The organism is Caballeronia concitans (assembly GCF_001544615.1).
In the GTDB taxonomy this organism is placed as follows: domain Bacteria; phylum Pseudomonadota; class Gammaproteobacteria; order Burkholderiales; family Burkholderiaceae; genus Caballeronia; species Caballeronia concitans.
In genome coordinates this window covers 1-111984 of record NZ_FCNV02000003.1, presented here as the reverse complement: position 1 = coordinate 111984, position 111984 = coordinate 1, and the positions used below count along the sequence as shown (strand labels likewise).

The following is a 111984-nucleotide window of genomic DNA, read 5'->3' as shown; positions in this document are numbered from 1 at the left end:
AGTCCATCAAGCTGAACCCTCCACTCGCCACGCAATACGAGATCGACATGAAACAGGCACTCCACCACTTAAGGCTCGCCACGCACGCGCGCGGGCTGCACGAAGTCACGCGCGAAATAGATCGCTGGATCGACATGCAGGACATCCGCACCGGTCTCCTGACGGTGTTCTGCCGGCATACGTCGGCGTCGCTGCTGATTCAGGAAAACGCCGATCCCGACGTGCGCGCCGACCTCGAACGCTATTTCGAGACGGTCGCGCCCGAAGCGCCGGGCCGCTATATCCACGACGCCGAAGGCCCCGACGACATGCCCGCGCATCTGCGCACCGCGCTCACGAACGTGCAGCTTTCGATTCCCGTCGAAGCCGGGCGCATGGTGCTCGGCACGTGGCAAGGCATTTATGTGTTCGAGCATCGGGCGTCGCCGCATGACCGAGAACTGGTGTTGCATCTGATCGGCGAGTAACCTACTATACGCTCCGCGTACATTTCGGAGCGTCGCCGTGACCCAGCAACAAACCGTGCTTCGCGACGCCATGCGGCGTCTCAACATGACTCGCGACGCGTTCGCCGCGCGCATCGGCGTGTCGCGGAGGGCGCTCGACACGTGGCTTCTGCCGGACGAGTCGCCCGAATCGCGCGCCATGCCGGAAATCGCGGCGCGCTACGTCGGCGAAATTCTGGCACGCATGCCCGAAGGCAGCGCGTCTACGCAGAGCGCATATCCCATCGAATTCGAAGGCCGGCCGCAACTGCTGTCCATCGACCAGTTTTCGCGCGAATCCGCCGAAGCCCTTTTCCGGACGGCGGACATGATGCAGCCCATCGCGCGCCGCCGGAAAATCACGCGCGTGCTGGAAGGCGCGGTGCTCGCCAATCTGTTCTTCGAGGCGAGCACGCGCACCCGCGTGAGCTTCGGCGCGGCGTTCTGCCGCTTGGGCGGTTCCGTGTGCGATACGACCGGCTTCACGTTCTCGTCGATGGCGAAGGGCGAGTCCATCTACGACACGAGCCGCGTCATCAGCGGCTACGCGGACGCCATCGTCGTGCGGCATCCGGAGCAAGGCTCGGTCGCGGAGTTCGCGCGCGCGACGAACATTCCCGTCATCAACGCGGGCGACGGCCCCGGCGAGCATCCGAGTCAGGCGCTGCTCGATCTATACACCATCCAGCGCGAGTTCTCGCGGCTCGGGAAGATCGTCGACGGCGCGCATATCGCGATGGTCGGCGACCTCAAGTACGGGCGCACCGTGCATTCGCTCGCGAAGCTGCTGTCGCTGCACAAGGGGCTGAAGTTCACGCTCGTTTCGCCGGCTTCGCTGGAAATGCCGGCGCATATCGTGGAGCGCATCGGGCGCGGCGGGCATGTGATCGAACAGACGAGCGACCTGCGCGCGGGCCTCGCGAACGCGGACGTGGTCTATGCGACGCGCATCCAGAAAGAGCGGTTCGCGGATGAATCGATCGAAGGCTATACGCCGGATTTCCAGATCAACCGCGCGCTCGTCGACGATGTCTGCGGACGCGACACGCTCATCATGCATCCGCTGCCGCGCGACAGCCGGCCGGGCGCGAACGATCTCGCCACCGATCTGAATCACGATTCGCGGCTCGCGATTTTCCGTCAGACCGACAACGGCATCGCGGTGCGCATGGCGATTTTCGCGGCGCTATTGGGCGTCGAGAATCAGGTGCGGCATTCCATGCGCGACGCGACGTGGAAGTCGCCGGCATCGGTCGGACCGGACGACGCGGTGTTCCACGGGTTCGATTGATGCGCAACCGTCACGGCTTTTCGATTTCCCGATCCACCCGTCCGCACGTGTGATCCTGCAGTTCTTCCGCCGACGCCCAGTTGCCGACGCCGACGTGATCATTGAGCAGATAAAACGCGGGCGCGCCGTCGCGGCGGACGGCGCCGGCGAGCAGCAGCGTCTGATCGCCCATCGCGCCGCCTTCGCGCGCGACGGCCGCCGCGAGCAGCTTGAACGGATCGGTGTGCGAGAGATCGGCGTCGTCGATACGCATGGCGCGGTAGCGATGCCCGCGCAGGCGCATCGGCAGCGGCGACCATTCGGTGCCGATCTTCGGCCCCGCTTCGCGCAGCGCATCGGCGACATCGGCGGCGAGGCAATCGATATGGATGTGCAACTGATTCTGCGTGCGCCCGCTCGCCGAATTGACCGCAAGCGAGATTTCGCCGCGCGGCAGGCGGCTGCGCAATGCATCGTCGACGAAATGGCGGGCTTGCCACGCGTCGCGCCAATAATTCGGGGCGTTGGCGTCGAGCAGTTCCGGACTTTCGATGCCGCTCACGCGCGCGGTCGGAATCAGCAGATATTGCGCGACGCCCACGATATCTTTCAGCACCGCATAGCCCGCCGCGAGATCTACTTCCGCACACGGCTGCCTGGTTGATGCGCCCTCGGCGGCGGGCACGCACTGTCCATCGACGATGTCCCACAGCGCATCGGGATTCGCGGCGCGGGCGCACGGCGGCGCGAAGCCGAGCGTCGCGACGACGCTGGCCAGAACGAAGTTCCTGATGAGTCGCATCGGCATGAATCCGGAGTCGCCAAGAGAAAAGACGCTTCGGATTATGCTGCACGCGTGTGACGCCAAGCCGCGCGCCGCGTTCGAACGGGCGCGCATGAAAAAGCGCCAGCCGCGAACATCGCGGCTGGCGCTGCTTACTGCTTACTGTCTGCTGCTACTTCCCTTCGCCTTAATGGCCGAAGTAGACGCTGTTGCGATCCGACATCGAGATGGCCGAACCGGATACCGAACGCGCGCCCGACTGTGCCGTGCCGGCGGTCGATGCGCCGTACGACGTCGCCGAAACACCTTGTTCAGCGTTCACGCGCGCTTGCGCGGCCTGCAGGCTTTCCGGATACGTCACGCGGTCTGCCGCCGGGTTGTAGCCGGCTTTTTCCAGTTGAACCAGTTCCGCGCGCACTTGCTCGCGAGTGACCGGACCGTTGTTCTGGGCGAAAGCGAAAGTCGGGGCGACGAGCGCCGAAGCAATGACGAGTGCGGGAACGAAAGACTTGATCATGATGAACCTCCAGTAATCTTGTTTTGAGATCGAAACCGGAATCGGGAGCTTTTTAAGCGCTGGCTGATTTCGTTTCGTTGAAAGCAAGTTTAGGAGGCCATCGACCTAGGGGAAACCCCTATCTCAGCGAAAGATATTTGTTGAAATGACAACAATCGGTTTATGCATCAATCGGCGGGAATGTAGGCGGCGAACGGGCTAAGCGACTGATTCGCTACGGTTTTATTGGTCCAGCGGCCGCCAATTTCGCGTATCGGCCTGGATCAGTCATTACACGGATGCCCGCCAGCCGCCATTGCCACGCCACGCTTATCCCGCCCGTACGTGTTCGACCGCCGCTTCGAGCAGCGTGCGCAACAACGGCTGCACGTCGCTGGCGCGGCTCTCGTCGTATGCGTAGGGCGACGATTCCTCCATGTACGTGACCTGCGTGAGTTCGAGCTGAACGGCGTGAACGCCATTGGCCGGCTCGCCATAACGCCGTGTGATGTAGCCGCCCTTGAAACGCCCGTTGGCGACAGTCGAGTACCGCCCGTCGCGCTCGACGATTCCCGCCAGCCGCTCCGCCAGCCCCGCTGCCGCCGATGCTCCGTCCGCCGTGCCGAAGTTGAAATCGGGCAGACGGCCATCGAAGAAGCGCGGCACGACCGAGCGGATCGAATGCGCCTCCCATAGAAGCACGCGGCCATGCGCCTCGCGCAGCGCGGCGAGCTCGGCGGCGAGTGCATCGTGATACGGCTGCCAGTAGAGCGCACGGCGCGCCTCGATCTGTTCGCGCGACGGCACATGACCCGGCAAATAGAGCGGCTCCTTTTCGAACGTATCGACGGGACAGAGGCCGGTCGTGTCGCGGCCCGGATAGAGATTCGCGTCGTCGGGCGGGCGGTTCAGGTCGATCACATAGCGCGCGAATTCCGGCAGCAGAATCGACGCGCCCATCTCGCGCGCGAACGCGTAGAGGCGTTCGAGATGCCAGTCGCAATCATCGACGCGCCGCGCAACCGGCGTCATCTCCTCCGCGAGCGCGTCCGGAATGCGCGTGCCGCGATGCGGTATCGAAATCAGGAGCGGCGCGCTGCCGCGCTCGAGCGTGTAGATCGAGCATTCGTCGGTGGTTTCCATGTCGGCAGCCTCGTTGATTGGGCCTCACGCGAGCAACGCGTGCAGCGCCGCGCCGTCTGGCAGGCCCGCGTGTGCGGCGAAGAACAGGTTCATGTCGTGTCTACCCGATGCCGTCAAAGCAGGTCGATGCCGATGTACAGCCACGCACTATCGGCCGCGGCTTCGACGCGCAACGCCGCGCGATCAATGCACAGCGTATCGCCGGGGCCGAGCGTCGTGCCATCCGCATCTACCGCGAGACTGCCGCTCACGCAATGAACGAACGTGAGGTCGTGCCCGGCGCCGATCTCGCGCGCCGCGCCGCGCCGAATGTCCACCGACGCCCGCGCCCGGCCGCGCCGCACCATCACGTTGAAATCGCGCGTCGGGCCGTCGAGCAGGCTCGCGTGAATCGGCGTTTCGCCGGCGAAGCGCGCCATTGCGAGCGGCTGATCGAGCACATGCACGCGCCCGCTCGCCTCGGCGAGCCGCATGCCGGCGCCATCGAGCAGCACGAGCACGCGGTCCACGCCGGCAAAGGCGGAAAACGCTCCGTCCGCCGATACATCCGCGACCGATAGCCGCCACGCGAACGCATCCAGCGACGCGCCCGGCGGACCCGACGCGATCTCGCGCGTGACGCCGCCGCCGTTCTTCCAAGGGACGTCGACGAGCGAAGCAGCGCGGAGGATCGTCGGCATCAGAAATGTCCGGTGAACTGGTAGCGGTCGCCCGGATGCCAGAGATTGGCGACCGACGCCACCGCGTCGCGCGACCACGTCCGCCGATGCAGCATGAGACACGGCTCGTGTTCGGCCATCGCGAGCGCATGGCGAATTTCCGCCGACGGCACCGACGCCTCGATCCGGTACTCCACGCGCTGCAGCGGCGCGGCGGTCATCAGATATTGATTCGGCGTGATCGTCGTGAAATCCTGCCGCGCGTATTCCGGCGCGAGCGCGGGACTCACGTAGCGCTCCTCGAGTTGCACCGGCTCGTCGTTCTCGAAGTGCAGCACGCGCGAATGGAACACGGGACTGCCGGGCGCAAGCTGCATTTCGGCGGCGAGCGTTTCATCGACGATGGATGCCCCCAGATGCAGCACCTCCGCGCGATAGGCATGCTCGCGCGCGACGATCTCATCGGAAATGCTGCGAATCTCCACGAGCGTCGACGCGTATTTCGGCTGCGCGACGAACGTGCCCGCGCCCTGCACGCGCGTAAGCACCTGCTCCGCCGTCAGCTCGCGCAGCGCGCGGTTCACCGTCATGCGTGCGACCTTGAATTCGCGCGCAAGCTCGTTTTCGGAAGGCACCTGATCGCCCTCTTTCCACTCGCCGACGTGAATGCGCCCGAGGATGTAATCCTTGATTTCCTGATAAGCGGGCGTGTTCATGCGCTCGCTTCCGCCGCTTCCACCGCTTCGGATGCAAACGAGAACGGGCTGTGCTTGGCGATCTCGCCGTCCTGAACGAGCGTCGCAATGGCGGCGATATCGGGCGCGAAGTAATGATCCAGATCGTAATGCGCGACGCGACCGCGCAGCGTGTTCATCACTTCGGCGAGCCGCGCGCTCGTCTTGTGCGGCGCGCGCAGATCGACGCCCTGCGCCGCCGCGAGCAACTCGATCGCGAGAATGTTGGCCGTGTTGCTCGCGATGTCGCCGAGCTTGCGCGCGGCGAACGTGGCCATCGAAACGTGATCTTCCTGATTCGCGGAAGTCGGCAAGGAATCGACGGAAGCGGGATGCGCGAGCGTCTTGTTCTCCGATGCCAGCGCCGCCGCCGTCACATGCGCGATCATGAAGCCGGAGTTCACGCCGCCATCGCGCACGAGGAACGGTGGCAGGCCGGACAGCGTCGCGTCGATCAGAAGCGCGATGCGGCGCTCGGCCAGCGCGCCGATTTCGGCTGCGGCGAGCGCGAGATTGTCGGCGGCGAACGCAACCGGCTCCGCGTGGAAATTGCCGCCGGACAGCACTTCGCCGGTATCGGGGAAGATCAGCGGATTGTCGGAGACGGCGTTCGCTTCGATCATGAGCACGTCTGCCGCGTGGCGCATCTGGTCGAGGCACGCGCCCATCACCTGCGGCTGGCAGCGCAGGCTGTACGGGTCCTGCACCTTCTCGCAGTCCGCATGCGACAGATTGATGCCCGAGCCTTCGAGCAACGTGCGATACGCCGCTGCCGCGTCCATCTGTCCGCGATGCCCGCGCAGTTCGTGAATGCGCGCATCGAACGGAACGACGGAACCCGCCGCCGCATCCACCGAGAGCGCGCCCGCCACGAGCCCGGTGCGAAACAGGTCTTCGATCGCGAAGAGGTTGTAGAGCGCGAGCGCCGCCGAAGCCTGGGTGCCGTTCAGAAGCGCCAGCCCTTCCTTCGCCTGCAGCGTGAGCGGCTTGAGGCCGGCGACCGCGAGGCCGTCGAGCGCGCTCGCCCGTTCGCCGCGCACCATGACTTCGCCGATGCCGAGCAGGACCGTCGACATATGCGCGAGCGGCGCGAGATCGCCCGATGCGCCGACCGATCCCTTCACCGGGATGACCGGCAGCACGTCGGCGTTGAACAGCGTGAAGAGCGCGTCGATGACTTCGCGGCGGATGCCGGAATGACCGCGCCCGAGGCTCGAGAGCTTTAGCGCCATCAAGAGTCGCACCACCGGCCGGGACATCGGTTCACCGACGCCCACCGCGTGCGACAGCACCAGGTTGCGCTGCAGCAGTTCGAGCTGATCAGCGGGAATATGCGTGTTGGCGAGCCGCCCGAAGCCCGTGTTGATGCCGTAAGCGGGATCGCCCTTGGCGGCGATGGCCGCGACGGCGCGCGCGCTCGCGTCGATGGCGTCGAAGCTCGCCGGATCGAGGCGCAGCGAGTCGGAGCCGCGCGCGATGCGGCGCAGTTGCGGCAGCGTGAGTTTTCCGGGCGTCAGCGTAATCATGTTTCGTCCTGTCTATACAAGTCAGACGCCAGTCTAAACGGGCATAAACGGCGAAACAAGAGGAAATCCGGGAATCCACCGAGAAGAAACCCGGAGTCGGGATCGCCTTGTCTATACAGATGACGTCAGCGTCACAGCATCTTCTCCATGACGAACTGCACGAAGCGCTGGCCGCGCACCGTGACCGCGCGTGCGAGCAGCATCTTGAAGCCGCAATATTCGAAGAACGGCTGCGCGGTCGCGCTGGCGTACGTGTGCAGGACCTGAATTCCGGCTTCGTCCGCTTCGGCTTCGATGCGCGCGAGCAGCGCCGTCGCCACGCCTTTGCGCTGATGCTCCGGGTGCACGAACATCATGTCGATGAGCCCGGTGTGCTCCAGATCGGCGAACCCCGCGAGCTGGCCGTCCGTGAACGCGACCCACGTCGGGCGGCTTGCACGGGCCAGCGCCCATTCGTCCGGGTCGGCTTGCGCCCACACGTCGATCTGTTTCTGGTTGTAATCGGCCGATGCCGTCTCGCGCACCGCGCGCAGAAACAGTTCGATGACGCCGTCGAGATCACTCGCCCGGTACGGTCTGATTTCGATAAGCGGGAACTCGGGCATGTATTTCACCATCTTCTTGCGGTCAAAAATAAAGCCGCTGCAGGCGCAGCGAAGTGTGGAGCGTCGAGGACGCGGGAGGCAATTGTAGGGAACATGCGCGGGGCAATCGCCAAAAGGTGTGGCGAAGTCAGCTCGCGGCGGCGACGGTCGCGATGCCGAGCGCCGTCATCACGAGCGACGCGCCCACGTGCGCCGCGATTTCGATAAGCGCCCAGCCGAGCCGCCCCTGTTCGAGATGCGCGACGACTTCCGAGGAAAACGTCGAGAACGTGGACAGCCCGCCCATCAATCCGGTGATGACGAAGAGCCGCCATTCGACCGGGATGTCCGGAAAGCGCGCGAAGAAGGCGACCGCCACGCCGATGATGTATCCCGCGACGACGTTCGCCGTGAACGTGCCGAGCGGCAGGTTCGGAAAGACTGCGTTGAGGCGCAGACCGAGCGCCCATCTGAGCAGCGAACCGAGGCCGCCGCCGATACCCACGGCGATGATCGACAGGTACATGAATTAAGCTTAGTTATCTGAATGAAAGCGGGCGAGCCGCTCGATGAGCGCAACGCGGCTTTGCTCGACAATCCATCCTTTCTCATGCCGCAGATGCGCCACCCACGTGCCGTCGCGCCGTGCTTCCCAACAGCCTGCCTCATGGCCGTCGATGAACAGCGAGCCGCGCATCACGAGTTCGGGATCGGCGGGATCGAGCGCGGTGTCGTCGTTGTGTTCCAGCTTCACGTAATGCATGTACGCCGCCTGCGAAAGCCAATATCGGCATTCTAACGATAGTTCGGTCTTTCACCGTAACATGAACGACATTGCCGAGAGGCAATTGAGCGTGCGGATCACGTCTTCCGCGCTCGCTGCGTCGAACGCGATCGTGACGGCGTCGATGCGTTCCAGCGTCGGCCACTGGCTGAAGAGATCGGCGAGCGCCGTGGTTTGCACGCGCACTTCGCAGCGCGTTTCGATGAGCGTGTCCGGTGCGCGCGGCTTCGTCGCCGGCGATGCAAGCGCCGATTCGACCACCTCCCGCGCCGCGCGGCGGATGGCTTCGCACGCGGCGGCGGGCGTTTCGGTCACGCCGCTCGAATAGCCGTGCGCGGTCTTCACGCACAGAAAGCGCGCGCCGGGAAACGCCGGCAAGGTTTCGGCGCCGAAGACGTCGTCGCCCGTGAGCAGCGCGACGCGCGCGCCGCGTTCCTGCGCGAGCCGGCCGTAGAGCGCCGCTTCGCCGGCCTCTTCGCCATCGATCGTCACGCTCGCGAACGCGAAGCTGTTGATGGTATGCGCGAGGATGCCGAGGCTCTGCGCCCGCGCGTGATAGCCGATCATGAAGACGAGTTCCGGCGATGCCTCCAGCCCCGCCATCATGCCGAGCATGCGCGGCTTGCCGAGCACGATCCGCACGCGTGGATCGAGCGCATCGGGCAACAGGTTGCGAAAGCTGCCGTGCGAATCGTTGATCAACACTTGCGATGCGCCCGCATCGAATGCGCCTTGCGCAGCGGCGTTGGCTTCGTTCGTCATCCAGCGGCGCGCCTGCTCGTACTCCGCGTTGCCGGGCCGCGTCTGCTCCGGATGAAAGACGCCCGCGATGCCTTCGATGTCCGTCGAGATGAGCACTTTCATGGTTGCGTCTTCAATGCATCCGTTAGCGATATCCGGCGATGTCCGTCGCGGCCCGTCACGCTTTCCGCGCTGAAAAGCGCATCGAGAATGGCCTGTTCGATGCTGTCGGCGGCGGCCTGGAACAGCGGATCGATGAAGGCGTCGGCGAGCAGCGGCGGCATCGCGATGAAAGCGGCGTTATGCGCGACGGTGTACGCGGTCGAGAACGCCAGCGCGATATCGCCGCTGCCGTGGCCATACACCGAGCCGGTGCGCGCGAGGCCGGCGGCGGCGCGCATCGCGAGGCGGCGAAGCTGGCGCGAATCGAGCGGCGCGTCGGTGGCGATCAGCATGATGATCGAGCCTTGCTCGGGCGCGATCTTCGTTTGCTTCGCTGCATGAAGGCGGCGTCCAACGTGATCGCCCGCGATAGTGAGTTGCGGCAGGCGACCGAAGTTGGCGAGCACGAGCGCACCCGTGACATACGTGCGCCCTTCGATATGCGCGATGCGCGATGCCGTGCCGATTCCGCCCTTCAGCTCGAAGCACGACATCCCGCGTCCCGCGCCGACTGCGCCGCGTGCGAAGTCCTGCGAACAGGCGGCGAGCGCATCGCGGTAATGCGCCTCTTGCACGGCGAACGCCTGCATGTCGTTGAGATAACCGTCGTTGCATTCGAAAACGAGCGGATTCACGCTGGGCCTATCACGCCCGATCATCGGATTTATTTCGCATGCCGAATGAGTTTGCGCATTCGCCACCGTACCGACACCGAACGTATTGGTCAGCGCGATAGGCGTTTCGAGCACGCCGAGTTCATCGACCTGAACGAGACCGGTGCTCTTGCCGAAGCCGTTGATCACGCACGACGCGGCGGGCACCTTGTTGCGATACACGTCGCCATCATGCGGACGCACGACGGTCACGCCGGTCTGCACGTCGCCGTCATTCAACGTGCAATGCCCGACGCTCACGCCCGCGACATCCGCGATACTGCCGCGCGCGCCCGCCTCCATCGAACCGATATGCGGCGCGCTTTTCACGGGCGGTCGAGCTTCGGATCGAGCGCGTCGCGCAAGCCGTCGCCCAGCAGATTGAACGCGAGCACCGTCAGGAAGATCGCGAGGCTCGGGAAGATGGCGACGTGCGGGGCCATCGTCATGTCGGCGCGCGCTTCGTTGAGCATCGCGCCCCATTCGGGCGTCGGCGGCTGCGCGCCAAGACCGAGGAACGACAGGCTCGCCGCCGTGATGATCGACGTGCCGATGCGCATCGTGAAGTACACGACCACCGACGATATCGTGCCCGGCAGAATGTGCCGCACGATGATGGTCCAGTCCGACGCGCCGATGCTGCGCGCCGCTTCGATGTACGTGAGATGTTTGAGCGCGAGCGTGTTGCCGCGCACGAGCCGCGCGAACGCGGGAATGCTGAAAATGGCAACCGCGAACACCACGTTCACCATGCCGTTGCCGAGAATGGCGACCACGCCGATAGCGAGCAGGATGCCGGGAAACGCGAACAGCACGTCGGATATGCGCATGACGATGCGATCCCACCGGCCTTCGTAATACCCGGCGAGCAGGCCGAAGAACGTGCCGATGATCGCGCCGATCACGACGCTCACCAGCCCCGCCGTCAACGAGATGCGGCTGCCGACGAGAATGCGGCTCAGGATATCGCGGCCCAGCGAATCGACGCCGAACCAGTGCGCAGCGGATGGCCCCGCGTTGAGCGCATCGTAGTCGAAGTAGTTCTCGGGATCGTAAGGCGCGATATACGGCGCGATGATCGCGATCACCACGAGCAGCAGCACGAACACCGCCGCGATCAGCGCGACGTGCTGCTGCCTGAACTTGCGCCAGAACTCGCTCCACGGCGTGCGGACTTCCTGCTGTGCGTTCTTCGCGATGGGGGCGGTCACGCTCATGCGGTCCTCACTTGAATCGGATGGTCGGGTTGATGACCGCATACAGCACGTCCACCACCAGATTGATGACGATGAACTCCAGCGAAAACAGCAGCACTTCCGCCTGAATCACCGGATAGTCGCGCATCTCGACGGCATCCACGAGCAGGCGTCCGAGCCCCGGCCAGTTGAATACCTTCTCCACGACGATAGAGCCGCCGAGCAGAAAGCCGAATTGCAGGCCCATCATCGTGACGACGGGAATCATCGCGTTGCGCAGACAGTGCTTGACGATGACCATCGGCTCATGAACGCCCTTCGCGCGCGCGGTGCGCACGAAGTCCTCGCCCAGCACTTCGACGAACGATGCCCGCGTGAAGCGCGCCATGACGGCGGCCACCGCCGCGCCGAGCGTGAGCGACGGAAGCACATAGCTTTGCCACGTGCCGTCGCCGACGATAGGCAGCCAGCCGAGCTTCACCGAAAAGATCTCGATGAGCAGCATGCCGAGCGCGAACGCCGGAAACGATATGCCCGACACCGCGAGCGTCATGCCGATGCGATCCGGCCACTTGTTGCGCCACACCGCCGACACGATGCCGATCGCCATGCCGAACACCACGGCCCACGCCATGCTGGCGAGCGTGAGCCATAGCGTCGGCATGAAGCGTTCCGCGATTTCCGTGCTGACGGGCCGCTTGCTGCGCGTCGACATGCCGAAGTCGAAATGCACGACCTTGCTGAAGAAGTTCACCAGTTGCTGCGGCAAGGGCTTGTCGAGACCGAGATCGGCACGCACGAGCGCCACCGTTGCCTCGTCCGCTTCGGCGCCCGCCGCAAGACGCGCGGGATCGCCGGGCAACAGGTGAACGAACAGAAAGACCAGCACCGCGACGATGAAGAGCGTCGGCAGCAGACCGAGCAGACGTTTCGCGAGAAAGTTGAGCATCGTGTCGGACGGCGTTAACGGTTACTTGAGAGCGATTTCGTCGAAATTGAACGAACCGTCGGGCATCACGTACGCGCCGGACAGCCGCTTGCTTCGCGCATAAACCACTTTCTCCGTGACGAGGAAGATCCACGGCGCATCGGCCCAGATGCGCTTTTGCGCGTCGGCATAGAGCGCGGCTTTCTCGGTGCGGTCGGTGGTGGCGAGCGCCTTCTGCAAGTCGGCATCGACGTTATCGTTCTTGTAGTAAGCCGTATTCGCGAGCTTCGGCGGCATCGACGAACTGCCGAGCAGCGGCGATATCGCCCAGTCCGCTTCGCCCGTCGACGACGACCAGCCGATGTAATACATGCGCACGGGCGCCGTGGCCGGATCGGGCGCGCTATCCACACGCTGCACGCGCTGCCCCGCTTCGAGCGCCTCGACCGACGCCTTCACGCCCACTTGCGCGAGCTGCTGCTGCACGAACTGGATGATCTTCTGCGCCGTCGTGTAGTTGTAGCCGGACCATAGCGTCGTTTCGAAACCGTTCGGATAGCCCGCTTCCTTCAGCAACTCGCGCGCTTTCGCCGGATCGTACTTCCACGGACCCAGCTTCGTCGCATAGTCCACGCCCGGCGGAACGACGCCTTCGGACGGCACCGCGTAGCCCGCGAACGCGACCTTCACGAGCGCTTCCTTGTTGATCGCGTAGTTGAGCGCTTCGCGCACCTTCGGGTTGTCGAAGGGCTTCTGGTTCATGTTCATGCTGATGTAGCGCTGAATGATGGAAGGCGCTGCGATCAGATCGACCTTCGGGCTCGTCTTGAGCGCGGCGGCCTGCTCGAACGGAACCTGGAACGCGAAGTCCGCTTCGCCCGTCTGCATGAGCGCAGCGCGCGTGTTGTTATCGACGACCGGCTTCCAGTCGATCATGTCGATCTTCGGGTAGCCCTTCTTCCAGTAGCCCGCGAACTTCTTGACCTTCAGATCGTCGGTCTGCTTCCATTCCACGAACTCGAACGGTCCCGTGCCGACCGGATGAAACGCGATGTCCTTGCCGTACTTCTGGATCGCGGCCGGCGACATCATCACCGCCGACGGATGCGCAAGCACGTTGATGAACGCGGAGAACGGAATCTTCAGCGTGATCCTGACCGTGTACGGATCGATCACTTCGGTCTTGTCGATCTTGTTGAACAGGTTATAGCGCTTCAGCTTGTTCGCAGGATCGATCACGCGATCCAGCGACGCCTTCACCGCTTGCGCATTGAAGTCGGTACCGTCGTGGAACTTCACGCCCTGGCGCAGATGGATCGTGTAGACCTTCGCGTCGGGACTCGCTTCGTAGCTCGTCGCGAGCACGTTCTGAATCTTCATGTCCTTGTCGAAGCCGAAGAGCCCTTGATAAAACGACTTCGCCACGGCTTGCGAGAGCGTGTCGTTGGCATCGTAGGGATCGAGCGTCGTGAAGGTCGAGGCGACCGCCATGACCGCGGTGCTTTGCGCATGCGCGGTCACCGGACCGAGCGCGACGATCGAAGCGACTGCGCTCGCGGCGACGAGCGTACGGAGGTTGAAGGGACGAGAGGACGGCATCGTGAACTCCTTTGCTTGATTTATGGTTCGCTACGATGTGCTTCTGGAAAACCTAATAAGCCCCGCCGACATGATGTTCGGCGACGTAATGATCCGGTCCGACCGCGACGAGCTTCGCGACGATCGGCTCGTCGCCGAGCTTGCGTATGGGGCTCGGAATCTCATCAGCGGCAAGCATGCGCTTCGCATGACGGCGCGCGGGATCGGCAATGGGCACCGCGCTCATCAGCTTTCTCGTGTACGGATGACGCGGCGCTTCGAACACGGCGGCGCGCGGCCCGATCTCGACGATCTGCCCGAGATACATCACCGCGACGCGATGGCTCACGCGCTCCACCACCGCCATGTCATGCGAGATGAACAGATACGCGACGCCCAGTTCGCGCTGCAGATCGAGCATGAGATTGACGATCTGCGCGCGCACGGAGACATCGAGCGCGGAGACGGATTCATCGGCGATGACGACCTTCGGATTCAACGCAAGCGCTCGCGCAATCGCGATGCGCTGCCTCTGTCCGCCGGAGAATTCATGCGGATAACGCTGCGCGGCTTCCGGCGGCAAACCGACTTTATCGAGCAGCCAGTCGACGCGCGCCTGCGCTTCCTTTCCGCTCGCGACGCCATGCACGAGCAGCGGCTCCATCACCGAGAATCCGACCGTGAGACGCGGATTCAGCGAGGCGAACGGGTCCTGAAAAATGAACTGGATATTGCGGCGCAAAGCCTGCAATTCGGGACCGTGCAATGCGCTGATGTCGCGTCCGTCGAATTCGATGGAACCGCTCTGGCTTTCGACGAGCCTCAATAGCGAACGTCCCGTCGTCGATTTTCCGCAGCCGGATTCGCCGACGAGCGCGAGCGTTTCGCCCTGGCGCAAGTCGAAGCTCACGCGTTCGACCGCATGGACCGCGGCGGTCGTGCGACCGAAAAGCCCGGTTTTCACGGGAAAGCGCGTGACGAGATCGCGCACGCGCAGAATGGGCGGACTGCTTTCGTCGACGGCCGGCTGCACCTGATGCTCCACCGCCGCCGATGGCCGCAGCGCGCTCGCATCGTCGGGCGCGGCATCCACCGGCTCGACTTCGACGATCGGGAACTTCGCGGGACGATCGGTGCCCTGCATCGCGCCGAGCGTCGGCACGGCGGCGAGCAGCGCGCGCGTGTACGGATGCTTCGGCGTCCGAAATACATCATCGGACGCCGCTTCCTCCACCTTCTCCCCGCGATACATCACGAGCACGCGATCCGCCACTTCGGCAACCACGCCCATGTCGTGCGTGATGAAGATCACGCCCATGTTCATTTCATCCTGCAGGCCGCGCACGAGTTGCAGGATCTGCGCCTGAATGGTCACGTCGAGCGCGGTCGTCGGCTCGTCGGCGATCAGAAGCGCGGGCTTGCATGAAAGCGCCATCGCGATCATCACGCGCTGACGCATGCCGCCGGAAAGCTGATGCGGATAGCGCGCGAACACGCGTCGCGCTTCGGGAATGCGCACGAGGTCGAGCAGACGCAAGACTTCCTGACGCGCTTCCGAATGGCTCTTGCCCTGATGCAGGGAGATGGCTTCCGCAATCTGATCGCCCACGGTGAAGACCGGATTGAGCGATGTCATCGGCTCCTGAAAGATCATCGCGATGTCCGCGCCGCGCACGGTTCGCATCGTCGCGGACGACGCGCGCGCAAGATCGAGCACGTTCCCGTTGCGTCGCCGGAACGCGATGCTGCCCGACGCGATCGCGCCGCCGCCGTGCTCGACGAGTCGCATCAGCGCAAGCGAGGTCACCGACTTGCCCGATCCCGATTCGCCGACGATCGCGAGCGTCTCGCCGCGGTCCACCGCGAACGAGATGCCGCGCACGGCTTCGACGGTCCGCGAGCGCGATCGGAACGTGACCGACAGATCGCGCACGTCGATCACGCGTGAATCAGGCATGTTAGGCGTCGTGGTCATGAGCGGTAGATCGCCGTGACGGGTTGTTCACCCACGCGCGCGTAGCCGCGATACATGCCCTCCGTATTGAACGGCAGCGTGACGTTGCCCTTCCCATCGACGGCGACGAGACCGCCGCGTCCCTCGATGCGCGGCAGCTTGTTCATCACGACATCGCGCGCGGCGTCTTCCAGCGTCAGCCCGCGATACTCCATCTGCGCGGACACGTCGTAAGCAGCGAGCATGCGGATGAACATCTCGCCCGTGCCGGTCGTCGAAACGGCGCAGGTCGCATCGTTCGCATAACAGCCCGCGCCGATCAGCGGTGCATCGCCTACGCGCCCGGCCTGCTTGTTCGTGACGCCGCCCGTCGATGTCGCGGCGGCCAGATGACCGTTCGCATCGAGCGCCACGGCGCCCACCGTGCCGAACTTCTTTGTCGGATCGATCACATCGTCTTCGCCCGCCGCCTGCGACGCCGCATCGTGATCCAGCAGCGTGCGCGACGTGCCGCGCGCCTTCAGCCATTGCTGATAGCGCGCATCGGTATGAAAGTACGACGGCTCCACGAAATCGAGTCCATGTTCCAGCGCGAACGCTTCCGCGCCTTCGCCGGTGAACATCACGTGCTCGCTCACGTCCAGCACGCGGCGCGCGGTCAGCACCGGGTTCTTCAGGCGCGTCACGCAGCTGATCGCGCCGGCGTCCAGCGTCGCGCCGTCCATGATCGATGCGTCGAGTTCATGCGTGCCCGCCGCCGTGAACACCGCGCCGTGGCCCGCGTTGAAAAGCGGACAGTCTTCGAGCAGGCGCACGGCTTCGGTGACGGCATCGAGCGCGCTGCCGCCATCGGCGAGAATGCGTTCGCCCGCGCGCAGCACGTCGGCCAGCGCCGCGTGATAGCGCGCTTCGGTCTCGGGGTTCATGGCCGAGCGCAGGATGGTTCCCGCGCCGCCGTGAATGGCGATGACTGGAATGGCGCTCATGTTTCGCGCGGCTCCGTTTGAAGTTGTCGTTTGGAAGATGCGCTCGCGCCATGCACGGCGGACGGCGCGGCGAGCCACGGCAGCACGAATTCCGCGAGCCCGGACGCCGCTTCCACCGACCGTTTCGCGCGATGCGCAACCGCATCGCACAGCGCTTCGATGACCGCGAGCACGGCCGTATCGCAATTCGCGGCGAGCCTGCGTTCGGCGCGGATCGTGAGCACGAGATCCGCAAAGCGCACGAGCGGCGACGCGGCGCTGTCGGTCAGCGCGACGACGCGCACGCCATGTTCGCGAGCCTGTCGCGCGAGCGTGATGGTGTCGTCGACATAACGCGGAAACGCAATCGCGACGAGCAGATCATCGCGCGTCGCGGTGAAGAGCCGCCGCGCCGCATGCGACGGCCCGCCGCCCAGTGCCAGCGACTGCACGTTCGCGCAATACGGCGTGAGGCCGTGCTCCATCAGGCCCGCGAGAAACGCGCTCGCGCCGTAGCCGAGCACGAACACGCGCTGCGCGTTGAGAATGGCGTCGACGAGCGCGTCGGCCTTCGCGGCATCGACCGATGTCTGCGCGAGCCGCACGTTCGACGCCGCCTGATCCAGCGACGCCTCGAACACCTGTGCGCCGTTCGCGGGCGTCTGAACCGACGAGCGCAGCCGTTCGACCGGCGCGATGGTCGCTTCGAAGCCGCGCACGAGCGCATCGCGGAACGCCGGATAGCCCGAGAAGCCGAGCGCCCGCGCGAAGCGGTTCGCCGTCGCGATCGACGCGCCGACCGCAGCGGCGAATTCGTCGATGCGCATCGTCGCCGAGCGAAACAGATTGGCCGTCACGAACGCGCCCATGCGCTGATGAATCGGCGTGAGCATCGGCATGGCGGCGGCGATGCGCGCCGAAATCGATTCATCGGCGCTGATCGGCGGTAGGACCGGGGAACGGCGGGACATGACGCGGCGGCACGCTCGTCGGAAGTCGCAATGAAAGCATGTTTACCCAAAACCGCCGCCGAAAAAAATTCATTTTCATCGAACTGGGGTTTTCGATAACGCCGCGCGCCGCGCCCATTGCTCGCCGCACCTTCATGCACAATACGGGACGCATCGTTTTCCGCGCTCACATCCACGCATGAACTTCGACTTTCTTCCCGGCGCCGTTTCGCAGCATCTTCCCACGCAGCCGTGGGCGCAATTCATCGTGGGACTGGCCGCGCTCGTCATCGTCGCGGAGTTCGTGCAGTGGATCATCGCGCGCGTGCTGCTGCGCATCGCGCACCGGCTGCTCGTGCTCGCCGGGCACTCGGCGTGGGATCAGGCGTTCATCCGGCATCGCGCGTATCACCGGCTCTGGTACGCGGCGCCTTTTGCCGTGGTCGCGCTCGGCATCGGAGAAGTGCCGCATATCGGGCGATGGGCGGTTCCAATCGAACGCATCGCGCACGGCGCCGCGTGGATCTGCGTGTTTCTCGCGACAGGCAGCGCGCTTTCGGCCTGGCAGGACGTCTATGCCGCGAGCAAGGAAGCGCAGACGCGCTCGATCAAGGGCTATATCCAGATCGGCAAGCTTGCGCTCGCGCTGGTGTGCGGTGTGCTGGTGCTGTCGATTCTCATCGACCGCTCGCCGCTCTGGATGCTCTCCGGCTTAGGCGCGCTGTCCGCCGTGCTGCTGCTCGTGTTCAAGGACACGCTGCTGTCGCTCGTCGCGAGCACGCAGCTCACGTCGAACGACATGCTGCGCATCGGCGACTGGATCGAGATGCCGCAAGCGCTCGCCGACGGCGCGGTGAAGGACATCGCACTGCATACGGTCAAGGTGCAGAACTGGGACAACACCGTCACGACGGTGCCCACGTACAAGCTCTTTTCGGAGAGCTATCGCAACTATCGGCACATGTTCGAATCGGGCGGAAGGCGCATCAAGCGGACGATGCGCATCGACGCGCAATGCGTGCGTTTTCTCACCGATGAAGAGACCGAGCGCATGCTGCGCTTTCGCCTGCTGCACGATTATCTCGAACAGAAACAGACGGAAGTGGAACAGGCCAACCGCAATCTGGGCGAACTGGCCGCCGAGCCGGCGAATCGTCGGCGGCTGACAAACATCGGCACGTTCCGCGCGTACGGGCTCGCGTACCTTCAGCATCATCCGGAGATAAGGCAGGACATGGCGATCATGGTCCGCATGCTGGAGCCTGATTCGCAAGGCATTCCGATCGAGGTCTACTGCTTCACCGCGACCACCGCGTGGACGCAATACGAGCGCATTCAGGGCGACGTGTTCGACCATCTGCTGTCCATTCTTCCCGAAATGGGCCTGCGGCTTTATCAGGCGCCTTCGGGCACGGACTTCTCGGGCGTCGCCGGACGGCTGCGCGGCGAAATGCCGACGCTCTGATTTCCACGCGGAAGAATCAGGCAAGAATCGTCGATTTTTGTGTATTCACGGATGCCGGTCCGGTCCTTACGATGATGTCATCGCCGGTGCGCCCTGCGCATCGCCAGTCATCGGGAACAAGGAAAACTCATCGTGATCGATCGCGTCCATGCCATGCGTGTCTTTACGCGTGTCGTCGATACGAACAGCTTCACGCGCGCCGCCGAATCGCTCGGCATGCCGCGCGCGAGTGTTTCGACGACCGTGCAACAACTCGAAGCGCTCGTCGGCGTGCAACTGCTCGCACGCACGACGCGGCGTCTCAATCTCACCGTCGACGGCGCCGCCTATTACGAGCGCTGCGCGCAGATTCTCGCCGACATCGACGAGCTCGACTCCGGCTTCGCCGCGGGCGAAGAGCGGCTGCGCGGACGGCTGCGCGTCGAGATGCCGGATGCGGTGGCGACGTCGATCGTCGTGCCCGCGCTGCCGGAGTTTCACGCGCGCTATCCGCAGATCGAGCTGTCGATCGGTATCGGCATGCGTAACGTCGATCTCGTCGGCGAAGGGGTGGATTGCAGCGTGCAGCTCGGCGAACTGCCGGATTCCGGGCTGATCGCGCGGCGGCTCGGGATGCTGGAACAGGTCACGTGCGCGAGCCCCGCGTATCTGGACAAGCACGGCACGCCCGCGAGTCTCGACGAGCTTGCGCGGCACGTCGCGGTGAACTGCCTGCCCGAGAAAAGCGGCCGCCCCGCCGACTTCGAATTCGACGTGAACGGCAAGCCCTACACGATGAGCATGCGCGGCTTCGTGCAGGTCGCCGACGAGCACGCGTATCTGGCGTGCGGTCTCGAAGGTCTCGGGCTGATTCAGCCGCTGCGGATCGCGGCGCAGCCGTACTTGCGCTCGGGGCAACTGCGGGAAGTGCTGCCGGAGTGGAAATCGCCGCCGCTGAAGGTGTCGGTTGCGTTTCTGAAGAGCCGGCAGGCGACGCCGCGCGTCTCGGCTTTCGTCGACTGGCTCGCTGCGCTGTTCGAGCGTTCGCAGCAAGTCGACGATACGCTCACGAGTCTCTACCGCGCAGCGCGGCGGCGCTCCGACGACCAGCGCTCGGAAGAAACCGCCGGCGCGTGACGCGTCTAGCGGACGGGCGTGGCGGCGTCCTCGCCCACCACCGTGTTCCATTTGCGCACTTCCCAGCGTTCGACGAGCTTGTTCGTCACATACGGATCGGCTTTCGCGAACGCCTCGGCGGCGGCGGGAGAATCGCCCTCGAAGAGCAGCATCGCGCGGTCGGCGGGGCTGTCCAGCGCGCCCGCAAGCACGATATCGCCGCGTTCGACGGCGCTCCACGCCAGCTTCAGGTGTTCGTCGCGGAATTGCGCCCGGCGCTCCAGATAGTCGGAAGCCAGTTCGTAGATCAATAAATAGTGCATTTGCATCTCCTTATTGTTTCGCCATCTGTTTCGCTCATCCATCGGCCGAATGGCTATCCGAGTGTTTCTTGCCGCTTTTCACGGCAGTTCTCGGAGTCCTTCGGAACCGTCTGATCGTCAATCGTTACAGAATCGCACATGATGCACAGGTACCCGAATCTGGACCTTTCCATGTATCGCGATCAACCTCCCTGCAATACCTGCGCGAAGCACGATTGCCGCTCGTGCGCCTGGACGTCGCCGCTCGACGCATCGTATCGCAGGTTCATTCCGCCACGCTCCGTGGTGTCACTCGCAGAACGCCCGGCCTGCAGCGCGGAAAACCGCATCGAGCCGTGCTGGCTCGCAGCAGCCGCCCGGCGCTTCGCCCGCCTGTTCTCGGATTCTTCGCGCCCGCACTGACACGGGCGCTGTCAAGCGCATGCCGCGCCATCCTCGATCGAGTGGCGCGCAGACGGCACTTGTGTAAAGAAATATGCACGCGTCTTTTCAGGATACCTGCACATATAGAATGCACGCGTCATTGCGCCCGCGTCTGGCGTCTCAGTAAAAGGATAGCAGTCGATGAGTATTAATCTGGTTCACGCGGTCAAGCTCGCGATCTCGAGCGAGATCGCGGAACAGCTGTCGCAGAAGTTCGGCATTCCCGCGCAGATCGTGCAGCAACTGGCCGCGCGGGCGGCTCCCGGGCTAGTGGCGTCGATCATGGATCGCTCGGCAATCGCTGACGGCGCGCGGTCCGTGTATTCCGTCATCATGTCGCCCGAGGCGAACGCGTTCGTCGTCGAACAGTTAGGGAACGTCATCACGACGACGGCGGGCCTCAAGCATCTAGAAGCCTCCGGTCATTCGCTCGCCGCGCGCGCCACGGGCCAGCGCATCGACGCCCTGACGGACGCCGTGTCGGCGGAAACCGGCGTGCCCGTGCAGGCGACGTCGGCGCTCTCGGGCATGCTGGCCGCCGTGCTGTTCGGCATTCTCAAGCATCACTTCCTGCTTGCGCAGGCGACGGTGTTCAATCTGCCGGGCGTGTTGCGCGACCAGATCGGCGAGATGCGCGCTTCGCTCTCGCATGGCGTCGCGGGCGCGCTCGGACTCGGCAACGTCGATGGTTTCGTGAGCAGCATCGGCGCGCGGCTCGACTCCGTCGGTTCCATGCTGGAAGCGCCGGAAGAAGCAGCGGTCGCGGCTTCTCCGGCTGCCGCCGTCGGCGGTTATGCGCCGGCGAACGCGCCACAACGTGTCGCTCCGGTCATGCCGCCGCCCGCTATTCAGCCTGTGCCGGCTGTGGCCACCCAAGCACCCATGCGCGCGCGTCCGCGCCAGCCCGCGCCGAAGCGTTCGAACAAATGGGTCTGGCTGCTGTTCGCGGCGCTCGCGGCCATCCTCGCGCTCGTCTATTACCGCGGCTTCACGCACAAAGACAGCGTCGATCTCAATTCGAGCGTCAGCACGCCGGTCACGACCGTCGGCCAGGCGGCGCCGGTTGCGGGTTTCAACGACGGCGCATCGGCGCCTGTCCAGGCTTCCGCGCCCGCTTCGGCGTCGAGCACCGAACCGGCATCGAGCGCCGCGCCGGCCTCATCAGCTGCAACGACGGCATCGACCGCGGACTGGAAAGATGCGCGCCTCGTGTTCAACGTCAGCGAGGGCGGCGTTCCCTCCGTGCAGGCTACCGTCGGCACGGACGCCGAAAAGCAGCATTTGATCGACGCGCTCAACCGCCGTTTCAGCAACGGCTATAGCGCGAACGTTTCGGTGATTCCCGCGACGCGTCCGGCTACGTGGCTTTCGCGTCTGAAGGACCTCACGCCGCTGATGGCGGTGCCGGGTGCCGAAGCGAAACTGACCGGCTCGAAGGTGGAACTGAGCGGCGCCGCCGCCGACGCGAAGCTCGGCTGGAGCGAGCGCCTGAAGAACGCGCTCGGCGGCATGTTCCAGGTCAGTTCCTTCGATGTGGACAACGCCGTCGCCAGCGCAACGCAGTCGTTTCGCGGCGCGATGAAGTCGCTGCTCGCCTCCGACGACGCCTGCTCCGGCGACAAGCTCACGAAGGTGCTGGACCTGCAGGTGGTCAACTTCGCGCGCTCGAGCGCCACGGTGCCGCAAGGCGCCTACGCAACGCTCGGCGAAACCGCGCAACTGCTGAAGAACTGCGCGGCGAAGGGCTCGATGGTGAAGCTCGATGTCGCCGGTTATTCGGACGGCACCGGCACCGCGCCGGCCAAGATGGAAATGTCGAAGGAGCGCGCCTCGGCCATTCGGGCCTTCCTGGTCAAGAACGGCGTGCCGCCCGAGTCGCTCACGGCAACCGGTTATGGCGACGCCAACCCGGTCGCCGACAATGAAACCGAGAGCGGACGTTTTGCGAATCGTCGAATCGAATTCGTCGTGAAATAGAGCGGCTGAGTCACTCGCCAGAAAGAAATGCCGTCGCGTTTTTTGCGCGACGGCATTTTTTGTTTGCACGACGCTCGGCTTTGAAGCGTCAATTGGGTTTGGCGAAGTCGTTCTCGGCCCATCGCTCGGCGCTCGCCTTGGTGAGCTTGAACGCGGGCGACACGCGCACGTGCGCGAGCTGCGCGCCGAACGGATCGAAGGCCTTGAGGTCGGCGTAGGGATCGTCGTCGTCCGGAACGATGTCCAGCGTCACCGTGACGTCCTCGCCGCCCACGTCGATCGTCACGTTCTTGTGCAGCATTGCGTGGCGCTGCTGCTCGTGGCGCCGCAATACTTCGGATGCCGTCTTCACCAGCGTGCGAAACGCGGCGGAATCGAGCGGCTTGGGGTTCTTCTTGTCGCGGCCCATCGTCCACGGGCCGACGAGCGCGGGTTCGGCCTCGCCCGTCTGAATCATCTCGACGGCCCAGCCGTCGTCGTCCTCGTTCTTGATCACGCGAGCGGTCCAGCCGTCATCGCGCCAGAGGCGGTCTTCGTGGATGGCGTCGTCGGTCGAGGGGAATTCTGAGTCGGTCATAGCGTTGCAGTGCTTGTTCTGCGATCTAAAGCAATGCAACGAATTCTACCTTGCTGATCGCGCGTGGCACTCCACGTGCTAGAACGCTTGGCCGAACGGCCTAGCTGCACGCGGGCTCGCGTGTCATACCCAAAGCGGGCTGCTCGTGCTACTTTGAAATTGCCGGAGAGACGCTCCGGCAGCATTCGCCAATAAGCAGCAAACCTAGTCAAGGAGCAACCGCATGCTTGCATTCATCGGTACTTTGATCGTCGGACTCGTCGTCGGTCTGATCGCGCGCGCCATCAAGCCGGGCGACGACAGCATGGGCTGGATCATGACCATCGTGCTCGGCATCGCCGGCTCGCTGATCGCGGGTTACGTCGGCCGCGCGCTCGGCTGGTATCAGCCGGGTCAGCCAGCGGGATGGATCGCCTCGGTCGTCGGCGCGATCATCCTGCTCGTCATCTATGGAATGGTGCGCGGCCGCCGCGCTTAACGTAGCGCAACGTAACGCTGCGTCGTGCCGGCGAGGCGTCGTGTGCGTGTCATCGCTCCGTTGACGGCAACACGACTTCCTCGCCGCTTCGCACGATGCGATTCGGCAACACGCCGCCCAGCCAATAGGCGAGTTCGGCGGGGCGATCCATTCGCCATGCGACGAAGTCCGCCGCCTTGCCCGCTTCCAGCGATCCGCGCGTCTCGCGCAAGCCGAGCGCTCGTGCCGCGTGAATCGTGACGCCCGCGAGCGCTTCTTCCGGCGTCAGGCGAAAGAGCGTGCAGCCCATGTTGAGCATCATGCGCAGCGAGAGCGCCGGCGACGTGCCCGGGTTCAGGTCGCTTGCAAGCGCGATCGGAACGCCATGCCGGCGCAGCAGATCGACAGGCGGCGCTTGCGTCTCGCGCAACATGTAGAACGCGCCGGGCAGCAGGACGGCGACAGTGCCGGCTCGCGCCATCGCGATGGCGTCGTCTTCCGTCATATATTCGAGATGATCCGCCGACAACGCGTGATGTCGCGCCGCCAGCGCCGATCCATGCAGCGACGACAACTGCTCCGCGTGCAGCTTGACCGGCAGGCCGAATTCGCGCGCAGTCCGAAACACCTGCTCGACTTGTTGCGGCGAGAACGCGAGATGCTCGCAGAAGGCATCGACGGCGTCGACGAGATTTTCGTCGACGAGCGCCGGCAATATCCGATCGCAAACATGCGCGATGTAATCGTCCGCGCGGCCCGCGAATTCGGGCGGCAACGCGTGCGCCGCGAGGCACGTCGTGCGCACGGTCAACGGCAGCGCGTCGGCAAGACGCCGCGCCACGCGCAGCATCTTGCGCTCGTTCTCGATATCCAGCCCGTAGCCCGATTTCACTTCCAGCGCGGTCACGCCTTCGCGCATCAAGCCGATGGCGCGCCCCTTCGCCGTTTCGAACAACGCGTCCTCGCTCGCCTCGCGCGTGGCCCGCACGGTGCTCGCGATACCGCCGCCACGCGCCGCGATCTCCGCGTAGCTCGCGCCTTGCAGACGCGCCTCGAACTCGCCGCTGCGATCGCCGCCGAACACGAGATGCGTGTGGCAATCGATCAGGCCGGGCGTCACCCACGCGCCGTTCAGGTCGATGCGCTCGCCGTCGAAACGCGGCGGCGCATCGGCGCGCGGCCCGATCCACTCGATGCGCGCGCCGTCCGTCACGATCGCCGCATCCTCGATGATCGAATACCGGCCGCCTGTCATCGTGGCGGCGTGGCAGTGGTGCCAGAGCTTTTTCATCGCGTGATCATCGGCAGGTCGAGGCCCTGTTCGCGCGCGCAGTCGATGGCGATGTCGTAGCCCGCATCGGCATGGCGCATGACGCCGGTGGCCGGATCGTTGTGCAGCACGCGGGCGATGCGCGCGTCCGCTTCGCGGCTGCCATCGCATACGATCACCACGCCCGCGTGCTGCGAGAAGCCCATGCCGACGCCGCCGCCGTGGTGAATCGATACCCACGTCGCACCGCTCGCCGTGTTGAGCAGCGCGTTCAGCAGCGGCCAGTCAGAGACGGCGTCGGAGCCGTCCTTCATCGCTTCCGTTTCGCGATTCGGACTCGCGACGGAACCCGAATCCAGATGATCGCGGCCGATCACGACCGGCGCCGACAACTCGCCGTTGCGCACCATCTCGTTGAACGCGAGGCCGAGCTTCGCGCGCTGTCCAAGCCCGACCCAGCAGATGCGCGCCGGCAGCCCTTGAAACTGGATGCGTTCGCGCGCCATGTCGAGCCAGCGATGCAGATGCGCGTCATCCGCGATCAGTTCCTTCACTTTCGTGTCGGTCTTGTAAATGTCGTCCGGATTGCCCGACAGCGCCGCCCAGCGGAACGGCCCGACGCCACGGCAAAAGAGCGGCCGGATATACGCCGGTACGAAGCCGGGGAAGTCGAACGCGTTATCGACGCCCTCTTCCTTCGCCATCTGACGAATGTTGTTGCCGTAGTCGAAAGTCGGCACGCCTTGTCCGCGGAAAGCGAGCATCGCGCGGACGTGCGCGGCCATCGACTGCTTCGCGGCCTTCACCGTGCCCGCCGGATCGCTCTGCGCGCGGTCGCGATATTGCGCCCATGTCCAGCCTTTCGGCAGATAACCGTTGAGCGGATCGTGCGCGCTCGTCTGGTCGGTGACCATGTCCGGACGCACGCCGCGCCTCACCAGCTCGGGCAACACGTCCGCCGCGTTGGCGCACAGCGCGACCGACACCGCGCGTCCCGCCGACGTGTGGCGCTGAATGCGCGCGAGGGCGTCGTCGAGATCGCTGGCTTGTTCGTCGACATAACGCGTCTTCAGCCGGAAGTCGATGCGGCTCTGCTGGCATTCGATATTCAGCGAACACGCGCCCGCGAGCGTCGCGGCGAGCGGCTGCGCGCCGCCCATGCCGCCGAGCCCGGCCGTCAGCACCCAGCGCCCTTTCAAGTCGCCGCCGTAATGCTGCCGCCCCGCTTCGACGAACGTTTCGTACGTGCCCTGCACGATGCCCTGGCTGCCGATGTAGATCCAGCTTCCGGCGGTCATCTGGCCGTACATCGCGAGGCCCTTGGCGTCCAGTTCGTTGAAATGCTCCCAGTTCGCCCAGTGCGGCACGAGATTCGAATTGGCGATCAACACGCGCGGCGCGTTTTCGTGCGTCCGGAAGACGCCGACCGGCTTGCCCGACTGAATCAGCAGCGTCTCGTCGGCTTCCAGACGCTTGAGCGTTTCGACGATCTTGTCGTAGCACGCCCAGTCGCGCGCCGCGCGCCCGATGCCGCCGTAGACGACGAGTTCGTTCGGATTCTCGGCGACGTCCGGATCGAGATTGTTCATCAGCATGCGCAGCGGCGCTTCGGTCAGCCAGCTTTTTGCGTTCAGCTGATTGCCGCGCGGCGCGCGAATCTCGGTATCGCGGAAACGGGAAGATGAGGTCACGGTGGCTCCTGCGCATCGGTTCGTGGAATGCGCCTCATGTTCTTGTATATACAAGTCGCGTTGTATTGGGGAATTCCCGAGGCTTTCCTTGTGGCGCATCGCTCGACCGCATGCATGTCTTGTCTAGACATCACGCGTTTTATTTTTTGCGCTTTTTGGATGGTTAATTTCGATGGCAGCCCATCAAGACGCAAAACACATGAGCACACTGGAAGCCCTGCACGCCATCGTCAACGACGACACCTCGCCGCAAATCATTCGCGATCACGTCGTCGATGCGCTTCAATACGCGTTGCGCAACCATCCCGGCTTTTTCACGCGCAAGGAGATTCAATGGCTGGCGCAATGGGACGACGCGCGCCTTCCCATCGCGGCGGGAAAAATCCTGAACGGGATGAACGCAGCGTAAGCCGCGTCACGCGCGGGCGCGCCGTTCGAAGTCGACCGCGATCGCCGGCGCCGGATCGGACAGAGACTGGACGAAGCTCGCCACGTCCGGATCGCTCACGAAGCTCGCGGCCGAGCGCGCCGCGAGAATCGCCGAGCTGTCCTGCGGGCGCGCGATCACGAAACCCTGCACATGATCCACGCCGATTTCCCGCAGCGCGCGCAGCGTGTCGGCGTCCTCGACCCATTCCGCCACGCTTTGCATGCCGAGATTGCGTGCCAGCGCGACGATCGCCTCGACGATCGCGATATTCGCCGGATGCGTGCACATCGAGCGCACGAATTCGCCGTCGATCTTGAGCGCATCGGCGGAAAGCGCCTTCAGATACTTGAACGACGTGTAGCCCGCGCCGAAGTCGTCGAGCGCGATCTTGCCGCCCATCTCGTGCACGCGCGCGATGAAGCGCTGCGTATTTTCGAGATCGTGCAGCGCGACGCTTTCCGTGATTTCCAGACACAAGTACGGCACGACCGACCGATGCCGCGCGAAGAGCGCGAAGATGTCCTCCATGAACTGCTCGTCGTTGAGCGAGCCGCCCGAGAGGTTGACGCAGACGAACTGCGTGTTGCGCAACTGATCGCGATGCGCCTCGATCCATTCGAGCAGCGTCGAAATCACCCAGCGGTCGATGGTCGCGATATTGCCCGATTCCTCCGCCGCGACGATCACCTTGCCGGCGGGCAGCGTCGTGCCGTCGGGCGCGCGCATGCGCAACAACACTTCGAAATTAAGCGATTCGTTCGGCTTCTTGAGCGACATGATCGGCTGCATCACGAGGAAAAGCCCCGCAGGCAGCCGATTGCCGCCGAGCGTCTCGACGAGCCTCAGTTCCTCCGCGCGCTCTTCGAACGCGGCCGCGCCCTTTCGATACGTGACGAGGTGCGTGTGCGCGACCTTCTTCGCCTCGCGACACGCGCGGTCCGCATGCGAAAGCGCATCGGCGACGCGCACGCCCGGCGAGCACTCGACGAGTCCGATCGACGCCTTCACCTGGAACGCGCGGCTGCCGACCTGATACGGCGCATCGCTCAGAATGGAGATCAGCTCGCGGCATTGCGCGATGGCGTCGTCGATCGGCGTGTCGTTCATCACGCAGACGAACTCGTCGCCGCCGATGCGCCCGACCGGATAGCTGCGCGCGAAGTGCGCCCGCGTGCGCGCCGCGACCTGGCGCAGCACTTCGTCGCCCGCGCGGTGGCCGAAGAGATCGTTGACGAGCTTGAAGCGGTCGAGGTCCACATACGCGAGCGCCCACGGCAGCGATTCCTCGCTCTGCAACGCGATCGTCTTCTCCACGCCGCGCCGGTTCAGCGAGCCCGTCAGCGGATCGTGCTCCGCGAGAAAGCGCAGCCGCTCGACCGCTTTCGAGCGCTCGGTCGTGTCCTGAAGCGAGCCTTCGATCCATCCGTTCGAGCGGATCGCCTTCAACAGATATCGGCGCTCGCCGGTGCCGCGTTCCACCGAGCCGCTCATTTCCAGCTCGCCGTCGCTGCCCTTCGACGCCAGCGCCTGCAACGCGCCCCACGCGCCGGCTTCGAAGTAATCGTGCCAATGGCGCAGTTTGTACTCGGACTTTTGCAGATCGAGCATCGCGCGCAAGGCGGGATTGGCGCGCACGAAGTGGCCGTCTTCGTCGAGCGTGAAGAGGCCGATGGGCGTCACCTCGTAGGTGTTGCGCAATTCCATTTGCGCCTGACGGCGGAAGTCGCGTTCGGCGCGCATCTGTTCGGCGATGGCGAACGCGGCCATCATGCTCGACGACAACGCGGCCATCACCGTGTTGACGCCGCCGAGCAGCGCCTTCACGCCGAACGCCGCGCCGAGCACTTCCGAGAACGTCGCGAACAGCACCACGGTCAGCGAGCCGACGTACCACAGCACCGTGCGCGAGCGCGTGATCCAGACGAGCCGCGCGAGAAAGAACAGCAGCACGCAAATGCCGAAACCGGCGATGACCCACAGCGTCGGCACGAAAAGCGCGTAAGGCAGCACGAGCGCCGCCGCCAGCAGCACGACGCCGACGTACTGAACGACGCGCAGCAGCCATCGGTAACCGACGACGCGAAGCTCGCGCCGAAACAGATGCGTGAAGAGCGCGGCCGTCAGCAGATAGTAGACGGCGAACGTGATCTGGCGCAGCGGCTGGAGAAATTCCGACGGCAGCACGCGGCCGAGCCATTGCATGTCCCAGCCCATCGCGTTCGCGCACAGGCGCAGATTGCCGACGAGCCACACCGCGAAGATCACATACGTCCATTCCCGATTGATGATCGCCGTGACGAACACGAAGACGGCGAGCGTCAGCAGACCGCCCGCGATCAGCCCGGAGCTTTCCTGAAAGTCGAGCGCGGATCGGCGCAGTCCCTGCCAGTCCCACGCGAGCACGGTGACCTGCGCCGGACCGGAAAACGTGCCGCGGCAGAGCATGGTTTCAGGCCCCGCCAGGTGCCCCGCCTGCACGAAAAATCCGGCCTTGATCGGATGCATCGCGCCGCTCGCGCCGTCGCGGTCAGCGCTGCCGATCGGCTTCAAAGTGGCTGCATCCCAGCAAGCAACCGTTTGCGCGTGACGCGAAGGTAATTCGATCGCGGTCGACAGATCGCCCCCCAGACGGGGCGCGGTGAACGCGAACCAGATGGGCTCCTCGGAAAGCCGCGTGCCGTAACTCGTGACGGGCGACGCGCCACGCAGTTTTTCGAGCGCATCGGCGGGACTCAGCCGCTCGCCGGCATCGACGATCACGCGCAGTTGAAGCGGCACGGCGCCGTGCGATTCGTACTGCCGCGGCAGGAAATAGAGCGTGGCGAGGGTGCCGATGGCGATCAGGACGGGCACGGCGTAGACCGCGACCACGTACAGGGCGTCGTCGATCCACGAGCCGGATCGCCTGAATCTCGAGAAGGAAGCTGGAATCACCGACGCCATATGTGGACAACCCCCGTTCACGTCGCCGGCCTCTGTTGCGCCAGCGCAGGACGGCAGCGATGCGGGGCGCGCCCCGCCATCGCTGCGTTTGGCCGACCGGACCGCGCCGGGGTCCGGCTTATTTGCTATTCGCTTATGTGGTGCTTGGTGCTTGCGTGGTCCTACCCCGGAACGGCGGTCGTCAACAACCGTAAGCCATCAGCGGAGCCTCCGGGCATCCTACCGGTTCCCAGGCAAAAGATAAATCTGGACATTCCACATCGATGTCAGGATGGTGCGTTTGCACCATGTAGCTCAGCAACGGATGACGCGCGTCCGCCCAGCGTTCGCGCGCGACGGCGACTTCCTTCGCCAGCACGCGATGCGGCAGGCCGCCGACATGCGGCATCGGGCGGAATTCGTGGGGGCCGAAGACGTCTTCGAAGAGCATCGCCTCGTATTCGCGGTCGAGCGGCGCACGCGCCGTGATCACCATCCAGTCGATCTCGCGCAGCTCGCAGAAGCGCCACAGCGCCTTGCAGAGCGCCACTTTCACGACGCGCCCGACCACGCCGCCCGCCACGCCCAGCCGCGTGGCTTCCGCGAGCCGGCTCGTCGCGAGGCGAGGCGGCAGCGTGACCGACTGCTCGACCGCAAGCGGCCCGCAGGCGTTGGTCTGGATGCGCAGCGTGCCCAGCGGCGCGCCGTCGAGCTTGGATTCGGCGAGGAGCACGGCCGTGCCGGCGTCGCGATCGCAATGCTCGATCGACATGCTCTCGGCGAAATCGGGCAGGTGCCGCGCATACGCGGAACGTCGGATGGTGAGGGCCTTGCGCAGCCCGGCTTCGTCGCGGACGATGCGAACGGTGAACGGCATCCACTCGGTCTTCGAAAACGCGGGCACCACCTTGAGCGTTGCACGAAGCGCCGTGTCGTCGTGATGAGCGGCGGCGTTCGCGGCAAGGTTCAGACGTTCCATTTTTGAGACCCCATGTTTTTCTTGGCGATTGGGAAAGCCGCGCGACGGTGAGGCAGGCATGGCCCGCCGCTCGGCGTGTCGAGCCTCTTGCGTAGCCGATCGGCGGTGTGCCCGCCGTCCGTTCGTCCGGCGCGGCTTTCTGCCTGAAACGCTGCGAGAAAGCGCCCAATCGGCGAAAAATTTGCCGGTAGGCATGCGATTGGAGACGCATTTGCCGTACGGAAATGTGCGTGCGCGATAGAGGACGACGGAAAACGACGAGCAGACGCCACGAATCAGGCGAGAGGCGTTTTCAAGAATAGCGGGCCGCGACGCGTTCTCAAATATTTCTTAAGCGGATGAATAAACCGCGATCCTGCCGCATGCCAACGTTTGCGCAGCGCAGAATCGGCGAAAGCGTTTTGCGCGGGCAAAGCGCCGGCGTGCGCGCCAAAACAAAAGCGCGGAAGCAGGCCATTCGGCCCGCTTCCGCGCTTCGCGTGCTGCGGCATCAACCGCGGCCGTCAAGCCGTCAGTCTTCTTCGTCGAGCCAGGGAATGTCGACGTCGGTGATGAACGCGACCATCGCGAGCGGCCGCCCTTCCTGCCGCCCGATGTTTCCGTCCGCGCGCTGCCATTCGCAGCGGAAAATGGTGCCGGGCGTGTCGGCGAGCAGCGTGACGGTGCGGATTTCGTCCGGATCGTTGTCCTCCACCGGGCCGTCGAGCGATACGAGCAGTTGCTGCGGCCAGGCGCCATCGGCGGGATCGTAGATCTTGTCGCCGTCATGGATGACCACGTGCGCCTCGACGCCGATCGTCGACGACGCCTCGACGATCATCTTGCCGAGCGCCCGCAGCACCGCCGTGGCGCGGCCCGAGTTGGCCTGACGGATCGCGAGATCGCCGCGCGTCAGCGCCTGTTCGAGTTTGGGATTGGTTTTTTGTTGCGCCATCGATGTCTCTCTTGAGGTTCAATGCAGGTCCGACGAGCCGCGCGCGGCTAAGTTGCATCGCGATCGTATCATCGCCTCCTAATAATAGGACGCTATACGGTGCACGAACGGCAGCACGTCAATGCGTGACGCTCTCCGTCGCGATACGGCGCGGCGACCGCACGCTCGTCGTCGGCGCGGATCTCGACTGGCGACGCATCTCCGATACCGCGCCGACGCGGCTTCCCTAAGAAGCGCCCGCACGTCAGCCCCGCGCGATCAGCCCCGACAGCGCTAGCGCGCCCGCCCGCAGCGCCGCCAGATTGCCCGGCTCGAAGGTCCAGTGCCCCGCTGCGTTCACTACGTTCAGTTCGGCGCCGGGCCAGTGCGCGGCCAGCGCGACGGCCTGATCGGCGGTGCAGACCATGTCGAAGCGGCCATGCACGATACGGCACGGCAGATGCGCGATGCGCGTGACCAACGGCAGCAACGGCGGCGGCGGCAATTCGTTCGCCATGTAGTGGCGCTCCAGCAGCGCCATCGAAACAGCGGCGGCATTGGCTTCGGCGCTCGGGCGCTTCTCTTCGTCGGCGGGTTCCGGCGCCGGCTTGTTCACCACCGAAAGCGTCGTCTCGTACTGCGTCCACGCGCGAGCGAGTTGCGCGCCCGCTTCGTCGAAACGCGCGAGCGGCGCTTCCGTCATCGTCAGAATGTCCTGTCCGCTCCCGGGGCGCTTGCCGCTCGCCGCCTCGATCGCATCGAGAAACGCGCGGTGCGCCTCCGGAAACACGCGGCGCACGTCCCACAGGAACCAGTCGATGTCCTCGCGGCGCGCGAGAAACACGCCGCGCAGCAGAAAGCCGGTGCAGCGCTCGGGATGCGCGATGCCGTACGCGAGCCCGAGCGTGGTGCCCCACGAGCCGCCGAAGATGGCCCATCGCTCGATCTCCAGCGCGACGCGCAGCTTTTCCATGTCGCCGACGAGCGCGTCGATGCCGTTGTGCTCGAGCTTGCCGAAAGGTTTCGACTTGCCGCAGCCGCGCTGATCGAAGAAGACGACGCGCCACGCCGCCGGCTCGAGCGCATCGGCCCATTTCACGTTCATCGCGCCGCCAGGGCCGCCGTGCACGACGAGCATGACAGGCGCGTCGCGCGGACCCTGGGCGCGCCAGTAAATCGTGTGTCCATCGCCTACGTCGAGCATGCCTTCGTCGAAATTCACCGGCTGCTGGCCGTGTTGATCCTGTTGATCCATCGCGCGTGTCCTGGCTGTTAGGTCGAATGCCCAATTGTTGCATCGCGCGGTGGCGCGCGCATGAATGCTCGACAAAGACCGATACGCTATGCTTGCAGCTTGCCCGCCATCCCTCGTTGACACTCACTCCGCCACGCTCGATGCGCCGCACCCTCGTCAAGTGGCTCTTCGCCACCTACCTGCTCGGCAGCGGCACGCTATGGTCGATTCTGATCCTGCCGCTTTTTCCGTTCGTCGGCCGCGACGGGCGCTACTGGCTCGCGAAGCTCTGGTGCCGCGCGATGGTCGCGATGATGCGCGTCATCGCCGGCGTCACGACTTCCGTCGAAGGGCTGGAGCATCTGCCGCAAGGACCGTTCATCATCCTGAGCCGCCACGAATCGACGTGGGAAACGCTCGCGTTCATGGCGCTCTTTCCGCGCCGCATCAGCTTCGTGTTCAAGCACGAGTTGATGAATATTCCGTTTTTCGGCTGGGTGCTGCGCGGACTCGACATGGTGAGCCTGGATCGCGGATCGATTCGTCAGGCGCATCAGGCCGTCACGCGCGAATGCGCCGCGCGGCTCAAGAAAGGCGATGCCGTCGTCATCTTTCCGGAAGGCACGCGCGTCGCGCACGATGCGCCGCTCAAGCTCGCGTCGGGGGGCGTACGGCTCGCCTGCGCGACGAAAGTGCCGGTCGTGCCGGTCGTGCATGACGCGGGCAAGGTGTGGCCCGCGAAGGGCTGGCCGGATCACGGCGGGCATATTCGCGTGATCGTCACGCCGCCGCTGCCGCTCGAATGCGATATTCCACAGGAATTGAACCGGCTCGCGCAGGCACAGATGGACGAGGCGCTGGCCGAATTGCGCTGAGACAGCGATACGCGAAGCTCAGTACATCGGCCGCTTCTTCGCGGCGCAGAGCCGATTGACCGCCGCGACCAGCGTCTCGAAGTCGACGGGCTTGCGCAAATAGCCGTCGTAGCTGACGAAGGCCGGCGGGTTCGGATGCCCTGAAATCATCAGGAAAGGAATGTGCGCGAGCGCCGCGTCGTTCTTCATCGTCTGGCAGAGCAGCGCGCCGCCCAGGCCGGGCATCATCCAGTCCGACACCACGATATCCACCGTCTGCTCGCCCAATATCGACAACGCGCCGTTGCCGTCCGCCGCGCACAGGACGTTGCAATCCTCGCCCTGCATGCAAAGGGACCAGGCTTCGATGGTGGCGGGATCGTCGTCGACGAGCAGTACGGTCTTCATCTTGCAAGCGGGGCGGGCACGGTTGAGAGCGGGCAAAAGCGGCGGGCAACGTCCGTTGTGACCGAAAACGGCTGCTTTCGTTGCCGCCACGTTCTTCCGCTGCCTTTCGTCATAGTATTGTGTTCGCGTGAAACTTGCGCGGTAAATGCTGCTTGAGCAAGCGGCGGGCCGCGCGGGGGCGTCGGTCAATTGGTCGCCCGACGCGCTTACTTCGTCCCGGCGCGCGAGCGGCCCGCCTCGCGGATCGCATCGACGAGCGATTCCTCCACCGGCGTGCGCGCCGCGTCGTTGCGGCGGATCAGGCCGATGGGCTCGTCGGTGCCGGCGAAGGGCATCGGCAGCGCGGTGAGCAGGCCTAGCGCGATGTCGTGCTCGACCGCGCCGGCCGGCACGAACCAGACTGCGTCGTTATGAAGCGCGAGCGAGCGCCCGAGCGACACCGACAGCGTTTCGACGAGCGCCGTCAGCGCATGCGCGCCGAACGCGGTCAGCACGCTTTCAGCGGACTGTCGGATGAGCGTGCCGAACGGCGGCACGACAATGGCGAAGCGCGCGAGCAGCGCAGGCGTGAGCGGCGTTTCGAACGCAAGCGGATGATCGCGGCGCACGACGACCGCCAACGGCTCGCGATAAATCTGCTCGAACGAAAGCCCGTGCATCGCTTCCGGCTCGGACAGCCTGCCGACGACGAGATCGACATCGCCCGCCTTCAGCTTTTCCAGCAGCGACGCGTTCGAATCGGTGGCGACGCTCAGCGACATCGCCGGCCACTGCTGCCGGAAAGCCGCGAACGCGGGCGGCAGCAGCGCGTTCGCAACCGTCGGCAACACGCCGATGGACACCGCGCCCGGCATGTCGCCGCGCTCGCGCAGCAGCATATCGACGCCTTCGCGCAGCGACGCCACGCACGCGCTCGCATGCGGCGCAAAGAGCCGGCCTTCGCGCGTCGGCACCGCGCCGCGCCGCCCGCGCTCGAAGAGCCGCACGCCTAGAATGGATTCGAGTTCGCCGATCGTCTTCGACACCGCCGGCTGCGTGATCGACAGACTGTCCGCCGCGCGCTGCACGCTGCCGAGCTGCGTGACGGCCAAAAAACACTGGAGATGGCGGAACTTGACGCGCGTATTCGTGAAGTCGGTATCCATGAGTAGCCGTTATGTATCGACGCACAAAACGTCATTTTCCATAACTCGATCCGTTCGATAAAGTAGCTGCCAGAAATATCCTATTCACGTCACATCATCAGGAGACAGTGACATGACGTCCCCCATCCTCACGCCGCGCGATTGGGCATCCCATCCGCCGTATCTGTCGCCGGGCTACCGGTCGTCGATTTCGCGCAGCCCGTCGCTGCCGCTGATCCCGCTGAAGGAGAACCTGCGCAATCGCCGCGTGCCCGTCTATGGCGCCGACGATCTCGGCACGCTCGACAACGACCTCACGCGCAACGCGGCCAAGAACGGCGAGCCGCTCGGCGAGCGCATCATCGTGACGGGCCGCGTGCTCGACGAAGGCGGCCGTCCGGTGCGCAACACGCTCGTGGAAGTCTGGCAGGCGAACGCCGCCGGGCGCTATGTCCACAAGGCCGATCAGCACGACGCCCCGCTCGATCCGAACTTTCTCGGCGCGGGCCGCTGCCTGACGGACAACGAAGGCCGCTATCGCTTCATGACGATCAAGCCGGGCGCGTATCCGTGGGGCAATCACCCGAACGCGTGGCGTCCGAATCACATTCACTTCTCGCTCTTCGGCGAGTATTTCGGCTCGCGTCTCGTCACGCAGATGTATTTCCCCGGCGATCCGCTGCTCGACCTCGATCCGATCTATCAGGGCATTCCGGAGCACGCGCGGCATCGGCTGGTGTCGCGCTTCTCGATCGATACGACGCAGGAAAACTACGCGCTCGGCTACGAATTCGACATCGTGCTGCGCGGCCCGGACCAGACTCCGACGGAGTGACGACATGACCACCCTCAAGCAAACGCCCTCGCAGACCGTCGGACCGTATTTCGCGTACGGTCTCGTGCCGGAGCAGTACAACTTCGACTTGAAGAGCCTCTTCACGGCATCGGCGGCGGACCGCGAAGTGCCGGGCGAGCACATTTCCGTCGTCGGCAACGTGTTCGACGCGGAAGGCAAGCCAATCGGCGACGCGCTGATCGAAGTCATGCAGGCCGACGCGAACGGCCGCTACGTGCAGAGCGTGGAAGAAGCGCGCGAGTCGGGATTCCGCGGCTTCGCGCGCGTGGGCACCGGCACGGATCCGAAGCTGCGCTTCGTCGTGGATACGGTGAAGCCCGGCAAGACCGACGACGATTCCGCGCCGCATCTGGACATCATCGTGCTGATGCGCGGCATGCTGCTGCATTCGTACACGCGCCTCTATTTCGACGATGAAACCGAAGCCAACGCGAACGACACCGTGCTGCAAAGCGTGCCGGCCGAGCGCCGTCACACGCTAATCGCGAAGCGCGAGTCGGGCACGGCGGCGACGGTGTATCGCTTCGACATCCACCTGCGCGGGCCGAACGAGACCGTGTTCTTCGATCTCTGAGCGGCATCGCTATCCAGCAGGAAGCGAAGGCGTCCGGCACTGCGCTATAGTGTCGGACGCCTTTCGTTTTTATCGCATGAACGTTATGACCGACGCCGCCAATCCCAGTCCGCTCTATGTCAAGCTCCTAGCCGAAACCGCGCAGATCGGGTGGTCCGAACTCGAGCGTTTCTTCGCGAAGGGCGTGCTGATCTGGGTCAAGGGCGACCTCGATCTCGTGAGCGTGGCCGAAGCCGTCGCCGGCGACGACACGCAACAGGTCACGCAATGGCTGTCGTCCGGGCTGATCGAGCGCGTTCAGGCGGAAACTGCCGCCGATCTCGCCGCGCGCGATCCCGAGTTGTGGGCGGTCGTGGTATCGCCGTGGGTATGCGTGCAGGAACGCGGCAATCGCTCGAACGCGAATTAAGCGCGCACCCAATCGGTCCAGAGCACGACGAGAATCGTCATCAGCGCCGGGCCGATGAAGAGGCCAATGAGGCCGAACGTCTCCGCCCCGCCCAGGATGCCGAACAGCACGAGCAGGAACGGCAGGCGCGACGAGCCGCCGATCAGCACCGGCCGCACGAAATGCTCGGCCACGAACACCACGACCAACCCGAAAATCGCGACGCCCACGGCGGCCACCGTCGATCCTTGCGCGAGCAGCCACAGCGCCGAGCCGAGGAACACGATCGGCGCGCAGAACGGCAGCATCGCGGCGACGGCTGTCAGCATGCCGAGCAGCGTCGCGTGCGGCACGCCGGTGACCGCGTACGCGATACCCAGCAGCGCGCCCTCTCCCAGTCCCACGACCACGAGCCCCACGACCGTGCTGCGAACCGCATCGGCCATGCGCTGCAACAGCGCCGCGCCGTCCGCGCCGAACGCGCGGCTCGATCCCGCGAGCATCTGCCGGCCGAGCTTCGCGCCCGCCTGGAAGATGAAGAAGAGCGTCATCAGCATGAAGCCGAAGATGACCAGGCCATGCACGACGCGCCCGCCGAAGTGCCGCGTCATCGCGACGAACGGGGCGCTGTGCAGGTTCTTCACCGCCGGGGAAGACTCGAGCGGCGTCGCGAGATTGTCGTGCCACCAGCGCGCGGCCTGCTCCGAGCCGGTCGGCAAATGTTCGATGAACGCGGGCATCGGGATGCCGGTCCTCAGCACGTCATGGAACCAGCGCATCATGTCGTGCGCTTCGTCGATGGTCTGTCCCGCGACGATGCCGAACGGCAAAACGAACAGCAAGCCGATTGCAAGCGTCAGCAGGACGGCGAGCAAGGTATGGCGCTTTCGGAAGAGCGGCCGCCGTTCGAGCCAGCCGAACGCGGGCCACAGAGCAATGGCGATCACCACGGCCCAAACGACGGCCGGAATGAAGGTGCGCGCCGTGTAAAGCGCAATGAGCACGAGCACCGCATACAACCCCGCCGATGCCGCGCGTTGAAACCGGCGCGTGCGATCGGCGGAATCGGTTGCATTCTCGTTGCGCGAAGGAATACCCATGAACGGAGCCTCTGGTGGAATCGACTGAAAGCGAAGCGATAGAGTCGCGTGCATTGTAAGCGCACGATTCATTCCACTTCTTGTCCGCCACCATTGCACTGTTCTTTACAACGCGACGTTATGTCCTCCCTATAATCGCGAGTCGGGCATCAACGCAAGGAATCCGGGAATGCTGGGTAAAGGCTGGGTAGCAATGGGAGCATGCGCGTCGATCGCGCTGTTGGCAGGCTGTTCGACGAAGCTCAACCGATCGGACGAAGAAAAGCTGAACGCGCAGTACGGCATCGCGATGCAGGCCGTCAAGGGCGGCGTGGAAATGCGCCTGCCCGAAGTGGCGCTGTTCGATAGCGACGAAGCGACCATCCGGCAAGGCAGCCTGCCCGCGCTGGACCGCGCCGCAACGGTGCTCAAGCGCAGCATGCGGCCGGTGCTGATCGAAGGCCACACCGATAACGACGGCCCGCTCGCCTACAACCAGAGCCTCTCGCAGGCGCGCGCCGAAGCGGTGGCGCGCGCGCTGATCGCGCGCGGCGTGCCGGCCGAGCGGCTCACGACGAAAGGCATGGCGTACCTGCGGCCCATCGCCAGCAACGACACGCCGCAAGGCCGCGCATTGAACCGGCGTGTCGAACTGCTCGTGCGCACCGAGACCGAAGACACGCTGCTCGGCCCCGTGCCGAAGAAGAAGCGCTAGCTTCCTTCCGCTTCGAGCACGAGCAGTTGCGAGCCATCGGCGACCTGATCGCCGACATCGAAGAGAATCTCGCCGATTCTGCCAGTGGCCGGCGCGACGATCGTGTGCTCCATCTTCATCGCTTCCATCACGATCAGCGGCGCGCCCTTCTGCACCGACGCGCCCGCCTGCACCAGCACCGCGATTACCTTGCCGGGCATCGGCGCGGTGAGACGGCCTTCGTGTTCGGCGTCGCCGGCGTGGGCCATCAGGTTCTGCCATTCGAACGCGAACGCGGCGCCTTCGAGAAAGACGTGGAAGACATCGCCGTCGGTGAAGACGTGGCCTTTGACAAGCGCATCGTCGAGCTGAACGGCGAACGCCGTTTCTCCGCGATGCGACCATTCGAAGCGCGCGCTTGTCCCGTTCAATTGCAGATGCTTCGCGCCGTTCTTCGTGAAGACGGCCTTCAGCGCCTCGTCTGATCCCACCGCGCGCCAGTTCAGGTCCTGGCTATAGCCGCCGGCCATGCGCCAGTGCGAGAGCGCATCCCACGGCGAGCGGCCGTGCGCTTCGCCGCCCTCGCGCGTGAGCAGGGCCGCGCACGCGAGCGCAAGCGCCTTTTCGCGCGACACCGATGAAGCCGCGAAGAGCGCATCGTGATGACGCTCGATCAGGCCGGTGTCGAGTTCGCCTTGCGAGAACGGTTCGCTCTTCACGATCCGCTGCAGAAACTCCACGTTCGTATGCAGGCCGACGATCTCGCATTGCGCGAGCGCACGCGCCATGCGCGCGAGGGCATCGCGACGGTCGCGTCCGTGCACGATCAGCTTCGCGATCATCGGATCGTAGAACGGCGTGATGGCGTCGCCCTGACGCACGCCGCTGTCGATGCGCACGTGGCCGTCGATCGTGAACTCCACTGCATCCGGCAACGCGAGATGCCTGAGCGTGCCCGTCGACGGCAGAAAGCCGCGCGACGGATTCTCGGCATAGATGCGCGCTTCGATCGCATGGCCGTTCACGTGCAGCTCGTGCTGCTGCAACGGCAGCAGCTCGCCCGCCGCCACGCGCAATTGCCATTCGACGAGATCGAGCCCGGTCACCATCTCCGTCACCGGATGCTCCACTTGCAGGCGCGTGTTCATCTCCATGAAGTAGAACTGGCCGTCCTGCGTCCTGATGAATTCGACCGTGCCCGCGCCGACGTAATTCACCGCGCGCGCCGCTGCAACGGCGGCTTCGCCCATCGCGCGGCGGGTTTCATCGGAGAGGCCGGGTGCCGGCGCTTCTTCCAGCACCTTTTGATGGCGGCGCTGCACGGAGCAATCGCGATCGAAGAGATAAACCGCGTTGCCGTGCTTGTCCGCGAAGACCTGCACTTCCACGTGCCGTGGCCGCAGCAGATACTTTTCGATCAACACGCGATCGTTGCCGAAGCTCGACGCCGCCTCGCGCTTGCACGATGCCAGCGCCTGCGCGAAGTCCTCGCTCTTCTCGACGACACGCATGCCCTTGCCGCCGCCGCCCGCGCTCGCCTTCAACAGCACCGGATAACCGATGCGGTCGGCTTCACGCTGAAGCAGATCGGGAGATTGATCGTCGCCGTGATAACCCGGCACGAGCGGCACGGACGCCGATTGCATCAGTGCTTTCGCCGCGGCCTTTGAACCCATCGCGCGAATGGCCTCAACGGGCGGACCGATGAAGACGAGACCCGCCTCTTCGCACGCGTTGGCGAACGCTTCGTTCTCCGAAAGAAATCCGTATCCGGGGTGAATGGCTTGCGCGCCGGTCTTCTTCGCGGCATCGACGATGCGTTCGATGCGCAAGTAACTCTCCGACGCCGCCGATCCGCCGACGTGCACCGCTTCGTCGCATACGTCGACGTGCTTGGCTTTCGCGTCGGCGTCGGAATAGACGGCCACGCTGCCGATGTTGAGGCGCTTTGCCGTCGCGGCGACCCGGCATGCAATCTCGCCGCGATTTGCTATGAGTATCTTGTCGAACATGGCTTCCCCGTCACATCCGGAACACGCCGAAGCGCGTGTCTTCGATAGGCGCGTTCATCGTCGCGGCGAGGCCGAGGCCCAGCACGTCGCGCGTCTGCGCCGGGTCGATCACGCCGTCGTCCCACAGGCGCGCGCTCGCGTAATACGGATGCCCTTGCGCCTCGTATTGATCGCGGATCGGCGCCTTGAACGCTTCCTCGTCCTCCTTCGACCACGTGCCGCCCTTCTTCTCGATGCCGTCGCGCCGCACCGTCGCGAGCACGGATGCGGCTTGCTCGCCTCCCATCACCGAGATGCGCGCGTTCGGCCACATCCACAGGAAGCGCGGCGAATACGCGCGACCGCACATGCCGTAGTTACCCGCGCCGAACGATCCGCCGATGATCACCGTGAACTTCGGCACCTTCGCTGTCGCCACCGCCGTCACCATCTTGGCGCCGTTGCGCGCGATGCCTTCGTTCTCGTATTTGCGGCCCACCATGAAGCCCGTGATGTTCTGCAAAAACACGAGCGGAATCTTGCGTTGCGCGCACAATTCGATGAAATGCGCGCCCTTCAACGCGGACTCGCTGAACAAGATGCCGTTGTTCGCGACGATGCCGACCGGATGCCCCCAGATATGCGCGAAGCCGCAGACGAGCGTGGTGCCGTAACGCGCCTTGAATTCGTCGAACGCGGAATCGTCGACGATGCGCGCGATCACTTCGCGCACGTCGAAGGGCTTGCGCGTATCGACGGGAATCACGCCGTAGACGCTCTGCGGGTCGTAGCGCGGCGGCAGCGGCTCTTTCAATGCAAGCGGCGCTGCTTTCACGCGATTCAGATTGCCGACGATGCTGCGCGCAATGCCGAGCGCATGCGCATCGTTCTGCGCGAGATGATCGACGACGCCTGACAGACGCGTATGCACGTCGCCGCCGCCCAGGTCTTCGGCGCTGACTTCCTCGCCGGTCGCGGCCTTGACCAACGGCGGGCCGCCCAGAAAAATCGTGCCCTGATTCTTCACGATGATCGATTCATCGCTCATTGCAGGCACATACGCGCCGCCCGCCGTGCACGATCCCATCACCACCGCGATCTGCGCGATGCCCTGCGCCGACATGTTCGCCTGGTTGTAGAAGATGCGGCCGAAGTGATCGCGGTCGGGAAAGACATCGTCCTGATTCGGGAGATTCGCGCCGCCGGAATCGACGAGATACACGCACGGCAAGCGGTTCTGCTCGGCGATTTCCTGCGCGCGCAGATGCTTCTTCACGGTGACCGGATAGTACGTGCCGCCTTTGACAGTCGCGTCATTGCAGACGATCACGCACTCCTGCCCCGCAATGCGCCCGATGCCCGTGATGATGCCCGCGCCCGGCGCTTCGTCGTTGTACATGCCGTAAGCCGCGAGCTGCGACAGCTCGAGAAACGGCGTGCCCGGATCGAGCAGTTGCGCGATGCGATCGCGCGGCAGGAGCTTGTTGCGCGACAGATGCCGATCGCGCGCCGCCTGTCCGCCGCCTTCCGCGATCTTCGCGACCTTCTCCTTGAGATCCGCGACGAGCGCTTCGAGGGCCGCCGCGTTCGTCCGAAATTCCTCGCCGCGCGGATTCAGTTTCGATTCGATGATCGCCATGACGCGCCCTCAAGCCGTCTCGGCGAACAGTTCGCGACCGATCAGCATGCGGCGAATCTCGCTCGTGCCCGCGCCGATTTCATAGAGCTTGGCATCGCGCCAGAGCCGCCCGACCGGATATTCGTTGATATAGCCGTTGCCGCCGAGAATCTGAATGGCTTCGCCGGCCATCCACGTGGCTTTTTCGGCGGTGTAGAGAATGACGCCCGCGCAGTCCTTGCGAACCTGGCGCACGTGACCGGCGCCGAGCGTATCGAGCTGACGGCCGACCGCGTAGAGATACGCGCGGCACGCCTGAAGCGTCGTATAAAGATCGGCGACTTTGCCCTGAATCAGCTGAAACTCGCCGATGGATTGCCCGAACTGCTTGCGATCATGGATATACGGCACGACCGCATCCATGCACGCGAGCATGATGCCGGTCGGCCCGCCCGCGAGCACGGCGCGCTCGTAATCGAGGCCGCTCATCAGCACTTTCGCGCCGCCGTGCAATGCCCCGAGAATGTTCTCTTTCGGCACTTCCACGTTCTCGAACACGAGCTCTCCGGTATGCGAGCCGCGCATGCCGAGCTTGTCGAGTTTCTGCGCGACGGAAAATCCCTTCATGCCCTTCTCGACGATAAACGCGGTGATGCCCTTCGCGCCGGCTTCGATATCCGTTTTCGCATAAACGACGAGCGTGTCGCAATCCGGGCCGTTGGTGATCCACATCTTCGTGCCGTTGAGCACGTAGTGATCGCCCTTTTCGTCCGCGCGCAGCTTCATGCTGACCACGTCCGATCCCGCGTTCGGCTCGCTCATCGCGAGCGCGCCGACGTGTTCGCCGGACACGAGCTTCGGCAGATACTTGCGCTTCTGTGCTTCCGTCCCATTGCGATGAATCTGGTTCACGCACAGATTCGAGTGCGCGCCATACGACAACCCCACCGACGCCGACGCGCGGGAGATCTCTTCCATCGCGACCATGTGCGCGGTGTAGCCCATGTTCGCGCCACCGTATTCCTCGGAGACCGTCATGCCGAGTACGCCGAGGTCGCCGAACTTCTTCCAGAGGTCTATCGGGAACTGGTCGGTGCGATCGATTTCGGCGGCACGCGGCGCGATTTCCTTCGACGCGAAGTTGGCGAGCGAATCGCGCAGCATGTCGATGTCTTCGCCCAGTGCGAAGTCGAGGCCGGGTACGGTGCTCATGGGTGTCTCCTCTAGAGGCGAATGTTTTCGGCGCACCCGTAAATGAGTGATGCTCACACCGGGCGCGAAACCGCAGAATGGGCCAATTTCACGCTCAAATCGTCTAGCCGTCAATAGGTTTTTGAGCTACGCTCACATTTATTCCGCACTGCCCGCCACGTCACGCTTATGTCGACTCATTCCACCGCGCCCGGCCGCCGCACGCCCGCCGGCGTCAAATCGCAGCAACGCGTGCGAGACATCCTGCAGGCAGGCCGCGACGTCTTCGCCGAAAAAGGCTACGACGCCGCGACCACCGCCGAGATCGCGCAGCGCGCGGGCATTTCCGAGGCGACCGTCTTCAGCTATTTCAGCGGTAAGCGGGAATTGTGCGCGCGCGTGATCGCGGACTGGTACGACGAAATCATCGATGCATTCGAAAGTGGCCTGCCGCGCGAGGGATCGGTGCGGCAGCAGTTCGCGTTCATCGTGAGGACGCATCTTCGGCTGATGCTCGTGAACGGCACGGGACTGTGCTCGCTCGTGTTATCGGAAGGCCGCACGAAGCAGCACGATCTTTCGGATACGCTCACGGAATTGCAGCGCCGCTACACCGCCCCGTTGATGGAGGTGCTCGCGCGCGGCCAGTCGCTCGGACATGTGCGCGCGGATGTGCCGCTGCGTCTATTACGCTCGCTGGTTTTCGGGCCGATGGAACACGTGCTGTGGGATGCAACGCTGGCGAAGCGGAAACTGAGTCAGACTCAGATCGATACGACGGCGGATGAACTCGTGGATGTGCTGTGGGCGGCGCTGCAGCCACCCGATGCGAAACTGGCCGCGCTCATGCAGTTCCGGCAGGACGTGGAAGATGCGTCGCGCCGGTTCGAGGAGAGCGGGAAGCCGTCTACTTGACGAACCGCCGCGCCAGCCGCGCCAGCCTCGGCACGGTATTCGGCCGCAGAAGCCGCGCGTCATAACCGCGCATGCGTCGATCGTTTTCGACGAGACACAGGCCGATCAGCGCGCCCACCGACACATCCCCGGCCACCGAATCGCCGACATTCGCCGGGAAGTTCGCATCCTGCGCCGCGCCGCTCTTATCGAAGCCACGCGCAAGCGATATCCGGTCGCGAATCAGCGAAAGCCACACGCCCGCGGTCTTCAGCATGAACGCAGGCTTCCGGTACCACGGCAGACTCCGCCGATACCACGCCACCCAGTTCGCGAAGAATAGAATGTGCCGCGCTTCTTCCTGGATGACCGGCTCGAACGTCTCCACGAGCGCCTCCGGAAAATAGCCCGACTGACGCGCCGCCTCGAACAGCCCGAACGCGAAGAAACTGTCGATGCACTCGCTATACCCCGTCAGCATCCACGCGCGGAGGGCGTCGTCGGGAGCGGGATACGGCGGCTCGGGCGCAAGCGCGATGCCATACGCCTCCACCAGCTTCGAGAGCACCACCTTGTGCCGCGACTCCTCGCCGCCGTTCATGCTCAACGCTTCGCGCAAGAGCGGATCGGCGACGCTCGCCGCATACGTCGCCACGCGGATCGACGCACGGCCTTCCGTCTGCACCGCGATGTCCCAGATCGGCAGCGACGTGACGCGCTTGAGCGCGGCGGGATCGAGCTTCGGCCAGTCGATGACGGCGGGCTTATACGGATTGTGCGTCGTCAGCAGCATCTCGCAGAACATGCGCTTGTGCTCGTCGGACCCGACTGCAATCCTGCCTTGCCGTCGAAACGTCCAGTTGCGCATCGCATGATCTGCTTCGGCTGGAGTGAGCGTGTCGGACATATTCGAATAGTGAGCGGCTATTAGGAACGACCTGCGGATTTTGGCACACAGGACGCCGCCACGCAGCAATCCGCACGCGTCACGCTCAGTGCGAAATCTTTTCCAGCGCGATATCGCGCGTGCGCGGTCCCATGAAACCGATCGCCGCCATCACGATCAGCATCGCCGCGGCGATGAACACGAACACGCCCGTCGTGCCGAATCCCTTCAGCACGCCCGCGATGATGAACGACGTGAAAATCGCCGAAAAGCGGCTCCACGAATACACGAAGCCGACTGCGCGAGCGCGGATGCTCGTCGGGAACAGCTCGGCCTGATACGCATGGAAGCTGTACGACATGATGTTCGACGACAGCGTGAGGCCGACACCCATCGCGATCAGAAACGCCGCATCCGACGACTGGCTGAACAGCAGCCCGCACACGATATTCGCCGCCGCCATCGTGACGATGGCCGTCTTGCGCTCGATCCTGTCCGCGATCAGGAGGCCGATGATCGGCCCGATCGGCGCGGCAATCGCGATGATGCTCGAATACATCAGGCTCGACGTCACCGTGATGCCCTGCTTGATGAGCAGCGTCGGCACCCAGTTCGCGAAGCCGTAGAAACCGACCGTCTGGAACACGTTGAAGATGATCATCATCGTGGCGCGCTTGCCGTAGGGCGGCCGCCACATGTCGGCGAACGAGCCGGCGGCGCTCCCACCCGTCACGGGCTCCGGCGAGCCGGGCGGCGGCAGCGGCCTGCCGTACTCGCGCTGCACCTTCGCTTCGAGCGCGGACATCACGCGGTCGGCGTCGTCGAGCCGGCCTTTTTGCGCAAGCCAGCGCGGGCTTTCCGGCAGATTGCGGCGAATCCACCAGACGAAGAGCGCACCGTGCGCGCCGATCACGACGACCCAGCGCCAGCCGTCGATACCGAACGGCGCGCGCGGCACGAGCAGATACGCGAGAAACGCGACGATCGGCACCGCCATGAAGCCCACCGCCTGCTCGCACGCGAACGCGCGCCCGCGGATGTGCTTCGGCGCGAGTTCGGAGATATACGTGCCGATGGTCACCAGTTCCACGCCGATGCCGATGCCCGCCACGAAGCGCCAGAAGTTGAGGCCCGTGGCCGTCTCCTGAAACGCCATCACGAGATTCGCGGCCGTGTACCACAGCAGCGAGTACGTGAAGATCGCGCGGCGGCCGAAGCGGTCGGCGAGAAAGCCGCACGCGACCGTGCCGATGAACAATCCCGCGAACAGCGACGCGATGAAGCTCGCCACGCCCGTCATGCCGAAGAAGCCGGACGTGGCGGGCGTCAAAATGCCGCTTTTGACGAGGCCCGGCGCGACGTAGCCCGAATACAGCAGGTCGTAAAGCTCGAAAAAGAAGCCGAGGCTCAGCATCACGATGAGCTTCCAGACGCTGCGCGTCGCGGGCAGGCGGTCGAGGCGCGCAGAAATAAGGCCGGCGGAAAGCGCGGGCGTGGCCGCATCGGCGGGGGCGCGGCTCATGGCGGCCGCGGGTGAGGTGTTCATCGGTGTCGTCTCCTGTCGGCCGAAGCGGGCGCTTCGTTTCGGCTTCATGCAAAGTTCTTCGGGGCCGCGCTTCGTGCCGCGCTTCGTGCCGCACCTCGCGTGCTCCCCGCTCGCGCGCGCAAAAGCGCGTCGGCGCGAAACGAAGGCCGCATTCTAACCGTGCGGATCGGGATTTCCCGGGGCATCCTTGGCCGTTGCGAATGCGTCTTTAAGCGAGGAAATGTTCTAAAGCGCCGCTATCGGTGATTTCACTAGGTCCCGTAGTATTTTGGCTTGGTAACCTTCTGCCGTTTCCGCGCGGACACGATCCGCCGAATGCCCGCCGTCCGGCGCTCACCAGCGATCACGACCGATCGCCGCCTGCGCCGGGCGCACCCGGAACGAGACCTTTCGGGCTGAACCGACCATCCTTTGGAGTTAACAAGTGAAGAAACTGCTTGCCGCTTTGTCGATGTCCCTTCTCGCCGCCACGTCGTTTACCGCCGTCACGGCGCACGCCAAGGACTATTCGACGATCCGCTTCGGCGTCGATGCAAGCTACCCCCCGTTCGAATCGAAGGGTTCGGACGGCAAGCTGGTCGGTTTCGACATCGATCTCGGCAATGAAATCTGCACGCGCCTGAAGGCCAAGTGCGTGTGGATCGAAAACGACTTCGACGGCATGATCCCCGCGCTCAAGGCCAAGAAGTTCGACGGCGTGCTCTCGTCCATGTCGATGACGCCGCAACGCGCCGAGCAGATCGCCTTCTCGAGCAAGCTCTTCAACACGCCGACGCGCCTCGTCGCGAAGAAAGGCAGCAACATCCAGCCGACGGCTGAAAGCCTGAAGGGCAAGAACGTGGGCGTCGAACAGGGCACGATCCAGGAAACGTACGCGAAGACCTACTGGGCGCCGAAGGGCGTGACGGTCACGCCGTACCAGAACCAGGACCAGGTCTACGCCGACCTGACCTCGGGCCGTCTGGACGCCGCGCTGCAAGACGCGGTGCAGGCCGACCTCGGCTTCCTGAAGACGCCGCGCGGCGCGGGCTTCGACTTCGCGGGCAAGGATCTCGTCGATGCGAAGATCCTCGGCAACGGCGCGGGCATCGGTCTGCGCAAGGAAGACACCGACCTGAAGGCGAAGATCGACAAGGCGATCGCCGACATCATCAAGGACGGCACCTACAAGAAGCTCGAGAAGAAGTACTTCGACTTCGACGTGTACGGCGGCTAATCGCTTCCTGAGCGTTCAACAAGCGGGCTCCGCGTTTCCAGACGCGGAGCCCGTTGTCTTTTGCAGGCGCTGAAACCGCCCGCTTCCGGCGCTTCGGATTTCGGCTAAGATCGAACGTCCGGGGCTGCGCTCGCGGGCAGAGACACCGCCGCGCCACGCCCCGTCCGGATCAGCAACCCACAGAGGCAAGACCCGCGCACCCGCGTGCGCGCGAATACTATGCAGACTAAAACTCATCAACTGATCTCGCCGACGCTCGGCACTTCCCGCAGCATCACGAGTTTTCATTACGGCCCGGGCGGCGGACAGAAAATCTATATTCAATCGTCGCTGCACGCCGACGAACTGCCGGGCATGCTGGTCGCGTGGAAACTGCGCCGCCATCTCGCCGCGCTCGAAACCGCCGGCAAGCTGCGCGGCGAAGTGGTGATCGTGCCGGTGCCGAATCCGATCGGCCTGAGCCAATTCCTGCACGGCAATCTGCTCGGCCGCTTCGAAACCAACAGCGGCCACAACTTCAACCGCAATTTCTACGATCTTGCCGCGCTGATCGCGCCGCGCGTCGAAGCGCGTCTCGGCAAGGACGCCGACGCCAACAAGCTCGCCGTGCGCGCCGCGATGAAAGAAGCGCTCGACGAACAGACGCCGCGCACCGAACTGGAATCGCAACGTCTCGCGCTGCAGAAGCTGTCGTTCGACGCCGATGTCGTGCTGGACCTGCATTGCGACCTCGACGCCGCGCTGCATCTGTACACGAACCCGGACATCTGGGACGAAGTCGAGCCGCTCGCGCGCTATCTCGATGCGAAGGCGTCGCTGCTCGCGCTGAATTCGGTCGGCAATCCGTTCGACGAAATCCACAGCTTCTGCTGGTCGGACCTGCGTGCGCGCTACGGCGAGCGCTTCCCGATTCCGAACGGCGGCATTTCGGTGACGGTCGAACTGCGCAGCCAGCATGACGTGACGCACGAACTCGCCGATAAAGACGCGCAGGCCATCGTCAACTATCTGATTCACCGCGGCGTGATCGATGCCCCCGCCGTCGAGCAGCCGCCGCTCGCGTTCCCGGCGACGCCCCTTGCGGGCGCGGAGCCGATCGTCGCGCCGGTGTCGGGCGTGCTCGTGTTTCGCGCGCAAGTGGGCGCGTTCATCGATGCGGGCGAAGCCATCGCCGATATCATCGATCCGCTCACGGACACCGTCACCACGCTCAAGTGCACGACCTCCGGCGTGATGTACGCGCGGCAGATCATGCGCTTCGCGCCGGCGGGCATGGAAGTGGCGCGCATCGCGGGGGCGACGGCGTATCGCACGGGCTCGTTGTTATCGGCGTGACGCGCGCCTTGAGTTAAAACGCCACGAGACCGCACTGCGCGGCGACGACACGCCAGCCGCCCGCGGTCTCTCCCCACGTTCGCGTGTAGCGCAAGCTGCCCGCGAACGGCGCGCCGGCGAACGTGCCGGAAAGCGCCACGCGCGTGACGGTCACGGCAAACGCACCGTACAGGCGAACGCTCTGCTCTTCCACATCGAGCCGGTCGATGCGCTGCATGCCATAGCGATGGCCGTTCAGGTCGTCCGACTTGCTCCAGACCTTGCCGGTGGCATCGACGAAACTCAGGTCGTCGGCGAGCAGCGCATCGAGCGCCTTCACGTCCGATGTCGTCATCGCCTTCCTGAGCTGCTCTTCCAGTTCGCGGATTCCTTTCTCGTCCATGTTCTCGCTCGCGGTGAATGGAACCGCCGGCATACCGCGCGCGTGCGTGCGTGCTCACACGCGGCCGCGATGCGCCAGTCCCGTTGCACACGCGACACAGCGGCAGGCTTCGAGACCGCTGTCACATTTCTTTCGTCACCGACCGCTACATTTGCGCCCGTCGCCGCCACGCGCCGTTCAGAGCGCGACGCGCCGCCGACACGCGCTGCCCGTGCACTCTCTCGCAGCGCGGCCACACACCGCGAACCTACTCACGGAGCTTGTTTTGAAGAAGAACCTCTTGGCAGCCGCCGCGCTCGCCGCATTCGCGTGCATCGCGACTTCCGCCCACGCACAGAGCAGCGTGACGCTGTACGGCGTCATCGACGCCGGTATCAGTTACGCGAACAACAGCGCCACGCGCACCGGCAGCGATCATCTGTTCAAGTACGACGACGGCGTCGCTCAGGGCAGCCGCTGGGGCCTGCGCGGCTCGGAAGATCTGGGCGGCGGACTGAAGGCGCTCTTCGTGCTCGAAAACGGCTTCAATAGCGGCACGGGCGCGCTCGGTCAGGGCGGCGCGGAATTCGGCCGTCAGGCGTACGTCGGCCTCGCGAAGAACGATGTCGGCTCGCTCACGTTCGGCCGTCAGTACTCGTTCTCGACCGATTATCTCGGCTCGGCCTACTCGATCGGCGGCCAAACCGTCGCGGGCAACTACGCGTATCACATCAACGACGTCGATCAACTCACGTCGAGCCGCATCAACAACGCGGTGAAGTTCAGCAGCGCGAGCTTCTACGGCGTGACGTTCGGCGCGATGTACGGCTTCTCGAACCAGGCGGGCGCATTCGCCGGCGCGCCCAACACGACGGTCGGCACGACGACCGTCGCGGGTTCGTCGCGTGCTTACAGCTTCGGCCTGAACTACAAGGCAGGCCCGTTCGGCATCGGCGCGGCCTATACCGACATCCGCTTCCCCGGTGCGGCGACGCCCGCGTTCAGCACGAGCATCGCGAACATCGCGACGGGCGGCGCGAAGGACCTGCGCACGTTCGGCATCGGCGCGAACTACGCGTTCGGCGCGGCGACGGTGTTCGGCCTCTGGACCAACACGCGTTTCGAACCGGTCACGGGCGGAAGCTCGAAGTTCAACGCATATGAAATCGGCGGCAAGTACGCATTCACGCCGGCGGTCACCGCAGGCCTCGGCTACACGTACATGAACCTGTCCGATGCGTTCCAGGGCCACTGGCATCAGATCGACGCGAGCGCCGACTACGCGCTCAGCAAGCGCACCGATGTGTACGTGCTCGCGATCTACCAGAAGGCGTCGGGTGCGAATCGCGGCGTCCAGAACCAGGCGCAGATCGGCTCCGCAACGAGCTACTTCGGCACCTCGGGCGCGGGTGAAAACAATCAGCTCGCGTTCCGCATCGGCGTGCGTCACAAGTTCTGATCGCGCGTTGAAGCTGTCGAATCACGCATGAAACCGGGCCGCGAATCGCGGCCCGGTTTCATTTTACTTGCCCTTCTTGCCGTTGCTCTCCGCCTTGAACTGCGCGACGCGCTCGTCCATCATCTTGCGAATTGCGCGGCCAATCAGCCTGTAATCGCTCTCGTTGAGATTCGCGAGCGACACGCGCCCGGACGGATGCTGCGTGCCGAAGCCGCGACCCGGCAGCAGCACCACGCGCGCTTCCTTCGCGAGCCTGAAGAGCAGCTCGGACGGCTGCGTGTTCTTCATGAGCCACTCGACATACTCGCGTCCGTGCATGCGCTCGCCGATATATTCGGCATCGAGAATCGTGTAGTAGTCCACGAGATTCTTGTCGTCGTCCTCGAGCGGAATGCCGAGTTCGCGATACAACGCCTGCTTGCGATTCCGAATGAGCCGCTTTAACGCGTTCTTGTAGGCATCGGGCGTATCCATCAGCGCGAAGAGCGAGAACAGCACCATCTGCACCTGCTGCGGCGTCGACAAACCCGCCGTGTGATTCAGCGCGACGGTGCGGCTATCGGCCACCAGACGGTCGATGAACTTCAGCTTGTCCGGCTCCGTGGTGATGGATTCATAGCGTTCGTGAAGGATCGCTTTCTCATTGGCGGGCAGCGCGGCAAGCTGCTCGTCGAAGATATTCTCGCGATGCGTCGCAATGGCGCCGAGCCGCCAGCCAGTCGCGCCGAAATACTTCGAATACGAATAGACGAGAATCGTGTTCTTCGGGCACAGCGCGAAGAGCGAAACGAAGTCGTCGGCGAAAGTGCCGTAGACGTCGTCGGTCAGCAGAATGAGATCGGGCCTTTCCTTCACGATTTCCGCGATATACGCGAGACTGTCGTCGTCCATTTTCACCGAGGGCGGATTGCTCGGATTCACGAGAAAGAACGCCTTGACCTTCGGATCGCGCAGCTTGTCGAGTTCCTCCTTCGAGTATTGCCAGCCTCGCGTGACATCCGCGTTGAGGTTCACCACTTCGAGCTTGTAGTCGTTTAGACGCGGAATCTCGATGTACGGCGTGAAGATCGGCACGCCGAGCGCAATCGTATCGCCGGGCTTGATGAGGAAGTTCTCGCGCATCGTGTTGAAGATGTACGTCATCGCGGCGGTTCCGCCTTCGACCGCGAAGATGTCGAACTCGCCGACGAACGGATGCCTGCCGATCATCTCGCGCCGCAAATATTGCCCGACGATCACTTCCGACAGCTTGAGCATGCGGTCCGGCACCGGGTAATTCGACGCGAGAATGCCTTCGCACATCTCGTAGAGAAAGTCGCCCGCGTTGAGGCCGAGCTGATCGCGTACATACGACACCGCGCCGACCAGAAAGTCGATGCCCGGCGTCCCCTTGTTGTCGCGCGCGAAGATTTCGAAGCGCTCTTCTAGCCCCTCATGCTTCGGAAACCCGCCGATGCCTTCGGGCATGTACGCAAACGAGCGCTCGGATTCGCGCATCGCAAAGAGTCCGAGTTGCCAGAAACCGTGACGCGGAATCGTCGCCAGGAAATTCGGATTGCCGCGCCCCGCGTTGAGCATGGCCACATTGGCCGGGCGATCCACCACGCCGCCGCCTGCCGCCTTGATGAGTTCGTCCTTGAGTTCGAACGGACTGAGCGATGCCATCGCGGCGCGGCCGTCGGAACCGGACTTCGAGGACTTTGACATCCAACACCCCCAGGAAATGAGCAATCAAACGGGAAGACACGAAGAGACGCGGGCGCGTCCCACTCTCAGGTCAGAAGCATCACCATGACCATCCCCCAGATGGTCAGCAGCGTGTTGCCGACGGCATACGTGACCGTGTAGCCGAGGCCCGGCACCTGGCTCTTCGCGGCGTCGCAGATCATGCCGAGCGCGGCGGTAGTCGTGCGGGCGCCCGCGCAGATGCCGAGCACGAGCGCGGGATGAAACTTGAACACGTACTTGGCGATATACATGCCGATGATGAGCGGCACCGACGACGCGAAAATGCCCCATAAAAACAGACTCACGCCGAGCTTTTGCAGACCCGCGACGAACCCCGGCCCCGCCGATATCCCGACCACCGCGATAAACACGTTGAGGCCGACGGAGTTCATGAACCAGATCGTCGGCGAGGGAATGCGGCCGAAGGTCGGATGAATGGCGCGCAGCCAGCCGAACACGATGCCCGCGATCAGCGCGCCGCCCGCCGTGGACAGCGTGATCGGAATTGCGCCGAAGCGAATGACGATCGCGCCGATCAGCGCGCCCAGCGTGATGGCGAGGCCGACGAACGCCATGTCCGCCGCATCGCTCGGGCGGTCGATCACGCCGACCGCGTTCGCCACGGCGGTCGTGTCCTGCGTGCGGCCGACGATCGTCACCGTGTCGCCGCGATACAGCTTGGTGCTCGGCAGCACGGGAATCGGCGTTTCGGTGATGCCGCGCTTGATCTTGCGGATGAACACGCCGCGCGCGCCCGGCGTTTGCGCCAGTTCCGCGAGCGTTTTGCCCTCGATGCGCTTGTTCGTCAGATAGATGTCGACGCCTTCGACCGGCACGGACAGCAGTTCGGCATCGTCCACTTCTTTCGCGGCCGAGCCGAGCACATCGACGAGCTGCTCGCGCCGCCCGACGACCGCGACGATATCGCCCGCCTGGAGCACGTCGTCGAGCTTCGCTTCCTGCATCGCGCCGTTGCGCCGGATTCGCTCGATGAAAAGCCGCGCGCCGCCGGGCAGCACGGACTCCGCCTCGCCCACGGTCATGCCGACAGCCCGCCCCTGCTCCGCCACGCGATACGCGCGCAACGAGAACTGATGCCAGCCCATGCCCGCGCCGCCGAGTTCCGACGATCCGGCCAGTTGTTGCTCGTAGTCCTTGCAGGCCGCGACGAGATCGATGTTGAGGAGCTTCGGCCCGAGCATCGCGAGAATCAGCGCGGAGCCGATGGTGCCGAAGATATAGGTGACGGCGTAGGCGGTGGGCATCGCGTCGAGCAGCGCCTTGGTCTCGGCAGGCGGCAGGCCGAGCCTGTTGATGGCGTCGGTGGCGAGGCCCATCGATGCCGATATCGTCTGGGATCCGGCGAAAAGCCCGGCCGCCGATCCGATGTCATAACCCGCTATCTTCGCGGCGGCATAGGGCGCGGCGAGACAGAGCACGCATTGAATGACGGAGAAAAGCGCCTGCGGCAAGCCGTCTTTCGCAATGCCGCGCACGAATTGCGGACCGACGCCATAACCGACTGCAAAAAGAAACATCAGAAAGAAAACGGCTTTGACATTCGATGAAATCGTGATGCCGAGTTGCCCGATTGCGATAGCTGCAAGCAAGGTTGCCGTGACCGCGCCGAGGCTGAATCCTTTAAAACTTTTTCCGCCGACCCAATACCCGATTCCAAGAGAAAGAAAGATGGCGATTTCCGGGTACGCGCGCAGCGCTTGTGTAAGCCACGACATATGCACTCCTTTGCGCGATGACTCTCGCGACCGTTACGTGCTCCCCGAGCACGAGGGAAACGCAGGGAATGAGCGGGCAGAGCGGCGCACGTGCGTCGATGCTGACGGACGATGCGCGTCCACCAAATGTCGAAGATGCGTTGGATCGTTCATGGAAACGAATCCCGGCATGTAGGCTTAAAGCAGATTGGCAGTCACCAATACACTATTTCGGAGATGCAGTTGAGATCAATTTCGATAATTTCGATGCGCGCTCGTATGAGCTTCATCGTTTCAGAGTGCGCTATCAATTCACTTGCATTTCATTTCGGATGCCGAACTACCAGAGCGCACAATAAAACAGCGGCCGAAGCCGCCGTTTTCATTCTCACGCAAAAACAGATGCGAACTTACTCCGCCGTTTCCAGCAGCGGATAATCCGTATAACCTTTCTCGCCCGGCGCATAGAACGTCGACGTGTCCGGCTCGTTCCACTGCGCACCGAGTTCCAGGCGGCGCACGAGGTCCGAATTCGCGATGAACGACTTGCCCCAGGCCACCGCGTCGGCATCGCCGCGCGCGATGATCGCTTCGGCGCTTTCCTTCGTGAACTTCTCGTTGACGATATACACGCCGCCGAATTCCTTCTTCAATTGCGGGCCGAGGCTGTCCGGGCCTTCCGCCTCACGCGCCGCGATGAACGCGATCTTGCGCTTGCCCAGCTCGCGCGCGACATAACCGAAGGTCGCAGCGCGATCGCTGTCGCCCATCGTGTGCGAATCGGCGCGCGGCGCGAGGTGCATGCCGACGCGATCCGCGCCCCACACTTCAATACACGCATCGGTCACTTCGAGCATCAGGCGTGCGCGGTTTTCGACCGGGCCGCCGTATGCGTCGGTGCGCTTGTTGGTGCTGTCCTGCAGGAACTGGTCGAGCAGATAACCGTTCGCGCCATGCACTTCGACGCCATCGAAACCGGCGCGCTTCGCGTTCTCCGCGCCCTTGCGATAAGCCGCGACGATGCCCGCGATTTCATCGAGTTCGAGTGCGCGCGGCGTCACATACGGACGCTGCGGACGCACGAGGCTCACGTGGCCTTCCGCTGCGATCGCGCTCGGCGCAACCGGCAATTCGCCGTCCAGGAAGACCGGATCGGAGATGCGGCCCACGTGCCACAGTTGCAGCACGATCTTGCCGCCTGCATCGTGCACCGCCTTCGTGACGAGCTTCCAGCCTTCGACCTGTTCGTCGGACCAGATGCCCGGCGTATCGGCATAACCGACGCCTTGCGGCGTGACGGACGTCGCCTCGCTGATGATGAGACCCGCCGATGCGCGATCGGCGTAATACTGCGCCATCAGCGCGTTCGGCACACGTTCCACGCCCGCGCGCTGACGCGTGAGCGGCGCCATGACGATGCGGTTCTTGAGCGTCAACGCACCTGCTTGAAGCGGATCGAAAAGAGTCGGCATAACGGAAGGTATCCTAAGTAAATTGAAAGTTTGCTGTCACCGGGACGGTACTCGAAGGCTCAAAGATTTCCGATGGAATCGCGGAACGCCTGAATGACCGCTTCGTCGCGCTTGAAGAACACCCATTGCCCGACGCGCTTCGTGGTGACGAGCCCGGCCTTATGCAAGGTCGCGAGATGCGCGGAAACGGTGGACTGCGACATGCCGCAGCGCCCATCGATCTGACCCGCGCAGACGCCATGCGACAGCGGCAATTCCTGATTCGGGAAATGCTGCTCCGGCTCCTTCAGCCACTCGAGAATCTCGCGGCGAAGGGGGTTGGCGAGGGCCTTGTGAATTGCGTCGATGTCCATTTCGTTGCTCAAACGTCTGACGATTCATGCATGCTGCCGTGTACCGAATCGTCTCAGAACGAAGTATATATCGTTAATGTCCGATATGCAAGCTGCGTTCACGCGCGGTCCCTGAACTGCCCGGCGAGCGCGAGAAGAATGGAAATGAATTCGTCCGTCGCCTGCGACGACGCTTCGTTCTTCCGCGTGATGACGCTGTAGTTCGTCAAGGTCCGGCGGATCGGCACGCTCACGTAGCCCAGCAGGCCGTTCCTGACGTATCGGTCCATTGCGGCTTGCGGCTGGAGGGAAAGCATGTCGGTGGCCTGCAATAGCTCGAGCGTCGAGAAGATGGAAGGCGTCTCCACGATTCCCACGGGCGCGACGATGCCCGCCGCCGCGAACGTCTCCTCGAAGAGCTGACGCATCGCGGTGCCGGGCGGATACAGAATCCACGGCCATCGTCCGAGATCGGCAATCTCCACATGCTCTTGTTCGAGCAACGGATGATGCTGCCCGACAACCGCACGCGCGGGTTCCGCCAAGAGATCGACGACATCGAAGAGCGCACCGTGCCTCGGCTCCGTCGGGCGGCCGACCATCACATCGAGCCGCTTTTCTTCGAGCCACATCGCGAGTTGATCGCTGCTCTGTTCGACGAGCTTGATGATGAGCCGCGGCCGTCGTCGCTGAATCTCCTTCACGGCGGCGATGACGAGTTGCGCGGCGGAAGCCGGAATGAATCCCACCGTGAGATGGCCGTAGCCGCCGTTCTTCAGCGTGGCGAACTCGCCCGAGAACTTGCCGAGATTGGCGAGCGTGGTGCTGGCGTATCGCACCGACAAGGCACCGAGATTCGTGGGCCGCATTTCGCGCGGCAGCCGTTCGAAGAGCGGCGCGCCGAACATCGCTTCGACGTCGCTCAGGATCTTCGTGGCCGCGGGCTGTGTCACGTGCATCTGTTCAGCCGCGATGCGCAGGTTGCGGGTGCGGCCGAGCAGTTCGAGCAATTGCAGATGCCTGAAGCGCAGCTTCGTCAGGACTTGGGACGTCGAGATGGCGGAATCGTGCGACATAAGGGTAAACGCAGACGACCTCATAACCGGATGGAATCGATTCTACGCAATTAGCGATTGGACGCTTATCGAACGGCCAACGGACAATCGAGCAAAGTATTGGATCCAAACTCACTCCCTCTATTTAAGCGAAACCGATGAACGAAAAAGTCCGCTATTCCGCTACCGAGCTGCAACACTTCGCACAGGCTTTATTGAGCAAAGCGGGTCTCGACGAACCGAAGGCGAAAGCCGTCGCGGCGACGCTCGTCGACGGCGACCTGATGGGACACGATACACACGGTCTCGCGTTGCTCGCGCCGTATATCGGCGAGATCGAACGTGCAACCATGACCCGTACCGGCGAGCCGGACGTGATCTCGGATCGCGGCGCGAGCCTGCTATGGGATGGCCGGCGTCTTCCCGGTCCGTGGCTCGTGCTCAAGGGCATCGAAACGCTCGCGCCGCGCGCGAGAGAGTATGGAAGCGCGACGCTGGTGATTCGCCGCAGTCATCACATCGCCTGCCTGGCGAGCTATCTGGAGAAGGCCACGGCCGACGGATTCATGATCGTGCTCAGCAGTTCCGATCCGGCGGTGCAGAGCGTGGCACCGCACGGCGGCACGCGCTCCGTCTTCACGCCCAATCCGATCGCAGCCGGCATCCCTACTTCCGGCACGCCGTTCCTGATCGACGTTTCGTCATCGACGGTGACCAACGCCATGACCGCGCGCCGGCACAAGGCCGGGCAACTCTTCGACGAAGCATGCTTCATCGATGCGAACGGAGAGCCGAGCCGCGATCCCGGCGTGCTGTCGGCCAATCCGCCGGGGTCCATCCTGCCGGTCGGCGGCCTGACGTGGGGACATAAAGGATTCGGCCTCGCGCTGCTGATCGAGGCGATGACGGGAGGACTCGCGGGTCACGGTCGCGCCGATCCCGCTGACGGATGGGGCGCCACCGTGTTCCTCTCGCTATACGATCCGGCCGCTTTCGGCGGCCCCGATGCGTTCACGAGACAGATGGACTGGATCGGCGATGCATGCCGCGAAAATCCGCCCCGCCCGGGCGTTGCGAATGTGCGGATGCCGGGCGATCGCGGACTGAGCCTCAAGCGCGATCAACTGCGCGATGGCGTTGCGCTGCATCCGACCATCGCGCCCGCGCTCGAAGCCTGCGCCGAGCGCTACGACTTGCGGTTTCCCGCTGCATTGACCGAGTAATGCATACGATGCACCCGCGACGAACATCGCGGGTGCATCGCGTTCAACGCTTGCTGCCCTGCACTGCCGCCGGAATCGGATCGCGCACGAGCAACCAATAGCCAATGACCGCGACACCCGCCACGCCCGCGCCGACGAACAACGCAGGATGGAACGAGTGCGTCTGCTGCACGATGAAGCCGGTGATCACCGGCGCCAGTGCGCCCCCGAAATAGCCCCCGAAATTCTGCATCGAACCGATGGATGCGGTGCAGTTCGCCGGCGCCGCGACGGAAGCCATCGCCCAGGCCGCGCTGCTCGACACGTACAGCAGCAGCATCGAGATCGAGATGAAGACCACCGCGAGCGTCGCGCTATGCGTGAGGCCCGTGAGGACCGTGAAGATAGCCACGCCCAGCAGCGATGCAGCCATCGGATACTTGCGGCTGTTGATGGCGGAGACACCACGCTTTGCGAGCACATCGCATACCTTGCCGCCCGACAGACTGCCCACCACGCCGAACAAATACGGAACCGCCGCGACCCATCCAGACTTCGAGATGGTCAGGTGAAACTCCATCTGAAGGTACGTCGGCAGCCACGCGTTGTAGAGCCAGAGAACGTAGATCGTGCCGAAGAAGCCCAGCAGCATGCCCCACGTCGTGCCGAATCCGAAGAGACGCCGCCAGTCGTTCCACGTCGGCCGCGACGCGACTTCGCCATCGACATCGGTCAGATAGGCGCGCTCGCGCTGAGTGAGATTGACTTGATGCGGGTCGCGATGCACGAGGTAAAAGGCCAATGCGAGCACGAGTCCGGCAATGCCCATGATGCCGAACATCCATCGCCAGCCTACAGTCAGCATCACGACGGTCAGCAAGGGCGCGGATATGGCGGTGCCGAGCGTCGATGAACTGTTCCAGATGCCCGTGGCCGCGCCGCGCTCCTTCTTGCCGAACCAGTCACGAACGACTTTCGCGCTCGTCGGGAATTGCGGCGCTTCGCCGACGCCGAGGACCATGCGAGCGGCAAAGAACTGTCCGAAGCTGCTCACCACGCCGCCGAACGCCTGCGCGACGGACCACGTCGCGAGACTGACCGAGAGCATGACGCGCGCGCCGAAGCGATCGACGAATGCGCCTGCCGGCAATTGCGCAAACGCATAGGCCCATAGGAATGCCGAGAGCAGCAAGCCCATTTCCGCGACCGAAAGCCCGAGGTCTTGCCGGATGAGTGGATTCGCAATGGAAAGCGTCGCGCGATCGATATAGTTGACGATCCCACTTAGTAGGAGCAACGCAAGCGCGGTACGTTGAATTCTCCGCACTCTCGCCGAAGCCTTGTCACTGCTGGCGATGTCATGAGCGCCGCTTGCGTCCGGCTGCGGCACGCCCGAAACGGGGGACGACTGCTCCATATGAAAGTCTCCTGGGAAGGTCTGTTCTTGGCGAATCTGTTATTGGAATTCACGTGCGCGTAAGGCAGTCGTGAACTGACGCACGATATGACCGCATCGGTCAGAAATCCAATCAAATTTACCCGCAAACCGATTCCATTTGTTTATCGCGCGGTAGGTGCAAACCCGCGCATCTTGCTAAGGACTGTGGTCTATCCTCCATTTGACCGGCGTTCTCATTCCTGCGGCTGTCAGAACGGTTCGCATTAACCCTTCGACTAGACGAGCAAGTCAGTTTCTCAAGGTTCAACGCGACAAATGAGTTCTGTCACAGTGTGCTGTTTTTCGTGACTTCAAAGACAGCGCTTCGACAATGCCCTGCTACGATGAAATTCACACGCGTCGCGGTGTGACGCAAATACTTTTCGGTCATCGAGAAACACGTATGAGTCGTCAAAAGGCATCCGGCAAGAAAGGCTTGCCATCGAAAAAAGATCTGGAGGCAATGTCGAACTTCCGCTACCAGTTGCGGAAGTTCCTTCGCTATTCGGAAGAAGTCACGCAAGCTGCCGGAATTACACCGCTGCAATATCAGATGCTGCTGCATGTGCGCGGAATGCCGGGAAAGTCGTGGGCCACGGTCGGCGAACTGGCCGAACGGCTGCAGGCAGCGCCCAATGGCACCGCCGCGCTGGTGAGCCGATGCGAGGCCGCCGGTCTCGTCGTGCGCAAGCCTGGCGAAGCAGACCGTCGGCAAGTCGAAGTGCATCTCACGCAGAAAGGCGAGCAATGCCTGCTCTTGCTTGCATCGCGCCATTTAAGGGAGATTCAGGCCTTCGGCTGGCTTGCCGACAGCGTGTAGCGCCGGGGCCGCGCATAAGATGCACAGTTCAGTCATGTTGTGACCTAACTGTGACGTCGCCCTCCTCTTGCGCGAACCGGAGCGCTTTCAGCGCGCTTCGGCACGGATCGAATCTGCCAACGCACAACGCGCGCGCGGAACGCGCCCCGAACGTCGATGTCACCGATTTATGCGTTCTCCGACAACGGTCTGGTAATCTCCGCGATTTCCTCTGCCGTCAATTTGGAACGATCGAAACATGGATACACCCTTCAACGAACGCGGCGTCACGTTGTCGCGCGCAGGCCTTTCAGCTTCGGGCCAGATGATTCCGATGCGCGAATTGCGCACCGCGCGAGTCGTGAAAATCGAGCGCAAGAAGCCGCTGCCGATCGGCCTTGCGGTGATCGGGCTCGTCGCATTGGGCGCGGGCATCGCGACCGGCGTGGGCGCCGCGCTCGTGCTGGGCGTGATGATCGTCGTGGTCGGTTATCTGTCGTGGATTACGCAGGACGTCATCTATCAGTTGATGGTATCGACGCCCGATGGCGAACGCGAAGTGCTCATCACGAAGGATCAGAAATTCGCGGACCGCGTGGCCGCGCTCGTCGGCGAAGCGGTCGCGAAACATGCGCAAACCGCCGCCGCGCGCCCGCAGGCGTGATGCAAGGCGCGCGGCGATCGGCGGTCAATTGAAGTCCAGCGGCTCGACGTGCCAGATCTCGCGCGCATACTCCGCGATCGTGCGGTCCGATGAAAATATCCCCATACCCGCGACGTTTTCAATGGCGCTCTTCGTCCACGCTTCCTTGTCGCGGTACTTGAGATCGACTTCGGTTTGCGTCTTGTCGAAGCTGTCGAAGTCGGCGAGCACCATGTAGTGATCGCCCCAGTCCACGAGCGTGTGGAAGATGTCATAGAAACGATGCGGCTCTTCCGGCGAGAAATGCCCGAGCCGGATCTGATCGAGCGCGAGCTTCAACTCCGCGTTCTCCTCGTAAATCTGCCGCGGCCGATACCCCGCCGCGCGAAGCGATTCGATCTCGTCCGTCGTGTGCCCGAAGATGAAGATGTTCTCGCGCCCGACGGCATCGCATATCTCGATGTTCGCGCCATCCAGCGTGCCGATGGTCAGCGCCCCGTTCAACGCGAGCTTCATGTTGCCGGTGCCGGATGCTTCGGTGCCGGCCATCGAAATCTGCTGTGAAAGGTCGGCCGCCGGAATGATGAGTTCCGCCACGCTCACGCCGTAGTTCGGAATGAAGCCCACTTTCAGGCGATCGCCGACGAGCGGGTCCGCGTTGATACGCTTCGCGACATCGTTGATGAGCTTGATGATGTTCTTCGCCATCTTGTACGCGGACGCAGCCTTGCCCGCGAACATCACCACGCGCGGCGTCCAGTCCTTTTCCGGATTCTCGCGAATGCGGTTGTAGCGCACGATCACATACAGGATGTTGAGCAACTGCCGCTTGTATTCGTGGATGCGCTTCACTTGCAGATCGAACAGCGCCTCGGGATTGATGATGGCGTTGGCCTCGCGTTTCGCGCGTTCGACGAGCCGCATCTTGTTCGCGAACTTCGCTTCGTGAAAAGCCTGGCGAAACTCGGGATCGTCGCGCCATTCGCGCAGCCGCGCGAGTTCGAACAAGTCGGTGCGCCAGCGCGTGCCGAGCCGCTTGTCGATCAGCGACGACAACGAAGGACTCGCCTGCGCAAGCCAGCGGCGCGGCGTGATGCCGTTCGTCACGTTGGTGAAGCGCTCGGGATACATGCGCGCGAAGTCGGAGAAGATGTTCTGCACCATCAGTTGCGAGTGCAGCTTCGATACGCCATTGACCTTCTGGCTCGCGACGATCGCGAGATGCGCCATGCGCACCCGGCGCTGGCCGTATTCATCGACGAGCGATATGCGGCGGATCAGATCGACATCGCGTCCGAACTTCTCGGTCACTTGCTTCAGGAACTGCGCGTTGATCTCGAAGATGATCTCGAGATGCCGTGGCAAGAGGCGGGCGAGCATTTCGACGTCCCACGTTTCGAGCGCCTCGGGCATGAGCGTGTGATTCGTGTACGAGAACATCTGCTGCACGAGCTTCCACGCCTTGTCCCACGGAACATGATGCGTATCGACGAGCAGGCGCATCAGTTCGGGAATCGCGAGCACCGGGTGCGTGTCGTTCAGATGCACCGCGACTTTTTCCGCGAGCCGCCCGAAATGCGTGTGCGTGCGCTGATAGCGGCGGATCAGATCCTGCATCGTCGCGGAGACGAAGAAATATTCCTGGCGCAGGCGCAGTTCGCGTCCGGCTTGCGTGGAATCGTCGGGATAAAGCAGACGCGATACGTGCTCGGACGTGTTCTTCGCCTCCACCGCGCGACGATAATCGCCCTGATTGAACGCGGAGAGATCGAATTCGTCGGTGGCGCGCGCGGACCACAGGCGCAGCGTGTTAGTCGCGGTCGTCGCGTAACCGGGGATGACCGTGTCGTAGGCCATCGCGTTCACATGCTCGGTATCGATCCATTCGGTGCGATCGCCGTGCTGCACCGTGCGCCCGCCGAAATGCACGGTGTACACCACTTCGGGCCGCGGAAATTCCCACGGATTGCCCGCGCGCAGCCAGTAATCGGGCATTTCGACCTGATTGCCCTCGACGATCGTCTGCCGGAACATGCCGTATTCATAGCGGATGCCGTAGCCGAAGCCGGGCACGCCGACCGTCGCCATCGAATCCAGAAAGCAGGCCGCGAGCCGCCCGAGGCCGCCGTTGCCGAGCGCCGCGTCCGGCTCCAGTTCTTCGAGCGTGGCCAGATCGACGCCGAGGCTCGCGAGCGCGTCGCGCACTTCGTCGTGGATGCCGAGCGCAAGCAGCGCATTGGTAAACGTCCTGCCGATGAGAAATTCCATCGACAGGTAATAGACGCGTTTCACGTCCTGTTCATATTGCTGGCGCGTGGTGCGCATCCAGCGCGCGACGAGGCGGTCGCGCACGGCAAGTTCGGCCGCGTGCAGCCAGTCGCGCGGCTGCGCGGTCGCCGCATCCTTGCCGACGCCGTACATCAGGCGGTTCGAGATGGAGCGCCGCAGCGCATCGACGGTGCTGTTGAGCTGGTCGAATTCCAGGTCGACGGATGTCATCGGTACCTCCGGTGTTTGCATCTTGAGCAACGACCGTCAAAGCGCGCCGTGAGTTCAGCGCCGCGCCCGTGGCGATCGATTCGGGGCGCGAATGACGGCCGTGCGCGCCCCGCGGGGAATCTCCGTGAGGGCAAAAATGCAGGTTACGCCACTTTTATTTTTTTTGGTACGACGATCCGCGCGATGGTTCCCCGGCCTTGCATTTCCGCCACAATCGGTAAATATTATTTCGGTCTCCGAATCATTATTGTGACAACGGCGTGAATGTGGGGGCAATGCATTCTTTCCGCTCAGTGCGCAATATGTGGGAAAGCATCGGCTAGACTCCCGGCTTTGCGTGCAAGCAATCGAAGAGGCTATCGATGTACAAGAAAGGCGTGGTGATCGAAATTCAATTCCCGCCCGAGCGCCTGAACGACGCCGCCGGCGATCCTTACTGGATCGATCTCACACTCGACGAAGCGCGCCGGCTGCATGCGCAGCTTTCGCGGCGCTTCGCCACGGAAAGCGATGCCCGCGCGAATCAGCCGCTCGACACGTTCTCCATCGAATAGCGGGGCAAAGAACAAGCGCAGTGCACGGTTGAACAAGACGAAGCGGCCAATCGCGCTGATACTGCGCGAATTCAGGCTCAACGCTTCGCTCATGTTTCCGTTGCTCACCGCGTCCGTCTTCGTGTTTCTCTGGTCGACGGGCTTCATCGTCGCGCGGGCGATCACGCCTTACGTCGATCCGAATCTCTACCTGCTCGCACGCTTTTGCGGAACGGCGATGCTGTTCGTCGCGGGCGCGCTCATCGCGCGTGTGCGCTGGCCAACGGGCCGCGACGCCATTCGGCAGATGTTCGCGGGCGCACTACTGCAGGGCGTATACCTCGGCGCGAGCTATTGGGCCGTGGCGCGCGGGCTCGGCGCGGGCGTCATGGCGCTGCTCGGCGCGCTGCAGCCGCTTCTGACCGCGGCCCTCGCGGCGCGTCTTTTCGGCGAAAAGCTTTCGATGCGCGCCTGGAGCGGCCTCGCGCTCGGACTCGCGGGCGTGGCGCTCGTGCTCGCGCCGAAGATCGCGGAAAGCGTGGGTCCGGCCGCGCATGCGGCGAACGCGGTGAACACAGCGCCGCAATGGCTCGTGGTGACGGTCGCCATCCTCGCTGTCTTCGCGATCACGGCGGGCACGCTGTATCAGAAGACATCGCTTGCAAACGCGGACATTCGCAGCGCGAGCGCCCTGCAAAACGCGGGCGCGGCGATCGTCGCGGCGGTGCTGGCTGCATCGCTCGGGGAACATCGCTTCATTCCCTCGATAACGACATGGATCTCGCTCGCATGGGGCATCGTGATGCTCTCCGGCGTCGCGACGACGCTGCTCGTGTGGATGGTCCGGCGCGGCGATGCATCACGCGCGACGGCGCTGCTCTTTCTCGCGCCGCCGCTCGCCGCGATCGAAAGCTACGTCGCGTTCGGCGAAACGCTCGGCGCCATTCAGATCGCGGGCTTCTGCGTCGCGCTGGCGGGCGTGCTGCTCGCGCGGTCGCAGTAGTCGATCATCAATCGACGTTGTTCGCCCCCGCCGGCACCTGCTGGCGCGCGGCCTTGCCGGGCCGGGGCGACCACGCGGGCCGCGCCTTCTTCGCCGTATCGATGACGACGAGATAACGCCCCGCCCACGGCGTCGTCTGCCGATTGGACTTCAGCACCCACATCGATTGCCCTTCGGCCGCGCGCGCATCGTACTGCGCGTCGATGATGCCGTGGTGATCGAAGAACGCGTTCAGCGTCGCCGGAATCCGCACGCAGCCCTTCGAATGACGCATGCCCAGCACGGGTTCGAGCTTCTCGGGGTCGGTCGCATGCATCTGGAAGCGCATCGGCGACACGCCGCCCTTGCCCCAGCCGCGTTCGCCATCGGCCCAGCCGAAATCGTAGATACGCATGTCGCGTGCGCCGTAGCCGCGAATGCCGAACTCGTTCAGCGTGCCTTCCGCGCGAAAGTCCATGTTGCCCGGCATGTGCTGGAACACGCCGAGCGGCGTCAGAAAGTGATCGTAGGTGCCGGGGCGTCCTGTCGATACGGGCGATGCGCCGATCATCGACCACGCCTCGCCCGACTTGGCGCGAAAGTAGACGAAGAGCGCCTGCACGTTCTCCGCGCGATCGACGAGCACGACGAATTCGTTGGCGAGATCGCCCTGACCGTGCGCGTCGAGCGCCTGCTGAAGCGCGCGGCCATAGGCTTGCTGATCGGCGGCCGGCACGTCGAGGCGGCGATTGACTTCCTTCGCGAAAGTCTGCCGCATCGCGTACGCGCCCTTCGGCGCGAGTCCCGTGCGTTGCCCGACGTTCGGCGCGGGCGGCTCGGGCGGCAGCGGCACTTCAGGCACGGCCGCTTCGGATGCGGCGCTCGCAGCCGATGCCGCTTCGGCTGCGGAAGCCCCCGACGCAGCCGATGCCGCCGATGCCTCGGACGCTTGCGACGCCGACGATGCCGCTTGCGGCGCGATCGGCACGGGCATCGCGGGAAGCGCCCGCGCGGGCGCGCTTGCGCTTTGCGGTGCGCTCGCGCCGTTCGGCAGCGGCGGTATCGGCAATATGGGCGGCATCTCGGCGCGCTTCGGCGCCGCGGTTGCCTGCGATGCACCCGACGCCGCCGATACCGCTTGCGCAGCGCTTGCCTGCGTCGTCATCAGAAGAAGGACGGCCAGCGCCGCGACCCCGGTTATTCGTGCGCCGAATGGCGTCTTGTTGTTTCCTGCGTGCTGCATTGATTGATCCGCTTGGCCTTCAGACTACGGACGATCGAGACGATCCTCCGCTTCGAACGATGGACGCTTCGCGCATCCATCGCGGTTCGTCTGAGCAATGTTCGTTCCGGGACGGCGTCAGAGTCCCTTGCATGACAAGCTCGAGAGATTAGGATAAAGATTCGGCCAATCGGCGGTAATGGCGCTTTGCGCGGCCTTGAGTGTGATATCGCCCGTGCAGACGCAGCGCTTCAGATAGACCGCGAGCCGCTCCTTGCGGCGCTGGCCGGCGCGGCCTTCCCAGCGACGCAGATCGAGATTGGCGGGCGAATTCGGCGAGCCGCCGAGGATCACCGGCATGCGGTGATCGAGCGCATATTCCGCTCCGAACGATGCATCGACGCCACGCTGCTTCAGCAGCCGATCTTTCTGATGCATCTGCATTTCGAACGACGGCAGCACGCGATCGGCATAGCCCGGCACGCAAATCGTATCGACGATAGTGGACTGCGTGACGCGCGCATCGAGCCAGTCCGAACGCTGGGCGCGCGCCGTGCCGCCACCGAACATGGCAACGAGCGCGACGACGGCCAGCGACGCCGCGCGCGCATTGAACCGACGCTTCGCGAAGACGCGTTCGATAACGAATGGGTCGCTTCGATTCATGCCTCGATGGGTCAAACGGATCGCGCGGCCATTGCAGGGCCGCCGGTTTGGGAGATCAACGGAGGTTCAATTAGAACACACGATCGCGCGGGAGCGCGCCTGCCGATGCACGTCAGACGGACAAGCGCGCGACCGCGAAAGCGCGACGCGAAGAGCCGGTCTGCGCGATCGTTTGAGCCATATCGATGCCCTGTTGCAACGTGCGCTACGCAAGACGCCATCGTTCTTGCGGCATGAACGTAATGCCGCTTCGCGCATGAACTGCGCAACGGCTATCGCAAACGAAGCCGCGCTCATCCACCGGGCGCGGCTTCGTTCACTATGCGACTACCCCGCGTTCTCCGGCGAAAGCGCCGCGCCGATCTTGTCGGCGGTCCTTTTCTGCAGCGTGATGATCCGGCTCATCGCCGCATGGTTTGACGTTGCTTCCTCATACATCTTCGCGAGATCGGCCTTGAGCTGCGTGCGCGAGCCGCCGTCGAGATAGACCATGTGCCCGGACGGATAGAACGTCGCGGACAGATTCTGCCGCACGGTCTTGTCGATGAGCGGCATGCGCTGAAGATCGATGATCGTCTGGTAGAACGGCGTCACGAAGTCGTACATGCCGTTCGCCGACAGCACCTTCAGATCGACGTTCAGCGCCATCACTGCGGCGAGATCGCCCGCCGTGTAGAGCACGATATCGCCCTTCGAATCGACGCCCTTCTCCGCGCCCGTCGGGTCCTTATGCTTGAAGTCCCAGTTGACGAACGCCTGATCGTTGAGATCCGTGAACGACGACGTGGACGTGAACTGCAACTGCTCGTTCAGATAGCTGTTCCACATCGACGTATAGACGCCGCTCACGGCGGTCATCGTCGGGTCGTTGCCGCCGGAGTTCGGATCGATCTTGCCCGCGATGCCGGTCGATATCGCCGTCACGCGGCCATCGTAGGAACCGAGCGCTTCGCCCTTCGATTTCAGCAGCGTCGTGAGGAAAAGCGAGTTGCCGCGGCTGTCGTAGGCGGCGATGTCGAGGCTCCACGCAAGCAGCGTCACCTTGTCGATGCCCGTGTATTCCGCGAGCTTCTCGACGACTTCATCGTCGGTCTGGGGAAACTTGCGCAACGCGTTCAAGTAATCCGTGCGCGAGAATTCCGCCACTTCCTCCATGAAGTTCAGGAGATTGGTCGGCGTGGGATGCACGCCGAGCTTCTTGTGATACCACGCATCGGCGGCGGCGGTCGGCAGCGCGCCCACGGGGTTGCCTGCCTGGCTGTAATCGAGAATGGACGACTGCAGCGTGATGCCGTTCAGATCGACGCCATCTTCATGCAGCCGGTACGCGAGCACGCAACTGCGCGCCGTGCCATACGACTCGCCGAACAGGAACTTCGGCGAATTCCAGCGATTGTTCTTCGTCAGATAGCGCTTGATGAACTGCTTGATGGAATCCGCGTCCTGATCGACGCCCCAAAAATCGCGATTCTTGTTCGGCGCGATCGCAGCCGAATAACCCGTGCCGACCGGATTGATGAAGATGAGATCGCTCTTGTCGAGCAGGCTGTCGGGGTTGTCCTCCATCTCGTACGGCGCGGGCGGCGTGAAGCCCGGCATCGAGGTCTTGATGCGGCGCGGCGCGAACGATCCGAGCAGCACGAACACCGACGACGAGCCCGGCCCGCCGTTATAGAAGAACGTGAGGGGCCGCTCTTCTTCCTTCGCGCCGTCCTTCGTGAACGCGACGAAGAACATCTTCGCTTCAGGCTTCGAACTGCTCGGATCGACGGTGACGAGATGGCCGACCGTCGCCGTGTACGCGATCTTCTCGCCGCCGATCGACACCGTGTGATGCGTGATCGCGGCGTTCTCGTCGGCTTCGCCCGGATCGATGGCGTCGTCGGGCCCGTTGCCATATGCGACCGGATCGAAATACGGCTGGTCTTGCTGATGCTTCTTGCCCGCGCTTTTCGCGGGCGCCTTCGCTGCGTGCTCCTCGGCCGCAGGCGGCTGCTTGATACCGCCCGGGTCGGGCGCGACGCCAGTTCCCGTGGCGGGAATGCGCTTCATTTCCAGTGGATCGGAGTTCATCGTGGTCGCTCCAGAATCGTCGTCGTGGTTGTTGTTCACTGACTTGCCTTGACTCGTGCATGACCGGCGGCGGGCGCGAGCGCCGCGGCGATCTTCCCGCCGTCCGGACTGCCGAGTCCCGTGCAGGCGTCCCATCCCGACGCCGCCGCAAAGCTGCCGTTGTCGCCCTTCGTGATGTCGCGGAACGCGGCCGCCGCCTTGTACAGCTTCGGATTGACGAAGCCGGACGGCGATCCGTTGATCGCGTTGATGCGCGCGATCAGCGCGGCCCAGAGCGGCGCGACCGCGCTCGTGCCGCCGACGACCGTATCGTCGCCGTCGATCAGCACTTCGTAGCCGGTGATCGGCGATGCGTCGCCGGCCACGTCGGGCACGCCGCGCTTCGCCAGCGGCGTCTGCCGGCCGCCCGCGCGCGCCACCTGCAAGCCCGTCTGCCACGCGGGCAGCGCGAACACGCCGCTCACGCCGCCGCCGCCCGCGCCGCCCTGATCGCCGTCGTTCCAGACCACTTCCTGCGTGATGCCCTGCGCCGTGGCCGTGACGCTCGTGCCGCCGCAGCCGAGCACGTACGGGCTCGATGCCGGGAAATCGACGTGATCGGCGCCATCGCCGACGCCGTCCGACGATCCGCTGTCGCCCGACGCCGCGCACACGGTCACGCCGAGCGCGGCCGCGCTTTGCAGCACGTCGTTGAACGCGCTGATGGACTGCGACGACCAGTTCGACTCCGGGCCGCCCCAGCTGATCGACACGACGGACGGCTTGTTCGTGTTGTCGTGGATCGCGCGATTGACGGCATCGACGAAACCGGCGTCGCTGTTCGGCGCGAAGTACACGGCGATGCGCGCACCCGGCGCGACCGCGCCGGCGATTTCGATATCGAGCGTCACTTCGCCGTCCGGGCCGTTCGGATTGCCGGTCGGCGCGTTCTTCGCGCTGTCCACGCTGACGGCCACGACATTCGGCGCCTTCACGCCGAGCTTCGAGAAGTAGGCCGACAGATCGCTGTCGCGATAGCCGCCGCCCAGTTCGACGATCGCGATGCATTCGCCCGCGCCGTCGCTGTCGGGAAAGGCGTAGAGGCGCGCGAGATCGACCGGTGAAAACGACGCCGGCGTGACGCCGCGCAACGGCTTGAACGGCGGACGGAAGCGGAAATGCGGACGCGCCTGCGGCTTGCTGTCGAGGCCGAGCACGGCGGTGACGGCGTCGTGGATGTCGTCGGGCACGTTGACCGGCCCGGTCCGCCCGCGATACTCGCCGATGTTGTGATGCTGAAAGCGTTCGAGCTTGACATCGAAAGCCTTCTGGAATGCGTCAATGCTGCCTTTGAGCACGACGCTGCGCGTGCTCGGATCCGCGCGCACGACGGCGAGGCCATATTGCGCGGCGAATTGCTTGATCTTTTCGACGTCTTCATCGGATGCGCCGAAGCGCTTGTCGAATTCCTCGCGCGAGACGGATTGCGCGGGCGCTTCCCCCGCGTCGATGCGCGCCATCATCTGCCGGAAGCCTTCGGCGTCCTTGCGCCGCAACATCACGACCACTTCGATCTGTTCGCCGGGATCGCAAGCGCCGATGCACTTCGCGCCTTCGGGATGAATCTTGTCGGTGCCGCTGACCGGTTGCTTCGTCATGGTATCGATGCTCCTCGTGGGCTTTGGAGTTTGGAAGTTCTCGATCCTGCCGCTCGCCGCGCATCCGGCGCACTTCGCCACGCATAATCGTTGCGCGAAGCACGCCGCTTATCGTCTTATTTTCCTGGCGCGATTGCAATGGATGCAATCGCCTGGACCGTGAAGTGAAGGATGCGACGTCGCCGGGACATTTGCTGTCCCGGTCGGATCACGGTTGCGCGCCGCCTTCGGGCGCGACGCCGAGGCGTTCCATCAGGCGGCGGGCGTCGAAAGGCGCTTTCACTTTCTGGTCGTTGTCGAAGTAGCAGAACACGTCGCGCGATGCCCGGCGACGCGGCGCCGTCGACGAAATGAGCCGCGCGTCGTCGATCTGTCCGCCCGCCGCCCAGCGCTCGATGCGCCGCGCCCAGCCGTCGAGCGCATCATCGGAATACGCGCCGCCGTAGAGCGTTTCCGTGCCGTGCAGCCGCATATAGACGAAGTCGGAAGTCAGGTCTTCGGCGTACGGCCAGTCCATGACCGAATCCGATACGACGAGTGCCGCGCCATATTTGCGCAGGAGGCGCACGAAGGCATCGGTGCAAAAGCTCGCGTGGCGTCTCTCGACCGCGTGCCGCAGCGCGCGCTTGCGAGGCGCTTCGAACCACGGGTCTTTCACGCGCGTGTCGTGCTGCTGGGCGAGCGCGGCGGCTGCGTAGGTGTCCTTGGGCAAAAGCTGCAGGAATCGCTCGAACGGCTCCGGCTTGAAGCTGAAGTTCGGCGGAAACTGCCACAGGAACGGCCCGAGCTTGTCGCCGAGCGCGAGCACGCCCGAAGCGAAGAAATTGGCGATGGCGGGCAGCGCGGTTTCATCGCGAAAACGCAGCATGTGCGTCAGATAGCGCGGTCCCTTCACGCTGAAGACAAAGTGCTCGGGCGTCGCGTCGTGCCACGCGCGATAGCTGGACAGCGTCTGCAGCGAGTAATGCGAGCCGTTGATTTCGACCGTCTGCACCGCCCGCGAGGCGAATTCGAGTTCGCGCGCCTGCGCGAGTTTCTTCGGATAGAACACGCCGCGCCAGCCGGCATACCGCCAGCCGGAAATGCCGATGCGAATGCGCCCGCCCGCCGCGCTCATTTCGGACGGTCTTCCGGATATTCCATGCGCACCCCGGCGGGCAGCCACGGCTCGCGGTGCGTGCACCACAATTCGTACGCGGGCTCGAAGAGGCCGGTTTCGTCGAATGCGCCGAGCGGCAAATCCACTTCCGCGTGGCTCGCGTATTCCATGTACGCCACCGACCCGCAGACCGGACAGAAATGCCGCCGCCCTTCCTCGGAGCTGCGCCAGGTTTCGAGCCGCCCGCTCATCTCCACGTTCTCGCGCGCGAAGATCGCATACGCGCCGAACGCGGAACCGTGCACGCGTCGACACGTCATGCAGTGACACAGCGACACGCGTCGCGGCTCGCCGCTCGCGCGAAAACGAAACGCCCCGCACGCGCAGCCGCCTTCGTGGAATCCGGTGTTCATCGCGCTCTCCGCAATTGAAGTCGAAGTCTTCTGCGCGAAGCACATCACGCGCCCGACCGCCCGAGCGCGAGACGCCTTCTCGCGGCGTCGCACGGTTTGTTACGATAGCCCATCACGATCGGAGGCGGCACTCATGACAACATCGGGCATCGCAGGCGGCAGCACGTTATCCCTTCTGAAGCTTCTTCCCGGACCGGGTTCCGAGTTCGGTCCCGCGGCGTCCGATCTCGCCGCGCATGTGCTTTCGCATCAGCGTTTCGATACGGCGGCGAACGCCGCCTTGCCGCGCGAAACCTTCCGTGGCGTGAGCGTCGATGAAGCCATGTCCGACGAGTACGTGTTCCCGCTCGGCGACACCGGACAGTCGATCGTGCTGTCGGGATATCGCATCGCCGCGGGTTTCATCGCCGAGCGCGCCGCCGACGAGTGGCTCGACATCGCGCACAAGGAACGCGCGGCGCGCGGCCTGCCCGCCGCGCCGCAAGCCGACGAGCCGCCGCTCGCGCCCGATCCCGCCGAAGCCGATCAACTGCTCGACCGCGCGCTGGAATGCGCGCAACGCATTCTCGATCCGGTCGCGGGCGAGCCGCTTGTGTCGCTGTTCGAAGCGCACTATCGCGGCGGGCGGGAATTTCTCCGCCTCAGTTGGGAAGGCTTGCCGGAGGACCTCGTGCCGGAATCGCGCCGGCCGCTCGCGGCGCTGGCTTCCGCGATGGACGAAGGCGAGCGCCGCGAGAAGCGCGACTACGATCCCTACGGCCTCGTCGGCACCGACGATTACGACGTGGACCGGCCGCTTGCGTATCGCGAGAAGATCGGGCCGTTTCTTTTCACGATGACGTATCGCCACGAGTATCCGCAAGTCGACGACGAGCGTCTCGGCACCGCGTTCGCCGTGTTTCACGAAGCGGGCAGCGATATCGTCGCGGCGGCGGTGGAACTGAAGCTCGTCAAGGTGCCGCCCCTCACGAAGAGCGCCGACCTCGTCTATACGCTCGACACCTATTCGGGCGAGATGCTGTCGCTCGCGCTGGCATCGACGGAAGCGCTCGGGCACGAGCGGCTGCGCGACGTGTACGGCACGCATCGCGTGATCTATATCAGCATGTGGGAAGTGCGCAAGCCGTGGCGCGGCGAAGGGCTCGGCGTCGCGCTGCTGCATCAGGCGTTGGAGCGTCTTCCCGTCGATGTCGATGGCCGCCCGAACGCGCTATGCGTCGCGCCCGAGCCGTATCAGATCGACATGCGCCACTTCGACAAGCTGCCTCCCGTGTTGCGCGAGGAACTGAAGGCGCCGGGCCGGCGGCTCGAAGCGCATCTCACGAGCTGGCTCGAACGCTCGAAGCTGCCGATCGCCACGCATTTCTTCGTGCCGATGGCGCGGCACGCGGGCATCGGATCGGCGGGCGAGAACGCGCGATGGATCGACAGGATCATGGAAAGCGAAGCGTGACGTGGACAAGCGGCGTGCTTTCTGACACGGCTGCCATCAAGCGAAGCCGCGCATCGAAGGCCGATTGAAATCATCGTGCGCCGCCGCGAACCGCGAATTTACGAACTCATGCAGCTTTTACTTGCTTCGTCCATGACACTCGCGTAAATCGGCTCAACTCGCCGCTCCCGCGCCGATCGCACCGCGCTTGGCATCCAAGTTGCTGCGGTTGGCGGTCGCGCGCAGCGAACGTTCGGTCGCCTTACGGATGGCGAACATCGCTCGCGCGCGCCCGCCGCGCCCCACGGACTCGGGCATCGGCGCATCGCGGACCGACGTCGCATCGGCCGCATGCGGACTGCCTCACAAGACCCGAGCCGCATGGCGCCCTTCCGAACGAGCGAGGAGCCTTCTTTCGCCATGTCCCCAGACAACACGCCTTCTTCCGGCCTCGACGACGCGGCTCAAAAACCGTCGCGCAGGCGCTTCCTGCAATCGGCCGCAGCGGCAGCGGCCGTGACCGCCGCACCGCTCGCCCACGCGCAGCAACCAAACGCGGGCGCGCCCGCCGCCGCGCCGATGCCGCCTTCCGCCGCACCGACGATGCCCGTCAAGCTGACCATCAACGGTCATCCGTATGAACTGCAGGTCGAAGCGCGCACGACCCTGCTCGACGCCCTTCGCGAATACGCCGGTCTCACCGGCACGAAGAAAGGCTGCGATCGCGGCCAGTGCGGCGCGTGCACGGTGATCGTCGCGGGCAAGCGCATCAATTCGTGCCTGACGCTCGCCGTGATGCACGACGGCGAATCCGTCACGACGGTCGAAGGTCTCGCGCCCGCCGCCGATACGCTGAGCGCCATGCAACGCGCGTTCATCGACAAGGACGCGTTCCAGTGCGGCTACTGCACGCCGGGCCAGTTGTGTTCGGCGACGGCGCTCATCGACGAATACCGCGCGGGCGATGCGAGCGCCGCGACCGCCGACGTGCGCTACCGGCCGCCGCAACTCTCCGACGACGAAATCCGCGAGCGCATGAGCGGCAACATCTGCCGCTGCGGCGCGTATCCGAACATCGTGGCGGCGGTGAAAGTCGTCGCCTCGACGCGCAGCTAAGGAGACGACATGGACGCGATCTCCTATCAGCGCGCCGCCGACATCGGCTCGGCGATTCAGGCGGGCAGCCATCCCGGCACGGTGTACATCGGCGGCGGAACGAATCTGCTGGACCTGATGAAGGGCGGCGTCGCGCGGCCCGCGAAGCTCGTCGATATCACGCATATCGGCGGGCTCGACACCATCACGACGCTGCCGGACGGCGGCCTGCGCATCGGCGCGCTCGTGCGCAACAGCGACGCCGCCAATCACACGTGGGTGCGCGAGCGCTATCCGCTCTTGTCGCAGGCGTTTCTAGCGGGGGCATCGGCGCAATTGCGAAACATGGCGACGGTCGGCGGCAATCTGATGCAACGCACGCGCTGCTATTACTTCTACGACACCGCCTTTCCCCAGTGCAACAAGCGCAATCCCGGCAGCGGATGCGCGGCGCTCGAAGGCAACACCCGCATTCACGCGATTCTCGGCGCGAGCAACCAGTGCATCGCGACGAATCCGTCCGACATGAGCGTGGCGCTCGCCGCGCTCGATGCCGTCGTGCGCGTGAGCGGCCGCGATGGCGAGCGCGCGATTCCGTTCGCGGAGTTTCATCGGCTGCCGGGCGACCGGCCCGATCTCGATACGACGCTGAAACCCGGCGAGCTGATCACAGCGGTCGATCTTCCGCCGCCGCTTTTCGCCGATCACTCGAAGTATCTGAAGGTGCGCGACCGCGCGAGCTATGCGTTCGCGCTGGTCTCGGTCGCGGCGGCGTTGCAGATGGACGGCAACACGGTGAAGACCGCGCGCATCGCGCTCGGCGGCGTCGCGCACAAGCCGTGGCGCGCGAACGCGACGGAAGCGGCGCTCATCGGCAAGACGCTCGACCGCGCGACGCTGCAAAGCGCCGCCGCGCTCGCCGTGCAGGGCGCGAAGCCGCAGCGCGACAACGCATTCAAGGTGACGCTCGCGCAGCGGGCGATCGTACGCGCCGTCGAACAGGCAGGAGGTGCCGCATGAGTGTCATCGGTCAACCGCTCGACCGCACCGACGGCGTGCTGAAAGTCACCGGCCAGGCGCGCTATTCGGGCGACAACAGCGAATCGAAGCTCGCGCACGCGGTGCTCGTCACGAGCACGGTGGCGAAGGCGCGCATCGCATCCATCGACACGAGCCGCGCGCAAGCCATGCCCGGCGTGCTGCTCGTGATGACGTACCAGAACGCGATGCGCCTGCCGAACGGCGGCGTCCCCGACGCGCAGCCGCCCGCCGTGCGCAAGCTCACGCTGCTGCAGACGAACGAAGTGCGCTACAGCAACGAGCCGGTGGCGGTCGTCGTCGCGGATACGCTGGAGCATGCGCAAGGCGCGGCGCGTTTCGTCGATATCCGCTACGAAGCGACGACGCCCAACGCGGATTTCGCGCGCGCCCGGGCGTCCGCGTACCAGCCGGAAAAAATGATGGGCCGCGCGATCACGACGCAGCGCGGCGATGTCGAAGCCGGCTTGCGCCAGGGGCCGACGCGCCTCGACGCCGTCTACACGACGCCCAACGAGCATCACAACCCGATGGAGCCGCACGCGACGCTCGCCCGCTGGGACGGCCCGAAGCTCACGCTCTACGACGCGACCCAAGGCGTCTCCGGCGCGAAGAGCGCGGTGGCGAAGTTCTTCGGCATCCCGGACGACAACGTGCGCGTGATCTGCCCGTTCGTCGGCGGCGGCTTCGGCTGCAAGGGCTCGGCGTGGTCGCACGTGGTGCTCGCCGCGATGGCGTCGAAGCAGACCGGCCGGCCCGTCAAGCTCGTGCTCGAACGCCCGCAGATGTTCGGCATGGTCGGCAACCGGCCGTTCACCGAGCAGCGCATCCAGGTGAGCGCGCGCGCCGACGGCACGATGACCGGCATGCGCCACGACGTCATCTCGACGACATCGACGTTCGAGGACTGGACGGAAAGCTCGGCCATCCTCACGCGGATGCTGTACGCGGTGCCGAATCAGTCGACATCGCACAAGCTCGTGAGGCTGGATGTCGGCACGCCGACCTTCATGCGCGCGCCCGGCGAGACGAGCGGCTCGTTCGCGCTCGAATCGGCGATGGACGAAATGGCGTACCGGCTCGGCATGGACCCGCTCGCGTTCCGCATCAAGAATTACGCGAACATGGAGCCGCAGGAAAAGAAGCCGTGGTCGAGCAAGGCGCTCGTCGATTGCTACCGGGAAGGCGCGGAGAAGTTCGGCTGGTCGAAGCGCAATGCGGCGCCGCGTTCCATGCGCGAAGGCAATACGCTCGTCGGCTGGGGCATGGCGACGGCGACATATCCGGCCAATCGCAGCGAGGCGTCGGCGGTGGCGCGCATTCTGCCCGACGGCACCGCGATGGTCGCCTCTGGCACGCAGGATCTCGGCACCGGCACGTACACGATCATGACGCAGGTCGCCGCCGACGCGCTCGGCTTTCCGCTCGATTACGTGAGCTTCGCGCTCGGCGATTCGTCGCTGCCGAAAGCGCCGGTGTCGGGCGGCTCGCAATCGGCGGCGAGCGTGTCGCCGGCGGTGCAGGCAGCCGCGAAACAGGCGCGCGATCAGCTCATCGCGATGGCCATCGCCGATCGCGGATCGCCCGTCGCCGGCCTTCCGCGCGAGGACGTGACCGTGAGCAACGGCTGGGTCGTGAGCGTGTCCACGCCCGACAAGCGCGATCCGGCCGCGGCCATCATCGCGCGTAACGGCGGCAGGCCGATCGAGGCGGTCGCGACCGCGCGCCCTGGCGACGAGAAGAAGGAGTACTCGTTTCACTCGTTCGGCGCGGTGTTCGCGGAAGTGCACGTCGATGCCGACCTCGGCGTCATCCGCGTGCCGCGCATCGTCGCGGTCTACGACGTGGGAACGCTCCTCAACGAAAAGACGGCGCATAGCCAGTTGATGGGCGGCATCGTGTGGGGCGTCGGCTCGGCGCTGCTGGAAAAGAGCGAACTCGACGTGCGCTACGGCCGTTACACGAACGCGAATCTCGCCGAGTATCACGTGCCGGTGAACGCGGATATCGGCCTGCTGGACATTTCGTTCGTCGGCCAGCCGGACCCGCATATCAATCCGCTCGGCGCGCGCGGGATCGGCGAAATCGGCATCACGGGCGTGGCGGGCGCGCTCGGAAGCGCCGTCTATCACGCGACGGGCGTGCGCGTGCGCGACTTGCCGATCACGCTCGACAAGGTGATGGGACCGACGATGGCGTAAGCGCGGGCAACGATGCGCCGTCCGTGCGATGCGCGCGGGCGGCGTGATTTTTTGCGCGCTTGCCGCCGTCTTCGACGCGCTGCACAATCGGCTTCTCCCTCTTCCCTCGAGCAGCGCGATGACCTATTCGTCGAACGCGACCGGCATCCTGCTGGCGGCGGGCCTCGGCACCCGCTTCGACCCGTCCGGCCTGCGCAATAAGCTGCTCGCCCCGCTGCCCAACGGCACGCCGGTCGTGTTTCAGTCCGCGCGACGGCTGCTCGCGGTCGCGGCGGAAGTCGTCGCGGTCGTGCGGCCGGGCGCGGAAAAGCTGGCCGACGTGCTCAACGAAGCCGGCTGCAGCGTCATCTTCAGCGTGGACGCGGAGCGCGGCATGGGCGCGACGCTCGCCGCCGCCGTTCGCGCGACATCCGAAGCGGACGGCTGGATCGTCGCGCTCGGCGACATGCCGTGGATCGAGCCCGCGACGATCGAAGCTGTCGCGCGTGCGCTCGACGGCGGCGCGGCACTGGTCGCGCCGTTCTATCGCGGCTCGCGGGGGCATCCGGCGGGATTCGGCATGGCGCATCGCGAGGCGCTCGTTTCGCTCGACGGCGACGCCGGTGCGCGCGGCCTCTTCGCGAACGTGAAGCCGCTCGCCGTCGATGTCGACGATCCCAACGTGCTGCGCGACGTCGATCTGCCAGCCGATCTGCAATAAAACCGTCGCGGCAAAAGGGCACGACCATCCCAGAAAAGTTGCCGCGAAGCCGGAGTCATCGCTAGAATACTGTATGGATATACAGTACTTTTCAGCCTTTTCTGGTTCCGGTTTCCGATGAAAAGCGTCATCCTCGACCCATCGTTCGCTGCATGGCGCACCGTCGCGCGCTCACTCGTCACCGAGGGCGTGGCGCCGGAAGACGTGCTCTGGCGCGAGTCGGCTGCATCGGCCACGGTGTTCGGCACCATTGCCCCGCCGTGCGGCCCGGTGGACCCGAACGCGCCCAAGCCGGTGAAGATCGCCCGCGAATTCCTGGCCATGCTCGAAACGGCCGCGTGTTACCGCGCGCGGGACCGCTGGCCGTTTCTCTACAAGGTGCTGTGGCGCTGGACGCAGGGCGACCGCGCGGTCGCATCGCCGGAAGACGCGGACGGGCATCGGCTGAATCGCATGATCGAAGCCGTGCAGGTAGAGGAAAGCAAGATGCGCAAGACGCTGCGCTTCCGGCATCGGGACGCGTCGCTCGGGCCGCCGGAGTTCATCAGCTGGTGCGAGCCGGTGCACGACCTGCTGGAACACGCCGCCATGCACTTCGCCACGCGCATGGGCAGCGCCACGTGGATGATCGCCACGCCGCACGGCGCGGCCTTCTGGGACGGCGCGCTGCTGCGCGTGGACCGCACGAGCGAGCCGGAAGAAAAGCCGATGGACTTCGGCGAGAGCGCCGATTCCATGAGCGGCGAGGCAGTCAGCGGCGACGCCATCGAGGCGCTGTGGCTCGCCTATTACGAGAGCACGTTCGCGCCCGCGCTGGAAAACGCCGTCGAAATGGCGTCGCACATGCCGGTGCGCTACTGGAAGAGCCCGCCGAACGAGCGCGCCGATCCCGCGCTGATTGCCCGCGCGGACCCGTACACGCGGCGCGACCGCGAACCGCGCAACGTGCCGGACGACATGGAAGTCCCGCTCAATACGGATCTGGAGCCGCTCAAGGGCACGTCGCTGAAGGCGCCGCCGTCGCTCGACGCGTGCAAGCGCTGCTCGCTCTGGCGCAACGCCACGCAGGCGGTGCCGGGCACGGGGCCGGACAACGCGCGCGTGATGCTGGTCGGCGAGCAGCCGGGCGACAGCGAAGACCGCGAGGGCACGCCGTTCGTCGGCGCGGCGGGCAAGCTGCTCGACGACGCCATCCGCGAGGCGCAGTTGACGCGCGAATCGCTTTTTCTGACGAACGCGGTGAAGCACTTCAAGTGGGACGAGCAGGCGCAGGAAGCCGGCGGCGACAAGGAACGGTTGCTCGTGACGCCGTCGCAGCGCGAGCGCGAGGCGTGCCGCTACTGGCTCGACGAAGAGCTGACGCGCATTGCGCCGAAGGTGGTCGTCGCGCTCGGGGCGACGGCGCTGAAGGCGCTGACGGGGCATCGCACGGCGCTGTCGGAGTATCTCGGCAAGACGATCGAGCATAAGGGGCGCATTGTCGTGCCGACCTATCATCCGTCGTACTTGCTGCGCCTGACCGACGAAAAAGTGCGCGAGGAAGTCTTCGGGACGATCGTCGAGGCGCTCGTGTTCGCGCAGCAGATCGCCGACGGCACCGCCACGGTCCGCACGCCCGTGAAGGATCGCACGCGCTGACGGCGTGCCGGCATCGGCATCGGCATCGGCGAATGCAACAGGAGGAAACAGGAAGCAACAAAACGAAAGGCTCGTCAACGATCGTGTAAGCCATGCGTTGAACCGATGTCGCGCCTTCCGGCGCCTATTCGTCGAGACGATATTCATGGCCGCTTTGCCGCTCGAAGTTCTTCGCCAGCAACACACCCTGACCGCGCTCGTGCCGAAATCGGCCGGGCAATTGCATAGCGAACGCGAGCGCCTCATCGCGCGCGCCGGCTGGCTGCTCAACGCGACCATCGCGCTGGCGCTCGTCGGCGCGGCTTTAGTCGCGTGGCTCACGTTCTCGCCGGTGCCGCACGAGTTCCGCTTCGGCGCGCAGGAAGTGCTGGGCGTCGCGGTATTCGCGTCGTGCCTGTTCCTGCTGCACGAGCGCGCCGAACTCCAGCTCGCGCTCTACGACTACGAGCCCGTCGAGCAGACCACGCAGGGCGAACTTCGCGCGCTGCTGCATCGCGTGCCGGAAGGCGCGTCGTATCAGCAGGCGCTCGCCGCCGACAACCGCACTTTCGTGACCGGCGAAGTCGATGGCATCCGCCGCCGCGCCGAAGCCTTCACGCCCAAGACGCTGCCCGCCGAGGACGGTCACTCGGAGACTTGAGCGCCAAGTTTCACTTCCGGCGTTCATAAAAACCGCCGCTCCTGCATGCAGGGCGGCGGTTTTTTTCGGCTGCGACTCGCCGCGACAAGCCGCGACAGGCGCGCCTTGACGATCCCCGCCCCACCACCTTCAATACCAATGAGATGACGTGACCCGGCCCCGATAGACCGATTCCTGATAGGCACGAGGCGTGCTGCACCTAATGCCTCCCATCGCCCGCCGCGCGCCCGTCATGCGCGGTCGAAACACGAGGCCACGCCATTTGCAGGAGTCAGGATGCGAGCCAATCCCTTTTCCCAACTAGCCGACGCGCTGTCCCCCGAACTGTCGCTCGCCCCGGCGCTGATCCCCGATTCGCCCGGCGGCTCGCCGTCCGACGACGCGCTGTCGGATGCCGAATACGACGAGCTCGTCGCGTTTCACGGCATCGAACGGGAGCGGCTGGTGCTGATCCATCCCGGCAGCCATCACGCCGCGCCCGCGTGGCCGGCCGACCGGTACGCCGACGTCGCCGACCAGCTCGCCGCCGATGGCTGGCAGGTCGCGATCATCGGCGATACGCCCGATCCCGAGCGCACCGCCGGCGTGCTCGGCGCGATGCAGACCGCAGCGCTCTTTCTGGCCGGCGCGGTCGGACCGCGCACGCTGCCGCGCCTGATCGCGGATGCGCAGCTCCTGCTCTCCGACGACGCCGCCGCGCCTTCCCCCGTGGCCGTCGCGCGGGCGCTCGGCACGCCGCATATCGTGTTGAAGGAACATCCGCGCGACACCGCGAGCGATGCGATCACGCGCCGCGCCCGCGCCGAACTGTCGGACATGGAGCACGCGCATCCCGGCCGGCCGTTCACGCTGCACATGCCGGCTGCGCACGACGCGCTCTGACTTTCTTTCGGGAGCCAAAATGAAATTCGACATGCAGACCAGTCCCGTCCCCGATCCGATCGCGGACCCGAACCGCGATCCCGAAGCCGATCCGCTCACGCCCCCCTCGCCCGGGCATCGTCCGGACGAGCCGCAGCATCCGGAAGCGCCGCCCGACAAGGACCCGATCCGGCGCTTCTGACGCCCGCTTTCCGGATGCCGCCGCGCCCGCGGGCATCGGGTAATCCCCGCCTATAGTCCGCCGCCCGCCCGCCGTAAAGCAGGCATGCGGCGGCGCGCGCCGTCGCATCGTCGAAAAGACGATTCGAGACCTTGCAAGAACCGGAAAGAGAGCGGGCGCACACATGAACGGAATGACCCTGAACAAAAAGCTCGGCTCGCTGATTGCCGTGCTGTGGATCGGCCTGATCGCCATTGGCGTGATCGGGGCGTGGCAGAACCGGACGTCGATGATCGACGATCGCAAGGAGCAGTTGAAAACGCTCGTCGGCGAGGCGTATGCGATTGTTTCGCACTACGCGGCGCTCGCCGCCAACAAGACGCTCACGGACGACGAGGCGAGGAAAAAGGCGCTCGAAGTCGTAGGCGCGATCCGCTACGGCACGGACGGCTATCTGTCCATCAACGATTCGCATCCCACCATGGTGATGCACCCGATCAAAGCCGCGATGATCGGCCAGGACCTTTCGGCGTACACCGATCCGGCGGGCAACCGGCTGTTCGTCGATATCGTCAAGGCGGGCGATCAGCCGGGCGGCGGCTTCGTCAACTATCTGTGGTCGAAGCCGGGCAGCGACAAGCCGGTCGCGAAGCTCTCGTATGCGCAGCGCTTCGCGCCGTGGGACTGGTATCTCGTGACCGGCATGTACATGGACGACGTGCAGAGCGCGTTTTACGCGAGCGCGCTGCGCTGGCTCGCGATCACCGCGATGCTCGGCGCGGCGGCGACCGTGGCGATGCTCGTCGTCCTGCGCAGCATCAAGCGCCATCTCGGCGGCGAACTGGAACTGGCGGTCGGCGCGGCGCATCGCATCGCGCGCGGCGATCTGACGGCGACCGTCGAGGTGCGCCCCGGCGACACCACGAGCCTGCTCCACGCGCTTTCGACGATGCAGCGCGGCCTCGTGCAAACCGTCTCGCGCGTGCGGGACGGCACGGAAAACATCAACGTGGGCGCGTCGGAAATCGCGGCGGGCAACACCGACCTGTCGCAGCGCACCGAGGAACAGGCGGCGGCGCTCGTGCAGACGGCGTCGAGCATGGACGAGATGACGGTCAACGTGAAGCACAACGCCGAGAGCGCGGCGCAGGCGGCGCGGCTCGCGGAACAGGCGGCCGACGTGGCGACACGCGGCAGCGGCGTGGTCGACGACGTGATCCACACGATGACGCGCATCACCGAAAGCTCGCAGCAGATCGGCGACATCATCGGCGTGATCGACGGCATTGCGTTCCAGACGAACATCCTCGCGCTCAACGCGGCCGTCGAAGCGGCGCGCGCGGGCGAACAGGGACGCGGCTTCGCGGTCGTCGCGGCGGAAGTGCGCAGCCTCGCGCAACGATCGGCGACGGCGGCGAAGGAGATCAAGGCGCTCATCGAAACGTCGACGCAGACGGTGCACGAAGGCGCATCGCTCGTCTCGAACGCGGGCGCGACGATGGGCGAGATCGTGCAATCGGTGCGGCGCGTGAACGAAATTCTCGACGAGATCAGCCACGCGTCGCGCGAGCAGAGCGCGGGCATCGAACAGGTGAACCGCGCGGTCGTCGAAATGGATCAGGTGACGCAGCAGAACGCGGCGCTCGTCGAAGAGGCCGCCGCCGCCGCGCATTCGCTGAAGGATCAGGTGGATGGTCTGCGCGAGGCGATCGGGAGTTTCAGGCTTCCGGCGTGACGCGTCCGGTCACGCGAGGAATCGCTCGACGAGGCGCGCCCAGTACGCCGCGCCGACCGGCAGATTCTTGTCGTTGAAATCGTAATGCGGGTTGTGGACCATGCAGCCGTCCTCGCCCGCGCCGTTGCCGATGCGCAGGAACGTCCCCGGCCGCTCCTGCAGCATGAACGCGAAATCCTCGCTGCCCATCAGCAGGTCCGCGTGCGCGACGACGTTCTCTTCCCCGACCAGTTCGCGCGCCACTTCGGCGGCGAATTCCGTTTCGGCATCCGAATTGACGACGACCGGATAGCCTTCCATATACGACACCGTCGCCTTCGCGCCGTAACTCGCCGCCTGCGATTCGACCAGTTCGCCGATGCGCCGCTTCAGCAGTTCGCGCACCTGCGGGCTGAACGAGCGCACCGAAAGTTCGAGCGTCGCGCGGTTCGGAATGACGTTGTTGACCGTGCCCGCGTGCATCGAGCCGACGGTGACGACCGCGGGCTGCGCCGGATCGACATTGCGCGCGACGATGGTTTGCAACGCCATCACGATGCTCGCCGTGACGACGACCGGATCGACGGAAAGATGCGGCCGCGCCGCGTGGCCGCCTACGCCTTCGATCACGATCGACACCTGATCGCCCGCCGCCATGAACGGCCCCTTGCGGAAGAGGAACGTGCCGGGCTGCGCGCCGGGATGGTTGTGCACGCCGAACACGGCATCGCAATGAAAGCGCTCGAACAGGCCCTCTTCGATCATCCGCTGCGCGCCGCTCGGCACGCCGTGCTCTTCGGCCGGCTGAAAGTACAGATGCACCGTGCCGCTGAACCGCCGCGTGCGCGCGAGATGGCGCGCGGCGCCGAGCAGCATCGTCGTGTGGCCGTCGTGGCCGCACGCGTGCATCTTGCCGTGCGTCGCGCTCGCGTACGGCTTGCCCGTCTGCTCGATAATCGGCAGCGCATCCATGTCCGCGCGCAAGCCGATGCGCTTCGTGCCCTCGCCCGCCTTCAACGTGCCGACGACGCCCGTCCCGCCGACGCCGCGCGTCACTTGCCAGCCCCATTCCTCCAGCTTCTCCGCGACGAGCGCGGCGGTGCGCGTCTCTTCGTACGAAAGCTCCGGATGACGATGGATGTCGTGGCGAATCTCGCGCAGCGAGGGCGCGTCGTCGGAAAGATCGGCGATTTCGGTGAAACGGGAAGCGGACGAAACAGTCGTCATTGAAAAAAAGCCCTTGCTGATTGACCACGCGGCGAACGGACGCAGCGTGAAAAGGCGCACATGATCCTCCACTCGCGCGCCGCTTGCCAGTTTCGCCGATGCGACTGTGCGTTTTTTGCACGTCCAGACGAACGAGGCGGCAAAAATGGCTCCCCCGCGTTTAATGAAATGGCTCTGAACGGAAGAGCCAAATCTCACTATAGTCGGCGCTGTATCGAGGCTGCCGCCACGATCGACACCAAACAGACCGCCGCGCCGACGCGGAAAAGGAGATTCGCTGTGAACGCCCCCCTCAAAAACGCCGACCTGCAAGCCCGCAAGAACGCCGCGACGCCGCGCGGCGTGGGCATCATGTGTGATTTCTACGCGGCGCGCGCCGAGAACGCGGAACTGTGGGACGTCGAGGGCCGGCGCTTCATCGATTTCGCGGCGGGCATCGCGGTGTGCAACACGGGGCATCGGCACCCGAAGATCGTCGAGGCCATCCGCGCGCAGCTCGATTGCTTCACGCATACCGCGTATCAGGTCGTGCCGTACGAGTCGTATGTCTCGCTCGCCGAGAAGATCAACGCGCGCGCGCCGGGCAAGGAGCCGAAGAAGACCGCGTTCTTCACGACGGGCGCGGAGGCCGTCGAAAACGCCGTGAAGATCGCGCGCGCGGCGACCGGGCGGCCCGCCGTCATCGCGTTCACGGGCGGTTTTCACGGGCGCACGCTGATGGGCATGGCGCTGACCGGCAAGGTCGCGCCGTACAAGATTGGCTTCGGGCCGTTCCCGTCGGACGTCTATCACGCGCCGTTCCCGAATCCGCTGCACGGCGTGTCGGTCGACGACTCGCTGCGCGCCATCGAGCATCTGTTCAAGGCGGATGTCGAAGCGAAGCGCGTCGCGGCGATCATCTTCGAACCGGTGCAGGGCGAAGGCGGCTTCAATCCCGCGCCGCCGGAATTCGTGCGCGGCCTGCGCGAAATCTGCGATGAACACGGCATCCTGCTCATCGCCGACGAAGTGCAGACCGGCTTTGCGCGCACCGGCAAGCTCTTCGCAATGGAGCATTACGGCGTCGAGCCCGACCTGACGACGATGGCCAAGAGCCTCGCGGGCGGCATGCCGCTGTCGGGCGTCGTCGGCCGCGCGGACGTGATGGACGCCGCCGCGCCCGGCGGTCTCGGCGGCACGTACGCGGGCAATCCGCTGGCAGTGGCGGCGGCGCACGCGGTGCTCGACATCATCGACGAGGAAAAGCTGTGCGAGCGCGCCGTGCAACTCGGCGACACGCTGAAGGCGAAGCTCGAAGCCATGAAGCGCGAAGTCCCGCATATTGCCGATGTGCGCGGCCCCGGCGCGATGATCGCCGTCGAATTCTGCAAGCCGGGCACGCGCGAAGCGGACGCCGAGTACGCCAAGCGCGTCCAGGCGCGCGCGCTCGAACGTGGCCTGTTGCTGCTCGTGTGCGGCGTGTACGGCAATGTCGTGCGATTCCTGTTTCCGCTGACCATTCAGCAAGCCGTGTTCGACGAAGCGCTCGGCATTCTCGAAGAAGCGCTGCGCGAGAAGATCGGCGCGGCGGCCTGAGGGAGATGACATGAGCCTGCGCGACCAACTGAAAGACGCGGCGCTGCTGCGTCACGAAGCCTATATCGACGGCGAATGGCAACATGCCGACGATCACGCCACGTTCGAAGTCCGCGATCCGTCGAACGGCGAAACGCTCGGCCGCGTCCCGCAGATGGGCGCGGCTGAAACGCGCCGCGCCATCGAAGCCGCGAACGCCGCGTGGCCCGCGTGGCGCAGGAAGACCGCGAAGGAACGCGCGGCCGTCATGCGCCGCTGGTACGACCTGATGATGGAAAACGCCGACGACCTGGCGCTCATCCTCACGACGGAACAAGGCAAGCCGCTCGCCGAAGCGAAGGGCGAGATTGCGTACGCGGCGTCGTTCATCGAATGGTTCGCGGAGGAAGGCAAACGCGTCGCGGGCGATACGCTCGCCACGCCCGCCGCCGACAAGCGCATCGTCGTGACGAAGGAGCCGATCGGCGTCTGCGCCGCCATTACGCCGTGGAATTTCCCCGCCGCGATGATCACGCGCAAGGTCGGCCCGGCGCTCGCGGCGGGTTGTCCGATCGTCGTGAAGCCCGCCGAAGCGACGCCCTTCTCCGCTCTGGCGCTGGCCGTGCTCGCCGAGCGCGCGGGCGTGCCGAAGGGCGTGCTGAGCATCGTGACCGGCGACCCGAAAGCCATCGGCGGCGAAATGACGGCGAATCCGATCGTGCGCAAGCTGTCGTTCACGGGATCGACGGCGGTCGGACGGCTGCTGATGGCGCAAAGCGCGCCGACGGTCAAGAAAGTCACGCTGGAGCTGGGCGGCAACGCGCCGTTCATCGTGTTCGACGACGCCGATCTCGACGCCGCCGTGCAAGGCGCGATTGCGTCGAAGTATCGGAATAGCGGACAGACGTGCGTGTGCACGAACCGCTTCTATGTACACGAGCGCGTCTACGACGCCTTCGCCCGCAAGATGGCCGATGCCGTCGGCGAACTGAAAGTGGGACGCGGCACCGAGAGCGGCGTCGCGCTCGGGCCGCTGATCAACGAGGCGGCGGTGAAGAAAGTCGAATCGCATATCGGCGACGCGCTCGCCAAAGGCGCAGCCGTCGCCGCCGGCGGCAAGCGTCACGCGCTCGGCCACGGCTTTTTCGAGCCGACGGTGCTGACCGGCGTCACGCCCGACATGCGGATTGCGAAAGAAGAGACGTTCGGGCCGCTCGCGCCGCTCTTCAAATTTTCATCCGACGACGAAGTCGTCCGCCTTGCCAACGACACCGAATTCGGGCTCGCCGCCTACTTCTACAGCCGCGACATCGGCCGCGTGTGGCGCGTGGCGGAGGCGCTCGAATACGGCATGGTCGGCATCAACACCGGGCTGATTTCGAACGAAGTCGCGCCCTTCGGCGGCGTCAAGCAGTCGGGGCTCGGCCGCGAAGGATCGCATTACGGCATCGACGATTATCTTGTCATCAAGTATCTGTGCATGGCGGTGTGACGCTTACTTTTGCGCGTTCGTGTCGGTCGGCGTCACCTTGACGGCCGCCGCCGACACGAACACCGCGTGCACCGTATCGCCCTTCTTCAGCTTCAGCGCTTCGGAATCCGGCGGGATGTCCAGCGTTTCGGTGCGCCACGGACCGCGCAGCGTAATGGTGTGCCGCTTCGTGTCGACTTTCTCGACTGTCGCGAGCACTTCCATCTTGCGCGACGATTCGAAGCCGCTCACGCCACCCGCGTCCGATGCCGGCGTGTAGGTCTGCGTATCGACGCGCTTGCGCACGCCCTTGCCGCTCCCGCTGACCTTATCTGCGGTCACGAGCAGCGCGTTCTTGTAGAGCACGTCCACCTTGTCGCCGACGCGAAGCTGATCGAAGTTCGTCACCTCCTTGCTGACGAGCACGGTCGCATCGCCGCGCGGACCGCGAACCGTCACCATGCGGCTCGACGGGTCGATGCCCGTGATCGTCGCCTGAACGTGTATCGGCGGCACCTCCGCAATCACCTGCTGCGCCTGTTTGTTGAGATCGTCGCTGTTTTGCGCCGATGCCGCCCCGCCGGCTGCGGCGATGGACGTCAAAAAGAGAATCGAAAGTGCCCGGCGTTTCATCGTCATGTTCATTGATTCCTTGTTGGTCTTGGTCGTGCCACGCATTCAATATCACTTTGTCGGCGCGGTGAAAATCAAATCCCGCCATGCGTCATGGGCGGCTCGGACAAATGTCTAATCGAATGTGGAAGATCGTGTATCTCGACGCCATTCGCAGCCGCTACGGCGTGATTAATAGTGAAACGGTAGAATCGGTTGCTGGCGGGACCTTGCATCGACGTGCATCGCCGCCGTCTCATCGATTCCCACAGGGGCGCTATGCGACGTTCCGCATTCTTTCTTCGTTTCATCGGCATCGGCGTCTTGTTTCATCTTTACGTGGGCGTGCGGCTCATTCCCGCCGCGCCCGTCGGCATGCCGCTCAAGGTGCTCGCGGCGGCATGGCTCGTCGCGTCGCTCGTGCTCATTCCGCTCGGGATGATGGCGCGCAACATCGAACCGCAACCGCTCTCCGACCGCCTCGCGTGGTTCGGCCTGACCGCGCTCGGGTTCTTTTCGTCGCTGCTCTTGCTGACTTTTGCGCGCGATGTATTGCTTCTCGTCGTGCATCTCGTCGACTGGATGCGCGGCGCGCCGATCGGTTCGCCCGCGCTCGTCGCCTATAGCGCGCTGGCGGTGCCGCTGCTCGCGGTGCTGTCATCGGCGATCGGCTTCTACAACGCGCGTCGGCGCGCGCCGGTCGTGAGCGTCGATGTGCCGATCGACGGCCTGCCCGCCGCGCTCGACGGCTTCACGATCGTGCAGATCAGCGACATCCACGTCGGACCGACGATCAAGCGGCATTACGTGGAGCGCATCGTCGCGGCGGTGAACGGCCTCGCGCCGGACGTGATCGCCGTCACGGGCGATGTCGTGGACGGCGCGGTGCCGAATCTCGCCGACCATACGCGCCCGCTCGCGCAACTGAGCGCGCGTCATGGCGCGTTTCTCGTCACCGGGAACCACGAATACTATTCGGGCGCGGACAAGTGGATCGCGGAGTTCCGGCGGCTCGGGCTCAACGTGCTGCTGAATCAGCACGTGGTGGTGAATCACGATGGCGCGCAGGCCGTGATAGCCGGCGTCACCGATTACAGCGCGGGCAGCTTCGACCCCGCGCATCAAAGCGACCCTGCGAAGGCCATCAGCGGCGCACCCGCCGATGCCGCCGTGCGCGTGCTGCTCGCGCATCAGCCGCGTAGCGCGACGGCCGCAGCCGAAGCCGGTTTCACGTTGCAGCTTTCCGGACACACGCACGGCGGCCAGTTCTTGCCGTGGAATTTTTTCGTGCGGCTGCAGCAGCCGTTCGTCGCGGGACTTGTGAAGTTCAACGGGCTGTGGGTCTACACGAGCCGCGGAACGGGATACTGGGGACCGCCGAAACGGCTTGGCGCGCCCTCGGAAATCACGCGCGTGCGGCTGGTTTCGCCGACGGCATGACGGGCAGAAAAACAAGAAGAGGATGACTGAGGAAGTGGACGCGCGCCGATGGGACGCGCGTCCGGCGCTTGGGGAAAAGCGCGGCGCCCGAACACGGGAATGAACGAACGCCCTTCATCGACGAGCGGGATTCCCGCCAACGAAGCATTGACAAGTTAAAGAAGCGGGGCCGCAGCGACCACTAGAACAATCCTAAATATGGTTGCTTTCAGGCCAGTTGAAAAACGAGCGCCGCTCCGTTGATGCAATAGCGCAGGCCGGTCGGCTTCGGACCGTCGTCGAAGACGTGACCGAGATGGCCGCCGCAGCGCCGGCAATGCACTTCGCTCGCCAGCGTGACGGATGAATCGCTCGCCTCCGTGGCGACCGCGCCGTCGAGCGGCTTCCAGAAGCTCGGCCAGCCGGTGCCGCTGTCGAACTTCGCACCGGACGAAAAGAGCGGCAGGCCGCATCCCGCGCAGGCGAAACTGCCATCGCGCCGTTCATGCAGAAGCGGACTGGCGAACGGCGGCTCGGTCGCGCCGCGCCGGAGCACGCGATATTGCTCGCTGGAAAGACGCCGCCGCCAGTGCGCCTGACTGTGCTCGATCTCGTATGACGGTTGCATTCCGCCGCGCGCCTGCGCCGCTCCGGCATGCCACGGCGCGACGCCGCCCGCGAGCGTCGCGGCCATCGCGCCGAGGAAATTGCGTTTCGTGCGCCTCATGATTTTCATCGGATGAACGCCCTCTCATTTCTCGTCGCGTTCTCATCGCGCTTCTCGTCGCGCCTTCTGTCGCGCCGGCGCGGCCCTCGCGTCACGACTCACGCCTTCAGCCGATACCCCGTCTTGAAGATCCACGCGACGATCGCGACGAAGATCGCAAGGAACACCAGCGTCATCGCAAGGCTTATGCCGACATCGACATCGGCTAGTCCGTAAAAGCTCCAGCGAAAGCCGCTGATCAGATAGACGACCGGGTTGAACAGCGCAACCGTCTTCCAGAACGGCGGAAGAATGTTGATCGAGTAGAAGCTGCCGCCCAGAAACGTGAGCGGCGTGACGATCAGAAGCGGAATGATCTGAAGTTTCTCGAATCCGTCCGCCCATATGCCGATGATGAACCCAAGCAGGCTGAACGTCACGGATGTCAGCAGCAAAAACAGGATCATCCACGCCGGATGGTCGATGCGCAGCGGCACGAACAGCCGCGCCGTCGCGAGGATGATGAGACCGAGGATGATCGACTTGGTCGCCGCCGCGCCCACGTAGCTGATGACGAGTTCCAGATACGACACCGGCGCCGAGAGCAGCTCGTAAATCGTCCCCGTGAACCTCGGGAAATAGATGCCGAAAGACGCATTCGCGATGCTTTGCGTGAGCAGCGACAACATGACGAGACCGGGCACGATGAACGCGCCGTAGCCGATGCCATCGACTTCCGGAATGCGCGAGCCGATGGCCGCTCCGAACACGACGAAGTAAAGCGACGTGGAAATGACGGGCGAGACGATGCTCTGCATCAGCGTGCGGCCGGCGCGCGCCATCTCGAAGCGGTAAATTGCGCGTACTGCGTGTAGATTCATTTGGCTTCCCTGACAAGGCTCACGAAGATGTCTTCCAGCGAGCTTTGCGTAGTTTGCAGGTCCTTGAAACGCACGCCGGCTTCGTCGACATGGCGCAACAGCGCGATGATCCGGCCCGGCTCGTCGTGCGCGTCGTACGTGTAGGTGAGTTCCGCGCCGTTCGAAGACAGCGTGAGCGCGTAAGGCGCGAGCGGCGCGGGAATGGCGGCGAGCGGCTGTTCGAGCTGCAGCGTGAGCTTTTTCTGCCCGAGCTTGCGCATCAGTTCGGCCTTCTCTTCCACGAGCACGATTTCCCCGCGATTGATCACGCCGATGCGGTCCGCCATTTCCTCCGCTTCCTCGATGTAATGCGTCGTCAGGATGATGGTCACGCCGTCGGCCTTCAGCGCGCGCACGAGATTCCACATGTCGCGGCGCAGCTCTACATCGACGCCCGCCGTGGGTTCGTCGAGAAAGAGGATTTCCGGTTCGTGCGCCAGCGCCTTCGCGATCAGCACGCGCCGTTTCATGCCGCCCGAAAGCGTCATGATCTTGTTGTCCTTCTTGCTCCACAGCGACAGCGCCTTCAGCACCTTTTCGATATGCGCCGGATTCGGCGCGCGGCCGAAGAGGCCCCGGCTGAAGGAGACGGTCGCCCAGACCGTCTCGAACGCGTCCGTGGTGAGTTCCTGCGGCACGAGGCCGATCATCGCGCGGGCGGCGCGGTAATCGGTGACGATATCGTGCCCCGCGACCGTGATCGTGCCCTGGCTCGCCCGCACGATGCCGCAGACGGTGGAGATGAGCGTCGTCTTGCCTGCCCCGTTCGGCCCGAGCAGCGCGAAAATTTCGCCGCTGCGAATCTCCAGATTCACGTCCTTGAGCGCGGAAAAGCCCGACGCGTAGGTCTTGTAAAGGTTTGATATAGCGATGATGTTCGGCATGGCGTGGACGATAGCAGATAGCGCGCCAGTCGGCTCAAATGGCGAGGGTCGTCCGAATGGCTAATGTTCGCGCCTCGCGCGGCTGCATAGAATAAGCGGTCAAGCCAAGGAGCCATCATGTTGTTCGAACGCATACACACCGCCTGCATCAACGACTCGGACGTGCCGTGGATACCCTTCACGCCCTATAGCGACCGCGTGTTCGTCAAATACTTCAAGCTCGATCCGATTCGCGGTGAAACCATCGTGCTGCTCAAAGCGCCGGCAAAAGGCCAGATGCCGCGTCATCGGCATACGGGCACGGTCATCGTTTATACGGTTGCGGGGCGCTGGAAGTATCGCGAGCACGAGTGGATTGCGGAGCAAGGGAGCATCGTGTACGAGACGGCGGGGTCCACGCACACGCCCGAGGCCGTCGCGCCGCTCGCGGAGGCCGATGCTGGGGATATCGTCACGCTCAACATCATTCAGGGCGATCTCGTTTTCGTCGACGAAAGCGGGCGCACGCTCGCAACGGAAAGCTGGCGCAGCGGCTGGGACCGTTACGCCGCCTACTGCCACGCGCAGGGCATCACGCCGCGCGACCTCACGGCGTTCGGATAGCACGCGCGGCGTTGTACGTCACGACTTTCGGAACAGCGCATCGAGTGCGTCCGAATACGCGCGGACGTTGGCCTCGTAGAGCGGGTCCAGCGTGCGCAGAAACGCCTGAGCCGTGGCGCGATAGGCTTGCAGATTCGCGTCGTGCCGCTCGAATGCCGCGCGCAGCACGCGGCCGGCGTCTTCGCTGTCGAAGCCGTCGTAACGGTACCCGCAATCGCCGATCAAATGCGAGTTGTGGATGAGCGGATAGCCGCCGTGCAAGGCGTCGAGATAGACGTAGTTCTGGTCGTTGGCCCATTGATGCGACACGACCGCGTCGCCGTGCATCGCCATGAAACTCACGATGTCGTGGCGCCCTTCGAACAGCGCACGATGATCCCGCACGAGGTCGAGCGAGTTCGCGAGATACAGCAGCGTCGGGTGGTCCTTCATGTGGAAGGTGTTGAGCGCGATCATCGACGCGATGCTTTCGCGATCCGCGCGATACGCTTCGTCGCAGATGAGCATGGGAATGCTCGATGTCTTCTGCACGGAAATGTTCGGCTCGAAGATCCCGACGCGCAGCGCCCGCGTGCCCGCCTCCGCGCGCGGCCGGTAGCCGTAGTGGTGGCCGTGCTGCGCGACATCCGCCATGCGCTGTTCGAGAAATTGCGGATGCCAGATATAGGGCACTTCGAACACGTCGCAGCGATGCAGCGTGCGCAGGATCGGCGCGGACGGCGCGTCCTTCGCGAGCAGCCAAACTTCGTCGCAGCGGTCCGGGCGCGGCATGTGGCCCGGCTTTTCGAACACGGCCGCCTCGGTGAGCCCGAGATACGGCTGTCCGACGACGTAGAACGCCACCTTGCGCCCGCGCGCGCGCATCAAATCGAGCCAGCCGACGTCGAGCGCGCCGCCCAGCTCGATGACGACATCCACCGCGTCGGTAGCTTCGCGCATGGTCATCACGCGCAGCTTCTTGCCGGCCACGTCGACTTCCTGCGGCATGGCGGCGAGCGCGCCGACATCGATCAGATCGACCGACGCCACGAAAGGCAGGCGCTGAAACAGTTCCGCGAGAAAGACGATGTTCTGGCCCATCCCGTTCGACCAGATGCTCTGCCCCTCGTAGCTCGCCATCGAAATACCGATTCTCATAGACACCACTTTCAATACTCCGAAAAGACCCGCTCAAGAACGCGCTCCGACGGCGCGGGATTCTATCAACTGGCCGTCGGCCCTCGTTTGACAAAGCGGGTGTCCGTGGAACTTTCGGAAAACTCGCAGCGATCGGCGCGCACGCGCACCCCACGTTCGACAAATTCGCTGGGTAGAATCAGGCATCGCACCAATCACGGAACAGGAGCAGATCAATGGGCATTCAGAAGGTCGGTATCGTCGGCGCGGGAACGATGGGCAACGGCATCGCGCAGGTCGCGGCCGTCGCGGGATTGCAGGTCGTGATGATCGACGTCGCCGACGCCGCGCTCGCCAAAGGCGTGGCCACGCTGACCAACAGCCTCGAGCGGCTCGTCGCGAAGGACAAGCTCGACGCCGCCGCGCGCGATGCGGCCGTTGCGCGTATCGAAACGTCGACCGATTACGCGCGCCTCGCCGACGCGGAGATCGTGATCGAAGCGGCGACCGAGAACGCCGAACTCAAGCATCGCATCCTGAAGCAGATCGAAGCCGCCGCGCGGCCCGACGCGATCATTGCAACGAACACGTCGTCCATTTCGATCACCGCGCTCGCCGCGACGCTCGCGAACCCGGCGCGCTTCATCGGCATGCATTTCTTCAATCCGGTGCCGCTTCTGCCGCTCGTCGAAGTGATACGCGGCGTGCGCACCAGCGACGAAACCGCAGAGACCGTGCGCGCGCTGACCGAGAAGCTCGACAAATCGCCGATCGGCGTGCGCAATTCGCCGGGCTTCGTCGTCAACCGCATTCTCGTGCCGATGATCAACGAGGCGTTCTTCGTGCTGTACGAAGGCGTGGCGTCGGCGGAGGAAATCGACGCGGGCATGAAGCTCGGTGCGAATCATCCGATCGGCCCGCTCGCGCTCGCGGACCTGATCGGCCTCGACGTGTGCCTGTCCGTGATGGACGTGCTCTTCAAGGACTTCGCCGATTCGAAGTATCGCGCGTGCCCGCTCTTGCGCGAGTACGTCGCGGCCGGGCGGCTGGGGCGCAAGACGCGGCAAGGCGTGTTTCGGTACGACTGAAGCGCCCGCGCGTTCAGGGATGGGCGAGCAGCGTCGCGACCTTGTCCGAATGGGTTTGCTGCGCGATGTCGCGGGCGGTCAAGCCGCGGTCGTCGCGCAAGGCCGGGTTCGCGCCGCGATCGAGCAGCATCGAGACGGTCTGCGCCTGATCGTAGCCCGCCGCCCACATCAGCGCGGTCAGATGATTGCGATACACCGCGTTGACATCGACGCCCGCATCGAGCAGGCGCTGCACGATCGCGGTATGGCCGCGCCCCGCCGCGTATTCCATCGCGGTCTTGCCGACGCGATCCGTCGCCGTCACGTTCGCACGATGCGCGAGCAGGAGCGCGGCGATTTCCTCGTTGCCGTCGTACGCGGCGGCCATCAACGGCGTGATGCCCTGCACATCGGCCTGATTCACGTTCGCGCCGCGATCGATCAACGTGCGCGCGAGCGGCGTCATGCCCTTCTTGCATGCGCTGATGAGCGGCGTGTCGCCGATGCGGTTGCGCGAATCGATCGACGCGCCTTCGTCGAGCAAGCGCACGACCGTGTTCGAGTCGCCGTTGCGCGTGGCCGCGAGCAGGCGTTCGTTGAGCGCGTAGGCGTCGTCGTCGGCGCGGGCGGGCGCGAGCATCGTCGAAAGGGCGAGCGCGATGCAGCCGGATAACGCGGCGAGTTTCATCGTGTGACCGTTACTGAAGATTGGCGACGTAATTCGCCAGATTTTCGATGTCCGCGTCCGACAAGGTCTTCGTCACGCTCGTCATGTTGCCCGCGTCGTTGGTGCGCTTCTTCGCGCGGAAATCCTGCAACTGCTTGACGATATACGGGTACTGCTGCCCCGCCACGCGCGGTATCTCGTTCTGCCCGGTGAAGCCGCCGAGATGGCACATCGTGCACAGCAGTTCCTCCGACTTCTTGCGGCCCGCCTCCACTTTCGCCGGATCGGCCTTGAAGTCCGTGGCGGTCAGCTTTTGCGCGGCGAAGTAATCAGCCAGATCGTGCATGTCGTCGGGTGAAAGATTCGCGGCCATCGGCGACATGCGCGGATCGCTGCGGCGGCCCGCCTTGAAATCGCGCAGCTCCAGATAGATGTAGCGCGCGCTTTGTCCGGCAAGCGACGGATAATCGCCGTTCGTCGAATTGCCGGTCGGTCCGTGACAGGCGGAGCACACGGCGGCCTTCGTCGCGCCGGCTTGCGCGTCGGCGAAAGCAAGCGACGGCATCGACCATACCGCACAGCAGAGCAAAAACGCGCGCAGGCTCCGCATCAGGGCAGCGCGAACACGAGCACGCTGTTGCCGCGCTTGTAGTCGAGCTGCGTGTTGCCGCCCGCCGCGACCGCGATGTACTGCTTGCCGTTGACCATGTACGACACCGCCGGCGCATTCACGCCCGCGCCGCACTGGAACTCCCAGAGCTTGCGGCCGCTCGCGGCGTCGAAGGCGCGGAAGAGACCATTGCCTTCGCCGTTGAACACGAGCCCGCCCGCCGTCGCGAGCACGCCGCCGATCAGCGGCTGATCCGTCTTGTAGCCCCACGCGATCTTGCCGGTATCGACATTCACCGCGACCAGCCTGCCCCACTGCTGCTCCGACGGAATGACCTTGAACGCGCCGCCGAGCCAGATCTTGCCGCCGGGATACGCGGCTTCTTCCACCTGATACGTCATCGGCTGATGCAGGTTCGCCGCGTACGCCATGCGCGTCTTCGGGCTGAAGGCCATCGGCGACCATTCGACGCCGCCGTTCGCGCCCGGCAGCATGCGCGCGCCGGTGGGCGTCGGCAAGGTCCAGACGTCTTCTTGCGGAATCATCGCTTCGGATACGCGGATGAGATGCCCGTCGCGGCGATCGTGCACATACACGAAGCCCGTCTTCCCGCCGTGGATGATGCCGGGAATGGTCCGGCCGTTTTCGTCCTTCACGTCGATGAGAACCGGCGGGCTGACCGCATCGAGATCCCAGACGTCGTGCGCGATGTACTGGTAGTGCCACTTGTACTTGCCGGTGTCGAGATCGACGGCGACGAGCGAATCGGTGTACAGGTTGTCGCCGGGACGGATCGCGCCAAACAGGTCCGGCGACGGATTGCCGACCACGAAATACACGGTGTGCGTCGCGCGATCGACTGCGGGCGCCATCCACACGCCGCCGCCGAGCGTCTTGTAGAAGTCGCCGCCCTTGTCGGCGAGCACCTTCTTTTCAGCCGCGATATCGCGCTTCATGTTGCGGCCGACGGCGTCCTTCTCGGCCCAGACGCCTTCGCTGCCGGTGTCGGGAATCGTGTAGAAGGTCCATAGCAACTGGCCGGAGTTCGCGTCGTACGCCTTCACGAAGCCGCGTATGCCGTACTCGCCGCCGTTCGTGCCGATGAGCACCTTGCCGTCGACGACCACGGGCGCCATTGTTTCCGAGTAGCCGTCTTCGGGATCGGCGATCTGCGACGACCACAGCACGTTGCCGTTCTTCGCATCGAGCGCGACGAGCTTCGCGTCCAGCGTGCCCATGAAGAGCCGGTCGCCCGCAATCGCGACGCCGCGATTGTTCGGCCCGCAGCAGAACGTCGTCACCGGTCCCATCTTGTGCTTGTAGTGCCAGAATTCCTTGCCGGTGACGGCATCGATCGCGTAGACGTGGTTATAGGACGTGGTCAGGAACATCACGCCGTTGCTGACGATCGGCGCGGTTTCCATCGATTCCATCACGGCGGTCTGGAAGATGAACGCGGGCTTGAGCTTCGCCACGTTCTTCGTATTGATCTGCGAGGCGGGCGCGTAACGCGTTTCCGCGTATGAGCCGTTCGAATGCAGCCACGACGACTGGTCGCTCGCGGCGGCGTCGAGCTGCTGCTGCGAGACGGATCGCAAGGAAGCGGGGACCGGCGATGCCTGCGTCGTGTTGCTGTTCTGGATTTCATCGGCGGCGCGCGATGAAGGCGATGAAAGCATCGCAAACGCGCCGAAAGCAAAAGGAAGGAGCGAAGCAAGCGACGTACGGGAAAAACCGGCCATGACAGTCTCCCAAATCGTTCTTGTTGTGCGACGGGGCATTGTTGCGCTCTATGCGTCCGAAGAAGGATAGGCAATTTAAGTGAGCATTTCCAGCCATAGCAAACCCGTAATCGCACGCGCGCTTTTTAGTACTATGGATCGCATGCCGTATCATTCCGCCGTCCTTTAGCGCGACGCCGCTTGCCCGCACGCGCGCTTTGGCTTATCGCTTGACTCCCGACTCTTCACGAAACGCACGCACCATGTCCACACCCTCCAACGGGCAGCCGAATCTGAACCCGCGCCAGCCGGTCGATATCGCCCGCATTCTGCTCATCATCGCGATTCTGCTGGCGCTCACCGTCGGCAGCCTCTATATCCTGCGGCCGTTCATCCCCGGCCTCATCTGGGCGACGACCATCGTCATCGCCACCTGGCCGCTGATGCTCGGCGTGCAGCGGCGCTGCGGCAATCGCCGATGGCTCGCCACAGCCGTGATGCTCCTCGGCCTGTTGATCGTGATCGTGCTGCCGCTTTATCAGGCCATCTCGACGCTCGCGCTGCATGCCGGCGACATCATGTCCGCGATCAAGAGCCTGCCGACTTACGCGCTGCCTCCGCCGCCGACCTGGGTGCATGACGTGCCGCTCGTCGGCCAGCGCGTCTCGACGGAATGGCAATCGCTTTCCGATGCCGGTCCCGGCGGCCTGCTTGCCAAACTCGAACCGTACGCGACCGTCGCCGCGCGATGGATGCTCTCGCACGCGGCCGTCGTCGGCGTATTCGTCGTGCATATGGTTATCACGCTCATCATCTCGGGCATTCTCTATAGCCGCGGCGAAGCGGCGGCGAACTTCGTGGTGCGCTTCGCGACGCGCATCGCCGGACTGCGCGGCGCGGAAGCGGTCAAGCTCGCCGGGCTCGCGGTGCGCGCGGTCGCGCTGGGCATCGTGGTCACGGCGGTCACGCAATCGGCGCTCGGCGGCATCGGGCTGTATGTGGCGGGCGTGCCGGCGGCGGGCATCATCACCGCGGTCATGCTGATGCTCTGCCTCGCGCAGATCGGGCCGCTGCTGCCGCTGCTTGGCGGCGTCGCGTGGCTTTTCTGGCACGGCTCGCACGTCGCGGCATCGCTGCTGCTCGTGTGGTCGCTCATGATCGCGATGCTCGACAATTTCCTGCGCCCGCTGCTCATTCAACGCGGCGTCAATTTGTCGATGCTGCTGATTCTTTCCGGCGTGCTCGGCGGCATGTTTGCGTTCGGAATAGTCGGATTGTTCATCGGGCCCGTTATTCTCGCCGTCACGTCGACGATTCTGGAAGCGTGGATCAACGAGCAACCGCCTTTGCCGCAAACCGTCGCATTATCGAACGAAGAGAACGTGAAAGCCGTGCCGGGACAAGGTCTCGCGGATGCGTCGCGTCGGCAACCGTGATTATCTCGAAATAGATTTCGACAAATCCGATTTCAGAATAATCGGATTTGTTCTAATTCAATGCTTTCGGACTCTTACGAAAAGCGTCTTATGGCTGTCGGTATACAGCGTTTCGCGGCTTTTCGACGCGACAAACCCGTTACAATGCGGACCTTTAATACTTGCCCGCCTGAGGGCGTAGGGGAATGACCATGTCTTTGCGCGACGTGGACGTCATCGATTACATCGGAATCAATATCCTGTTCAAGCAAGTGTATGTCGGCATTTTCGATGATCTCGACTGGCAAGACGAACCATTGCATCAGGAATTGCTGACGAAGAAAATCGACCACTACAGCCGGTATATTCGCTCGGGTCAATTGCTGTCGAGTTATCCGAAAGTGCGCGGTTATGAAGTCATCGTGGAATATGTTTCGATGCACGCCATGTCGCCTTCCGCCACCGCGTTCTGGAAGACCCGCGAGCAGATCATTCGCGCGGCCGGTTTCGGCGTGCGCACACGCGGCGTGAACGTGCGCCGGTCGCTGGGTTTGACTGTCGAAGAACCGGCCGAGGCGATGGATCGAGCGGTCGCGAGCGAGTTGGTCGAACCGCCCGCGCTCGAAGTGCTGGATGCCGAACCGAATGCACGGCGGGCGCACGTTGCCGACGTCACCGATATTTCTCTTCTCCCGCCGGTCGCTTCGATGCGGCAGCGCTTGCAAGCCCTGCCGGTGCTCAGCCGGCTGTCGATGCGCAAATCGGCGACGATGTAAGCCACGCATCGCGCAAAAAAAGCGGCGAGCTCGCACGAGGCTCGCCGCTTTTTTTCATCCCTCGAACTGCACGCGCTATTGTCCCGCGCCGAGCGCCGACGTCGCGATGGCCGGCACTGAAATGCCGTTGGTCTTGGCGTACTGCACCGCCTGCGTCAACGTCTGCACGAGCGATTGCAATTGCCCCGGCGCGGATTGCGCGATATACGACGCCGCCTGCGCCGTCCCCGGATTCGTTCCGGCCTGAAGCAGCGACGACATGTTCATCGTGTTCTTCACCGCGCCGAGGTCCGATTGCAGACCCGCGTATTGCTTCACGCCCTGCCCGAGCGACGCGAGTCCGTCCGTGAACGTCTGCTTGCTGGCGGCGGTCGGCGGCGTGGCGGATTGGCTGGAAAACGCCTGCATCAGCGATTGCGAGACACTCTGCTGCGTGCCGCCCAGTTGCGACAGCACGTCGGTGTTCGGCACGCTGCCGCTCGACGCGCCCGACAGCAAGCCCGCCGCCGATTGCGCCTGGCTGGCGACGCTCGACATGCCCATCGCCGATGCGAGGCTCGACTGTCCGCTCAGCACTTGCTGATTGGCGCCCAGATAGTTCTGCACGAGCGAGTTCAGCGCGGACGGCTGCGCCGCGCCGGTCGTCGCCGATGAATCCGACTTGTTGCCGAAGCCGAATTGTTGAAGATTGATTTGTGCGTAAGACGCGGCCGGGGCCGCAAGCGCACCCGCGAGGCCAGCCGTCAGAAGCGCGATCCTGAGCGAGCGATTCGGCATGATCGGGTTCCTCCTTGAATTGATCCGACGTGAATGGAGCCGTTTCGACCAACGGCCCTTCAGACGGTTCGCCGCACAGGCACCCGCGTTACATTTGCTTTCCATTTCCGCCGCCAGCGCGTGAACCGGCGGCGCGGATCATTTCACGGAATCGGCATCGTTTCGCTGACGCAGTTCCGGAAAGTCTTCCTCCCAATATTCGTGTTCGCCGCGATTCGCGTCCTGCGTGCGCGATGCTTCGTGCCTGCGCAAATCGACACGCCGGATCTTGCCGGAAATCGTCTTCGGCAATTCGGCGAATTCGAGCCGACGGATGCGCTTGTACGGCGCAAGCCGCTCACGCGAAAACGCGAACACGCTGCGCGCGACGTCCGGACCGATCGTGAAGCCGTGCCGCAACGTCACGAAAGCCTTGGGCACGGACAGCCGCAATGCATCGGGACTCGGGACGACGGCCGCTTCCGCGATCGCCTCGTGTTCGATCAGCACGCTTTCCAGCTCGAACGGACTCAGGCGGTAATCGGAGGACTTGAAGACATCGTCCGCGCGGCCGATGTACGTGAAATAGCCATCCGCGCCGCGCGCCGCGACATCGGACGTGCGATAGAAGCCGCCGCGCATCGCGTTCTCCGTCGCGGCGGGATTGTCGGCGTAACCGGTCATCAGGCCGAGCGGCGGCGGATCGAGCGCGAGCGTGATTTCCCCTTCGTCGGCGGGATGACCGTCCGGATCGAGCAGCACCACGCGATAACCCGGCAGCGGGCGGCTCATCGATCCGGGAACGAGCCGCTGGCCCGGCGTGTTGGCGATCTGCGCGGTGGTCTCCGTCTGGCCGTAGCCATCGCGGATGGGCACGCCCCACGCGGCCTGCACGCGTTCGACGACTTCCGGATTCAGCGGCTCGCCCGCCCCGACGATCTCCCGCAGCTTCACGCGATACGACGCGAGCGGCTCCTGCACGAGCATCCGCCAGACGGTCGGCGGCGCGCACAGCGTGGTGACTTCGTGCTGCACGAGCGCATCGAGCGTGCGGGCGGCGTCGAATCGGCTGAAGTTGTAGATGAACACGCACGCCCCGGCATTCCACGGCGCGAAGAAACAGCTCCACGCGTGCTTGGCCCAGCCGGGCGAACTGATGTTCCAGTGCACGTCGCCGGGCTGAAGGCCGATCCAGTACATCGTCGAGAGATGCCCCACCGGATAGCTTTCGTGCGTATGCGCGACGAGCTTCGGCTTCGACGTCGTGCCCGACGTGAAGTACAGCAAATACGGATCGCGCGCATTTGTTTCGGCATCCGAAGCAAATTCAGGCGATGCGCGGTAGGCATCGTCGTAAGCGAGCCAGCCTTCGCGCGCGCCGCCGACGGACAGCCGCACGCCGGGAAGATCGATGCCATCGAACTTGTGCGTTTCGCCTGCATCGACGATGACATGCTGCACGCTTCCCAGCGCGATGCGTTCGCGCAAGTCGCCGCTCGCAAGCTGCGTCGTCGCGGGCAGCACAATCGCGCCGAGCTTCATTGCCGCGAGCATCGTTTCCCATAGCTCGACGCGGTTCGGCAGCATCAGCAGAATGCGCTCGCCGCGCTTCACGTTCAGCGCGCGCAAGTGATTCGCGACGCGCGCGGACCGCTCGCTCATCTGCGCGAAAGAAAGCCGCGTCTCGTCGCCGCTTTCGCTCACGATATGCAGCGCGGGCGCATCGTTGCCGCGCGCCATCGGGTCGAAATAATCGAGCGCCCAGTTGAAGCGGTCGAGCACGGGCCATTTGAAGTCGCGATACGCGGTGTCGTAATCGGTGCGATGACGCAGCAGAAAATCTCTTGCTTCAATGAACGGCTCAGCCCGGCTCATAGCGTCTCCTCGCTCAAACGTTCCGCGCGATCACCATCCGCTGCACTTCGCTGGTTCCTTCGTAAATCTGCGTGATGCGCGCATCGCGATAATGCCGCTCCACCGGATAGTCCTGCAGATAGCCGTATCCGCCGTGAATCTGGATCGCGTCGGAACACACGCGCTCGGCCATTTCCGATGCGAACAGCTTCGCCTGCGACGCCTCCGACAGACACGGAACGCCTTCGGTCCGCATGCGCGCCGCGTGCAGCACGAGCAGCCGCGCCGCGTTGATCTGCGTCTGCATGTCCGCGAGCATGTTCGCGACCGACTGATGCTCGATGATCGGCTTGCCGAACTGCACGCGTTCGCGCGCGTAGGCACGCGCCGCATCGAAGGCCGCGCGCGCGATGCCGAGCGCCTGCGCCGCGATCCCGATGCGCCCGCCTTCCAGATTCGACAGCGCAATGCGCAAGCCCTCGCCGCGTTCGCCGAGCAGATTGGCGGCGGGAATCGCGCAGTCGTCGAAGGTGATCGGGCAGGTATCGGATGCGCGAATGCCGAGCTTGTGTTCCGGCGGCCCGACGTTGAAGCCCGGCGTGCTCGTCGGCACGATGAACGCGGAAAGGCCGCGCTTTCCCAACTCGGGGTCCGTCACCGCGAACACGATCGCGACGCCCGCGCGCCGTCCGTTCGTCACGAACTGCTTGCTGCCGGAGAGAATCCACTGGCCGTCGCGCTCGACGGCGCGCACGCGCAGGTTGTTCGCTTCGGAACCCGCGTGCGGCTCGGTCAGGCAGAACGCGCCGATCACTTCGCCGCTCGCGAGCTTCGGCAGCCATTCGGCCTTTTGCGCGTCGTTGCCGTAAGCGAGGATCGGCCCGCAGCCGACGGAGTTGTGCACGCTCATCATCGTCGCGCACGAGGCGCAGCCGGCCGCGATTTCCTCCATCGCGAGCGCGTAGGCGGTGTAGTCGCTGTACGTGCCGCCGAAATCGGCGGGAACGATCATCCCGAGCAAGCCGAGTTCGCCGAGCTGCCGCACGACGGCGTCGGGAATGGCGGCGTCCTTGTCCCACTGGCCCGCGTTCGGCGCGAGCACTTCGGCCGAGAACTGGCGCGCCGCGTCGCGGATCATGCGCTGTTCTTCGGTGAGAAAACTGTCGATCATGAATGGGTCCGGTGAAGGCCTCGTGCGAACGCTTCGTCCGACGTTAGCCGATGACCAGAACGATCACGCGAACCGCGCGCTTTCGCCACCTAGTGACAACCCGAATGCAAGGAACGAGGATCGCGCGCGCCGGACGGGACACTGCGATATATTGAGATACTTCCACTCGCATCCGGAGCGCATCATGACGCAGCGAACGCCCGACGCATCGAAAGAACCGCCCGCCGAAAACAACGAAGATTTGCTGGATGAAGCGCTGGAAGAGACGTTTCCCGCGAGCGATCCGATTGCCGTCCACCCGGAACCCGAACCCACTGACGATCGCAAGACGCCCCGGAAATAAGCCGGGGCTTCTTCACGAGGCTCAGTTCGCGTCGTTCGATTCCGGCTCGTCCGGCGCGGTGAGCAGCGCGACGAGCTTTTCCACGTGCTGATGCAAGAGCTTCACGTGCTTGTCGATCTGTTCGAGCCGGCCGGAGAGATCGGCCTTCGCCGCTTCGCTCATGCGGTCGGAAGCGATGAGTTCATCGGCTTTCGGCAGCATCGGCTCGACTTGCAGAAGCCCGAGCTGGCGCTCGAGGCGTCGCAAATCCTGTGACAGCAGTTCGCGATTCTTCCGGAACAGCAGATCGCGCCGGTTGGCTTCGGCCTGCTGCTGCGCGAGATCGGCGACGCGCCGAGTGGCTTCCGTCTGAGACAGCAGCGGCTCGGGGCCGCGCAGCACCGAGCGCTTCGGCGCGGGATGCGCCGTGCCGCGAAATACCGCGAACGGCCGTTCTTCATCGAGCGCGCGCCTGACTTCAGGCGGCACGTCGGCGGGCGCGCGGCGCTCGTCCATCCAGTGCGGCGGCAAACCCGACACCAGTTCGATGCCGCGCACGAACTCCTCGTTGAAATCGCGCTGCCCCGCGACGATCAGCTTCATGAACGAAGGCGAGAAGTTCATCATGCGCGCGAGACGCGTCGCGCCGCCGGGCGAGCCGGTCAGCACGTTCATGTTCGCTCGCCACACGACAAATAGCGTTTCGTCGAAATCTTCCATGGACAGGCTCCTGGCAGACCGATGCGCCCGAATGCGCTCATCGCCGTGGCGCGCGAGATGCCCGCGCGCATGTGTATCCTGTTTCCGAATGATGCTGCGCGCCGCACCGGGCGCGTTCTCTAACGATACATACCGCATAAAACACCATACTACCGTCAACGGCAAGCGGCGCGAGGCCCGAAGCCGCGCGCCGCACGCGCCATACCTTACGGTTCGTTGCGCAGATACCCTTCCTTGCTCGGATCCATCATTCGCCAGGACACGACGAACGAGATCGCGCACATCACGGTCACGTACCAATAGAACGCCGATTCGTTCCCGGCGTTCTTCAGGAACAGTGCCACGTATTCCGCCGATCCGCCGAACACCGCGTTGGCCACCGCATACGAAAGCCCGACGCCCAGCGCGCGCACTTCGGGCGGGAACATTTCGGCCTTGATGAGACCGCTGATCGACGTATAGAAGCTCACGATGGCGAGCGCCACCACAACGAGCACGAAGGCCATGACCGGGCTCGTCACGTCGCGCAGTGCGTGCAGCAGCGGCACCGTGCAAATGGTGGCGAGCGCGCCGAAGAACAGCATCGAGCGACGGCGGCCGATGCGGTCCGACAGCGCACCGAACAGCGGCTGCAGCAGCATGTAGACGAGGAGCGCCGCGGTCATCACGTTGCTGGCGGTCTTGGCGTGCATGCCCGCCGTGTTCACCAGATACTTCTGCATGTACGTGGTGAACGTGTAGAAGATCAGCGATCCGCCGGCCGTGAAGCCCACCACCGTCATGAACGCTTTCTTGTGCTGCATCAGGCCGGCGAGCGTGCCCGCTTCCTTGCGTTCGCGCGTTTCGGCGGTCGTGGTTTCATCGAGCGAGCGGCGCAGATAAAGCGACACCAGCGCCGCGCACGCACCGACGAAAAACGGAACGCGCCAGCCCCATGCCTTCAGTTCTTCCGTCGACAGGAAAAGCTGCAGGATGACGAGCACGAGCAGCGCGGCGAGCTGTCCGCCGATCAGCGTCACATACTGAAACGACGCGAAGAAGCCGCGCCGGCCGCGCAGCGCCACTTCGCTCATGTACGTGGCGCTCGTGCCGTACTCGCCGCCCACCGACAAGCCCTGAAAGAGCCGCGCGACGAGCAGCAGCACGGGCGCCCACGCGCCGATGGTCGCGTACGTCGGCAGGAAGGTGATGACGAGCGATCCGCCGCACATCATCAGCACGGAGATCATCATCGCGTTGCGGCGGCCGTGCTTGTCCGCGATGCGGCCGAAGAGCCATCCGCCGATCGGACGCATCAGGAAGCCCGCCGCGAACACGCCGGCGGTATTCAGCAATTGCGTGGTCGAATTGCCGCTCGGAAAGAAAGCCGCCGAAAAATACAGCGCGAGGAACGAATAAATATAGAAATCGAACCATTCGACGAGATTGCCCGACGATGCGCCGACGATGGCGAAAACGCGTCGCCGGGTGTCCTCTGCGGTATAGATGGGAAGGTCGGTCATGATGTGCTGAAGTCTTTTATGTCTCTAATCGGGATGAAAACCCGGCGCGTGGGCTCCGGATGGCACGCTCTGTCGGCGTTCGGGCGCAAGTTTAAACGACGCTTTCATCGCCGGCGCGCGCATCCGCGCTTCATCGCGTTGCATTTGCGGGCGTCGCGCCTTGCGTTTAAAGCCTTCGCGCGCGTTGAAAGCCGTGTGCGTAGGTAATTACCCCAACACGATACTTTCTCGATTATTTATCGATAAAGTCTCGTGATAGATTCCTGTCCCGCTTTCACGAACCCGCGAGGTCCGAATGAACAAGCAGAACGCGACGGCGCTGGACGCCGCGCTGGCATCGAAATTCGCGCAGGTCGCGCTCGGCCATCTGACGCGCGAGTATCCGAACAAGCTCGATCACGTGCTCGCAGGCGACGCCGACGCGCAAAGCCCGCGGGCGCTGCATCCGATCTTCTACGGCAGCTTCGACTGGCATTCGTGCGTGCACGGCTATTGGCTGATCGCGCGCCTGTACGACCGTTTCCCCGACCTGCCCGAGGCTGCGCACATTCGCGCCGTCATCGACGAGCACTTCACTGAAGCCAACGTCGCCGCCGAGGTCGCTTATTTGCAGCGGCCGGCGTCGCGCGGTTTCGAGAGGCCTTACGGCTGGGCGTGGCTGCTCGCGCTCGCGGGCCAGCTTCGCTCGATGCGTTCCGCCGACGCCGAGCGCTGGGCGCGCACGCTGCAGCCGCTCGCCGATGCCTTCGTCGATCGCTTCAAGGACTTTTTGCCGAAATCGACGTATCCGCTTCGCGTCGGCACGCACTTCAACATGGCGTTCGCGCTGACATTGTCGCTGGGCTATGCGCGCATCGTCGGCGATACGGCGTTCGCGCGACTGCTCGAAGACACCGCGATGCGCTGGTTCGAGCACGACGCCGCGTGCCAGGCGTGGGAGCCTGCGGGCGACGAGTTCCTCTCGCCTTCGCTGATGGAAGCCGTGTTGATGCGCCATGTGCTACCGGCCGAGCGCTTCGTCGGCTGGTTCGATGCGTTCCTGCCGCGCATCGCCGATCGCGAGCCGGCGACGCTCTTCACGCCCGCCACCGTCACGGATCGCAGCGACGGCAAGCTCGCGCATCTCGACGGCCTCAATCTGAGCCGCGCCTGGTGCCAGCGGACGATCGCGCGGGCGCTGCCGGCAGGCGATGCGCGCATCGGCGTGCTCGAAGCGGCGGCCGACGCGCATCTGGCGTCGGGCATCGCGCACGTCGCGGGCGACTACATGGGCGAGCACTGGCTCGCGACGTTCGCGTTGCTCGCGCTGGAAGCGTGAGCCATCGCGTGCATCGGGACGGATCAGCGCGGCTGGAACGCGATCACGCTCATGCCGATCAGCGCGATGGCCGCGCCGGTCACGTCCCACGCGGTCGGCCGGATGCGATCGACTGCCCATAGCCACGCAATCGCCACGCCGATGTACACGCCGCCATACGCCGCGTAGATGCGGCCGGCGGCGGTATCGTGCAGCGTCAGCAGCCACGCGAAGAGCGCGAGCGACAGCGCGCCGGGCACGACGAGCCACGCCGATCCGCCCGCCTTCAGCCATCGATACGGGAAATAGCAGCCGGCAATTTCGGCGACTGCGGTCACGACATAGAGCAGGAAGGTTTTCATGGCGTGCATTATCGGTTGCGCGGCGAGTCGCGTCGTTGAGTTGCGCCGCCGCCCGCTGCTGACGACAATGTCGCCTTTGCCCGCCTTCGCGCTGCCTTGACCGACTCTCCGGACCTTCCCTACCGCGACGCGTTGCCTGTGCGTTGGCATCGCCGGGTGCTGACGCTCGCCTTTCCTATCGTCCTAGCGAATCTCACGCAGCCGATTCTCGGCTCAGTCGATACCGCCGTCGCCGGTCATCTCGACGGTCCGCAATATCTGGGCGGCGTCGCGCTCGGCGGACTCGTGTTCAGCTTCGTGTTCTGGGGTTTCGGCTTCTTGCGCATGGGCACGACGGGCCTCGTTGCGCAGGCGTTCGGCGCACGCGATGCCGCCGCCGTGCGCGCGAGCGTGCTGCGCGCGCTGATGCTCGCATTCGCGATCGGCGCGGCGGTGCTCGCGTTGCAGGCGCCGATCATTCGTTACGCGCTGCAAGCGCTCGGCGGCAGCGGCGCGGTCCACGAAACGGCGAGCGCGTATTGCCACGCGCGCATCTGGGCCGCGCCGTTCGCGCTCGGCAATTACGCGGTGCTCGGCTATCTGCTCGGCTGCCAGCGCGTGCGGCTCGCGCTGCTCACGCAGGTGTTCATCAACGCGGTGAATATCGTGGCGGTGCTGCTGTTCGTGTATCGCTTCGGCTGGGGCATCGCGGGCGTCGGCGCGGCGACCGCTTTCGCCGATTTCTGCGGCTTCGCGCTGGGCGCGGCGATTCTCTGGCGACTGCGCGAACGCGGCCTGCCGCCGATCGCGCTCGCCACGCTCTTCGATCTGCGCGCGATTCGCCGTCTAATCGCAATCAATCGCGATATTTTCATTCGCACGCTGTGTCTGCTCGGCTCGTACGGCTGGTTCGCGCATATGGGCGCGCGTCAGGGCGATGCGGTGCTCGCCGCCAATGCGCTGCTGCTCAACTTCCAGACGTTCATGGCCTTCGGGCTCGACGGCTTCGCGCACGCCGCCGAGGCGCTCGTCGGCGCGGCGATAGGCGCGCGCGATCGACATGCGTTCCGCCAGGCCGTCAAGGTGACGATGCTGTGGTCGGTCATCGGCGCGGCGGGGTTTTCGGTCGTGTACTGGGTCAGCGGGGAATGGATCATCGGGCGGCTGACGGATCAGGCTGTAGTGCGCGCGGCGGCGGTGCGCTATCTGCCGTGGGCTGCGGTGCTGCCGCTTGCATCCGTCGCGGGATTTCTGTTCGACGGCGTGTTCATCGGCGCGACGCGTACGCGGGAACTGATGATGGCGATGGCGGCATCGCTCACGGTGTTCATGATCGCGGCGTGGACGCTTGTCGGTCCGCTCGGAAATCACGGGCTTTGGTCCGCGCTTACTGCGTTCATGGTGGCGCGCGGGGTGACGTTGTTCTTGCAACTGCCGTCGATCGAGCGGGGGATCGGCGAGAGTGGGCGCGTCTGATTGCGCAAACGTATCGACCCATTGCTTCCGGTCGCCACGCCGCGCCCCCTCGGCGTGTTTCGGAGTGCAACGCCCAATCGAAAAATCAATCCGGGTCATCCACTTGCGAATCACGCAAAGGCAAGCTACGCCCGGAAGGAAAACAGTAAGCACTCCATTGCCGCCGGGCTGCGCGCCCACACGTTAGCTGCGTGCCTGTTGTTTGAACACGGATTTCCCGACGTTTATGTTCGCACGGCTTTTCGAGTTGGCGGTTCTGACTGTGGTCGCATAAAGTGGGTGAAAGCACATCGCGCCTTTTCGTATCGATGACTCGCACGGAGCTGGCAAATGAACAAGATGCTTAAGATAGGTGCGGCGACAATCCTCACCGTCGGCGGAGCAGCGCATGCGCAAAGCAGTGTCACGCTCTACGGGCTGATCGATGCGGGTCTGACCTACACGAACAGTCAGATCAGCGGGACGGGCGGCGGGCACAGCAACTGGGAAATGACGAGCGGCGCAGTCCAGTACAGCCGCTGGGGTTTGCGCGGGGCTGAAGACCTCGGCGCGGGCATGAAGGCCATCTTCACGCTGGAAAGCGGCTTCAATCTGAACACCGGGCAGTACACGTCGAACAATCGCATCTTCAATCGCCTGGCGTATGTCGGTTTATCAAGCCGCGATTACGGCACGCTCACGCTGGGCCGCCAAACCGACAGCATGGTCGATTTCGTCGCGCCGCTTGCATTGACGGGTACGGAGTTCGGCGGCACGCACTTCGCGCATCCGCTAGACAACGACAACCTGAACGATTCGTTTCAGATCAACAACGCGGTGAAATATCTGAGTCCGAACATGGCGGGTTTCAGGGTCGGCGGGCTGTACGGCTTCTCCAATCAGGCGGGCGGATTCGCGAACAATCGCGCGTATAGCTTCGGCATGTCGTATGTATTGGGGGCGTGGAA

General features: G+C 64.5%; 106 protein-coding genes. 44 read left to right on the top strand and 62 right to left on the bottom strand.

The annotated features are described in order from the left end of the window. The first annotated feature begins 47 nt into the window (after positions 1-47). Together AWB72_RS10050 and AWB72_RS10045 are read left to right on the top strand one after the other, a co-directional pair. Positions 48-467, top strand: coding sequence for a secondary thiamine-phosphate synthase enzyme YjbQ (locus tag AWB72_RS10050; protein WP_040052064.1), 420 nt, complete (start codon positions 48-50; stop codon positions 465-467). 70 nt (positions 468-537) lie between these two features. Then, entirely contained in the window at positions 538-1776 is a 1239-nt protein-coding gene (locus AWB72_RS10045; RefSeq protein WP_052450027.1) for an aspartate carbamoyltransferase, read from the top strand. Positions 1777-1786: 10 nt separating this feature from the next. Here AWB72_RS10045 and AWB72_RS10040 read toward each other — a convergent pair whose 3' ends face one another. The 17 genes from AWB72_RS10040 to AWB72_RS09960 all read right to left on the bottom strand — a co-directional run bounded on the left by AWB72_RS10040 (position 1787) and on the right by AWB72_RS09960 (position 17613). Further along, a complete protein-coding gene (locus AWB72_RS10040; protein ID WP_087128082.1) occupies positions 1787-2557 on the bottom strand; it encodes a CDP-diacylglycerol diphosphatase in 771 nt (256 codons plus the stop codon). A gap of 169 nt (positions 2558-2726) precedes the next feature. Continuing rightward, positions 2727-3053: a DUF4148 domain-containing protein gene (locus AWB72_RS10035; RefSeq protein WP_040052323.1), complete on the bottom strand. Its 327-nt coding sequence runs from the start codon at positions 3051-3053 to the stop codon at positions 2727-2729. A 312-nt stretch (positions 3054-3365) separates the two neighbouring features. Further along, entirely contained in the window at positions 3366-4178 is an 813-nt protein-coding gene (hutG, locus tag AWB72_RS10030) for an N-formylglutamate deformylase (protein ID WP_040052061.1), read from the bottom strand. A gap of 113 nt (positions 4179-4291) precedes the next feature. After that, positions 4292-4858, bottom strand: a complete 567-nt coding sequence (locus tag AWB72_RS10025; RefSeq protein ID WP_040052060.1) for a HutD/Ves family protein — start codon at positions 4856-4858, stop codon at positions 4292-4294. Next, entirely contained in the window at positions 4858-5553 is a 696-nt protein-coding gene (hutC, locus tag AWB72_RS10020; RefSeq protein WP_040052059.1) for a histidine utilization transcriptional repressor HutC, read from the bottom strand. Before hutC ends, AWB72_RS10025 begins: the two co-directional genes overlap by 1 nt. Next, complete coding sequence (gene hutH, locus AWB72_RS10015; RefSeq protein ID WP_040052058.1) at positions 5550-7097, bottom strand: histidine ammonia-lyase; 1548 nt, start codon at positions 7095-7097, stop codon at positions 5550-5552. The genes hutC and hutH overlap by 4 nt, the downstream gene beginning before the upstream one ends. 131 nt (positions 7098-7228) lie before the next feature. Then, on the bottom strand, positions 7229-7702 hold the full coding sequence (locus tag AWB72_RS10010; RefSeq protein ID WP_040052322.1) for a GNAT family N-acetyltransferase: 474 nt from the start codon (positions 7700-7702) through the stop codon (positions 7229-7231). 127 nt (positions 7703-7829) lie between these two features. Beyond that, the gene (crcB, locus tag AWB72_RS10005) at positions 7830-8207 is read right to left on the bottom strand and encodes a fluoride efflux transporter CrcB (RefSeq protein WP_040052057.1); all 378 of its coding nucleotides are present in this window, start codon (positions 8205-8207) and stop codon (positions 7830-7832) included. 9 nt (positions 8208-8216) lie between these two features. Further along, the gene (locus AWB72_RS10000; protein ID WP_040052056.1) at positions 8217-8444 is read right to left on the bottom strand and encodes a hypothetical protein; all 228 of its coding nucleotides are present in this window, start codon (positions 8442-8444) and stop codon (positions 8217-8219) included. 51 nt (positions 8445-8495) lie between these two features. Next, complete coding sequence (locus tag AWB72_RS09995) at positions 8496-9329, bottom strand: M55 family metallopeptidase (protein WP_040052055.1); 834 nt, start codon at positions 9327-9329, stop codon at positions 8496-8498. After that, positions 9326-10324 (bottom strand): DmpA family aminopeptidase, encoded by a 999-nt coding sequence (locus AWB72_RS09990; protein ID WP_374728890.1) that lies wholly within the window; start codon positions 10322-10324, stop codon positions 9326-9328. Before AWB72_RS09990 ends, AWB72_RS09995 begins: the two co-directional genes overlap by 4 nt. Positions 10325-10347: 23 nt before the next feature. Further along, entirely contained in the window at positions 10348-11238 is an 891-nt protein-coding gene (gsiD, locus tag AWB72_RS09985; protein ID WP_040052053.1) for a glutathione ABC transporter permease GsiD, read from the bottom strand. A 7-nt stretch (positions 11239-11245) separates the two neighbouring features. Next, entirely contained in the window at positions 11246-12166 is a 921-nt protein-coding gene (gene gsiC / locus AWB72_RS09980; RefSeq protein WP_040052052.1) for a glutathione ABC transporter permease GsiC, read from the bottom strand. 21 nt (positions 12167-12187) lie between these two features. Continuing rightward, positions 12188-13744 (bottom strand): glutathione ABC transporter substrate-binding protein GsiB, encoded by a 1557-nt coding sequence (gsiB, locus tag AWB72_RS09975; protein WP_040052051.1) that lies wholly within the window; start codon positions 13742-13744, stop codon positions 12188-12190. A 52-nt stretch (positions 13745-13796) separates the two neighbouring features. Beyond that, on the bottom strand, positions 13797-15680 hold the full coding sequence (locus AWB72_RS09970) for a dipeptide ABC transporter ATP-binding protein (RefSeq protein WP_374728886.1): 1884 nt from the start codon (positions 15678-15680) through the stop codon (positions 13797-13799). A gap of 14 nt (positions 15681-15694) precedes the next feature. After that, entirely contained in the window at positions 15695-16663 is a 969-nt protein-coding gene (locus AWB72_RS09965; RefSeq protein WP_040052049.1) for an isoaspartyl peptidase/L-asparaginase family protein, read from the bottom strand. Beyond that, positions 16660-17613, bottom strand: coding sequence for a MurR/RpiR family transcriptional regulator (locus tag AWB72_RS09960; RefSeq protein ID WP_040052048.1), 954 nt, complete (start codon positions 17611-17613; stop codon positions 16660-16662). The genes AWB72_RS09965 and AWB72_RS09960 overlap by 4 nt, the downstream gene beginning before the upstream one ends. Positions 17614-17651: 38 nt before the next feature. Here AWB72_RS09960 and AWB72_RS28850 point away from each other — a divergent pair, with 38 nt between their 5' ends. The 3 genes from AWB72_RS28850 to AWB72_RS09950 all read left to right on the top strand — a co-directional run bounded on the left by AWB72_RS28850 (position 17652) and on the right by AWB72_RS09950 (position 20173). Next, on the top strand, positions 17652-17795 hold the full coding sequence (locus AWB72_RS28850; protein WP_159459353.1) for a hypothetical protein: 144 nt from the start codon (positions 17652-17654) through the stop codon (positions 17793-17795). Continuing rightward, the gene (locus AWB72_RS09955) at positions 17792-19057 is read left to right on the top strand and encodes a mechanosensitive ion channel family protein (RefSeq protein ID WP_040052047.1); all 1266 of its coding nucleotides are present in this window, start codon (positions 17792-17794) and stop codon (positions 19055-19057) included. Before AWB72_RS28850 ends, AWB72_RS09955 begins: the two co-directional genes overlap by 4 nt. Positions 19058-19189: 132 nt before the next feature. Then, the gene (locus AWB72_RS09950; RefSeq protein WP_040052046.1) at positions 19190-20173 is read left to right on the top strand and encodes a LysR family transcriptional regulator; all 984 of its coding nucleotides are present in this window, start codon (positions 19190-19192) and stop codon (positions 20171-20173) included. Between the two features lie 5 nt (positions 20174-20178). On the opposite strand, the gene AWB72_RS09945 is transcribed toward AWB72_RS09950, so the two are convergent. Continuing rightward, positions 20179-20475, bottom strand: coding sequence for a YciI-like protein (locus tag AWB72_RS09945; protein ID WP_040052321.1), 297 nt, complete (start codon positions 20473-20475; stop codon positions 20179-20181). Between the two features lie 564 nt (positions 20476-21039). On the opposite strand from AWB72_RS09945, the gene AWB72_RS09940 reads away from it, so the two are divergent. Next, positions 21040-22875: an OmpA family protein gene (locus tag AWB72_RS09940; RefSeq protein ID WP_087128057.1), complete on the top strand. Its 1836-nt coding sequence runs from the start codon at positions 21040-21042 to the stop codon at positions 22873-22875. Between the two features lie 88 nt (positions 22876-22963). Here AWB72_RS09940 and AWB72_RS09935 read toward each other — a convergent pair whose 3' ends face one another. Next, positions 22964-23452 (bottom strand): hypothetical protein, encoded by a 489-nt coding sequence (locus tag AWB72_RS09935; RefSeq protein WP_040052044.1) that lies wholly within the window; start codon positions 23450-23452, stop codon positions 22964-22966. Between the two features lie 223 nt (positions 23453-23675). Between AWB72_RS09935 and AWB72_RS09930 the strand changes: the two genes are divergently transcribed. Continuing rightward, positions 23676-23930 (top strand): GlsB/YeaQ/YmgE family stress response membrane protein, encoded by a 255-nt coding sequence (locus AWB72_RS09930; RefSeq protein ID WP_040052043.1) that lies wholly within the window; start codon positions 23676-23678, stop codon positions 23928-23930. 49 nt (positions 23931-23979) lie between these two features. Here AWB72_RS09930 and hutI read toward each other — a convergent pair whose 3' ends face one another. Both hutI and hutU read right to left on the bottom strand, forming a co-directional pair. Then, complete coding sequence (gene hutI, locus AWB72_RS09925; RefSeq protein ID WP_040052042.1) at positions 23980-25200, bottom strand: imidazolonepropionase; 1221 nt, start codon at positions 25198-25200, stop codon at positions 23980-23982. Next, positions 25197-26870, bottom strand: a complete 1674-nt coding sequence (gene hutU / locus AWB72_RS09920) for a urocanate hydratase (RefSeq protein ID WP_040052041.1) — start codon at positions 26868-26870, stop codon at positions 25197-25199. Before hutU ends, hutI begins: the two co-directional genes overlap by 4 nt. A gap of 199 nt (positions 26871-27069) precedes the next feature. On the opposite strand from hutU, the gene AWB72_RS09915 reads away from it, so the two are divergent. Then, the gene (locus AWB72_RS09915) at positions 27070-27279 is read left to right on the top strand and encodes a hypothetical protein (protein WP_040052040.1); all 210 of its coding nucleotides are present in this window, start codon (positions 27070-27072) and stop codon (positions 27277-27279) included. Positions 27280-27285: 6 nt separating this feature from the next. Here the strand turns inward: AWB72_RS09915 and AWB72_RS09910 are convergent, their stop codons facing one another. The 4 genes from AWB72_RS09910 to pip form a co-directional block, all read right to left on the bottom strand. Next, entirely contained in the window at positions 27286-30243 is a 2958-nt protein-coding gene (locus tag AWB72_RS09910; protein WP_040052039.1) for a putative bifunctional diguanylate cyclase/phosphodiesterase, read from the bottom strand. 181 nt (positions 30244-30424) lie between these two features. After that, positions 30425-31396 carry a hypothetical protein gene (locus AWB72_RS09905; protein WP_244285575.1) on the bottom strand — a complete coding sequence of 324 codons (972 nt, stop codon included), beginning with the start codon at positions 31394-31396 and terminating at the stop codon, positions 30425-30427. A 316-nt stretch (positions 31397-31712) separates the two neighbouring features. Further along, positions 31713-32135 (bottom strand): hypothetical protein, encoded by a 423-nt coding sequence (locus AWB72_RS09900; protein ID WP_040052037.1) that lies wholly within the window; start codon positions 32133-32135, stop codon positions 31713-31715. Between the two features lie 244 nt (positions 32136-32379). Then, positions 32380-33369, bottom strand: a complete 990-nt coding sequence (gene pip / locus AWB72_RS09895; RefSeq protein ID WP_052450026.1) for a prolyl aminopeptidase — start codon at positions 33367-33369, stop codon at positions 32380-32382. A gap of 140 nt (positions 33370-33509) precedes the next feature. Between pip and AWB72_RS09890 the strand changes: the two genes are divergently transcribed. Continuing rightward, a complete protein-coding gene (locus AWB72_RS09890) occupies positions 33510-34223 on the top strand; it encodes a lysophospholipid acyltransferase family protein (RefSeq protein ID WP_040052036.1) in 714 nt (237 codons plus the stop codon). Between the two features lie 18 nt (positions 34224-34241). Here AWB72_RS09890 and AWB72_RS09885 read toward each other — a convergent pair whose 3' ends face one another. Next, positions 34242-34610, bottom strand: a complete 369-nt coding sequence (locus AWB72_RS09885; protein ID WP_040052035.1) for a response regulator transcription factor — start codon at positions 34608-34610, stop codon at positions 34242-34244. Between the two features lie 206 nt (positions 34611-34816). Continuing rightward, the gene (pcaQ, locus tag AWB72_RS09880; RefSeq protein ID WP_040052034.1) at positions 34817-35755 is read right to left on the bottom strand and encodes a pca operon transcription factor PcaQ; all 939 of its coding nucleotides are present in this window, start codon (positions 35753-35755) and stop codon (positions 34817-34819) included. A 112-nt stretch (positions 35756-35867) separates the two neighbouring features. Between pcaQ and pcaH the strand changes: the two genes are divergently transcribed. The 3 genes from pcaH to AWB72_RS09865 all read left to right on the top strand — a co-directional run bounded on the left by pcaH (position 35868) and on the right by AWB72_RS09865 (position 37573). Then, the gene (pcaH, locus tag AWB72_RS09875; RefSeq protein WP_040052033.1) at positions 35868-36569 is read left to right on the top strand and encodes a protocatechuate 3,4-dioxygenase subunit beta; all 702 of its coding nucleotides are present in this window, start codon (positions 35868-35870) and stop codon (positions 36567-36569) included. A 4-nt stretch (positions 36570-36573) separates the two neighbouring features. Further along, positions 36574-37164, top strand: coding sequence for a protocatechuate 3,4-dioxygenase subunit alpha (pcaG, locus tag AWB72_RS09870; RefSeq protein WP_040052032.1), 591 nt, complete (start codon positions 36574-36576; stop codon positions 37162-37164). Between the two features lie 85 nt (positions 37165-37249). Continuing rightward, positions 37250-37573 (top strand): DUF2288 domain-containing protein, encoded by a 324-nt coding sequence (locus AWB72_RS09865; protein WP_040052031.1) that lies wholly within the window; start codon positions 37250-37252, stop codon positions 37571-37573. Here AWB72_RS09865 and AWB72_RS09860 read toward each other — a convergent pair. Further along, on the bottom strand, positions 37570-38652 hold the full coding sequence (locus AWB72_RS09860; RefSeq protein WP_040052030.1) for an AI-2E family transporter: 1083 nt from the start codon (positions 38650-38652) through the stop codon (positions 37570-37572). The two genes, AWB72_RS09865 and AWB72_RS09860, sit on opposite strands and share 4 nt — an antisense overlap. Positions 38653-38821: 169 nt before the next feature. Here AWB72_RS09860 and AWB72_RS09855 point away from each other — a divergent pair, with 169 nt between their 5' ends. Beyond that, positions 38822-39346, top strand: a complete 525-nt coding sequence (locus AWB72_RS09855; RefSeq protein WP_040052029.1) for an OmpA family protein — start codon at positions 38822-38824, stop codon at positions 39344-39346. On the opposite strand, the gene AWB72_RS09850 is transcribed toward AWB72_RS09855, so the two are convergent. The 3 genes from AWB72_RS09850 to AWB72_RS09840 are packed head-to-tail and all read right to left on the bottom strand — an operon-like array spanning position 39343 to position 44146. Further along, positions 39343-41337: an acetyl/propionyl/methylcrotonyl-CoA carboxylase subunit alpha gene (locus AWB72_RS09850; RefSeq protein ID WP_087128054.1), complete on the bottom strand. Its 1995-nt coding sequence runs from the start codon at positions 41335-41337 to the stop codon at positions 39343-39345. The genes AWB72_RS09855 and AWB72_RS09850 overlap by 4 nt on opposite strands. Before the next feature lie 10 nt (positions 41338-41347). Then, positions 41348-42955, bottom strand: a complete 1608-nt coding sequence (locus AWB72_RS09845) for a carboxyl transferase domain-containing protein (protein WP_040052027.1) — start codon at positions 42953-42955, stop codon at positions 41348-41350. A 9-nt stretch (positions 42956-42964) separates the two neighbouring features. Then, positions 42965-44146 (bottom strand): isovaleryl-CoA dehydrogenase, encoded by a 1182-nt coding sequence (locus tag AWB72_RS09840; protein WP_040052026.1) that lies wholly within the window; start codon positions 44144-44146, stop codon positions 42965-42967. Between the two features lie 168 nt (positions 44147-44314). Between AWB72_RS09840 and AWB72_RS09835 the strand changes: the two genes are divergently transcribed. Continuing rightward, positions 44315-45040: a TetR/AcrR family transcriptional regulator gene (locus AWB72_RS09835; RefSeq protein ID WP_040052025.1), complete on the top strand. Its 726-nt coding sequence runs from the start codon at positions 44315-44317 to the stop codon at positions 45038-45040. Here AWB72_RS09835 and AWB72_RS09830 read toward each other — a convergent pair. Beyond that, entirely contained in the window at positions 45033-45926 is an 894-nt protein-coding gene (locus AWB72_RS09830) for a ferritin-like domain-containing protein (protein ID WP_040052024.1), read from the bottom strand. The genes AWB72_RS09835 and AWB72_RS09830 overlap by 8 nt on opposite strands. A gap of 85 nt (positions 45927-46011) precedes the next feature. Continuing rightward, on the bottom strand, positions 46012-47451 hold the full coding sequence (locus tag AWB72_RS09825) for an MFS transporter (protein ID WP_040052023.1): 1440 nt from the start codon (positions 47449-47451) through the stop codon (positions 46012-46014). A gap of 424 nt (positions 47452-47875) precedes the next feature. Between AWB72_RS09825 and AWB72_RS09820 the strand changes: the two genes are divergently transcribed. Beyond that, on the top strand, positions 47876-48667 hold the full coding sequence (locus AWB72_RS09820; protein WP_040052022.1) for an ABC transporter substrate-binding protein: 792 nt from the start codon (positions 47876-47878) through the stop codon (positions 48665-48667). 219 nt (positions 48668-48886) lie between these two features. Then, positions 48887-50002: a succinylglutamate desuccinylase/aspartoacylase family protein gene (locus AWB72_RS09815; RefSeq protein ID WP_040052021.1), complete on the top strand. Its 1116-nt coding sequence runs from the start codon at positions 48887-48889 to the stop codon at positions 50000-50002. Between the two features lie 13 nt (positions 50003-50015). On the opposite strand, the gene AWB72_RS09810 is transcribed toward AWB72_RS09815, so the two are convergent. Continuing rightward, entirely contained in the window at positions 50016-50384 is a 369-nt protein-coding gene (locus tag AWB72_RS09810; RefSeq protein WP_087128081.1) for a nuclear transport factor 2 family protein, read from the bottom strand. Positions 50385-50649: 265 nt separating this feature from the next. Between AWB72_RS09810 and AWB72_RS09805 the strand changes: the two genes are divergently transcribed. Beyond that, positions 50650-51822: a porin gene (locus AWB72_RS09805; protein ID WP_040052020.1), complete on the top strand. Its 1173-nt coding sequence runs from the start codon at positions 50650-50652 to the stop codon at positions 51820-51822. Positions 51823-51885: 63 nt separating this feature from the next. On the opposite strand, the gene AWB72_RS09800 is transcribed toward AWB72_RS09805, so the two are convergent. Both AWB72_RS09800 and aspT read right to left on the bottom strand, forming a co-directional pair. Next, a complete protein-coding gene (locus AWB72_RS09800; protein WP_040052019.1) occupies positions 51886-53529 on the bottom strand; it encodes a bifunctional aspartate transaminase/aspartate 4-decarboxylase in 1644 nt (547 codons plus the stop codon). A gap of 65 nt (positions 53530-53594) precedes the next feature. Next, positions 53595-55286, bottom strand: coding sequence for an aspartate-alanine antiporter (gene aspT / locus AWB72_RS09795; RefSeq protein WP_040052018.1), 1692 nt, complete (start codon positions 55284-55286; stop codon positions 53595-53597). A gap of 68 nt (positions 55287-55354) precedes the next feature. Here aspT and AWB72_RS28465 point away from each other — a divergent pair, with 68 nt between their 5' ends. Continuing rightward, positions 55355-55624 (top strand): hypothetical protein, encoded by a 270-nt coding sequence (locus AWB72_RS28465; protein WP_143754605.1) that lies wholly within the window; start codon positions 55355-55357, stop codon positions 55622-55624. Between the two features lie 51 nt (positions 55625-55675). On the opposite strand, the gene AWB72_RS09790 is transcribed toward AWB72_RS28465, so the two are convergent. From AWB72_RS09790 to AWB72_RS09780, 3 genes are all read right to left on the bottom strand, one after another. Continuing rightward, a complete protein-coding gene (locus AWB72_RS09790; protein WP_040052017.1) occupies positions 55676-56737 on the bottom strand; it encodes an alkene reductase in 1062 nt (353 codons plus the stop codon). A gap of 59 nt (positions 56738-56796) precedes the next feature. Then, positions 56797-57090 (bottom strand): ArsR/SmtB family transcription factor, encoded by a 294-nt coding sequence (locus AWB72_RS09785; RefSeq protein ID WP_040052016.1) that lies wholly within the window; start codon positions 57088-57090, stop codon positions 56797-56799. 98 nt (positions 57091-57188) lie between these two features. Continuing rightward, complete coding sequence (locus tag AWB72_RS09780) at positions 57189-58145, bottom strand: LysR family transcriptional regulator (RefSeq protein ID WP_040052015.1); 957 nt, start codon at positions 58143-58145, stop codon at positions 57189-57191. Between the two features lie 137 nt (positions 58146-58282). Between AWB72_RS09780 and AWB72_RS09775 the strand changes: the two genes are divergently transcribed. Further along, positions 58283-59347: an Ldh family oxidoreductase gene (locus tag AWB72_RS09775; RefSeq protein ID WP_040052014.1), complete on the top strand. Its 1065-nt coding sequence runs from the start codon at positions 58283-58285 to the stop codon at positions 59345-59347. A gap of 43 nt (positions 59348-59390) precedes the next feature. On the opposite strand, the gene AWB72_RS09770 is transcribed toward AWB72_RS09775, so the two are convergent. After that, positions 59391-60743, bottom strand: coding sequence for an MFS transporter (locus AWB72_RS09770; protein ID WP_040052013.1), 1353 nt, complete (start codon positions 60741-60743; stop codon positions 59391-59393). A gap of 424 nt (positions 60744-61167) precedes the next feature. Here AWB72_RS09770 and AWB72_RS09765 point away from each other — a divergent pair, with 424 nt between their 5' ends. Together AWB72_RS09765 and AWB72_RS09760 are read left to right on the top strand one after the other, a co-directional pair. Beyond that, the gene (locus tag AWB72_RS09765; RefSeq protein WP_040052012.1) at positions 61168-61584 is read left to right on the top strand and encodes a MarR family winged helix-turn-helix transcriptional regulator; all 417 of its coding nucleotides are present in this window, start codon (positions 61168-61170) and stop codon (positions 61582-61584) included. 238 nt (positions 61585-61822) lie between these two features. After that, the gene (locus AWB72_RS09760) at positions 61823-62227 is read left to right on the top strand and encodes a DUF6232 family protein (RefSeq protein WP_040052011.1); all 405 of its coding nucleotides are present in this window, start codon (positions 61823-61825) and stop codon (positions 62225-62227) included. Between the two features lie 24 nt (positions 62228-62251). Here the strand turns inward: AWB72_RS09760 and AWB72_RS09755 are convergent, their stop codons facing one another. Then, on the bottom strand, positions 62252-64705 hold the full coding sequence (locus tag AWB72_RS09755; protein ID WP_040052010.1) for a glycogen/starch/alpha-glucan phosphorylase: 2454 nt from the start codon (positions 64703-64705) through the stop codon (positions 62252-62254). A 362-nt stretch (positions 64706-65067) separates the two neighbouring features. On the opposite strand from AWB72_RS09755, the gene AWB72_RS09750 reads away from it, so the two are divergent. Both AWB72_RS09750 and AWB72_RS09745 read left to right on the top strand, forming a co-directional pair. Beyond that, positions 65068-65259, top strand: a complete 192-nt coding sequence (locus tag AWB72_RS09750) for a hypothetical protein (RefSeq protein ID WP_040052009.1) — start codon at positions 65068-65070, stop codon at positions 65257-65259. A 91-nt stretch (positions 65260-65350) separates the two neighbouring features. Further along, the gene (locus tag AWB72_RS09745; RefSeq protein ID WP_040052318.1) at positions 65351-66241 is read left to right on the top strand and encodes a DMT family transporter; all 891 of its coding nucleotides are present in this window, start codon (positions 65351-65353) and stop codon (positions 66239-66241) included. Between the two features lie 7 nt (positions 66242-66248). Here AWB72_RS09745 and AWB72_RS09740 read toward each other — a convergent pair whose 3' ends face one another. From AWB72_RS09740 to AWB72_RS09715, 6 genes are all read right to left on the bottom strand, one after another. Beyond that, a complete protein-coding gene (locus AWB72_RS09740) occupies positions 66249-67463 on the bottom strand; it encodes a L,D-transpeptidase (protein WP_040052008.1) in 1215 nt (404 codons plus the stop codon). A gap of 117 nt (positions 67464-67580) precedes the next feature. Then, on the bottom strand, positions 67581-68108 hold the full coding sequence (locus AWB72_RS09735; protein ID WP_040052007.1) for a hypothetical protein: 528 nt from the start codon (positions 68106-68108) through the stop codon (positions 67581-67583). Between the two features lie 327 nt (positions 68109-68435). Further along, the gene (locus AWB72_RS09730) at positions 68436-70160 is read right to left on the bottom strand and encodes a S10 family peptidase (RefSeq protein ID WP_084593053.1); all 1725 of its coding nucleotides are present in this window, start codon (positions 70158-70160) and stop codon (positions 68436-68438) included. Between the two features lie 56 nt (positions 70161-70216). Continuing rightward, positions 70217-71818 (bottom strand): S53 family peptidase, encoded by a 1602-nt coding sequence (locus tag AWB72_RS09725; RefSeq protein WP_040052005.1) that lies wholly within the window; start codon positions 71816-71818, stop codon positions 70217-70219. A 208-nt stretch (positions 71819-72026) separates the two neighbouring features. Next, on the bottom strand, positions 72027-72935 hold the full coding sequence (locus AWB72_RS09720; RefSeq protein ID WP_087128052.1) for a DUF72 domain-containing protein: 909 nt from the start codon (positions 72933-72935) through the stop codon (positions 72027-72029). Then, positions 72932-73330 (bottom strand): GFA family protein, encoded by a 399-nt coding sequence (locus AWB72_RS09715; RefSeq protein ID WP_040052003.1) that lies wholly within the window; start codon positions 73328-73330, stop codon positions 72932-72934. The genes AWB72_RS09720 and AWB72_RS09715 overlap by 4 nt, the downstream gene beginning before the upstream one ends. Positions 73331-73463: 133 nt before the next feature. On the opposite strand from AWB72_RS09715, the gene AWB72_RS09710 reads away from it, so the two are divergent. The 10 genes from AWB72_RS09710 to AWB72_RS09670 all read left to right on the top strand — a co-directional run bounded on the left by AWB72_RS09710 (position 73464) and on the right by AWB72_RS09670 (position 84851). Next, complete coding sequence (locus tag AWB72_RS09710; protein WP_040052002.1) at positions 73464-74783, top strand: GNAT family N-acetyltransferase; 1320 nt, start codon at positions 73464-73466, stop codon at positions 74781-74783. 399 nt (positions 74784-75182) lie between these two features. Continuing rightward, entirely contained in the window at positions 75183-75878 is a 696-nt protein-coding gene (locus AWB72_RS09705; RefSeq protein ID WP_040052001.1) for a (2Fe-2S)-binding protein, read from the top strand. 9 nt (positions 75879-75887) lie between these two features. Next, the gene (locus tag AWB72_RS09700) at positions 75888-76877 is read left to right on the top strand and encodes an FAD binding domain-containing protein (protein WP_040052000.1); all 990 of its coding nucleotides are present in this window, start codon (positions 75888-75890) and stop codon (positions 76875-76877) included. Further along, on the top strand, positions 76874-79096 hold the full coding sequence (locus AWB72_RS09695) for a xanthine dehydrogenase family protein molybdopterin-binding subunit (protein WP_040051999.1): 2223 nt from the start codon (positions 76874-76876) through the stop codon (positions 79094-79096). The genes AWB72_RS09700 and AWB72_RS09695 overlap by 4 nt, the downstream gene beginning before the upstream one ends. 118 nt (positions 79097-79214) lie before the next feature. Then, the gene (locus tag AWB72_RS09690) at positions 79215-79796 is read left to right on the top strand and encodes a nucleotidyltransferase family protein (protein ID WP_040052317.1); all 582 of its coding nucleotides are present in this window, start codon (positions 79215-79217) and stop codon (positions 79794-79796) included. 117 nt (positions 79797-79913) lie between these two features. Then, positions 79914-81434, top strand: a complete 1521-nt coding sequence (locus AWB72_RS09685; RefSeq protein WP_040051998.1) for a UdgX family uracil-DNA binding protein — start codon at positions 79914-79916, stop codon at positions 81432-81434. Positions 81435-81579: 145 nt separating this feature from the next. Further along, the gene (locus AWB72_RS09680; RefSeq protein ID WP_040051997.1) at positions 81580-82074 is read left to right on the top strand and encodes a hypothetical protein; all 495 of its coding nucleotides are present in this window, start codon (positions 81580-81582) and stop codon (positions 82072-82074) included. 276 nt (positions 82075-82350) lie between these two features. Next, a complete protein-coding gene (locus AWB72_RS09675) occupies positions 82351-82956 on the top strand; it encodes a glycosyltransferase family 9 protein (RefSeq protein WP_040051996.1) in 606 nt (201 codons plus the stop codon). 31 nt (positions 82957-82987) lie between these two features. Next, positions 82988-83137 (top strand): hypothetical protein, encoded by a 150-nt coding sequence (locus tag AWB72_RS29130; protein WP_167550949.1) that lies wholly within the window; start codon positions 82988-82990, stop codon positions 83135-83137. 172 nt (positions 83138-83309) lie between these two features. Then, a complete protein-coding gene (locus AWB72_RS09670; protein WP_040052316.1) occupies positions 83310-84851 on the top strand; it encodes a methyl-accepting chemotaxis protein in 1542 nt (513 codons plus the stop codon). A gap of 9 nt (positions 84852-84860) precedes the next feature. On the opposite strand, the gene AWB72_RS09665 is transcribed toward AWB72_RS09670, so the two are convergent. Then, positions 84861-86057, bottom strand: a complete 1197-nt coding sequence (locus tag AWB72_RS09665; RefSeq protein WP_040052315.1) for a M20 aminoacylase family protein — start codon at positions 86055-86057, stop codon at positions 84861-84863. A gap of 279 nt (positions 86058-86336) precedes the next feature. Between AWB72_RS09665 and AWB72_RS09660 the strand changes: the two genes are divergently transcribed. After that, a complete protein-coding gene (locus AWB72_RS09660) occupies positions 86337-87632 on the top strand; it encodes a 4-aminobutyrate--2-oxoglutarate transaminase (protein ID WP_040051995.1) in 1296 nt (431 codons plus the stop codon). A 10-nt stretch (positions 87633-87642) separates the two neighbouring features. Next, entirely contained in the window at positions 87643-89103 is a 1461-nt protein-coding gene (locus tag AWB72_RS09655; RefSeq protein ID WP_040051994.1) for an NAD-dependent succinate-semialdehyde dehydrogenase, read from the top strand. A 3-nt stretch (positions 89104-89106) separates the two neighbouring features. Here the strand turns inward: AWB72_RS09655 and AWB72_RS09650 are convergent, their stop codons facing one another. After that, positions 89107-89721 (bottom strand): hypothetical protein, encoded by a 615-nt coding sequence (locus AWB72_RS09650; protein WP_342065424.1) that lies wholly within the window; start codon positions 89719-89721, stop codon positions 89107-89109. Positions 89722-89973: 252 nt separating this feature from the next. On the opposite strand from AWB72_RS09650, the gene AWB72_RS09645 reads away from it, so the two are divergent. Then, on the top strand, positions 89974-91134 hold the full coding sequence (locus AWB72_RS09645; protein WP_040051993.1) for a metallophosphoesterase: 1161 nt from the start codon (positions 89974-89976) through the stop codon (positions 91132-91134). 208 nt (positions 91135-91342) lie between these two features. Here the strand turns inward: AWB72_RS09645 and msrB are convergent, their stop codons facing one another. The 3 genes from msrB to AWB72_RS09630 all read right to left on the bottom strand — a co-directional run bounded on the left by msrB (position 91343) and on the right by AWB72_RS09630 (position 93623). Next, complete coding sequence (gene msrB / locus AWB72_RS09640; protein ID WP_087128050.1) at positions 91343-91849, bottom strand: peptide-methionine (R)-S-oxide reductase MsrB; 507 nt, start codon at positions 91847-91849, stop codon at positions 91343-91345. Between the two features lie 89 nt (positions 91850-91938). Beyond that, complete coding sequence (locus AWB72_RS09635; RefSeq protein ID WP_040051992.1) at positions 91939-92700, bottom strand: ABC transporter permease; 762 nt, start codon at positions 92698-92700, stop codon at positions 91939-91941. Continuing rightward, the gene (locus AWB72_RS09630; RefSeq protein WP_040051991.1) at positions 92697-93623 is read right to left on the bottom strand and encodes an ABC transporter ATP-binding protein; all 927 of its coding nucleotides are present in this window, start codon (positions 93621-93623) and stop codon (positions 92697-92699) included. The genes AWB72_RS09635 and AWB72_RS09630 overlap by 4 nt, the downstream gene beginning before the upstream one ends. A gap of 117 nt (positions 93624-93740) precedes the next feature. Here AWB72_RS09630 and AWB72_RS09625 point away from each other — a divergent pair, with 117 nt between their 5' ends. Then, the gene (locus AWB72_RS09625) at positions 93741-94226 is read left to right on the top strand and encodes a 2,4'-dihydroxyacetophenone dioxygenase family protein (RefSeq protein ID WP_040051990.1); all 486 of its coding nucleotides are present in this window, start codon (positions 93741-93743) and stop codon (positions 94224-94226) included. Positions 94227-94244: 18 nt separating this feature from the next. Here the strand turns inward: AWB72_RS09625 and AWB72_RS09620 are convergent, their stop codons facing one another. Continuing rightward, the gene (locus AWB72_RS09620; protein ID WP_040051989.1) at positions 94245-95363 is read right to left on the bottom strand and encodes a DUF2827 domain-containing protein; all 1119 of its coding nucleotides are present in this window, start codon (positions 95361-95363) and stop codon (positions 94245-94247) included. Between the two features lie 215 nt (positions 95364-95578). On the opposite strand from AWB72_RS09620, the gene AWB72_RS09615 reads away from it, so the two are divergent. Further along, on the top strand, positions 95579-96430 hold the full coding sequence (locus AWB72_RS09615) for a 3-hydroxybutyryl-CoA dehydrogenase (RefSeq protein WP_040051988.1): 852 nt from the start codon (positions 95579-95581) through the stop codon (positions 96428-96430). A 13-nt stretch (positions 96431-96443) separates the two neighbouring features. Here AWB72_RS09615 and AWB72_RS09610 read toward each other — a convergent pair whose 3' ends face one another. Genes AWB72_RS09610 through AWB72_RS09600 form a run of 3 tightly spaced genes read right to left on the bottom strand, consistent with a single transcriptional unit; the run spans position 96444 to position 99428 of the window. Continuing rightward, positions 96444-97097 carry an ankyrin repeat domain-containing protein gene (locus AWB72_RS09610; RefSeq protein WP_040051987.1) on the bottom strand — a complete coding sequence of 218 codons (654 nt, stop codon included), beginning with the start codon at positions 97095-97097 and terminating at the stop codon, positions 96444-96446. A gap of 10 nt (positions 97098-97107) precedes the next feature. Next, positions 97108-97686, bottom strand: a complete 579-nt coding sequence (locus AWB72_RS09605) for a c-type cytochrome (RefSeq protein ID WP_040051986.1) — start codon at positions 97684-97686, stop codon at positions 97108-97110. Then, the gene (locus AWB72_RS09600) at positions 97686-99428 is read right to left on the bottom strand and encodes a pyrroloquinoline quinone-dependent dehydrogenase (RefSeq protein ID WP_040051985.1); all 1743 of its coding nucleotides are present in this window, start codon (positions 99426-99428) and stop codon (positions 97686-97688) included. The genes AWB72_RS09605 and AWB72_RS09600 overlap by 1 nt, the downstream gene beginning before the upstream one ends. Before the next feature lie 242 nt (positions 99429-99670). Between AWB72_RS09600 and ydiK the strand changes: the two genes are divergently transcribed. Further along, positions 99671-100843: an AI-2E family transporter YdiK gene (gene ydiK, locus AWB72_RS09595; protein ID WP_052450022.1), complete on the top strand. Its 1173-nt coding sequence runs from the start codon at positions 99671-99673 to the stop codon at positions 100841-100843. Between the two features lie 191 nt (positions 100844-101034). After that, positions 101035-101598 carry a DUF6572 domain-containing protein gene (locus AWB72_RS09590; protein ID WP_040052312.1) on the top strand — a complete coding sequence of 188 codons (564 nt, stop codon included), beginning with the start codon at positions 101035-101037 and terminating at the stop codon, positions 101596-101598. Between the two features lie 75 nt (positions 101599-101673). On the opposite strand, the gene AWB72_RS09585 is transcribed toward AWB72_RS09590, so the two are convergent. The 3 genes from AWB72_RS09585 to AWB72_RS09575 form a co-directional block, all read right to left on the bottom strand. Next, positions 101674-102375 (bottom strand): hypothetical protein, encoded by a 702-nt coding sequence (locus AWB72_RS09585; RefSeq protein ID WP_040051984.1) that lies wholly within the window; start codon positions 102373-102375, stop codon positions 101674-101676. Positions 102376-102513: 138 nt separating this feature from the next. After that, positions 102514-104229, bottom strand: a complete 1716-nt coding sequence (locus tag AWB72_RS09580) for an AMP-binding protein (protein ID WP_087128048.1) — start codon at positions 104227-104229, stop codon at positions 102514-102516. A 13-nt stretch (positions 104230-104242) separates the two neighbouring features. Then, on the bottom strand, positions 104243-105376 hold the full coding sequence (locus AWB72_RS09575; protein WP_040052311.1) for an acyl-CoA dehydrogenase family protein: 1134 nt from the start codon (positions 105374-105376) through the stop codon (positions 104243-104245). 187 nt (positions 105377-105563) lie between these two features. Between AWB72_RS09575 and AWB72_RS29125 the strand changes: the two genes are divergently transcribed. Next, a complete protein-coding gene (locus AWB72_RS29125; protein WP_167550950.1) occupies positions 105564-105722 on the top strand; it encodes a hypothetical protein in 159 nt (52 codons plus the stop codon). A gap of 21 nt (positions 105723-105743) precedes the next feature. Here the strand turns inward: AWB72_RS29125 and AWB72_RS09570 are convergent, their stop codons facing one another. Together AWB72_RS09570 and AWB72_RS09565 are read right to left on the bottom strand one after the other, a co-directional pair. After that, on the bottom strand, positions 105744-106421 hold the full coding sequence (locus AWB72_RS09570) for a hypothetical protein (RefSeq protein WP_040051982.1): 678 nt from the start codon (positions 106419-106421) through the stop codon (positions 105744-105746). 206 nt (positions 106422-106627) lie between these two features. Then, the gene (locus tag AWB72_RS09565; RefSeq protein ID WP_040051981.1) at positions 106628-107923 is read right to left on the bottom strand and encodes an MFS family transporter; all 1296 of its coding nucleotides are present in this window, start codon (positions 107921-107923) and stop codon (positions 106628-106630) included. A gap of 295 nt (positions 107924-108218) precedes the next feature. Between AWB72_RS09565 and AWB72_RS09560 the strand changes: the two genes are divergently transcribed. Next, positions 108219-109241 carry a DUF2891 domain-containing protein gene (locus tag AWB72_RS09560; protein WP_040051980.1) on the top strand — a complete coding sequence of 341 codons (1023 nt, stop codon included), beginning with the start codon at positions 108219-108221 and terminating at the stop codon, positions 109239-109241. 23 nt (positions 109242-109264) lie between these two features. Here AWB72_RS09560 and AWB72_RS09555 read toward each other — a convergent pair whose 3' ends face one another. Continuing rightward, positions 109265-109582: a YnfA family protein gene (locus tag AWB72_RS09555; protein ID WP_040052310.1), complete on the bottom strand. Its 318-nt coding sequence runs from the start codon at positions 109580-109582 to the stop codon at positions 109265-109267. 96 nt (positions 109583-109678) lie between these two features. Here AWB72_RS09555 and AWB72_RS09550 point away from each other — a divergent pair, with 96 nt between their 5' ends. Both AWB72_RS09550 and AWB72_RS09545 read left to right on the top strand, forming a co-directional pair. Then, positions 109679-111037, top strand: coding sequence for an MATE family efflux transporter (locus tag AWB72_RS09550; RefSeq protein ID WP_040051979.1), 1359 nt, complete (start codon positions 109679-109681; stop codon positions 111035-111037). 330 nt (positions 111038-111367) lie between these two features. Then, the coding region (locus tag AWB72_RS09545; RefSeq protein ID WP_040051978.1) for a porin at positions 111368-111984 on the top strand (617 nt) is incomplete at its 3' end.

Bases quoted from the DNA above. Each gene is read 5' to 3' on its own strand.
- pcaQ (WP_040052034.1), bottom strand. From the start codon at position 35,755: ATGGATACCGACTTCACGAATACGCGCGTCAAGTTCCGCCATCTCCAG.
- AWB72_RS09900 (WP_040052037.1), bottom strand. From the start codon at position 32,135: ATGGCGCAACAAAAAACCAATCCCAAACTCGAACAGGCGCTGACGCGC.
- hutC (WP_040052059.1), bottom strand. From the start codon at position 5,553: ATGAACACGCCCGCTTATCAGGAAATCAAGGATTACATCCTCGGGCGC.
- AWB72_RS09885 (WP_040052035.1), bottom strand. From the start codon at position 34,610: ATGAAGACCGTACTGCTCGTCGACGACGATCCCGCCACCATCGAAGCC.
- AWB72_RS09955 (WP_040052047.1), top strand. From the start codon at position 17,792: ATGAACTTCGACTTTCTTCCCGGCGCCGTTTCGCAGCATCTTCCCACG.
- AWB72_RS09685 (WP_040051998.1), top strand. From the start codon at position 79,914: ATGAAAAGCGTCATCCTCGACCCATCGTTCGCTGCATGGCGCACCGTC.
- AWB72_RS09915 (WP_040052040.1), top strand. From the start codon at position 27,070: ATGAGCACACTGGAAGCCCTGCACGCCATCGTCAACGACGACACCTCG.
- aspT (WP_040052018.1), bottom strand. From the start codon at position 55,286: ATGTCGTGGCTTACACAAGCGCTGCGCGCGTACCCGGAAATCGCCATC.
- AWB72_RS09590 (WP_040052312.1), top strand. From the start codon at position 101,035: ATGTCTTTGCGCGACGTGGACGTCATCGATTACATCGGAATCAATATC.
- AWB72_RS09580 (WP_087128048.1), bottom strand. From the start codon at position 104,229: ATGAGCCGGGCTGAGCCGTTCATTGAAGCAAGAGATTTTCTGCTGCGT.
- AWB72_RS10010 (WP_040052322.1), bottom strand. From the start codon at position 7,702: ATGCCCGAGTTCCCGCTTATCGAAATCAGACCGTACCGGGCGAGTGAT.
- AWB72_RS09910 (WP_040052039.1), bottom strand. From the start codon at position 30,243: ATGGCGTCGGTGATTCCAGCTTCCTTCTCGAGATTCAGGCGATCCGGC.
- msrB (WP_087128050.1), bottom strand. From the start codon at position 91,849: ATGAAAATCATGAGGCGCACGAAACGCAATTTCCTCGGCGCGATGGCC.
- AWB72_RS09960 (WP_040052048.1), bottom strand. From the start codon at position 17,613: ATGTCCCGCCGTTCCCCGGTCCTACCGCCGATCAGCGCCGATGAATCG.
- AWB72_RS09995 (WP_040052055.1), bottom strand. From the start codon at position 9,329: ATGAAAGTGCTCATCTCGACGGACATCGAAGGCATCGCGGGCGTCTTT.
- AWB72_RS09930 (WP_040052043.1), top strand. From the start codon at position 23,676: ATGCTTGCATTCATCGGTACTTTGATCGTCGGACTCGTCGTCGGTCTG.
- AWB72_RS10040 (WP_087128082.1), bottom strand. From the start codon at position 2,557: ATGCGACTCATCAGGAACTTCGTTCTGGCCAGCGTCGTCGCGACGCTC.
- AWB72_RS09735 (WP_040052007.1), bottom strand. From the start codon at position 68,108: ATGAATCGAAGCGACCCATTCGTTATCGAACGCGTCTTCGCGAAGCGT.
- pcaG (WP_040052032.1), top strand. From the start codon at position 36,574: ATGACCACCCTCAAGCAAACGCCCTCGCAGACCGTCGGACCGTATTTC.
- AWB72_RS09600 (WP_040051985.1), bottom strand. From the start codon at position 99,428: ATGGCCGGTTTTTCCCGTACGTCGCTTGCTTCGCTCCTTCCTTTTGCT.
- AWB72_RS09835 (WP_040052025.1), top strand. From the start codon at position 44,315: ATGTCGACTCATTCCACCGCGCCCGGCCGCCGCACGCCCGCCGGCGTC.
- AWB72_RS09945 (WP_040052321.1), bottom strand. From the start codon at position 20,475: ATGCACTATTTATTGATCTACGAACTGGCTTCCGACTATCTGGAGCGC.
- AWB72_RS10000 (WP_040052056.1), bottom strand. From the start codon at position 8,444: ATGCATTACGTGAAGCTGGAACACAACGACGACACCGCGCTCGATCCC.
- AWB72_RS09710 (WP_040052002.1), top strand. From the start codon at position 73,464: ATGACAACATCGGGCATCGCAGGCGGCAGCACGTTATCCCTTCTGAAG.
- AWB72_RS09940 (WP_087128057.1), top strand. From the start codon at position 21,040: ATGAGTATTAATCTGGTTCACGCGGTCAAGCTCGCGATCTCGAGCGAG.
- AWB72_RS09585 (WP_040051984.1), bottom strand. From the start codon at position 102,375: ATGCCGAATCGCTCGCTCAGGATCGCGCTTCTGACGGCTGGCCTCGCG.
- AWB72_RS09705 (WP_040052001.1), top strand. From the start codon at position 75,183: ATGTCCCCAGACAACACGCCTTCTTCCGGCCTCGACGACGCGGCTCAA.
- AWB72_RS09720 (WP_087128052.1), bottom strand. From the start codon at position 72,935: ATGAGCGCGGCGGGCGGGCGCATTCGCATCGGCATTTCCGGCTGGCGG.
- AWB72_RS09620 (WP_040051989.1), bottom strand. From the start codon at position 95,363: ATGAGAATCGGTATTTCGATGGCGAGCTACGAGGGGCAGAGCATCTGG.
- AWB72_RS09760 (WP_040052011.1), top strand. From the start codon at position 61,823: ATGGATACACCCTTCAACGAACGCGGCGTCACGTTGTCGCGCGCAGGC.
- AWB72_RS28850 (WP_159459353.1), top strand. From the start codon at position 17,652: ATGTTTACCCAAAACCGCCGCCGAAAAAAATTCATTTTCATCGAACTG.
- AWB72_RS09745 (WP_040052318.1), top strand. From the start codon at position 65,351: ATGTTTCCGTTGCTCACCGCGTCCGTCTTCGTGTTTCTCTGGTCGACG.
- AWB72_RS09860 (WP_040052030.1), bottom strand. From the start codon at position 38,652: ATGGGTATTCCTTCGCGCAACGAGAATGCAACCGATTCCGCCGATCGC.
- AWB72_RS09830 (WP_040052024.1), bottom strand. From the start codon at position 45,926: ATGTCCGACACGCTCACTCCAGCCGAAGCAGATCATGCGATGCGCAAC.
- AWB72_RS09865 (WP_040052031.1), top strand. From the start codon at position 37,250: ATGACCGACGCCGCCAATCCCAGTCCGCTCTATGTCAAGCTCCTAGCC.
- crcB (WP_040052057.1), bottom strand. From the start codon at position 8,207: ATGTACCTGTCGATCATCGCCGTGGGTATCGGCGGCGGCCTCGGTTCG.
- AWB72_RS09715 (WP_040052003.1), bottom strand. From the start codon at position 73,330: ATGAACACCGGATTCCACGAAGGCGGCTGCGCGTGCGGGGCGTTTCGT.
- pip (WP_052450026.1), bottom strand. From the start codon at position 33,369: ATGGATCAACAGGATCAACACGGCCAGCAGCCGGTGAATTTCGACGAA.
- AWB72_RS09665 (WP_040052315.1), bottom strand. From the start codon at position 86,057: ATGACGACTGTTTCGTCCGCTTCCCGTTTCACCGAAATCGCCGATCTT.
- AWB72_RS09990 (WP_374728890.1), bottom strand. From the start codon at position 10,324: ATGGAGGCGGGCGCGCGCGGCAGTATCGCGGATGTCGCGGGCGTGAGC.
- AWB72_RS09700 (WP_040052000.1), top strand. From the start codon at position 75,888: ATGGACGCGATCTCCTATCAGCGCGCCGCCGACATCGGCTCGGCGATT.
- AWB72_RS09650 (WP_342065424.1), bottom strand. From the start codon at position 89,721: ATGACGATGAAACGCCGGGCACTTTCGATTCTCTTTTTGACGTCCATC.
- AWB72_RS09765 (WP_040052012.1), top strand. From the start codon at position 61,168: ATGAGTCGTCAAAAGGCATCCGGCAAGAAAGGCTTGCCATCGAAAAAA.
- AWB72_RS09750 (WP_040052009.1), top strand. From the start codon at position 65,068: ATGTACAAGAAAGGCGTGGTGATCGAAATTCAATTCCCGCCCGAGCGC.
- AWB72_RS09670 (WP_040052316.1), top strand. From the start codon at position 83,310: ATGACCCTGAACAAAAAGCTCGGCTCGCTGATTGCCGTGCTGTGGATC.
- AWB72_RS09935 (WP_040052044.1), bottom strand. From the start codon at position 23,452: ATGACCGACTCAGAATTCCCCTCGACCGACGACGCCATCCACGAAGAC.
- AWB72_RS09855 (WP_040052029.1), top strand. From the start codon at position 38,822: ATGCTGGGTAAAGGCTGGGTAGCAATGGGAGCATGCGCGTCGATCGCG.
- AWB72_RS29130 (WP_167550949.1), top strand. From the start codon at position 82,988: ATGCAGACCAGTCCCGTCCCCGATCCGATCGCGGACCCGAACCGCGAT.
- AWB72_RS09770 (WP_040052013.1), bottom strand. From the start codon at position 60,743: ATGGAGCAGTCGTCCCCCGTTTCGGGCGTGCCGCAGCCGGACGCAAGC.
- pcaH (WP_040052033.1), top strand. From the start codon at position 35,868: ATGACGTCCCCCATCCTCACGCCGCGCGATTGGGCATCCCATCCGCCG.
- AWB72_RS09780 (WP_040052015.1), bottom strand. From the start codon at position 58,145: ATGTCGCACGATTCCGCCATCTCGACGTCCCAAGTCCTGACGAAGCTG.
- AWB72_RS09890 (WP_040052036.1), top strand. From the start codon at position 33,510: ATGCGCCGCACCCTCGTCAAGTGGCTCTTCGCCACCTACCTGCTCGGC.
- AWB72_RS28465 (WP_143754605.1), top strand. From the start codon at position 55,355: ATGAGCGGGCAGAGCGGCGCACGTGCGTCGATGCTGACGGACGATGCG.
- hutH (WP_040052058.1), bottom strand. From the start codon at position 7,097: ATGATTACGCTGACGCCCGGAAAACTCACGCTGCCGCAACTGCGCCGC.
- AWB72_RS09730 (WP_084593053.1), bottom strand. From the start codon at position 70,160: ATGAAGCGCATTCCCGCCACGGGAACTGGCGTCGCGCCCGACCCGGGC.
- AWB72_RS09845 (WP_040052027.1), bottom strand. From the start codon at position 42,955: ATGGCGATCATCGAATCGAAACTGAATCCGCGCGGCGAGGAATTTCGG.
- AWB72_RS09680 (WP_040051997.1), top strand. From the start codon at position 81,580: ATGGCCGCTTTGCCGCTCGAAGTTCTTCGCCAGCAACACACCCTGACC.
- AWB72_RS09645 (WP_040051993.1), top strand. From the start codon at position 89,974: ATGCGACGTTCCGCATTCTTTCTTCGTTTCATCGGCATCGGCGTCTTG.
- AWB72_RS09605 (WP_040051986.1), bottom strand. From the start codon at position 97,686: ATGCGGAGCCTGCGCGCGTTTTTGCTCTGCTGTGCGGTATGGTCGATG.
- AWB72_RS10050 (WP_040052064.1), top strand. From the start codon at position 48: ATGAAACAGGCACTCCACCACTTAAGGCTCGCCACGCACGCGCGCGGG.
- AWB72_RS09790 (WP_040052017.1), bottom strand. From the start codon at position 56,737: ATGCCGACTCTTTTCGATCCGCTTCAAGCAGGTGCGTTGACGCTCAAG.
- ydiK (WP_052450022.1), top strand. From the start codon at position 99,671: ATGTCCACACCCTCCAACGGGCAGCCGAATCTGAACCCGCGCCAGCCG.
- gsiD (WP_040052053.1), bottom strand. From the start codon at position 11,238: ATGAGCGTGACCGCCCCCATCGCGAAGAACGCACAGCAGGAAGTCCGC.
- AWB72_RS09625 (WP_040051990.1), top strand. From the start codon at position 93,741: ATGTTGTTCGAACGCATACACACCGCCTGCATCAACGACTCGGACGTG.
- AWB72_RS09725 (WP_040052005.1), bottom strand. From the start codon at position 71,818: ATGACGAAGCAACCGGTCAGCGGCACCGACAAGATTCATCCCGAAGGC.
- AWB72_RS09630 (WP_040051991.1), bottom strand. From the start codon at position 93,623: ATGCCGAACATCATCGCTATATCAAACCTTTACAAGACCTACGCGTCG.
- AWB72_RS09690 (WP_040052317.1), top strand. From the start codon at position 79,215: ATGACCTATTCGTCGAACGCGACCGGCATCCTGCTGGCGGCGGGCCTC.
- AWB72_RS09565 (WP_040051981.1), bottom strand. From the start codon at position 107,923: ATGACCGACCTTCCCATCTATACCGCAGAGGACACCCGGCGACGCGTT.
- AWB72_RS29125 (WP_167550950.1), top strand. From the start codon at position 105,564: ATGACGCAGCGAACGCCCGACGCATCGAAAGAACCGCCCGCCGAAAAC.
- AWB72_RS09825 (WP_040052023.1), bottom strand. From the start codon at position 47,451: ATGAACACCTCACCCGCGGCCGCCATGAGCCGCGCCCCCGCCGATGCG.
- AWB72_RS09570 (WP_040051982.1), bottom strand. From the start codon at position 106,421: ATGGAAGATTTCGACGAAACGCTATTTGTCGTGTGGCGAGCGAACATG.
- hutG (WP_040052061.1), bottom strand. From the start codon at position 4,178: ATGGAAACCACCGACGAATGCTCGATCTACACGCTCGAGCGCGGCAGC.
- AWB72_RS09615 (WP_040051988.1), top strand. From the start codon at position 95,579: ATGGGCATTCAGAAGGTCGGTATCGTCGGCGCGGGAACGATGGGCAAC.
- AWB72_RS09840 (WP_040052026.1), bottom strand. From the start codon at position 44,146: ATGAGCACCGTACCCGGCCTCGACTTCGCACTGGGCGAAGACATCGAC.
- AWB72_RS09635 (WP_040051992.1), bottom strand. From the start codon at position 92,700: ATGAATCTACACGCAGTACGCGCAATTTACCGCTTCGAGATGGCGCGC.
- AWB72_RS09655 (WP_040051994.1), top strand. From the start codon at position 87,643: ATGAGCCTGCGCGACCAACTGAAAGACGCGGCGCTGCTGCGTCACGAA.
- AWB72_RS09675 (WP_040051996.1), top strand. From the start codon at position 82,351: ATGCGAGCCAATCCCTTTTCCCAACTAGCCGACGCGCTGTCCCCCGAA.
- AWB72_RS09695 (WP_040051999.1), top strand. From the start codon at position 76,874: ATGAGTGTCATCGGTCAACCGCTCGACCGCACCGACGGCGTGCTGAAA.
- AWB72_RS10045 (WP_052450027.1), top strand. From the start codon at position 538: ATGCGGCGTCTCAACATGACTCGCGACGCGTTCGCCGCGCGCATCGGC.
- AWB72_RS09740 (WP_040052008.1), bottom strand. From the start codon at position 67,463: ATGCAGCACGCAGGAAACAACAAGACGCCATTCGGCGCACGAATAACC.
- AWB72_RS09555 (WP_040052310.1), bottom strand. From the start codon at position 109,582: ATGAAAACCTTCCTGCTCTATGTCGTGACCGCAGTCGCCGAAATTGCC.
- AWB72_RS09775 (WP_040052014.1), top strand. From the start codon at position 58,283: ATGAACGAAAAAGTCCGCTATTCCGCTACCGAGCTGCAACACTTCGCA.
- AWB72_RS09905 (WP_244285575.1), bottom strand. From the start codon at position 31,396: ATGCCTACCGGCAAATTTTTCGCCGATTGGGCGCTTTCTCGCAGCGTT.
- AWB72_RS09815 (WP_040052021.1), top strand. From the start codon at position 48,887: ATGCAGACTAAAACTCATCAACTGATCTCGCCGACGCTCGGCACTTCC.
- AWB72_RS09560 (WP_040051980.1), top strand. From the start codon at position 108,219: ATGAACAAGCAGAACGCGACGGCGCTGGACGCCGCGCTGGCATCGAAA.
- AWB72_RS09970 (WP_374728886.1), bottom strand. From the start codon at position 15,680: ATGCCTGATTCACGCGTGATCGACGTGCGCGATCTGTCGGTCACGTTC.
- AWB72_RS10025 (WP_040052060.1), bottom strand. From the start codon at position 4,858: ATGCCGACGATCCTCCGCGCTGCTTCGCTCGTCGACGTCCCTTGGAAG.
- AWB72_RS09610 (WP_040051987.1), bottom strand. From the start codon at position 97,097: ATGAAACTCGCCGCGTTATCCGGCTGCATCGCGCTCGCCCTTTCGACG.
- gsiB (WP_040052051.1), bottom strand. From the start codon at position 13,744: ATGCCGTCCTCTCGTCCCTTCAACCTCCGTACGCTCGTCGCCGCGAGC.
- AWB72_RS09810 (WP_087128081.1), bottom strand. From the start codon at position 50,384: ATGGACGAGAAAGGAATCCGCGAACTGGAAGAGCAGCTCAGGAAGGCG.
- hutI (WP_040052042.1), bottom strand. From the start codon at position 25,200: ATGAAAAAGCTCTGGCACCACTGCCACGCCGCCACGATGACAGGCGGC.
- AWB72_RS09755 (WP_040052010.1), bottom strand. From the start codon at position 64,705: ATGACATCCGTCGACCTGGAATTCGACCAGCTCAACAGCACCGTCGAT.
- AWB72_RS09800 (WP_040052019.1), bottom strand. From the start codon at position 53,529: ATGTCAAAGTCCTCGAAGTCCGGTTCCGACGGCCGCGCCGCGATGGCA.
- gsiC (WP_040052052.1), bottom strand. From the start codon at position 12,166: ATGCTCAACTTTCTCGCGAAACGTCTGCTCGGTCTGCTGCCGACGCTC.
- AWB72_RS09850 (WP_087128054.1), bottom strand. From the start codon at position 41,337: ATGTTCGACAAGATACTCATAGCAAATCGCGGCGAGATTGCATGCCGG.
- AWB72_RS09785 (WP_040052016.1), bottom strand. From the start codon at position 57,090: ATGGACATCGACGCAATTCACAAGGCCCTCGCCAACCCCCTTCGCCGC.
- AWB72_RS09965 (WP_040052049.1), bottom strand. From the start codon at position 16,663: ATGAGCGCCATTCCAGTCATCGCCATTCACGGCGGCGCGGGAACCATC.